Origin of the sequence: Coprococcus sp. OM04-5BH, assembly GCF_003482105.1 — a bacterium.
In the GTDB taxonomy this organism is placed as follows: Bacteria; Bacillota; Clostridia; order Lachnospirales; family Lachnospiraceae; genus Coprococcus.
The window spans coordinates 57,672-173,014 of record NZ_QULM01000001.1 but is presented as its reverse complement, the minus strand read 5'-3'; the positions used below and the strand labels follow the sequence as shown (position 1 = coordinate 173,014).

The 115,343-nt window shown below is 42.7% G+C and carries 104 protein-coding genes and 2 other annotated features (2 of these 106 cut by a window edge); of the genes, 94 read left to right on the top strand and 10 right to left on the bottom strand.

Annotated elements, in window-relative coordinates:
• The 4 genes in view from DXB54_RS00760 to DXB54_RS00745 are tightly spaced (at most 24 nt apart) and all read left to right on the top strand, a layout consistent with a single transcriptional unit that may run on beyond the window.
• Positions 1 to 2,595: the 3' portion of an ATP-binding cassette domain-containing protein gene (locus DXB54_RS00760; protein WP_021938429.1), read on the top strand. 441 nt of this gene lie to the left of the window's left edge; 2,595 of the gene's 3,036 nt are visible here — the last part of the coding sequence; its start codon lies beyond the left edge, outside the window; it ends in the stop codon at positions 2,593 to 2,595.
• A gap of 19 nt (positions 2,596 to 2,614) precedes the next feature.
• Positions 2,615 to 3,358, top strand: a complete 744-nt coding sequence (locus tag DXB54_RS00755) for a YkgJ family cysteine cluster protein (RefSeq protein WP_021938428.1) — start codon at positions 2,615 to 2,617, stop codon at positions 3,356 to 3,358.
• A gap of 24 nt (positions 3,359 to 3,382) precedes the next feature.
• Positions 3,383 to 4,969 carry an ABC transporter permease subunit gene (locus tag DXB54_RS00750; RefSeq protein ID WP_021938427.1) on the top strand — a complete coding sequence of 529 codons (1,587 nt, stop codon included), beginning with the start codon at positions 3,383 to 3,385 and terminating at the stop codon, positions 4,967 to 4,969.
• Positions 4,959 to 5,702, top strand: coding sequence for an amino acid ABC transporter ATP-binding protein (locus DXB54_RS00745; RefSeq protein ID WP_021938426.1), 744 nt, complete (start codon positions 4,959 to 4,961; stop codon positions 5,700 to 5,702). The genes DXB54_RS00750 and DXB54_RS00745 overlap by 11 nt, the downstream gene beginning before the upstream one ends.
• 227 nt (positions 5,703 to 5,929) lie before the next feature.
• On the opposite strand, the gene DXB54_RS00740 is transcribed toward DXB54_RS00745, so the two are convergent.
• Complete coding sequence (locus DXB54_RS00740) at positions 5,930 to 6,820, bottom strand: AraC family transcriptional regulator (RefSeq protein WP_021938425.1); 891 nt, start codon at positions 6,818 to 6,820, stop codon at positions 5,930 to 5,932.
• A 532-nt stretch (positions 6,821 to 7,352) separates the two neighbouring features.
• Here DXB54_RS00740 and DXB54_RS00735 point away from each other — a divergent pair.
• The 33 genes from DXB54_RS00735 to DXB54_RS00570 all read left to right on the top strand — a co-directional run bounded on the left by DXB54_RS00735 (position 7,353) and on the right by DXB54_RS00570 (position 46,126).
• Positions 7,353 to 8,633 carry a galactokinase gene (locus DXB54_RS00735; protein ID WP_118693967.1) on the top strand — a complete coding sequence of 427 codons (1,281 nt, stop codon included), beginning with the start codon at positions 7,353 to 7,355 and terminating at the stop codon, positions 8,631 to 8,633.
• Positions 8,634 to 8,704: 71 nt separating this feature from the next.
• On the top strand, positions 8,705 to 10,216 hold the full coding sequence (gene galT / locus DXB54_RS00730; protein ID WP_118693966.1) for a UDP-glucose--hexose-1-phosphate uridylyltransferase: 1,512 nt from the start codon (positions 8,705 to 8,707) through the stop codon (positions 10,214 to 10,216).
• A 70-nt stretch (positions 10,217 to 10,286) separates the two neighbouring features.
• Entirely contained in the window at positions 10,287 to 11,303 is a 1,017-nt protein-coding gene (gene galE / locus DXB54_RS00725) for a UDP-glucose 4-epimerase GalE (RefSeq protein ID WP_021938422.1), read from the top strand.
• Positions 11,304 to 11,459: 156 nt separating this feature from the next.
• Positions 11,460 to 15,260 carry an EAL domain-containing protein gene (locus DXB54_RS00720; protein ID WP_118693965.1) on the top strand — a complete coding sequence of 1,267 codons (3,801 nt, stop codon included), beginning with the start codon at positions 11,460 to 11,462 and terminating at the stop codon, positions 15,258 to 15,260.
• A 260-nt stretch (positions 15,261 to 15,520) separates the two neighbouring features.
• Positions 15,521 to 16,954: an MBOAT family O-acyltransferase gene (locus DXB54_RS00715; RefSeq protein WP_021938420.1), complete on the top strand. Its 1,434-nt coding sequence runs from the start codon at positions 15,521 to 15,523 to the stop codon at positions 16,952 to 16,954.
• 230 nt (positions 16,955 to 17,184) lie between these two features.
• Positions 17,185 to 18,585 carry a DHHW family protein gene (locus DXB54_RS00710; RefSeq protein ID WP_118693964.1) on the top strand — a complete coding sequence of 467 codons (1,401 nt, stop codon included), beginning with the start codon at positions 17,185 to 17,187 and terminating at the stop codon, positions 18,583 to 18,585.
• Between the two features lie 38 nt (positions 18,586 to 18,623).
• Positions 18,624 to 19,664 carry a lysylphosphatidylglycerol synthase transmembrane domain-containing protein gene (locus DXB54_RS00705; protein ID WP_021938418.1) on the top strand — a complete coding sequence of 347 codons (1,041 nt, stop codon included), beginning with the start codon at positions 18,624 to 18,626 and terminating at the stop codon, positions 19,662 to 19,664.
• The gene (locus DXB54_RS00700; protein ID WP_118693963.1) at positions 19,661 to 20,365 is read left to right on the top strand and encodes a CDP-alcohol phosphatidyltransferase family protein; all 705 of its coding nucleotides are present in this window, start codon (positions 19,661 to 19,663) and stop codon (positions 20,363 to 20,365) included. Before DXB54_RS00705 ends, DXB54_RS00700 begins: the two co-directional genes overlap by 4 nt.
• A 114-nt stretch (positions 20,366 to 20,479) precedes the next feature.
• Positions 20,480 to 21,340 carry a phosphatidylserine decarboxylase gene (locus DXB54_RS00695; protein WP_330426324.1) on the top strand — a complete coding sequence of 287 codons (861 nt, stop codon included), beginning with the start codon at positions 20,480 to 20,482 and terminating at the stop codon, positions 21,338 to 21,340.
• Positions 21,341 to 21,373: 33 nt separating this feature from the next.
• Complete coding sequence (locus tag DXB54_RS00690; RefSeq protein ID WP_021938415.1) at positions 21,374 to 22,765, top strand: alanine/glycine:cation symporter family protein; 1,392 nt, start codon at positions 21,374 to 21,376, stop codon at positions 22,763 to 22,765.
• Between the two features lie 269 nt (positions 22,766 to 23,034).
• Positions 23,035 to 23,661, top strand: coding sequence for a TetR/AcrR family transcriptional regulator (locus DXB54_RS12130; protein ID WP_118693961.1), 627 nt, complete (start codon positions 23,035 to 23,037; stop codon positions 23,659 to 23,661).
• Between the two features lie 257 nt (positions 23,662 to 23,918).
• The gene (locus DXB54_RS00680) at positions 23,919 to 24,620 is read left to right on the top strand and encodes an ABC transporter ATP-binding protein (RefSeq protein WP_118693960.1); all 702 of its coding nucleotides are present in this window, start codon (positions 23,919 to 23,921) and stop codon (positions 24,618 to 24,620) included.
• A gap of 1 nt (position 24,621) precedes the next feature.
• Positions 24,622 to 27,351: an ABC transporter permease gene (locus DXB54_RS00675; RefSeq protein ID WP_118693959.1), complete on the top strand. Its 2,730-nt coding sequence runs from the start codon at positions 24,622 to 24,624 to the stop codon at positions 27,349 to 27,351.
• A 154-nt stretch (positions 27,352 to 27,505) separates the two neighbouring features.
• Positions 27,506 to 27,997 (top strand): hypothetical protein, encoded by a 492-nt coding sequence (locus DXB54_RS00670; RefSeq protein WP_118693958.1) that lies wholly within the window; start codon positions 27,506 to 27,508, stop codon positions 27,995 to 27,997.
• Positions 27,998 to 28,162: 165 nt separating this feature from the next.
• Positions 28,163 to 28,915 carry an alpha/beta fold hydrolase gene (locus DXB54_RS00665; RefSeq protein ID WP_021938410.1) on the top strand — a complete coding sequence of 251 codons (753 nt, stop codon included), beginning with the start codon at positions 28,163 to 28,165 and terminating at the stop codon, positions 28,913 to 28,915.
• A gap of 82 nt (positions 28,916 to 28,997) precedes the next feature.
• The gene (locus tag DXB54_RS00660) at positions 28,998 to 29,711 is read left to right on the top strand and encodes a DUF6198 family protein (protein WP_118693957.1); all 714 of its coding nucleotides are present in this window, start codon (positions 28,998 to 29,000) and stop codon (positions 29,709 to 29,711) included.
• Between the two features lie 188 nt (positions 29,712 to 29,899).
• Positions 29,900 to 30,598, top strand: a complete 699-nt coding sequence (locus DXB54_RS00655; protein ID WP_118693956.1) for an ABC transporter ATP-binding protein — start codon at positions 29,900 to 29,902, stop codon at positions 30,596 to 30,598.
• 1 nt (position 30,599) lies between these two features.
• Positions 30,600 to 32,837, top strand: a complete 2,238-nt coding sequence (locus DXB54_RS00650; RefSeq protein WP_118693955.1) for an ABC transporter permease — start codon at positions 30,600 to 30,602, stop codon at positions 32,835 to 32,837.
• 35 nt (positions 32,838 to 32,872) lie between these two features.
• Positions 32,873 to 33,466 (top strand): TetR/AcrR family transcriptional regulator, encoded by a 594-nt coding sequence (locus DXB54_RS00645; protein ID WP_021938406.1) that lies wholly within the window; start codon positions 32,873 to 32,875, stop codon positions 33,464 to 33,466.
• Between the two features lie 67 nt (positions 33,467 to 33,533).
• Positions 33,534 to 33,986, top strand: coding sequence for a GNAT family N-acetyltransferase (locus DXB54_RS00640; RefSeq protein WP_021938405.1), 453 nt, complete (start codon positions 33,534 to 33,536; stop codon positions 33,984 to 33,986).
• 792 nt (positions 33,987 to 34,778) lie between these two features.
• Positions 34,779 to 35,031: a binding site (T-box leader), on the top strand.
• Between the two features lie 134 nt (positions 35,032 to 35,165).
• Entirely contained in the window at positions 35,166 to 36,182 is a 1,017-nt protein-coding gene (gene trpD, locus DXB54_RS00630; protein ID WP_118693953.1) for an anthranilate phosphoribosyltransferase, read from the top strand.
• 38 nt (positions 36,183 to 36,220) lie between these two features.
• Positions 36,221 to 36,997 (top strand): indole-3-glycerol phosphate synthase TrpC, encoded by a 777-nt coding sequence (gene trpC / locus DXB54_RS00625; RefSeq protein ID WP_021938402.1) that lies wholly within the window; start codon positions 36,221 to 36,223, stop codon positions 36,995 to 36,997.
• A gap of 82 nt (positions 36,998 to 37,079) precedes the next feature.
• Positions 37,080 to 37,772: a phosphoribosylanthranilate isomerase gene (locus DXB54_RS00620; protein WP_118693952.1), complete on the top strand. Its 693-nt coding sequence runs from the start codon at positions 37,080 to 37,082 to the stop codon at positions 37,770 to 37,772.
• Between the two features lie 232 nt (positions 37,773 to 38,004).
• A complete protein-coding gene (gene trpB, locus DXB54_RS00615) occupies positions 38,005 to 39,195 on the top strand; it encodes a tryptophan synthase subunit beta (RefSeq protein ID WP_118693951.1) in 1,191 nt (396 codons plus the stop codon).
• On the top strand, positions 39,188 to 39,964 hold the full coding sequence (trpA, locus tag DXB54_RS00610; RefSeq protein ID WP_118693950.1) for a tryptophan synthase subunit alpha: 777 nt from the start codon (positions 39,188 to 39,190) through the stop codon (positions 39,962 to 39,964). The genes trpB and trpA overlap by 8 nt, the downstream gene beginning before the upstream one ends.
• A complete protein-coding gene (gene trpE / locus DXB54_RS00605; protein ID WP_118693949.1) occupies positions 39,954 to 41,441 on the top strand; it encodes an anthranilate synthase component I in 1,488 nt (495 codons plus the stop codon). The genes trpA and trpE overlap by 11 nt, the downstream gene beginning before the upstream one ends.
• Positions 41,441 to 42,013 (top strand): anthranilate synthase component II, encoded by a 573-nt coding sequence (locus DXB54_RS00600; RefSeq protein ID WP_021938397.1) that lies wholly within the window; start codon positions 41,441 to 41,443, stop codon positions 42,011 to 42,013. The genes trpE and DXB54_RS00600 overlap by 1 nt, the downstream gene beginning before the upstream one ends.
• Positions 42,014 to 42,101: 88 nt before the next feature.
• Positions 42,102 to 42,197, top strand: coding sequence for an AraC family transcriptional regulator (locus tag DXB54_RS12370; RefSeq protein ID WP_243104746.1), 96 nt, complete (start codon positions 42,102 to 42,104; stop codon positions 42,195 to 42,197).
• 119 nt (positions 42,198 to 42,316) lie between these two features.
• A complete protein-coding gene (locus DXB54_RS00590) occupies positions 42,317 to 42,763 on the top strand; it encodes a hypothetical protein (protein WP_118693948.1) in 447 nt (148 codons plus the stop codon).
• Between the two features lie 14 nt (positions 42,764 to 42,777).
• Positions 42,778 to 43,737 (top strand): ketopantoate reductase family protein, encoded by a 960-nt coding sequence (locus tag DXB54_RS00585; RefSeq protein ID WP_118693947.1) that lies wholly within the window; start codon positions 42,778 to 42,780, stop codon positions 43,735 to 43,737.
• Between the two features lie 36 nt (positions 43,738 to 43,773).
• On the top strand, positions 43,774 to 44,652 hold the full coding sequence (locus DXB54_RS00580) for a LysR family transcriptional regulator (RefSeq protein ID WP_118693946.1): 879 nt from the start codon (positions 43,774 to 43,776) through the stop codon (positions 44,650 to 44,652).
• A gap of 153 nt (positions 44,653 to 44,805) precedes the next feature.
• Positions 44,806 to 45,276: a flavodoxin gene (locus DXB54_RS00575; RefSeq protein WP_118693945.1), complete on the top strand. Its 471-nt coding sequence runs from the start codon at positions 44,806 to 44,808 to the stop codon at positions 45,274 to 45,276.
• A gap of 82 nt (positions 45,277 to 45,358) precedes the next feature.
• Entirely contained in the window at positions 45,359 to 46,126 is a 768-nt protein-coding gene (locus tag DXB54_RS00570; protein WP_021938148.1) for a carboxymuconolactone decarboxylase family protein, read from the top strand.
• A gap of 137 nt (positions 46,127 to 46,263) precedes the next feature.
• On the opposite strand, the gene DXB54_RS00565 is transcribed toward DXB54_RS00570, so the two are convergent.
• A complete protein-coding gene (locus tag DXB54_RS00565; RefSeq protein ID WP_118693944.1) occupies positions 46,264 to 47,952 on the bottom strand; it encodes a carbon starvation CstA family protein in 1,689 nt (562 codons plus the stop codon).
• A 96-nt stretch (positions 47,953 to 48,048) separates the two neighbouring features.
• Positions 48,049 to 48,333: a binding site (T-box leader), on the bottom strand.
• A gap of 307 nt (positions 48,334 to 48,640) precedes the next feature.
• On the opposite strand from DXB54_RS00565, the gene DXB54_RS00560 reads away from it, so the two are divergent.
• The 12 genes from DXB54_RS00560 (at position 48,641) to DXB54_RS00505 (ending at position 60,568) form a co-directional block, all read left to right on the top strand.
• Positions 48,641 to 49,186 (top strand): stage V sporulation T C-terminal domain-containing protein, encoded by a 546-nt coding sequence (locus DXB54_RS00560; protein ID WP_021938146.1) that lies wholly within the window; start codon positions 48,641 to 48,643, stop codon positions 49,184 to 49,186.
• A 172-nt stretch (positions 49,187 to 49,358) separates the two neighbouring features.
• On the top strand, positions 49,359 to 49,631 hold the full coding sequence (locus tag DXB54_RS00555; protein ID WP_021938145.1) for an HU family DNA-binding protein: 273 nt from the start codon (positions 49,359 to 49,361) through the stop codon (positions 49,629 to 49,631).
• 126 nt (positions 49,632 to 49,757) lie between these two features.
• A complete protein-coding gene (locus DXB54_RS00550; protein WP_021938144.1) occupies positions 49,758 to 49,997 on the top strand; it encodes an RNA-binding S4 domain-containing protein in 240 nt (79 codons plus the stop codon).
• Between the two features lie 95 nt (positions 49,998 to 50,092).
• A complete protein-coding gene (locus tag DXB54_RS00545) occupies positions 50,093 to 50,362 on the top strand; it encodes a YabP/YqfC family sporulation protein (RefSeq protein ID WP_021938143.1) in 270 nt (89 codons plus the stop codon).
• The gene (gene yabQ, locus DXB54_RS12365) at positions 50,362 to 50,742 is read left to right on the top strand and encodes a spore cortex biosynthesis protein YabQ (protein WP_021938142.1); all 381 of its coding nucleotides are present in this window, start codon (positions 50,362 to 50,364) and stop codon (positions 50,740 to 50,742) included. Before DXB54_RS00545 ends, yabQ begins: the two co-directional genes overlap by 1 nt.
• A 38-nt stretch (positions 50,743 to 50,780) precedes the next feature.
• A complete protein-coding gene (locus DXB54_RS00535; RefSeq protein ID WP_021938141.1) occupies positions 50,781 to 51,083 on the top strand; it encodes an FtsB family cell division protein in 303 nt (100 codons plus the stop codon).
• A gap of 146 nt (positions 51,084 to 51,229) precedes the next feature.
• Positions 51,230 to 53,272, top strand: a complete 2,043-nt coding sequence (locus DXB54_RS00530; RefSeq protein ID WP_118693942.1) for a SpoIIE family protein phosphatase — start codon at positions 51,230 to 51,232, stop codon at positions 53,270 to 53,272.
• Positions 53,273 to 53,528: 256 nt separating this feature from the next.
• Entirely contained in the window at positions 53,529 to 55,037 is a 1,509-nt protein-coding gene (gene tilS, locus DXB54_RS00525; RefSeq protein ID WP_118693941.1) for a tRNA lysidine(34) synthetase TilS, read from the top strand.
• Complete coding sequence (gene hpt / locus DXB54_RS00520) at positions 55,034 to 55,555, top strand: hypoxanthine phosphoribosyltransferase (RefSeq protein WP_021938138.1); 522 nt, start codon at positions 55,034 to 55,036, stop codon at positions 55,553 to 55,555. The genes tilS and hpt overlap by 4 nt, the downstream gene beginning before the upstream one ends.
• A 45-nt stretch (positions 55,556 to 55,600) precedes the next feature.
• The gene (gene ftsH, locus DXB54_RS00515) at positions 55,601 to 57,628 is read left to right on the top strand and encodes an ATP-dependent zinc metalloprotease FtsH (RefSeq protein ID WP_118693940.1); all 2,028 of its coding nucleotides are present in this window, start codon (positions 55,601 to 55,603) and stop codon (positions 57,626 to 57,628) included.
• Between the two features lie 626 nt (positions 57,629 to 58,254).
• Positions 58,255 to 60,348, top strand: coding sequence for a glycoside hydrolase family 13 protein (locus DXB54_RS00510; protein WP_118694474.1), 2,094 nt, complete (start codon positions 58,255 to 58,257; stop codon positions 60,346 to 60,348).
• Positions 60,349 to 60,358: 10 nt separating this feature from the next.
• Positions 60,359 to 60,568: a hypothetical protein gene (locus DXB54_RS00505; protein ID WP_021938135.1), complete on the top strand. Its 210-nt coding sequence runs from the start codon at positions 60,359 to 60,361 to the stop codon at positions 60,566 to 60,568.
• 1 nt (position 60,569) lies between these two features.
• Here the strand turns inward: DXB54_RS00505 and DXB54_RS00500 are convergent, their stop codons facing one another.
• Positions 60,570 to 61,163 (bottom strand): TetR/AcrR family transcriptional regulator, encoded by a 594-nt coding sequence (locus DXB54_RS00500; RefSeq protein ID WP_118693939.1) that lies wholly within the window; start codon positions 61,161 to 61,163, stop codon positions 60,570 to 60,572.
• Between the two features lie 291 nt (positions 61,164 to 61,454).
• Between DXB54_RS00500 and DXB54_RS00495 the strand changes: the two genes are divergently transcribed.
• The 9 genes from DXB54_RS00495 to DXB54_RS00455 all read left to right on the top strand — a co-directional run bounded on the left by DXB54_RS00495 (position 61,455) and on the right by DXB54_RS00455 (position 73,183).
• Positions 61,455 to 63,527, top strand: a complete 2,073-nt coding sequence (locus DXB54_RS00495; RefSeq protein WP_118693938.1) for an efflux RND transporter permease subunit — start codon at positions 61,455 to 61,457, stop codon at positions 63,525 to 63,527.
• 85 nt (positions 63,528 to 63,612) lie between these two features.
• Positions 63,613 to 66,039, top strand: coding sequence for a hypothetical protein (locus DXB54_RS00490; RefSeq protein ID WP_118693937.1), 2,427 nt, complete (start codon positions 63,613 to 63,615; stop codon positions 66,037 to 66,039).
• A 200-nt stretch (positions 66,040 to 66,239) separates the two neighbouring features.
• Complete coding sequence (gene acpP, locus DXB54_RS00485; RefSeq protein ID WP_021938131.1) at positions 66,240 to 66,473, top strand: acyl carrier protein; 234 nt, start codon at positions 66,240 to 66,242, stop codon at positions 66,471 to 66,473.
• Positions 66,474 to 66,712: 239 nt separating this feature from the next.
• Positions 66,713 to 67,639: an ACP S-malonyltransferase gene (fabD, locus tag DXB54_RS00480; RefSeq protein WP_118694473.1), complete on the top strand. Its 927-nt coding sequence runs from the start codon at positions 66,713 to 66,715 to the stop codon at positions 67,637 to 67,639.
• 63 nt (positions 67,640 to 67,702) lie between these two features.
• Positions 67,703 to 68,443, top strand: coding sequence for a 3-oxoacyl-[acyl-carrier-protein] reductase (gene fabG, locus DXB54_RS00475; protein WP_021938129.1), 741 nt, complete (start codon positions 67,703 to 67,705; stop codon positions 68,441 to 68,443).
• Positions 68,444 to 68,965: 522 nt separating this feature from the next.
• Positions 68,966 to 69,982, top strand: coding sequence for a MotA/TolQ/ExbB proton channel family protein (locus DXB54_RS00470; RefSeq protein ID WP_021938128.1), 1,017 nt, complete (start codon positions 68,966 to 68,968; stop codon positions 69,980 to 69,982).
• A gap of 47 nt (positions 69,983 to 70,029) precedes the next feature.
• Positions 70,030 to 70,785 (top strand): OmpA family protein, encoded by a 756-nt coding sequence (locus DXB54_RS00465; RefSeq protein WP_021938127.1) that lies wholly within the window; start codon positions 70,030 to 70,032, stop codon positions 70,783 to 70,785.
• A 137-nt stretch (positions 70,786 to 70,922) separates the two neighbouring features.
• On the top strand, positions 70,923 to 72,155 hold the full coding sequence (gene fabF / locus DXB54_RS00460) for a beta-ketoacyl-ACP synthase II (RefSeq protein WP_118693936.1): 1,233 nt from the start codon (positions 70,923 to 70,925) through the stop codon (positions 72,153 to 72,155).
• A gap of 134 nt (positions 72,156 to 72,289) precedes the next feature.
• A complete protein-coding gene (locus tag DXB54_RS00455; protein WP_021938125.1) occupies positions 72,290 to 73,183 on the top strand; it encodes a precorrin-6B methylase 2 in 894 nt (297 codons plus the stop codon).
• Between the two features lie 148 nt (positions 73,184 to 73,331).
• Here DXB54_RS00455 and DXB54_RS00450 read toward each other — a convergent pair whose 3' ends face one another.
• Positions 73,332 to 74,114, bottom strand: coding sequence for a helix-turn-helix domain-containing protein (locus tag DXB54_RS00450; protein WP_118693935.1), 783 nt, complete (start codon positions 74,112 to 74,114; stop codon positions 73,332 to 73,334).
• A gap of 632 nt (positions 74,115 to 74,746) precedes the next feature.
• Here DXB54_RS00450 and DXB54_RS00445 point away from each other — a divergent pair.
• From DXB54_RS00445 to DXB54_RS00360, 18 genes are all read left to right on the top strand, one after another.
• A complete protein-coding gene (locus DXB54_RS00445; protein ID WP_021938123.1) occupies positions 74,747 to 75,220 on the top strand; it encodes an HAD domain-containing protein in 474 nt (157 codons plus the stop codon).
• 50 nt (positions 75,221 to 75,270) lie between these two features.
• On the top strand, positions 75,271 to 75,939 hold the full coding sequence (locus tag DXB54_RS00440; protein ID WP_118693934.1) for a F0F1 ATP synthase subunit A: 669 nt from the start codon (positions 75,271 to 75,273) through the stop codon (positions 75,937 to 75,939).
• 69 nt (positions 75,940 to 76,008) lie between these two features.
• Positions 76,009 to 76,233, top strand: a complete 225-nt coding sequence (gene atpE, locus DXB54_RS00435; protein WP_021938121.1) for an ATP synthase F0 subunit C — start codon at positions 76,009 to 76,011, stop codon at positions 76,231 to 76,233.
• A gap of 72 nt (positions 76,234 to 76,305) precedes the next feature.
• On the top strand, positions 76,306 to 76,827 hold the full coding sequence (atpF, locus tag DXB54_RS00430; protein WP_021938120.1) for a F0F1 ATP synthase subunit B: 522 nt from the start codon (positions 76,306 to 76,308) through the stop codon (positions 76,825 to 76,827).
• A complete protein-coding gene (gene atpH, locus DXB54_RS00425) occupies positions 76,808 to 77,311 on the top strand; it encodes an ATP synthase F1 subunit delta (RefSeq protein WP_021938119.1) in 504 nt (167 codons plus the stop codon). Before atpF ends, atpH begins: the two co-directional genes overlap by 20 nt.
• Before the next feature lie 6 nt (positions 77,312 to 77,317).
• Complete coding sequence (gene atpA, locus DXB54_RS00420) at positions 77,318 to 78,826, top strand: F0F1 ATP synthase subunit alpha (RefSeq protein ID WP_021938118.1); 1,509 nt, start codon at positions 77,318 to 77,320, stop codon at positions 78,824 to 78,826.
• The gene (gene atpG / locus DXB54_RS00415; protein WP_021938117.1) at positions 78,827 to 79,711 is read left to right on the top strand and encodes an ATP synthase F1 subunit gamma; all 885 of its coding nucleotides are present in this window, start codon (positions 78,827 to 78,829) and stop codon (positions 79,709 to 79,711) included.
• Positions 79,712 to 79,728: 17 nt separating this feature from the next.
• Complete coding sequence (atpD, locus tag DXB54_RS00410) at positions 79,729 to 81,120, top strand: F0F1 ATP synthase subunit beta (RefSeq protein ID WP_021938116.1); 1,392 nt, start codon at positions 79,729 to 79,731, stop codon at positions 81,118 to 81,120.
• Between the two features lie 64 nt (positions 81,121 to 81,184).
• Entirely contained in the window at positions 81,185 to 81,589 is a 405-nt protein-coding gene (gene atpC, locus DXB54_RS00405; protein WP_118693932.1) for an ATP synthase F1 subunit epsilon, read from the top strand.
• Positions 81,590 to 81,637: 48 nt separating this feature from the next.
• Entirely contained in the window at positions 81,638 to 82,363 is a 726-nt protein-coding gene (locus tag DXB54_RS00400) for a lysophospholipid acyltransferase family protein (protein ID WP_021938115.1), read from the top strand.
• A 20-nt stretch (positions 82,364 to 82,383) separates the two neighbouring features.
• On the top strand, positions 82,384 to 83,028 hold the full coding sequence (locus DXB54_RS00395) for a hypothetical protein (protein ID WP_118693931.1): 645 nt from the start codon (positions 82,384 to 82,386) through the stop codon (positions 83,026 to 83,028).
• 30 nt (positions 83,029 to 83,058) lie between these two features.
• The gene (locus DXB54_RS00390; RefSeq protein WP_118693930.1) at positions 83,059 to 83,613 is read left to right on the top strand and encodes a hypothetical protein; all 555 of its coding nucleotides are present in this window, start codon (positions 83,059 to 83,061) and stop codon (positions 83,611 to 83,613) included.
• Positions 83,614 to 83,642: 29 nt separating this feature from the next.
• The gene (locus DXB54_RS00385; protein WP_118693929.1) at positions 83,643 to 84,737 is read left to right on the top strand and encodes a hypothetical protein; all 1,095 of its coding nucleotides are present in this window, start codon (positions 83,643 to 83,645) and stop codon (positions 84,735 to 84,737) included.
• 160 nt (positions 84,738 to 84,897) lie between these two features.
• Positions 84,898 to 85,548 (top strand): 3'-5' exonuclease, encoded by a 651-nt coding sequence (locus DXB54_RS00380; protein ID WP_021938110.1) that lies wholly within the window; start codon positions 84,898 to 84,900, stop codon positions 85,546 to 85,548.
• 28 nt (positions 85,549 to 85,576) lie between these two features.
• Complete coding sequence (locus DXB54_RS00375) at positions 85,577 to 86,812, top strand: AI-2E family transporter (RefSeq protein ID WP_118693928.1); 1,236 nt, start codon at positions 85,577 to 85,579, stop codon at positions 86,810 to 86,812.
• Positions 86,813 to 86,925: 113 nt separating this feature from the next.
• Positions 86,926 to 88,233: an ATP-binding protein gene (locus tag DXB54_RS00370; RefSeq protein WP_021938108.1), complete on the top strand. Its 1,308-nt coding sequence runs from the start codon at positions 86,926 to 86,928 to the stop codon at positions 88,231 to 88,233.
• 156 nt (positions 88,234 to 88,389) lie between these two features.
• A complete protein-coding gene (locus DXB54_RS00365) occupies positions 88,390 to 89,364 on the top strand; it encodes an AIR synthase related protein (protein WP_118693927.1) in 975 nt (324 codons plus the stop codon).
• Between the two features lie 152 nt (positions 89,365 to 89,516).
• Positions 89,517 to 90,008: a tRNA (cytidine(34)-2'-O)-methyltransferase gene (locus DXB54_RS00360; protein WP_021938105.1), complete on the top strand. Its 492-nt coding sequence runs from the start codon at positions 89,517 to 89,519 to the stop codon at positions 90,006 to 90,008.
• A gap of 14 nt (positions 90,009 to 90,022) precedes the next feature.
• Here DXB54_RS00360 and DXB54_RS00355 read toward each other — a convergent pair whose 3' ends face one another.
• The 3 genes from DXB54_RS00355 to DXB54_RS00345 form a co-directional block, all read right to left on the bottom strand.
• Positions 90,023 to 91,546 carry a HAMP domain-containing sensor histidine kinase gene (locus DXB54_RS00355; protein WP_118693926.1) on the bottom strand — a complete coding sequence of 508 codons (1,524 nt, stop codon included), beginning with the start codon at positions 91,544 to 91,546 and terminating at the stop codon, positions 90,023 to 90,025.
• A 26-nt stretch (positions 91,547 to 91,572) separates the two neighbouring features.
• Positions 91,573 to 92,289 carry a response regulator transcription factor gene (locus DXB54_RS00350; RefSeq protein ID WP_118693925.1) on the bottom strand — a complete coding sequence of 239 codons (717 nt, stop codon included), beginning with the start codon at positions 92,287 to 92,289 and terminating at the stop codon, positions 91,573 to 91,575.
• A 62-nt stretch (positions 92,290 to 92,351) separates the two neighbouring features.
• Positions 92,352 to 94,748, bottom strand: a complete 2,397-nt coding sequence (locus DXB54_RS00345) for an endonuclease MutS2 (protein ID WP_118693924.1) — start codon at positions 94,746 to 94,748, stop codon at positions 92,352 to 92,354.
• Between the two features lie 215 nt (positions 94,749 to 94,963).
• Here DXB54_RS00345 and DXB54_RS00340 point away from each other — a divergent pair, with 215 nt between their 5' ends.
• The 17 genes from DXB54_RS00340 (at position 94,964) to DXB54_RS00255 (ending at position 111,642) form a co-directional block, all read left to right on the top strand.
• Positions 94,964 to 95,902 carry a 3'-5' exoribonuclease YhaM family protein gene (locus DXB54_RS00340; RefSeq protein ID WP_118693923.1) on the top strand — a complete coding sequence of 313 codons (939 nt, stop codon included), beginning with the start codon at positions 94,964 to 94,966 and terminating at the stop codon, positions 95,900 to 95,902.
• Positions 95,903 to 95,919: 17 nt separating this feature from the next.
• Entirely contained in the window at positions 95,920 to 97,341 is a 1,422-nt protein-coding gene (gene rlmD / locus DXB54_RS00335; protein ID WP_118694472.1) for a 23S rRNA (uracil(1939)-C(5))-methyltransferase RlmD, read from the top strand.
• A gap of 216 nt (positions 97,342 to 97,557) precedes the next feature.
• Positions 97,558 to 98,628 (top strand): acyltransferase, encoded by a 1,071-nt coding sequence (locus DXB54_RS00330; RefSeq protein ID WP_118693922.1) that lies wholly within the window; start codon positions 97,558 to 97,560, stop codon positions 98,626 to 98,628.
• 510 nt (positions 98,629 to 99,138) lie between these two features.
• The gene (locus DXB54_RS00320) at positions 99,139 to 100,479 is read left to right on the top strand and encodes a TrkH family potassium uptake protein (RefSeq protein ID WP_118693920.1); all 1,341 of its coding nucleotides are present in this window, start codon (positions 99,139 to 99,141) and stop codon (positions 100,477 to 100,479) included.
• A 13-nt stretch (positions 100,480 to 100,492) separates the two neighbouring features.
• Positions 100,493 to 101,140, top strand: coding sequence for a potassium channel family protein (locus DXB54_RS00315; protein ID WP_021938097.1), 648 nt, complete (start codon positions 100,493 to 100,495; stop codon positions 101,138 to 101,140).
• Positions 101,141 to 101,161: 21 nt separating this feature from the next.
• A complete protein-coding gene (locus DXB54_RS00310) occupies positions 101,162 to 101,647 on the top strand; it encodes a LysR family transcriptional regulator (RefSeq protein ID WP_118693919.1) in 486 nt (161 codons plus the stop codon).
• A gap of 147 nt (positions 101,648 to 101,794) precedes the next feature.
• Positions 101,795 to 104,494, top strand: coding sequence for a sensor histidine kinase (locus tag DXB54_RS00305; protein ID WP_118693918.1), 2,700 nt, complete (start codon positions 101,795 to 101,797; stop codon positions 104,492 to 104,494).
• Positions 104,487 to 105,188, top strand: a complete 702-nt coding sequence (locus tag DXB54_RS00300) for a response regulator (protein WP_118693917.1) — start codon at positions 104,487 to 104,489, stop codon at positions 105,186 to 105,188. Before DXB54_RS00305 ends, DXB54_RS00300 begins: the two co-directional genes overlap by 8 nt.
• A complete protein-coding gene (locus tag DXB54_RS00295) occupies positions 105,185 to 105,439 on the top strand; it encodes a hypothetical protein (RefSeq protein WP_021938093.1) in 255 nt (84 codons plus the stop codon). Before DXB54_RS00300 ends, DXB54_RS00295 begins: the two co-directional genes overlap by 4 nt.
• Positions 105,440 to 105,654: 215 nt before the next feature.
• Positions 105,655 to 105,954, top strand: a complete 300-nt coding sequence (locus tag DXB54_RS00290) for a type II toxin-antitoxin system RelB/DinJ family antitoxin (RefSeq protein WP_199708715.1) — start codon at positions 105,655 to 105,657, stop codon at positions 105,952 to 105,954.
• Between the two features lie 3 nt (positions 105,955 to 105,957).
• The gene (locus DXB54_RS00285; RefSeq protein ID WP_118693916.1) at positions 105,958 to 106,296 is read left to right on the top strand and encodes a type II toxin-antitoxin system RelE/ParE family toxin; all 339 of its coding nucleotides are present in this window, start codon (positions 105,958 to 105,960) and stop codon (positions 106,294 to 106,296) included.
• A 332-nt stretch (positions 106,297 to 106,628) separates the two neighbouring features.
• The gene (locus DXB54_RS00280) at positions 106,629 to 106,916 is read left to right on the top strand and encodes a hypothetical protein (protein ID WP_021938092.1); all 288 of its coding nucleotides are present in this window, start codon (positions 106,629 to 106,631) and stop codon (positions 106,914 to 106,916) included.
• Positions 106,917 to 107,198: 282 nt separating this feature from the next.
• The gene (locus DXB54_RS00275; RefSeq protein WP_118693915.1) at positions 107,199 to 108,251 is read left to right on the top strand and encodes a methionine ABC transporter ATP-binding protein; all 1,053 of its coding nucleotides are present in this window, start codon (positions 107,199 to 107,201) and stop codon (positions 108,249 to 108,251) included.
• A complete protein-coding gene (locus tag DXB54_RS00270) occupies positions 108,241 to 108,900 on the top strand; it encodes a methionine ABC transporter permease (RefSeq protein WP_021938090.1) in 660 nt (219 codons plus the stop codon). The genes DXB54_RS00275 and DXB54_RS00270 overlap by 11 nt, the downstream gene beginning before the upstream one ends.
• 138 nt (positions 108,901 to 109,038) lie before the next feature.
• Positions 109,039 to 109,887: a MetQ/NlpA family ABC transporter substrate-binding protein gene (locus tag DXB54_RS00265; RefSeq protein ID WP_021938089.1), complete on the top strand. Its 849-nt coding sequence runs from the start codon at positions 109,039 to 109,041 to the stop codon at positions 109,885 to 109,887.
• A 156-nt stretch (positions 109,888 to 110,043) separates the two neighbouring features.
• Positions 110,044 to 110,637: a TetR/AcrR family transcriptional regulator gene (locus DXB54_RS00260; protein ID WP_021938088.1), complete on the top strand. Its 594-nt coding sequence runs from the start codon at positions 110,044 to 110,046 to the stop codon at positions 110,635 to 110,637.
• A 204-nt stretch (positions 110,638 to 110,841) separates the two neighbouring features.
• Positions 110,842 to 111,642 carry a class I SAM-dependent methyltransferase gene (locus tag DXB54_RS00255; RefSeq protein WP_330426322.1) on the top strand — a complete coding sequence of 267 codons (801 nt, stop codon included), beginning with the start codon at positions 110,842 to 110,844 and terminating at the stop codon, positions 111,640 to 111,642.
• A gap of 53 nt (positions 111,643 to 111,695) precedes the next feature.
• Here DXB54_RS00255 and DXB54_RS00250 read toward each other — a convergent pair whose 3' ends face one another.
• The 3 genes from DXB54_RS00250 to DXB54_RS00240 form a co-directional block, all read right to left on the bottom strand.
• Positions 111,696 to 112,394, bottom strand: a complete 699-nt coding sequence (locus tag DXB54_RS00250; protein ID WP_243104716.1) for a YoaK family protein — start codon at positions 112,392 to 112,394, stop codon at positions 111,696 to 111,698.
• A gap of 76 nt (positions 112,395 to 112,470) precedes the next feature.
• The gene (locus tag DXB54_RS00245; protein WP_118693913.1) at positions 112,471 to 113,814 is read right to left on the bottom strand and encodes a threonine/serine ThrE exporter family protein; all 1,344 of its coding nucleotides are present in this window, start codon (positions 113,812 to 113,814) and stop codon (positions 112,471 to 112,473) included.
• 19 nt (positions 113,815 to 113,833) lie between these two features.
• Positions 113,834 to 114,631 (bottom strand): DUF4866 domain-containing protein, encoded by a 798-nt coding sequence (locus DXB54_RS00240; protein ID WP_118693912.1) that lies wholly within the window; start codon positions 114,629 to 114,631, stop codon positions 113,834 to 113,836.
• Positions 114,632 to 114,776: 145 nt separating this feature from the next.
• Between DXB54_RS00240 and DXB54_RS00235 the strand changes: the two genes are divergently transcribed.
• Positions 114,777 to 115,343 carry the 5' portion of a LysR family transcriptional regulator gene (locus tag DXB54_RS00235; protein ID WP_118693911.1) on the top strand. It continues 333 nt past the right edge of the window, so the window shows 567 of its 900 coding nt (coding positions 1–567); its start codon is at positions 114,777 to 114,779; its stop codon lies off the right edge, out of view.

Below are 115,343 nucleotides of genomic sequence, written 5' to 3'. Positions count from 1 at the left end.
CGGGAGCTGTCCGGAGGTCAGAAGCAGATGGTTAATCTGGCATCAGTTATGGCAATGAATCCTAAGCTCCTTATTCTTGATGAGCCTACAAGCCAGCTTGACCCAATAGCTGCGGAGGAATTTGTAGCCTGCCTTACCCGTATCAACAGAGAGCTTGGCACCACAATAATCATGACAGAACACAGGCTGGAGGAGGTGCTTCCGGTGTGTACAAAGGTTATGGCTATGGAGGACGGACAGGTTACTGCTTTCGGCCCTTTAAGGGAGTGTATGGCGGAGCTGTGCACCGACGGACGCTATATGGGTTTCATGACCGCCGCCACCAGGGTGTATGCGGGTGTTTCTAAGGATAAGAAGAAATATCATGCAGATATGACTCATAATGAAGATGAAATTCATGCAAATGAAAGTGTGGCAGTGGATAATATATATTCTTTGCCGGTTTCTGTGGGGGAAGGCAGAAGTTATCTGGCAGAGCTGTTGAAAAACGCTACATTGACCGGGGGAAGTTCCCATGAGAGTGAACTATGTGATAAGACCATTGAAGAAGAAAAAACATTTATAAATATTGATAAAAATAAAATGACTGTCGATGAAAAGATAGTTTCGGATAAACATGTTTCGACTGGCAATGATATCCTCGTTTGCAAGAGCCTCTGCTATGCCTACGACAAGGCAGGGGATGACATAGTGAACAAGCTTACCCTTTCGGTTCGTGAGGGGGAGATATTATCCATAAGTGGAGGAAATGGCAGTGGTAAGACCACATTTCTTAAGCTTATAGCAGGCATAATGGAGCCTGACAACGGAAGGATCAGAGTGGCTGCCGGAAGAAGAACTGCATTGCTTCCACAGAATCCTACAGACCTGTTTACCAGAAATACAGTGAGGGATGAGCTGGTCTGCACTCAGGACAGCGTGGAAAATGAGATTTCATATGAAGCAGTGGCTGATGTGGTGAGAACATGTATGATGGAAGATCTGCTCCTTCGACATCCCTATGATCTGTCAGGTGGTGAACAGCAGAGGCTGGCACTGGCGAAGCTTATGCTCATTGATCCGGATATCTTCCTGCTGGATGAACCAACCAAGGGAATAGACCCGGAGTTCAAGCTGGAATACGGAGATATTCTTAAGCAGCTTAAAACCAGAGGCAAGACCATTATAATAGTAAGCCACGACATAGAGTGGGAGGCAAGTATCTCGGACAGATGTGCCCTCATGTTTGATGGCAGCATAGCAGCCATAGAACCTGTGAAAGACTTCTTCTCAGGAAATCATTTCTACACCACGGCAGCCGCAAGGATCGCAGGGGGAATGATAGAAAATGCGATAACTGTTGAGGATATATTCAAGGCTCTTGGATGTGAGCCGGATATTTACGAGGAAAAACACAAAAATAGCAGAAATTTCAAAGGTGGTCAAAAAAAAGATGGTAAATCCTATGATGGCGGTGATATAACAAGAACTGATGAAGGCATAAAAGTAAATAAGATTTCCCAATTAGATGATACTGTCAAAATTGATAATGACATTAAACTTCATGATGCAGCCCAGTCCGGTGAAGAAGATAAAGCCCTTGAAAGTCTGAAAAAACTGCTGGAGAAGAAACACAAAAGCCGTGAGAAGATCAGCCCCATAAGGCTTACCTGTATTATCCTGCTTACTATGTTGTGTGGCGTATGCTTTTATTTTACGATGAAGCAGGAGGGGCTTAATTACCTTATAGATAATATGAGGGTGACGGCGGAGGGCATCAGATATGCCATAATGTACGGCATATTTATCCTGGCAGTTATACTGCTGCTGATATGTCTGGCACCGATATCCTCAAGAAAGAATGAGGATATTGAGCTTACGTCAGCAAGAAACCATAATAAAGCCTGTGCACTGGCAGCATTTGTAGTTATCTGCATACTTATTCCCATCACTATATGGGTGGGCATAACAAAGTTAAATGACAGAAAGTATTATTTCATATCCATGCTGATACTCCTTGAGGCAATAATCCCGTTTTTCTTTCTGTATGAGAAAAGGAAACCGAAAGCAAGGGAACTGGTGACCGTAGCAACAATGTGTGCTCTGGCGGTGGCGGGCAGGGCGGCATTCTTCATGCTGCCAAACTTCAACGCAGCAACAGCAATGGTCATTATAAGCGGCGTGGCATTTGGTGCGGAGACAGGATTTATAGTTGGGGCTGTCACCATGCTTACCTCCAACTTCATATTCGGGCAGGGCCCATGGACACCCTGGCAGATGTTCGCCATGGGGGTACTTGGATATCTGGCAGGTGTTATCTACAGAAGGAGAGCTGTGCGGGAAAAAATATTTTCTAAACTTTCCTTATGTATTTTTGGCGGGATATCGTGTATAGTAGTCTATGGTGGTATCATGAATCCGGCATCTGTGCTGATGTATTACAGCGATGTCAGCCTGCATATGATTGCGGCGGCCTATATAACCGGTTTCCCATTTGACGTGGTTCATGGTACGGGAACGGTATTATTCCTTTGGTTTGCTGCAAGACCATTCCTGGAGAAGCTTGACAGGATAAGGACAAAATATGGAATATTAAATGTGTCCCACACAAATTAACAGCAAATGAGGTAAGAAATTGCTTAGAAATGTAGATTTATCGGAAATTTCTGATGGACGATTGTATGAATTAAATGATATGGTAAAGGCAGAGTGTAACGACTGCAAGGGCTGCAGTAAATGCTGCCGGGGAATGGGAGACACCATAAAGCTTGATCCCTATGACATAAAGAGACTTACAGAAGCCACAGGCAAAAGCTTCGAGCAGCTCCTGGCAAATGAGGTTGAGCTGAATGTTGTTGATGGAATGATACTTCCAAATATCAAAATGGTGGACGGCCATTGTCCATTTTTAAATGATGAAGGAAGGTGCGGTATCCATGGCAGCAGACCGGGATTCTGCCGTTTATTCCCGCTGGGAAGATACTACGAAGAGGATGGAGGTTTCAGATATTTCCTCCAGGTACACGAGTGCGACAGAGCAGGTCATGCAAAGGTCAAGGTCAATAAATGGATCGACACTCCGGAGCCTGCCAGATATGACAGATATGTCGTAGACTGGCACAAATTCCAGAAGGACATTCAGATAAAGGTTATCGGTGCACTGTTTGGAACAGACCATCTTGATGACCAAAGCACTTCCGGTGCTGCGGCAACTGCCGGTATGTCAGAAGAAGATATAGCCATTGCGGAAGAAACCGCCAGAAATATCAGTATGTTGGTTCTTAACACCCTGTACATAACAAGATACGAAGAAAGCAAAGACTTCTACCAGCAATTCTATGGCCGCCTCGCCAGAATACGGGATATGCTGGGCGTCTAAAAAATAAAGAAAAGGAGAAAACGAATGAGAGGGAAGAAAAAATTTATCCCATCACTGTCATCCATGGCAAATCACAGAAAAAGATACCTGTTTTTCACACTGGTACTCATATTCTCAATGGCCTTTGGAACAATGATGGTGTCATGGGCAAAGGAAGATGAGGATAACTCAGACTCAGGAAAACAAAATGTGGCAGAGATCTATAGCGTAGATGATCTGCCGGGACATAAGATAGGTGTCCAGCTTGGAACTACAGGTGACACTTATGCGTCAGATTATGAAGGCGACGATGCAGGAACCGAGATAATCAGATATAACAAGGGTGCTGACGCAGTTCAGGCACTTAAGCAGAACAAAATCGACTGCGTGCTCATTGATGAACAGCCGGCAAAAGCATTCGTGGCAAAGAACCCTGAACTGTATATTCTGGATGAAGAGTTCACCATAGAAGATTACGCCATCTGTGTGCAGAAGGGCAACACAGAGCTTCTTAACCAGATAAATGACAGCATTGAAGCATTACAGCAGGATGGAACCATAGACCAGGTTATAAATCACTATATAAACGGAACCGGAGATACATATAAGTCCCCGGATGACATTAACTATACAGGTAAGATAACCATGGTTACAAATGCCGGTTTCCCACCATATGAGTACTATGAAAACGGTGTCCCTACAGGTATCGACATAGACATTGCCACAGCTATAGCAGACAGAATGGGACTTGAGCTTGAGGTCCTTGACGTAGAGTTCGACTCGGTTATCGTGTCCGTTCAGACAGGTAAGGCAGACTTCGGTATGGCAGGTATGACAGTAACCGAGGAAAGAAAGAAGAATATTGATTTTACAGAATCATATACCACCTCAAAGCAGGTTATCATTGTTAATTCCGGTAATGACGCTCAGGGAAATACCCTTATGAGCAGGATCAAGCAGTCGTTTGTAGAGGACGGAAGATGGAAATACATTCCACAGGGTCTTTTAAATACACTGATAATCACAATATTTGCAGGTATCATAGGCATCGTGCTTGGCTTCCTTATTGCCATGACTCGTGTGGCATATGACAGAAGCGATGAGCGTTCGCCATTACTTAAGGTGGTAAATGCTATAATCAAGCTTTATATTACCATATTCAGAGGAACACCTATGATGGTTCAGCTCCTCATCACATACTATGTAATATTTGCCAGTGTAAATATCAAGCCGGTCATAGTTGCGGTTATTGCATTTGGATTGAATTCAGGTGCATATGTTGCCGAGGCCATCAGAGCCGGTATGATGTCAATCCCGATAGGACAGTTTGAGGCAGGACGAAGCCTTGGATTCACCTACGGACAGACAATGAAATATATAATAATGGGACAGGCTATCAAAAATGCCCTTCCTGCAATGTGTAACGAGTTCATAGCACTTCTTAAGGAAAGCTCCATCGTAGGTTACATCGGACTGGTGGATCTTACAAAGGCAGGCGATATCATAAGAAGTACTACATGGGAGGCTATGGTTCCGCTTGTGTCAATAGCTCTCATTTACCTTATTATAGTAACAATCCTTACCTATCTTGTAGGACGTCTTGAAAGGAGGCTGAAGAGAGGTGCAAAATAATGGTGAAGTTTTAATAGAGATAAAAAATCTTAAGAAATCCTATGGTGACCATGTTGTCCTTGACGGAATTAACACAACTATTAAAAAGGGTGAGGTTATCGCCATTGTAGGACCGTCAGGATGTGGAAAATCAACCTTCCTCCGCTCTCTGAACAAGCTTGAGAGACCTGAGGCAGGCGAGATTGTATTTGAGGGTACAGATATCCTTGATAAGAAGACAAATGTAAATAAAGTCAGACAGAAGATCGGTATGGTATTCCAGCAGTTCAACCTGTTCCCTAACAAGACGGTGCTCCAGAATATTATGCTGGCACCTATGAAGCTTAAGGGTGTAAGTGCCGAGGACAGCAAGAACAGAGCAATGGAGCTTCTTAAGAGAGTCGGACTTCTTGAAAAGGCAGAGGCATATCCGGACAGCCTTTCAGGTGGACAGAAGCAGCGTATCGCCATAGCAAGAACTATGGCAATGAACCCGGATGTTATACTTTTTGATGAACCTACGTCAGCTCTGGATCCGGAGATGGTTGGAGAAGTTCTTGAGATAATGAGGGAACTGGCAAGAGACGGAATGACCATGATAGTTGTAACTCACGAGATGGGATTTGCAAGGGATGTTGCCAGCAGAGTAATCTTCATAGATCAGGGAAATATCCGTGAAGACAGTGCTCCGGAGGAGTTCTTCGAAAATCCTAAGAACGAGAGACTTAAAGAGTTCCTTTCAAAGGTAAGGTAAAATTAAAACAGAAGTCATAATAAAACTAAAACAAACTATCAGGCTTAAAAATGACATAGTAGTAAACTTCGGTACAAAACTGATAAAATCTGTACACGAGGTCTGATAGATGGATTAACGTAAAAATATAAAAGCCCCTTGCGGAGATCGGAGGTGCTCATTATGAGCACGCCCGGTGAGCTGCAAGGGGCTTTATCGCTGTTATCATTATTATTGCTGCTACTATCTTATAACTCATCATCGGGAAGTATATATTCCGGCGGGGTATCCTTCATTGCCTGTTGGCTTGAAAGGGTACGCTTACGCTTGCTTTCCCTGTAGGTTTTTGGGGACATGCCGGTTTCCTTCCTGAATATCTTGTGGAAAGCCTCTGCAGACTGATAGCCGCAGGACAGGGCAATACTTTCAACGGAAAAATCCGTAATGGTCAGCAGATGTTCAGCCTTGGTTATCCTGAAATTCTGAATGTAGCTTATAGGGCTCATTCCTGTGTACTGCTTAAACAGGTCGGAAAAATAACTTCGGTTGATTCCTACATAGTCCGATATTTCCTCTACCTTAAGGGGCATGCTGTAGTGGTTTTGTATGTATGAGATAGCGTGGTTCACATACATATTTCCAGATGGCGGCTCGATCTTGTCCTTCTGGGCTGTTGCCAGGGTGGACAGGAACAGATACAGCATTGCCATAAGCCTGTAGCTGTCTCCTTTATCTGATGTATTATGATTTAACATGTCAAATACATATTTCTTCAGACGCTCTCCCTCGTTACAGGTAAATATCGGTTCGTCCGAGGATAACCCGATATCGTGGAGTATCTTCCCGGCTTTTCTTCCGGAGAAGCCTACCCACACATAAGACCAGGGCTTGTCCTTATCCGATATATATGTGGCAGGAATATCAGGCTCAATAAGGAACCCTTGCCCCTTCTTAAGATGAAAATTAAGGTTATTGGTGTAGAAATCACCTTCCCCATCCACGACAAAATGTACCAGATAGAAGGACTTCACAGAAGGCCCCGCCTTGTGTAACGGCTCCGTCACCGAATGACCGAACACATTCAGATACAGATCCGTGCTGCTCTCCGTAGGAAACTCCATAACAATTTTCTTCTCCATAGGCACCTCCCGATATTTTAAAAGTAGTTGGCTTTAAACACAGACCACAGACATAATCTGTGGAAAATTTATCTTTTTTATTTAGAAGTTGTTCATTGGATACACATATAATATAAAAGTCCGAGCCATAGTGAAGTTTTTCGTTATGAGGTTTGACCTTGCTACCGGCACAAAGCCCATGTTTGAGTCGGAGACATAATCAATAAAATAATAATATTACATATCACTCCGACGAGTTTGGGCGGCTGCCGGTTAATAAGCTGGTCGAACCGAATAGGAAAACGAACAAGGCCGGCGTTATATTATATGTGTATCCTTATCAACATCTTTATATATAACATCACTGACAAATCTAACAAATGGACATACATATACTACGACATATCATTTCAATAATCAATATTATAGTGTAAAATATCTTATATATTACAGGGAATGCAAACTGCGCAACGATAGAAAGGCGCAAATGCAGGCAACAAAAAAAGGACATTGAAGCAACCGGGAAATAAAATAACAGACAGGAGAAGGTTTTATGAAAAGTATTGAAGAATTAAAGAAAGAATTTGCAGAGGGTTTACATGACCAGAGACTTAAAGAAATCTACGTGGATGAGAAAAGAGTACCGTACAACAGAGAGAGATACATCAAGGCATTAGACAGATTTAAAGAATTGTACGGAGATAAGCCGGTAGTCATATTCAGTGCACCGGGAAGAAGCGAGGTGTGCGGAAACCATACAGACCACCAGAACGGTCAGGTGCTTGCCACATCAATAAACCTTGATGCCATCGCGGTAGTATCACCTGAAACAGATAATACCATCAGACTTGTATCAGACAATATGCCGGAAGAAGTGATCGACGTAACAGATATCGACAAGAAGCCTGAAGAAGAAGGAACAACAACAGCTCTTATCAAGGGTGTGGCTGCGGGAATTAAGAGAGACGGCCATGAGATAGGCGGATTTACAGCATTTATCACAAGCGACGTACTGATGGGAGCAGGAATGTCGTCATCAGCAGCCTTTGAAAGCCTTATAGGAACAATCCTTTCAGGTCTCTATAACGACATGAAGGTTTCGTCAGTAGACATTGCCAAGATCGGACAGTATGCGGAGAATTACTACTTCGGCAAGCCATGTGGACTTATGGATCAGATGGCTTGTGCAGTAGGCGGACTTATATACATCAATTTCTATGAAAAGGAAAATCCTGTTATCAGGCAGGTGCCATGTGACTTCGAGGCACACCAGTACAGCTTATGTATCGTAGATACAAAGGGTAGCCATGCAGACCTTACAGACGATTATGCTGCAATTCCGGTTGAGATGAAACAGGTTGCAGAGTACTTCGGCAAGGAGCTTTTAAGCAGAGTTACCCCGGAAGAGTTTATTGCAGCAGTGCCTGCCTTAAGAGAGAAGTTAAGCGACAGGGCAGTATTGAGAGCTCTTCACTACTACACAGAGCAGGCCAGAGTGGCAGAGGGCGTCACAGCTCTTGAAGCAGGCGAATTTGATCATTTCCTTGATGTGATAAAGAGAAGTGGAGACTCATCAAGCAAGCTTCTCCAGAACATCTACAGTACAAAGGATGTCCACACACAGAATGTAACAGTTGCCCTTGGATTTTCAGAGTATTTCCTCGGGGAAAATGGTGTGTGCAGAGTGCACGGCGGTGGATTTGCAGGAACAATACAGGCATTTGTGAAGAACGCAGCCGTTGCAGATTACAAGAGCAGCATTGAGAAGATCTTCGGTGAGGGTAGCTGCCATGTATTAAAGGTAAGACCTTATGGTGGAATAAAGGTAATGTAAAAAGTGTCAAATGACATATGAAAAAGAAAAGCACGCAAGTCGTGCCAAAAATTGATCAGGTGGTGACAGCTATGATAGATAAGAATATAAAGCAGCTTGTGGAGTATGGTATTGCCCATGAGCTTATTACAGAATACGACAGGATATATGTGACAAACAGGATACTTGAGATATTAAAGAAGGACGACTACACAGAGCCCGGAGAGGTAGAAAAGATAGAGACTCCCGAGGAGCTTGAGGAAGTCCTTAAGGGAATACTTGATTACGCAGTGGAGAAGGGGCTTATTGAGGAGGACTCAGTAGTCTTAAGGGATTTGTTTGACACTAAGGTAATGAGCACAATGGTTCCTATGCCGGGAGATGTTGTGAAGAAATTCCGTGAGAAGTACGCAGTATCACCAAAGGAAGCTACAGACTTCTACTACGCTTTCAGCAGGGCAACAGATTATATAAGAACCTACAGGGTGAAGAAGGATATCAAGTGGGTCAAGAACACTGAGTACGGTGACATTGATATAACCATCAACCTTTCAAAGCCTGAGAAGGATCCTAAGATGATCGCTCTTGCCAAGACTATGGGAGGCTCATCATATCCTAAGTGCCAGCTCTGTATAGAGAACGAGGGCTATGCCGGAAGGATAAATCATCCTGCAAGACAAAACCACAGGATAATCCCTATAGAGATAAACGGAAATAAGTGGGGCTTCCAGTATTCACCATATGTATATTACAATGAGCACTGTATTGTGTTTAATGGCGAACATGTACCTATGAAGATAGAGAGGGCAACCTTTGAGAAGCTGTTCTCATTTGTAAGCCAGTTCCCGCACTACTTCCTGGGATCAAACGCTGATCTGCCTATAGTGGGCGGCTCAATCCTTTCCCATGACCACTTCCAGGGCGGCAATTATACATTTGCCATGACAAAGGCACCGGTGGAGACTAAGATAAGCTTCAAGGGTTACGAGGATGTGGAAGCAGGAATAGTAAAATGGCCTATGTCAGTAATAAGACTTGACGGCACAGACAAGAATAGGATCATTGATCTGTCAGACAAGATACTCAAGGCGTGGAGAGGCTACACCGACGAGGCAGCATACATATATGCCGAGACAGATGGTGAGCCACACAACACCATCACACCTATTGCAAGAATGAGAGACGGCAGATATGAGATGGATCTGGTCCTTAGAAATAACATCACAACACCGGAACACCCAATGGGACTCTACCATCCATGGGAGCAGTACCACAACATCAAGAAAGAAAATATCGGACTTATCGAGGTAATGGGGCTGGCAGTGCTTCCTGCAAGACTTAAGGGCGAGATGGCAGAGCTGGCGGACGCTCTGGTTTCCGGCAAGGATATCTCTGCAAATGAGAATATAGCAAAGCACAAGGAATGGGTAGATACATTCAAGGACAGATATGATAGAATAGATGAGACAAATGTACACCAGATCTTAAGAGATGAGATCGGAGATGTATTTGCAAAGATACTTGAGTGTGCAGGTGTATATAAGAGAGACGAAGCCGGCAAGGCAGCGTTCTTAAGATTTGTGGAATATGTAAATGAAAGGTAATGCCTGGATTTATATGTTATAAAGATTGTATTAAGTTTTATATGAAAGCCTAAAAAGGAGGATAAATATCATGAAGATTTTAGTTACAGGTGGTGCGGGTTATATCGGTAGTCATACATGCGTTGAGCTTTTAAATGCAGGCTATGATGTAGTAGTTGTTGATAACCTTTATAATGCCAGTGCAAAGGCTCTGGACAGAGTAAGAGAGATCACAGGAAAGGATCTTACATTCTACGAGGCAGACGTTCTTGATGCTCCAAAGATGGACGAGATATTCAAGAAGGAGCAGGTTGATTGCGTTATACATTTCGCAGGTCTTAAGGCTGTAGGTGAGTCGGTAGTTAAGCCGCTTGAGTACTACAAAAACAACATTAACGGTACTTTGGTACTGTGTGAGGCAATGAGAAAGAACGGATGTAAGAATATCATCTTTTCATCATCGGCTACAGTATACGGAAATCCGGCATTTATCCCGATCACAGAGGAGTGTCCAAAGGGAACACCTACAAATCCATACGGCTGGACAAAGTGGATGATTGAACAGATCCTTACAGACCTTCACACAGCAGATCCTGAGTGGAATGTAATTCTTCTCCGTTACTTCAATCCTATCGGAGCACATAAGAGCGGACTTATGGGTGAGGATCCAAAGGGTATCCCTAACAACCTTCTTCCATATGTGGCTCAGGTTGCCATCGGCAAGCTTAAGTGTCTTGGTGTATTCGGCGATGACTACGATACACCGGACGGAACAGGTGTAAGAGACTACATTCATGTTGTGGATCTGGCAGCAGGACATGTTAAGGCTATTAACAAGATCAAAGAAAATCCGGGTGTTAAGATCTACAATCTTGGTACAGGAAAGGGTTACAGCGTTCTCGATGTTGTCAAGGCATTCAGCAAGGCATGTGGACATGATGTACCATACGAGATCAAGCCAAGACGTGCCGGCGATATATCAACATGCTATTCAGACGCTTCTCTTGCAAAGAAGGAGCTTGGCTGGGAGGCCAAATACGATATAGACGAGATGTGTGAGGATTCATGGAGATGGCAGACAATGAATCCTAACGGATACGAAGACTAAATTGCCTAAAATATACACAAAGCAATATATGAAATATAACTAAATAGTTCCCCGAACAGGTCCTGTGGTCAAATAATTGGTGGCAGGACCTGTTTTTTATGGTAGAATACATACGGGATATATCGCGATGATCAAGACCAGGGGGGACAGGGCTAGATGAAAAGAAAAAAAATCGCATTACTTCTCGCTCAGGCAGACGAGAATACGCAGAGAAGATATACAGAAGGATTTTTGAGAGAAGCATTTGCAAGAAATTATGATGTGTGCATATTCTCCATGTTCCTTAAGTATCAGGAATCCACCATGAGAGAAGTGGGGGAGTCTAATATATATAACCTTATACAGTACGACAGGTTTGACGCAGTTGTAGTCATGAAGGATACCATACAGACACCGGGAGTGGCTGAATGTATAGAAGAACACATTAAAGAAAGCTTTAAGGGTCCTGTTGTTGTCATAGATGCTGAAAGCAAATATTTCAGAAGCATAATGATGGATCACTACACACCTATATACAGAATGGTAGAACACCTTATTAAAGAACATGGGTACAAAGATATTGCATTTCTGAATGGCAGAAAAAATCATATTCATTCAAGACAGAGACTGGCAGGCTATGTGGACAGTATGACAGATCATGGGCTTACAGTTGACGAAAACAGAATATATGACGGAACCTACTGGTATAACAGCGGTGATGATATGGTGCATGAGCTGTTAAAGAACAGAGAAAATCTTCCTGATGCCATAGTCTGTGCAAATGACTGCATGGCTATAGGTATTGCTTCACTTCTGTCTGCAAATGGTATAAGGATACCTGAAGATATTGCTGTAGTAGGCTATGATTCTACGGAGGATGGAAGAAAGAGTCCGGTTCCATTGACATCTGCGGTTATACCGGCTTACGAGTGCGGAGAATATACGGCGGAACTGATTGATGCCATAATAAATGGTGATCCGGAGCCTGAATTTCATGTCTGCGCCAAGCCATTTATAAGCAGGAGCTGTGGCTGTGAGATCAACCGGGACTTTATGGTAGATGTGAGGAGAAAGGCGTGGGATACGGATATATCGTCAGCAGGTGTTAACTCATGCTTTAATCACATGACTGAAGAGCTTATCAGCCGGGATGATTACAGAGATTTTTTTAATGTGATCTTTCAGTATGTATATCAGATAAGAGATTTCGACAGCTTTAGTATGTGTCTTAACAGTTATTGGACAGATTTTGAGACCGTAACCGGGGACAAGGCCCTCAGATACGGATATACCAAATACATGAACAGAATAATAAAGTGTGGTGCCGACAGGTTTGTCGGAAACAGCATCTCTTTTGACGAGAAGTTCGGTACTGCCAGTATGATACCTGAGCTTGACAAGGAGAGGGATAAGCCGGCAGCATTCATATTTACCCCATTATATTTTAATGACAGAACCTTTGGATATTCTGTCATAAGCTATGGCAATAAAGCAAGGGTATATGGAAGTTCCTACAGGGTGTGGATGAAGAATGTCATGATGTGCATGGAAGCATTCTACAGACAGGCGAGTTATATACAGAGGCTTGGCAGATATGAGGCAGAGCAGATAAGAGATGCTCTTACAGGTCTCTATAACTACAGAGGCTTCCTTAATCAGGGAGTCCATGTGGTCAAGAGGGCTGTATATGAGAGAAAAAGCATTGCCATAACAGCCGTGGATATAAGCGGACTTAAGAAGGTTAATGCCATATATGGCAGAAAAGAAGGCGACGAGGCCATAGTTACGGTGTCCAGGGTCATAAATGATGCCGTAGGTGCAAGAGCCTTGTGTACAAGAATGTGTAATGATGAGTTCCTGGTATGTTCAGCCATAGACAGCGACAAGGAATACGATCACAATATAGAAAAATCCATAAGCAAGGGAATGGATTTCTTAAACAAGCATAGCGGTAAGGATTATGAGCTTTCGGTATTCATGTACACCAAAACAGCCATGGTGACTGAGAAGGCGGGCTTTGACCACCTTGTAAATGATACTGTAAATGAGAAGAACAACCAGAAACAGAAGCTGGCTGACAGACTTAAGGCAGAGGCGGGACTTACAGATGAGGCTATAAGGAATGACAGGCTTGTGGCAGAGATCCTTGACAATAACAATATGGCATATAGGTTTCAGCCTATTGTTTCTGCAGAAACAGGGGATATATATGCTTACGAAGCCCTTATGTATGTTAAGGGCGAGGTAAAGCTTCCGCCACTTGCCATTCTTGAGAGTGCAGACAGACTGGGAAGGCTTTATGATGTTGAGCGGCTTACTTTCTTTAATATTCTTGATTATCTTGATGAGAATCTTGAACAGTTCGGCGATGCCAAGATATTTGTCAACAGTATATCAGGCTGCCAGCTGGAGGGTGAAGACAGAGAGAAACTCGAACAGAGACTTTCGAAGTATGAAGGAAGAATAGTTGTGGAGCTTACTGAGGAGACAGAGATAAATGACGCAGAGCTTGACAGCCTCAAGGAACGCTACAAGAGAATGAACATTGATACAGCCATAGATGATTATGGCGCGGGATATTCAAATATAAACAATCTGCTACGTTATATGCCTAAATATGTGAAGATAGACCGAATGCTTATGGCAGATATACAGGATGAGCTTCAGAAGCGTCATTTTGTTAAGGATATAATAGAATTTGCCCATGATAATGACATACTTGCCCTGGCAGAGGGCGTTGAAACTGTAGATGAGCTTAAGGAAGTTATACATCTGGGAGCAGATCTGATCCAGGGGTACTATACGTGTAAGCCGTCAGCTACCATAGTAAAAGCTATAGACAGCAGGATAACAAAGGAAATAATCCAGTTTGGGCAGGGAACTATCGGTAAGTTTAAGAAGAAGATATATGATGTCTCCGACGAAAATGTATTTTCGCTTATCAAGCTTGCCATAAACAAATACTCCGACATAGTGTGCGGTGGTGCAGACTGTGACAGCAGAAAGATAGAGATACTTGGGTCCTCAGGCTTCAAGTCGAATATTGTTGTGAAGCTGAAGGAAGGCTCCTGCCTTACGCTGGTGCTCAACAATGCCAGCCTGGCAGGTGAGAAGGGACAGGCGTGTATTGACATAGGCGAGAACTCCGATGTAAGACTTCTGCTTGTGGGAGACAACGAGCTCCGTTCAGGTGGCATATGTGTTCCTGAATCCTCGAGGCTTACCATAGAGGGAGACGGCAGCTTAAGCATAAACATTGACGCAGGAAAGTACTACGGCATAGGAAACAGTATTGACAAGCACCACGGAGATATAATCTTCAACCAGGACGGAGCCATAAAGTGCTCTGCAAATGGTATGAAGGGCGTATGTATTGGCTCCGGTCTCGGTGGCAACATCAGGATCAACCGGGGAAGCTACGATATAGAAATGAGAGGTCAGGACGGCGTTGCCATAGGAGCCATAGAGGGCGAGTCCGATCTCAGGATAGAGTACTGTGATCTGGATATATTCTTTGGCGTTGCGGGAGGTACAGTAATAGGTTCCATTGCAAATGACGCCCATATCCGTATGGAGAACGACTCCGTAAGGATAGTTACAGGTGGTGTGTCCATGACGGGAATAGGAACGTGTTCAGGCTCCAGAGCATATGTGAGCATGAGAAACATGAGTGCTTCCATAGATATGAGATCCACAGAGGGCTGTGCCATCGGCGGAATGAGAGCCGATACCCAGGTTCTTATAGAGTATGCTTCGGTAACGGTAATGGCCGAGGGCAAGAGCTGCTTCGGTCTTGGAAATGCAATAAAGACTGCGTACATACAGAGCTCCAACTCAGATCTTAAGGTGGATGTGGTAAATAACACCGGCATGGATGTGGGAGCAAGGGAAGAGGATATACATATCCTCAACGGACGTGCGCAATTCATTGTGAATGATACGGAGATCAAGAGGCAGATAAATGCCGCAGAGCTTTGATCGGGATGTGGCAGTGTGTTTTCCAATCTTGCTGTAATCCTGCTCCAGTGTACCTTTAATGAAATATTAAAATTTTATAAATTGCATTAAAATACATGATATGATATAGTGTCGGATGATGATGTAGATAGTTAGAGGGAATGAGACATTCATGTAACGTAGGCACATATTAAATAGTGACGACGAAATGTCACCGAACGAATGTGAATGGACGATAAAAAGAATTACTAAAGAATTACTTAAGAAGAGAGAGTAGATAAATGGTATTTTCAAGTCTGTTATTTGTATTTTTATTTTTAACGGCTAATCTAATAGTTTACTTTAAATGCGGAGAGAAAAATCAGAATAAGGTGATGCTTATATTCTCTCTGGTTTTCTATGCCTGGGGCGGACCGAAGTATCTTGTGCTTCTTGTAGGCGAGACGTTTGTCAGCTGGTTCACAGCCAAGAAGATGGCAGAGGACAGAGAGCAGTACGGAAGTGATGCACCGGTAAAAAAATATCTTGTGATTGAGTGCGTTGTACTTCTTGGACTTCTGTGTATATTCAAGTATCTTGGTTTTATCCTTGGAAATGTACATGCACTTACGGGCTTTCCCAAGTCTGTACCACAGATAGTGCTTCCTATAGGAATATCCTTTTATACATTCCAGCTTATTTCATATGTTGTGGATGTGTACTGGGGGAAGACAAAAGCACAGCCTGTGTTCTGGAAACTTCTTCTTTACTCAAGTCTGTTCCATCAATGTATAGCAGGTCCTATTGTAAGATACCAGACTATAGCTGATGAGATAGATCACAGAAAGATCAAGATGAGCGATGTATATACCGGCGTCCGCATGTTCTCGCTGGGGCTTGCCAAGAAAGCTATCCTTGCAAATTCCTGTGCGGCAGCAGCAGACAGCCTTCTTCCTGCAGGTGTCGAGAATCTTAAAATGCAGGCAACCTGTGGAATGTGGCTTGGAATGATATTTTATATGCTCCAGATATATCTGGATTTCTCAGCATATTCGGATATGGCTATAGGAATGGGAAGGATGATTGGCTTCCATTACGATAAGAACTTCAATTATCCTTACATTGCAGGATCGGTTCAGGACTTCTGGAGAAGATGGCATATATCATTGAGCACCTTTTTCAGAGATTATGTATATATACCTCTGGGAGGAAACAGGGTGAGCACAGGCAAATGGGTAAGGAACATGGCGGTAGTATGGTTCCTCACTGGATTGTGGCACGGAGCAAGCTGGAATTATATATTCTGGGGATTGTGGTATCTGTTCTTCCTGCTACTTGAGAAGTTCGTGATAAAGGATAAAATGCCTAAGGCAGTGGGACATGTATATACACTTATGGTTGTATTGTTCGGATGGGTAATATTCAAATTCGAGAGTCTTAAGGAGCTTGGGGTAGTATTCGGAGGAATGTTCGGAATAGGTGCGAATGGCTTCACCAGCATGAATGTCCATACAGTATTCTTAAAGTACATATTCTTCCTTATATTTGCCATTGTGGCATGTACACCGCTCTACAATAATGTGAGAAAGAAGCTGTTTGATGTAGGAAGAGAAAACGATACAGTGTTTATGGTTGCAAATGTGCTCGATATGATAACACCGGCACTCATGCTGATATTGTCAACACTGGCACTTGTCGGCGCCAGCTACAACCCATTCCTGTATTTCCAGTTTTGAGATTGTGCCCATGCGTTGAAAACGCATATTGAAATGGCACAATCGACTTGCCGCCGAGAGATTGTGTCCATGCGTTGAAAACGCATATTGAAATGACACAATCGACTTGCCGCCGAGTGTAAACGAGGGGGCGTTACCTATAAAACGAGGGGGCGTTACCCGTAATACGGGGGGGGCGTTACCCGTAAAACGAGGGGCGACACCATGTACATAAAAAAGGGATTTAGCGTATGAAGAGAAAATATACCAAAAAACAAAGACAGATAATAAAAAAATATCATAATTTAGGAATAATACTTTTCGCCGGAGTAATGCTCTTGGGAGCATTTTTAGGTCTTCTCTTCTTCGCAAGACCAAAGACCTCGGAGAAGGAGAAGCGTAGTCTTGCCAAGTATCCGTCATTTACCATGAAGACCTTCCTAAACGGAGAGTACTTCTCCGATGTGTCCACATGGTACTCTGACACATACCCGTTCAGGGACGCTCTTGTTTCAGCGGATCAAAAGCTTAAAGGCCTCTATGGAATAGAGAGTAAGACCATGATGGTAGGTGAAGAGAAACAGGCAGATGAGATACCGGATATAAATGATAATACAGAAGCTGTTACCGAGACAACCACAGCAGCCACAACAGAAGCGGCTACCGAGGACACAGAGGCAGGAGCTACAACAGAAGCTACTACAGAAAAGGTAAGAGAAGTCGATCCACCTGACTCAAAGGGTATGGACGAGGAGATACAGAACCAGATCCAGCAGAATCTGTATGTTAAGGGAGATGCAGCCTACAGCGTGTATTATTTTGGAAAGGAAAACTGTACCAACTATGTTGCGGCACTTAACAATGTGGCAGCAGAACTTAAGGGACAGACAACAGTGTATAACATTCTTGTGCCTAACAACTCAGGTGTAATGCTTTCAGAGGATGAGCTTAGCAAGCTTGCAGGCTCCGACCAGGAACAGGCTATAGATTATTACTACAGTATAGAGTCAGACGATGTTAAGACCGTTGACACTATAAAGACCTTAAGAGAGCATAATGACGAGTATCTGTACTTCCGTACAGATCACCACTGGACACAGCTTGCAGCCTACTATGTATATCAGAATTTCTGTAAAGTTAAGGGAATAGAGGCTCATGATCTGTCATATTATGACAAGAAGGAGTTCAAGAACTTCCTTGGAACCTTCTACAGTACTCTTGGCAACAGCAACATGGAGGCAAATCCTGACACTGTTGATGCCTATGTTCCAAAGGGAACCAACGATATGACCTTCTGGGATACGGACGGAAAGGAATGGAACTGGAATGTCATCTATGATGTGGATAGCTGGGCAAGCAGCTCCAAGTACATGACCTTTATCGGTGGTGACAGACCTATGGAGGTAATAGAAAATCCACAGATAAAGGACGGAAGCTCCTGTGTGGTATTAAAGGAATCATACGGTAACTGTTTTGTTCCGTTCCTGGTAGACCACTATCAGACAGTTTATGTCCTTGACTATCGTTATACTACAGTAAATGTCCTTGATTTTGTTAAGGAAAAGCAGGCTGATGATCTTATTATCATAAACAATATAACCATCATCGGCAGTACATCTGTTGTAGACCTTATAAGCGGATTGCTTAAGTAGTTATAGAAAAGTGTCAAAAAAAAGAAATCAGGAAAAATATGAAAAAACATAAAAAGGTGATTTTTGAAACATTGTTTTTCATAGGTATATTCTTACTCACTCTTTACAGTGTGTTCTTCGGCGAGGACCTTGGAGCTATTGCAGATGGTCTGGGGCGTTGCAATAAGGCGTGGCTTTCACCTGCCATACTGTGTGTTGTGATATTTATATGCGGAGAGGCCGTTATCATATGGCATCTCATGAAGACATATGGAATAAAGACACCTATGAAATACTGCATTCTGTTTTCATCGGTTGGATTTTTCTTCAGCTGTGTAACACCGTCAGCCAGTGGCGGACAGCCTATGCAGGTATATTTTATGAAAAGAAAAAATATTCCCATACCGGTGGCATCGGTGGTCCTTATGGTAGTAACCATTGCATATAAGATGGTTCTGGTCATTACCGGTCTGCTGCTGTTGATATTCGGACATGGCTTTATTGTTTCGTACCTTGGTGAAGCCATGTGGATATTCTATCTGGGAATATTCCTTAATGTAGGTTTTATTGTATTGCTGTTGTTTGTAATGTTACATCAGACATTTGCATTAAGACTTACAGTGGGATTTAACAAATTTCTTGAGAAGCTCAGGATAATAAAAAAGAAGCCTGATATGGTCAAGAAAGTAATAAAGTCCATGAGACAGTACAGGGAGTCTGCGGCGTTTATGAAGACCCATCTGGGACTCATGGTAAATGTATTTATAATAACCATAATACAGAGATATGCTATGTTTGCGGTAACGTATTTCGTATATAAAGCCTTTGCGCTTTCAGGCACGCCATGGTACAGGATAATCCTGCTTCAGGCGGTGGTTGCCATATGTGTAGATATGCTTCCTCTTCCGGGAGGAATGGGAATATCAGAGTCACTGTTTAAGATAATGTTTGAAAACATATTTGGAGCGGCACTTTTACTTCCGGGACTTATATTAAGCAGAGGCATAGGATATTACGTTGAACTTATATTCTCAGCATTGCTGACTGTTGTGGCGTTTTTAGTGTTAAAGGATAAATCTGGAGGGGCAGGAATAGAATGATAGGATTTTATAATTATACAGTGATACTTACTTATCTGAGTCTGGCATCATCGGTTATCGGTATGGCATGTGCTATCTGTGGTATGCTTAAGTGGGCAGTGTGTTGTCTGGCAATATCCGGATTGTTCGATGCATTTGACGGCAGGGTAGCAAGAACCAAAAAGGACAGGACAGAGGATGAGAAGAGCTTTGGAATACAGATTGATTCTCTATGTGATATGGTATGCTTCGGTGTATTTCCGGTTATAATATGCTGGAATGCAGGTATGAATACAGCACTGTCATTTGTAATATTATTGTTTTATTGTCTTGCAGGACTTATTAGATTAGCATATTATAATGTTATGGAGATAAATGGCAAGCAGTTCGTGAAGGATGGCAAGAAGTACTACACAGGACTTCCTATAACTTCTGTGGCAGTCGTACTTCCTATAATATTCCTTATATCGCCATTATTTGAAAATTATTTCATTTATGTGATGACTTTCTTCATGTTGCTTATGGGCGTATTGTTTATAAGCAACTTCAAGTTGAAGAAGCCTGATACAAAGCACCTTATGATTCTTATCATAATAGTTGCTGTCATTATAGTTTATCTTCTGTATGAATTTAGCTGGAAGGAATACTTTAACTGGAATATAAAGGATTTCTTCATGCATAAGTTCAGAAATCTTAAGGAGGGAGGCTTCCTGTTTTTCTGACAGGAAAATGACTTCTGATATGGAACGATCTCGGATGAGAGATTGTTGCATTTAGTTGTGGGGACTTTTGTTTCAGAATGTTTGTTTGGCAGAAAAGGAGAATATATGCGTTGTTTGAGAAAATGTAAAGGCAACGTTCCTAAGAAATCCAGCAATAATAAAGTGCTGGATTTTCTTTACAGAACGGAAAGTGGAAGAAAGGTTTTAAAGGTGTTGGTACACCCGGCTGTATCGAATATTGGCAGAGTATTTCTTAATACAAGGCTGTCCTGCGTGTTCATAAATCCATTTATCAGGGCAAATAATATCGACCTGTCGGGCTGCGAGAAGTTCGGCTTTAATTCATATAACGATTTCTTCCACAGAAGATACAGAAAGGGATATCTGGATATCGATATGAACAGGGATGATTTCATCAGCCCTTGTGATGCCAGATTGTCAGTTTATGAGATAGGGGAGGACTCGGTGTTCAACATTAAGAATACGGAGTATGATCTCCATGACCTTCTTAAGGATAAGAAGCTTGCGGAGAGATATAAGGGTGGACATCTGTGGCTGTACAGACTGTGTGTGGACGATTATCACAGGTATATTTACCCGGTAAACGGCATTAAGTCAGGAAATCGCAGGATAAATGGTGTGTATCACACTGTTCAGCCTATTGCAAATGACTACTATCCTATCTATAAGGAGAATACAAGAGAATACTGTCTTATTAAGACAAAGGACGCCGGCACTGTGCTCATGATGGAAGTGGGGGCACTGCTTGTGGGCAGGATTGCAAATGATGAGATCTGTGCTGCCAGAGTGTCAAGAGGCGGAGAGAAGGGTCACTTCGAGTTCGGGGGATCTACAATAATCGTTATGACCCAGAAGGACAAGGTTGTTCCTGACAAGGTATACACCGAAAGTACTGCCTGTGGAATTGAGACAGTGGTGAAGCTTGGACAGAAGGTTGGTGTCATGAAAAACTAATCGATATAAAAATAAGACGGAGAGAAAATCAGCATGTTGGATAAAATAGAAGCAATAAACGGAGTCATTAATAACTTTATCTGGGGAGTGCCTGCCATGATATGTATCGTGGGTGTAGGCTTGTTCTTAAGCTTCAGGACAAAGTTTATTCAGATAAGAAAGTTCCCATATGCCATGAAGGTGACATTTGGACGTATGTTCAAGAAAAGAGAGGCGTCAGATGGTGCCCTCACGCCATTTCAGGCTGTGTGTACGGCACTGGCGGCAACAGTAGGAACCGGAAATGTTGCAGGTGTGGCCGGAGCCATAGCCATTGGAGGACCGGGAGCGGTATTCTGGATGTGGATGTCAGCTCTTCTTGGTATGTGTACCAAGTTCTCCGAGGTTACTCTTGCAGTTCATTTCCGTGAAAAGAACAAGGACGGGGATTATGTGGGCGGTCCTATGTACTACATTAAGAACGGTCTTAAGAAGCACTGGCTCTGGCTGGCATATCTGTTTTCCGCCTTTGGTGTTCTTACAGTATTCGGAACAGGAAATGCCACTCAGGTAAACACAATAACTACAGCCATAGACTCAGCTTTATTTAACTACAATATTATTTCAGAAGACACAGCTCCTACCTTAAACCTTATCATAGGTATAGTACTTGCTGTTCTTATCGGGCTTATCCTTTTAGGAGGTGTCAAGAGAATTGGCCAGGTGGCAGAGAAGCTGGTTCCATTCATGGCTGTGTTCTATATTATTTTGGCAATTGGTGTAGTAGTGATAAATATAAATCATGTACCGGAAGTATTTTCAGACATATTCAAGGGAGCATTTAATCCTGCGTCCGTAACGGGCGGTGTTGTGGGAAGCTTCTTTATGAGTATGAAGAAGGGTGTATCCAGAGGAATATTCTCCAATGAGGCAGGTCTTGGAACAGGATCCATAGCCCATGCTTGTGCGGATACAAGAAAGCCTGTAAAGCAGGGATTCTTCGGAATATTTGAAGTATTTGTGGATACTATTGTTATCTGTACCCTTACAGCTCTTGTAATTCTCTGCAGCGGAGTTCCTGTAGGATACGGACAGGCGGCAGGTGCGGAGCTTACCATCAGCGGATTTACTTCAACCTACGGAGGCTGGGTATCAATATTCACTGCTGTGGCAATGTGTTGTTTCGCATTCTCCACCATCATCGGTTGGGGACTTTACGGTACCCGTTGTATAGAGTTTTTATTTAATTCCCGTGTAAATAAGCCGTTTATGCTGGTGTATTCCCTTGTGGCAATAGTCGGTGCTACATTAAATCTTGACCTCCTGTGGAGCGTTGCGGAGACTTTTAACGGACTTATGATAATCCCGAACCTTATTGCGGTATTCATGCTGTCCGGAGTTGTGGTGAAGATGGTGAAGGAATATTTCGCCGGAAAGGAACAATAGATTTTTTGAAAATATTGTTGACAGCAGGGGTACGCTGATGTAACATAACAGTGTTATGAGGAAGCACCCATGCATCGAAGATACATATTGGAATGGTGCTGACGAAATGCCGCCGAGAGATTGTGCCCATGCGTTGAAAACGCATATTGGAATGGCACAATCGACTTGCCGCCGAGTGTAAGCGAGGGGGCGTTACCATTAGGCGAGGGGGCGATACCCGTAATAGTGGGGCGATACCCGTTAGTAGGGTAAGTTTTAGGAGACAAATCATGAACAATGAACATGAAACCAAGGAGCGTCTGCTTGAATGTGCCAGAGCGGAATTTTTGGAAAAGGGTTATCAGGGGGCTTCCCTGAGAAGTATATGTAAAAAAGCAGGAGTTACTACCGGTGCATTGTATTTTTTCTTCAAAGATAAGGAAGATCTGTTTGATGCTATTGTGGAGCCCACACTTGAAAAGGTGAAGGCCATGTCTATGCAGCACGTAAATCAGGAGCTTATGGCATTGCAAAATGTTCCGGGAGCAGAGGAAGATGACATGCATGACGACAGGAATGCAACGGAGCAGATACTTCATGTTCTGTATAGTGACTATGACATATGTCAGCTTCTGTTGACCAAGAGTCAGGGATCAAAGTATGAGAATTGCCTTGATACATTTGTAGATATATTCGAGACAGGGCAGAAGGCTCTGGCAGTGGAGCAGGCTAAGCAGCTTGGAGTTCCGGTTCCGGATGATTACACGCTGCACTGGGTCATACATATCCAGCTTGACGCATATGTACATGTCCTGCTACATGAACCAGATGAACAGAAGGCACTCAGCCACATGGATAACGTATTAACTTATCTGTTGTCCGGATGGATGGCACTATTCAGAAAGAAATCCGAGTAAGATGATTTAATTAAAAATGATTTTAATAAAATCAATTTGTATCAAGTTGAACAAAATGCGTCTGAATGAAATTAGTTGCAAGAGCAAAAATGCTAATTAAATAATTTTAAAATAGGCTATGCCTTAAGTTAGGCATAGCTAATATTTAAACATCAACATAACACTGTTATGTTGATTTGCACATAATGATGACAATTTGATGAAAAAGTTTAACAAATAGATCAAATATTAAAATGTCTATGGGAGGAATAAGACACATGTATGTACAGGTATCAGATGTGAAGAAAAGCTATGGAGAAGGCGGAAGCTACATTCAGGTATTGAAGGGCGTGACTGTGGGGATCGAGAAGGGAAGCATGTGTGTAATACAGGGAACCAGTGGTTCCGGTAAGTCCACATTGCTTAACTGTATCGGAGGACTTGATATAGTCGACTCAGGTTCTATCCAGGTGGACGGCAGGGAAATGGTAGGCTTAAAGCCTGATGAGCTGTCGGACTACAGAAGGGATTATCTGGGATTTATCTTCCAGTTCTACAATCTGGTGCCGAACCTTACAGTGAGGGAGAACATACAGGTATGTGAATACCTTACAGACAATCCACTGGATATAGATGAGCTGTTGGATGTTCTTGGACTTGTGGAGCACCAGAACAAATTCCCGTCCCAGTTATCGGGCGGACAGCAGCAGAGATGTGCCATTGCCAGAGCACTTATAAAAAATCCAAAGCTTCTCTTGTGTGACGAGCCTACAGGTGCTCTTGATTCCAAGACCTCAAGAGATATCCTGGTGCTTCTTGAGAAGGTAAATGCCCAGTACGGAACCACAATGGTGATCGTAACTCACAACAATGCCATTAAGGACATGGTTGATCAGGTAATAATCCTTAAGGATGGACTTATCAAGAAGGATTACAAGAACGAGGTTAAGATACCGGCAGCAGAATTGGAGGACTTATAACATGCAGAAGGTTTTGAGAAAAAGGATACTTAGGGATCTTAAGAAAAATGCTCCCAGATATATCGCCATTGGATTTCTTATAGTACTTAGCATGTATCTTGTAGTAAGCATGTTAGGTGCTGCGGAGACAATAATTAGGGGAAGTGAAGCGGCTGACGAAAAGGCATGCGTAGAGGATGGCGAGTTCTCGCTATTTGTCCCTATGAAGAAGAGTGAGTGGAACAGGCTTAAGGATAAGGGGGTTACCCTTGAGAAAATGTTCTATCTTGATTACACAGACAAGGACGAGAAGGTAATACGTTTATTCAAGAACAGGGAAAATATTGACAAGATAACTATAAAAGACGGCAGATTGGCCGAGAATGACACAGAGGCGGTCATAGAGAGAAGGTATGCGGAGGTCAACCATATCAATGTTGGGGATAAGGTGGAGATCGGCGGCAGAGAATTTACCGTATCCGGAATAGGAACGGTTCCTGATTATGACTGTACCTTAAAGGGTATTGGAGACACAGGCTGTGACAGTAAGAACTTTGGGCTTGCATTTGTCACTGAGGATACATATGAGTCAATGAAGGCGGAAGGTAAGAATTCAAAGTCTGAGGAATACTATTATGCGTACATTTTAAATGACAGCATGACAGATGAGGAGCTTAAGGATGAACTTAAGAACCTTGAGTTCTCCGCAGATGATGTGGATGATGAGTTCTTCCGTGACTATTGGGACAGGACCATCGGGGCAAAGGATGATCTTGAAAATGGTATACATGAGCTCCTTGATGGCTCAAAGGAATTAAAGGACGGTCTTAAGGAGCTTACGGACAACAATGCCGGTATGAAGCTTGGTGCCCGGACAGTGCTTGAGTCCTATATCTCCGAGGCAAATGAGAGTCTTTCCTCATACGGTTTTGAAACGCTCACAACAGATAACTTTGAAGATGTCCTTAAGAACCATATAGATAACGAAAGTAACGCAATAATGAAGCTCACACTTCAGAATCTCCTTTCTGATCTCAAGGAGCTTAAAACCTATGCTGATGGTGTGAGGGAATATACCGACGGTGTGAAAACTGCCGAAGAAGGTGCAGGAGAATTATATGATGGTATAGATGAGTTAAAGACAGAGACAGATGACATTATAGATGAGATATTCAATGCTGACGCAGGAAATCTCCTTTCATTTGTCAAGGCGGGAGATAACCCAAGGATACAGGCAGCCTCAGGTGACCAGGAGCTGTACAGAAGTGTAGGTGTTATAGCCGGTTGTATAATCCTTGTGCTTATATCCTATGTGCTGTCAGTATTTGTAGTACATTCAATAGATGAAGAGGGTGCGGTGATCGGTGCACTGTATGCCCTTGGTGTCAGGAAGAAGGATCTGATGAACCATTACATAATGCTTCCTACAGTTGTTGCCACCATATCCGGCATCGTCGGAACCCTGATCGGCTACAGCAGTCTGGGTGTAAGGGTGCAAATGCAGGACTGCTACAGCTATTATTCTCTTCCGGAGCTTGATGTAATGATAATGCCATACCTTATTGTGTACGGAGTTATCGTTCCGCCGGTTATCTGCTATATCGTTACAAGACTTGTCATCAACAAGAGATTGTCAAGACCTGTGCTTACGCTCATAAGGAATGAGCAGAAGGCAGGCAGGAGCAAAAATGTCAAGCTCAAGGACATGAAGTTTATGAAACTGTTCCGTTTAAGACAGATAATAAGAGAGAGCAGAACAGCATTTACAGTAGTATTTGGAATGTTTGTAAGTATGCTTATCGGCATCATGGCAGTTGAGATATATGTGTATTGTGCACATGTCAGAAGCCAGTACCCAGAGGACACCAAGTATGAATACATGTACACTTACAAATATCCTACAGAGAACGTCCCTAAGGGTGGCTATGAGGCGTATGCCAAGACCATGAAGAAGTCCATATATGGCTACAGCTTTGATGTTACTGTAATGGGAATTACCGACGACAACCCATTCTTTGATGTGGATCTTGAGGATACAGCAGAGAGTGTTACCATAAGCTCATCAATATCCTACAAATTCGGCTTGAAGGTGGGAGATGTACTCACACTTAAGGACGAGGAAAATAACAGATTATATGCATTTGAAATAAAGGCCATAACCCAGTATTCTCCAAGCTTCATGGTGTTTATGCCATACGACAGGGCATTGGAGCTTTTTGGTGAGCAGGATGATTTCTACAATGTGGTATTCTCCGATCACGAGCTTGACATAGAGAAGGGAAGACTGTATTCAACTACCACAAAGGCCGATGTGGAGAAGGCGGCAGGTATCTTCTCCGATCAGATGAGAGGGATGATAGTTACTTTAGGCGGAGTGTCTGCGGTTATATTTGCAATAGTGCTCTACCTCATGATGAAGGTAATGATAGACAGATCATCCTTCAGCATAGCACTTATAAAGATATTCGGTTACAGGAACAAGGAGCTTAAGAGGATGTACCTGGACGGCAACTTCTACGTGGTAATGTTAGGTGCGGTAATATCCGTGCCGCTGTCAAAGCTAATAATGGATCTGGCCTATGAGCCGGCATTTACACCTAATGTTGCCTGCGGCGTAGACAAATCCTTCCCTGCATGGTTCTATATTGGAATATTTGCAATAGTTGTTGTGCTGTACTTCATCATAAATCACCTGCTGGTGGGACGTATCAAGAAGATGACACCGGTGGAAGTGCTTAAGAACAGAGAGTAAGGCATTTGCTTTACAGAGAAGACCCTGGTTCGGGAATTGCCCCGGATCAGGGTCTTTTTTTTCTTGTAATCAGGTGACGATATGCTATAATGTATTGGAGTTAGACAAAACTAACCTGAAAACATTTTTAGATAAGAGGGAGGATGAAATTCAAATGGCGGTAACAATAGTTGCGATTTTAATGATCATGTTAGGATATTTCCTTATTTTGTACGGAGTGGTTGCATTTATCCAGGATAAGAGATTTTTCTCCTCGGCACCAAAAGAAAATCTTGAGGCTATCCCAGATAAAAAGCAGAGATTTCCTGGTGCAAGCATAGTCGGTTGGATCATAGAAGTGATCGCACTTGCATTATTTGCAGGGGCAGTGATCCTTGCAGCCTGGGATGGAGTCAAGAATAATTTTGGCTTCGGGCTGTTCTTCGCAAGATTTATAGCAATGCTTTATTGCATGGAAATCTACGATATATGCTTTTTCGACTGGGTTCTTCTGTGCCACTCCAACTTCTTCCCGCACTTCTACCCTGAGCTTAAGGGCGTGGTGGGACCACATATGTTTGGCTACAACAAGAAAACTCATATAATGCATTTCATTATCTACATCCCGATCTGCCTTGTGGTTGCATGGGTATGCACACTGTTTTAAGGATAGCGGAGTATGTAGGTGATTGATCATGTGTGCTGTTGGATTATGCGTGCAGGCATGTTGTTTTGGTCGGCAGATCATATGGAGTGATGCAGTATGTATGCAGGTTGGTCAGTGGATTTGCATAAAAATACATAATTGATATTTGCGGAGGTAAATGTGACAATGAACATCCATGAATTTGGAAAAGAAAATAAAGAGACAATTTTGCTGATACATCCATCAGTTGTGAAGTGGGATTATTTTGAAAATGTAATTCCGCTGCTACAGAAGAAATACCATTTGCTTGTGCCGGCTCTTCCAGGATATGACTTTGAGAATAACAGCGATTTCACCAGCGTGGAGCAGATCGCTTCGGAATTAAATGACTGGCTCAAGGCAGAAGGTTACACCGAATTGTATGCGGTGTATGGCTGCTCAATGGGCGGCTCTATTTCACTTCTGGTGGCATTGGGACAGAAAATTCCAATAAGACATTGCATTATGGATGGCGGAATTACGCCTTATCAGCTGCCATGGATCGTGACACGTTTTATCGCCCTTAAGGATTATCTTATGATGATGATTGGAAGGACAGGCGGAGTGGGACTGCTGGAAAAGGCATTTGCAACTGATGAATACACCAAGGAAGACCTGCAGTATGTGGCGGATGTCTTGAGACATTGTAGCAGCAAGACCTTGTGGCGTACATTTGAGTCGTGCAACAACTATAAAGTTCCTGCAAATATTCCAAAGCTTGACACTGAGCTTCATTACTGGTATTCAGACGGTGAGGAAAAGGAGCGAAAGCAGGATATAGCATATATAAGAAATAAATTCCCTCAGACAAAATTTGAAGTTTTGCCTAAACTGGGACATGCGGGGCTGGTGCTCCTGAGACCGGAATTATTTGTGGAAATGATCGATAAGCTGGGATAGGAAAATCCCGGTCTTGCTATCCCGAAAAAATAGGACTATAATTTCATGCGGTAAAATTCTAAACAAGAAAGAGGAGTAAAGCATGAAAGACAGTAGACTTATACTTAGAGGAGAGGCGGCACTCTTACTTGCGATCATCATAAACAGCATAGGAGTTTTACTTATGCTCCAGTCCGGTTCGGGAATATCTGCAATATCAAGTGTGCCTTATGCATTCAGTGAGGTATTTCCTAAGTTGACCCTTGGGACATGGACATATATCTTCCAGGGGCTTCTTGTGATCACACTTATGGTTCTCAAGAAAAGATTTGTTCCATCATATCTGTTCAGTTTTGTGGCAGGTTTTATGTTTGGCAAATTAATGGACGTAAATGAATTGTGGATAACAAAATTACCAATGTCAATTCCACTCAGAATAACCTATTTCGTAGTGAGCTATGTGGTTCTTTGCTTCGGCATAGCATTGTCAAATAGATGTAAGCTGCCGATAATACCAACAGATCTGTTCCCAAGAGATCTGGCAGAGATCATCAACAAGCCGTATTCAAGAGTGAAGATCACCTTTGATGTGACCTGCCTGCTTGTTACAGCCTGCCTTACATACTTTGCTCTTGGAAAGATACTGGGACTTGGAATAGGTACCATTGTGGCTGCATTTACAATGGGTAAAGGTGTTGCCATTGCAGGAAAGCTCATTGACAAAAAGATGACTTTCGTATCGTTTCTTCACAAAGAGCCGGATAATGAAGACTTAGTAAAGATAAAGTCAGACAAGATCCTTGCGGCAAAAAATTAGTAAATAGAATATATCTTCTAAAAAGCAGTCAGTCTAAGAAATTAGATTGGCTGCTTTGGTTTTTTTGTAAATATGCGAATAAAATATAAAAAATATTCGCAAAAGCACTTGACATATCAGTTAGTTAGAACTAACATATATGCGAATGAAATAAATAAAATATTCGCATATAACAGGGAGGACGCAGAATGTTCATCGAAGGAAAAGGTTTAGTAAAGAAATATGGAAAAGGAGAAGCAACGGTATATGCCTTAGACCATACAGATTTCGGTATGGAGAAGGGAGAGGTTGTTGTAATCCTTGGTCCCAGCGGAAGTGGTAAGAGTACACTCTTAAATATACTTGGCGGTCTTGACAAGCTGACAGAGGGAAGCATGATAGTGGACGGAGTTGATCTTGAGAAAATGTCTGCCAGAGAGCTTGAAGCATACAGAAGAAATAAGCTTGGATTTGTATTCCAGTCATACAATCTTACACCGGATCTTACTGTAAGAGAGAACATTGAAATGACTGCAGAGCTTGTAAATGATCCCCTCAGCGTAGACACACTTATGGAAAGCCTCGGACTTACCAGGTATGAGAAGCATTTCCCTAAAGAACTTTCAGGTGGACAGCAGCAGAGGTGTGCCATTGCCAGAGCCATGGTGAAGAAGCCTGACATACTTCTCTGTGATGAGCTTACGGGTGCATTGGATACCAAGTCATCAAAGGATGTTTTAAAGAGAATCCAGAGCATGAATGATACATACAAAACAACAGTTGTTATCATCACCCATAACCTGAACATTGCCGGTATGGCAGATCGTATCATCAAGATCACAGATGGTAAGGTAGTGTCAAATACAAAGAACACAGACAAGAAAAGAGTAGAGGAGATGGAATTGTAATATGACTATCAACAAGAGAGCAGGACGTAGCGTAAAGAAAAATATATCCTTTTATATTATAAGTATCATCCTCACTGCAATTACATCCATGATTATAGTGGCTGCTGTGTCAACAGGCCGTACCCTTACCAAGGTTGTGAGAGACTTCGTGGATGAATATAAGGCAGAGGACGCAGAATTTGTTACATATAAGCCTCTGACAGACGATGATATAGAGAAACTTGAAAATGAATATGATGTGATCCTTGAGTATAGTGGCTATAAGGATGTGAAAGTAGAAAGCGGAGATCTGGACGGAGCCACCATCAGAGTATTTGCCAAGCCGGAGAAGCTGAACCTGTATGATGTGAGAGACGGTCATGAACCGGGAGCCGGAGAGACACTCCTTACCCAGGACTTCGCAGATACCCACAATATAAAGGTTGGGGATGAGATTTCCCTTGGAGATCATTCCTATAAGGTATCAGCATATACAACAAAGGCTGATTACATTTATATGCTCCAGACATTTACAGGATTTATCGACAATGAGAAATTTGCAGTGATGATTGTAGATCGTCAGGAATATGACAAGATCGACGCTGAGGAGACAGCGTACTATTCCATAAAGTACAACAAGGACAACTCAAAGGAAGTCCGCAAGAGATTAAACAAGGATTACGTGATCGCAAGCTATATGGCAGCCACAACCAACACCAGGATATCAATGCCTGTAAATGAAGGTGACGCCGTTTCAAATATGGCTACCATGTTCGCACCTGTTATGTTCATAATTGTCCTTACACTTATTGTCATGGTGCTTGGAAGAAATATAAAGAGTGAGCAGTATCTTCTTGGAACATTTATCTCACTGGGATTTTCAAGAAAGCAGATTGTAGGTCATTATGTAAGATATGGCCTGATACCGGGCGTCATCGGAAGTGTGATCGGAGTACTGACCTCCATACCGCTTACCGGATTACTATGCACATTCTACATTGAATATGATTTTGAGACACTTATTTACAAACCGACATATAACATTCCTTCTATTATAATCGCCCTGGTGCTTCCTACACTTCTTTACTGTGCAGCTATTGCAATACAGGCGGGAAGACTCCTTAAGAAGGCACCTGTGGATCTCCTGAGAAATACAGGAAAAGAAACAAAGACCATCGGAATAATGAAGGACAGCCATGCAAAGACCCAGATAAAAATGAGAGTGAGAAGCGTCATCGGACATCCGGGAAGAAGCATCGTCACCATTATAGGTGTGGCAATCGCAGCCTTCTGTATAATTGCAGGACTGGTCATGAGCGACAGCATGGATACACTGCTTGATGGCGGACTTAAAAGCTCAATTAAATACGAATATCTGTATAGATTAAACACTCTTTTGCAGGGCACACCGGATGAGGGAGAGGCTCTGTTCCAGAATTATTATGAAGTTGACGGCAGTACAGTGCAGCTTTCTGCACAGGGAATAGTGGACAATTCCAAATATTTCCCGGATAAGACAGATGGCGGAGATAAGCTTGACCTTGATAAATATTACCTTACAAGTGCAGCGGCAGAAACATACGGGGTAGAGGTTGGCGACGAGATGACATTTTTCAACATTGCCGATCTTGAAGAACATAAGGTAAGGATCAGTGGAATTGTAACGGATAATACCCACTGCTACCTGTACACAGGGATGGATAACGCAACAAGGCTTGCAGGGGTAGACAAGGGAACCTACAACTGTATCATAAGCAAGGATAAACTTTCACTTGACAAGGAGCTTGTGGCAAGTGAGACCAAGATGACTGTCACAGCAGAAACAATGGATAATCTCATGGGACCTATGAAAGCCATCATTTTCATAATCGAGATCGTGGGAATAGTACTTGGTGTATTTGTGCTGTACCTTATCATCAACATGATTGTGGCTGAAACCTCAACAAATATCTCGGTTATGAAGGTACTTGGTTTCAGCAAAAAAGAGATCTCCAACAGAGTGCTCAATGTAAATCACATCCTGGTATGTATAGGATATCTGTTGGGAATACCTGCCGCATATTCATTTGTCAAGGTAGGATATTCCGACACAATAGATAATTACGGAATGCTGTTCTCACCTGTTATTACTGCTAAGGCTATAGTGATCAGCTTCCTGCTTACCTGGGTTACATACGAACTGTCACTGTTGCTCCAGAAGAGAAAAATATCAAGGATTGACATGGTGGAGGCTTTGAAGGAAAATAGTAGGAACGAATAGTATTATTTGCAAATACTGTTATTTGGAGGAAGCACATGGCTAAGAGGGTATTTACAGAAGCGGAGAGAGCAGAATATAAGGAAAAAATGCTGGCGGCAGGCTTTGATCTGCTGAAGCAGTATGGAATGACACATATGTCCGTCGCCAAGATCACAGAGGCAGCAGGCATAGGTGTTAGCACCTTCTACAATTTCTTCCCATCAAAAGAGGCTTATGTGTATGAAGTGGTGCAGTACAGGAGGAGCATAATCCCTGAATTGCTGCGGATGGCATTGAACGGGAAGGAAAAGGCTGGACCTGCCGAGACGAGAACCTACCTGAAATTCATGATTGATGACAATTACAGCATATTTCCAAGTCTTTCCCCGGAGGATGAGAAGCGTCTGGTGCAAATGCTTCCGGAGCAGGCGGCACCCAATATGCAGAAAGAACTGCAGATTGCAAATAAATTCATGACCCTTATGGAGGGTGTCCGACCGGACGTAAATATGACCCTTGTGGCAAATCTCATAAAGGTCTATGTGCTTGCTGCGGAGGGAAGAGAGATGCTTCATGAAGCTGTGTATGAGGAAACCATGGAACGGATGAGAGACCTTATATTGTATGAGATATTCGGAAGGACGGAGTAAGAGCCAAGTGCCTGTATTTATGTTATACTGTAAATACGATTTAGGTTTATATAAGGAGACCATATAAATGACCATTGAATATAAAAGACTTACAGAAAAAGAACTTGATACTTTTATTGACATGAGGATAAACCAGCTTAGAGAAGAAGGGGCTAAAGAAGAGATAGATCTGGTCCCTGCATTGAAGGGATACTATACTAGACATATGGCTGATGGAACATTTGTATCCTGGCTTGCTCTTGATGGGGAAGATATTATAGGAACAAGCGGAATGTCATTTGTGGAGAAGCCTCCTTATTTTGGATGTCCAAGTGGAAAGATAGGATTGTTATCCAGTATGTTTACGAATCCAAAATACAGAAGAAAGGGCATTGCGAAGGAACTGCTATCCCGTGTTGTAAATGACGCCAGAGACTATGGATGTGGAACAATACAGATTACAGCGTCCGATATGGGGGTTAAATTGTATATGGATTTTGGATTTGTACATAATGATAACTTCATGCAATATAAACTTTGACGTTCAGGGGCTGATCGTGAAAGAACATGTTACCACAATGATGGAATGTACTTCGGATAATTGTGTGGATGATTATGTTGTAAAAACGGTATCCTTGAAAAAAGGTATCAATAGAATAAAAATTGTGGGATATGAATGTGAAGATATTGCTTTAGAGTTATTGTCACAGGATTTCGAGCGATGAAAATTGAATGCATGTTTGACATAAAGGTTGTTAAATGATACTATAATTTAAAAGAAGGTGCTACCGATAGACGGTTAGCCCTGAAATATTTGATCAAAATGACCGCCTACAGTTTACCAGGACTAGGGCGGTTATTTTTTCGTCTTATCATTGCTCTTAGAACCAACGGTATAACCAAGAGCAAAGCAGGTAATACATAAGCTGATAATGGCTATAAAAAGCTCCGCTGTAAGCATAAGCACGAACCTCCTCATATAGATTTCCTGGAAGGATTTCTATGTAAACACAGGCTATAACTCCTGTGGAGAAGAACTAACCGCCTACCGAATAGGGTAGCACCATATTCATTATATCAAACATATGTTCGGAACACAAGAGGCGTTGTATAAAATGTAAACTTTAAATGGATTAATATTCATGAAAAGCGGTGAAAAATGAAAGTTTTAATGATTAATGGAAGTCCACTGAAATAGACAAATGACGATTGACGGAGGGGTGGAGCATTTGCATTGATCGCATGGTTATTTGTTGAAAATAGTACAATGATAAGGTATTGACATTCACAGTTTATGTTTTATAATGTAACAAAAAAGAAAATTTAATAAAGCTATAAACCGATGAAGGAGAGGAGTACCTCTTTACGATGTCTTCCAGAGAGCTGCGGTGGTGAGATGCAGTAGAATAGTAGGATGGGAATGGACTCCTGAGGGCACAGTCAAATGCATTTGAGCTATGCAGAGTATTCTGTGACGTGTGGCATACGTAAGTTGTCGTGAATATGAAGGTATTCAGCTAAGAGCATGGGTCGTTTCCATGAATTCAGGGTGGCACCGCGGATAATAAAGTATATTCGTCCTTGATAGATATTTAATATCTGTCAGGGACTTTTTTAATGCAAATAATTAAAATAGTCATGAAAACACCTCCTGACAGACAATCAGCTAATACCATATAGAAGTGCAGATGGACAGGTATTCAATGAAAGGAGAAAAACCATGATCAAAGAAGCTATCGTAAAAATTGTAAACAAAGAGGACCTCTCATACCGGGAAGCGTATGAAGTAATGAACGAAATAATGAGTGGTGAGACAACACCAACCCAGAATGCAGCATTCCTTGCAGCACTTTCAACCAAGAGTGCAAAGGCAGAGACAACAGACGAGATCGCAGGCTGTGCGGCAGCCATGAGAGATCACGCCACAAAGGTTGACACAGGAATGGATATATTTGAAATCGTAGGAACAGGCGGAGACAATGCCCAGAGCTTTAACATTTCCACAACAGCAGCTCTTGTTGCAGCAGCCGGCGGAATGAAGGTTGCAAAGCACGGAAACAGAGCAGCTTCATCCCTCTGTGGTACAGCGGATTGTCTTGAAGCACTTGGGGTAAATATAAATCAGGAGCCTGAAAAGTGTGTAGAGCTTCTCAAGGAAGCAGGCATGTGCTTCTTCTTCGCACAGAAATATCACACATCAATGAAGTATGTGGGAGCAATAAGAAAAGAGCTTGGTTTCAGAACAGTATTTAACATCCTTGGACCTCTTACCAATCCGGGAAACCCTAAAATGCAGTTACTTGGCGTATATGACGAGTACCTTGTAGAGCCGTTGGCACAGGTTCTTATAAATCTCGGCGTTGAGCGTGGAATGGTGGTATATGGAATGGACAAGCTGGATGAGATCTCCATGAGTGCACCAACCAAGATCTGCGAGTTCAAGGACGGATGGTTCAAGACATACATCATCAATCCTGAGGACTTTGGATTTGAGAAGTGTACAAAGGACGAGCTTAAGGGTGGCACTCCTGAAGAAAATGCAGAGATCACAAGAAATATCCTTAAGGGTGAGAAGGGTCCAAAGAGAAATGCAGTTCTCATGAATGCCGGAGCAGCCCTCTATATCGGGGGAAAGGCAGACAGCTTCAAGGCAGGTATAGAGCTTGCGGCAGAGATCATCGACTCAGGCAAGGCTACCGAGACCCTTGATAAATTCATCGAAGTAAGCAACAGATAATATTTGCAGATATATAGATTTACGAGAAGGAGATATAAATGTCAATTCTTGCAGAACTGGCAGCATATGCCACATACAGAGTAGAGCAGGCAGAAAAGCAGATAAGTCTTTCTGACATCAAAAAAATGGCAGAGGATATGCCTAAGGGAAAATTTGAATTTGAAAATGCACTTTCCGGAAAGGAGCTTTCGTTCATTTGCGAATGTAAAAAGGCGTCACCTTCAAAGGGGGTCATCGCAGAGGATTTCCCTTATGCAGAGATTGCGGAGGAGTACGAAAAGGCAGGTGCCGACTGCATATCAGTCCTCACGGAGCCTAAGTGGTTCCTTGGAAAGAATGAGTATCTGAAGGAGATCACCGAAAGGGTAAGTATCCCATGTATCAGAAAGGATTTCACAGTAAACGAGTACATGATATATGAGGCGAAGCTTCTTGGTGCCTCGGCGGTGCTGCTAATTTGTTCCATACTTACAGAGGCGCAGATAAAGAAATACATAGGCATATGTGACGGGCTTGGCATAAGTGCCTTGGTGGAGGCTCACGACGAGGCAGAGATCGCCATGGCGGTAAATGCAGGTGCAAGGATCATCGGGGTAAATAACCGTAATCTCAAGGACTTCTCGGTTGACACCGGAAACAGCAGAAGGCTTCGGGCACTGGTGCCGGGGAATGTGATATTTGTGGCAGAGAGCGGAGTGAAGACGGCAGAGGATATAAGAGCGTTGAGAGCCGCCGGGGTAAATGCTGTATTGATAGGTGAAACACTTATGAGAGCTGACGACAAGAAACAAAAGCTTGATGAATTGAAAGTCTGACAGAAAAACATAAAAATTAGAGACATTGCTTCCGGGCATTGACGAGAAAGCCTGGCGCAAAGCTAAAGATACAGGAGGTTTCATGACGAGAATAAAGCTATGTGGCCTGACAAGGATTCAGGATATAGAAATTGCAAATAAACTAAAGCCGGAATACATAGGCTTCATTTTCTGGGACAGAAGCAGCAGGAATGTCAGTGCAATACAGGCAGCAAGGCTAAAGGGAAAACTAGATTCGGAGATAAAGACTGTAGGAGTATTTGTCAATGCTCCGGCTGAACAGGTAATAAGCTATTATAATGTGGGCATCATAGACATAGCACAGCTTCATGGAAATGAAAATGAGGAATATATAAAGAAGCTTCACGATGCAGGGCTCACAGTAATAAAGGCATTTAAGATGAAGAAGACCGGCGAGAACATAAACCTGGCAGGCAATGCGAACATTGAGACGCCTGAAAAGCCTACAGGCAATGCGATCACTGAGACATCTGAAAAATCAACAGATGATGTAATTACAGAAGCAGTAAAAAGCTCTGCAGATTATATAATGTTCGATCCGGGAAAGGGCGAGGGAGCAACCTTTAACTGGCAGCTCATAAAAGGTATTAAGAGAGAATTCTTTCTGGCAGGAGGACTGACTCCGGAGAATATAGAAAAAGCGGTTGAGACAGTTCAGCCATTTGCAGTGGACGTAAGCTCAGGAATCGAAACAGATGGACACAAAGACCCGGATAAGATGTCAGCTTTCGTAAAAAGCACAAGGGCGCTTTAGTGGAAGCTCATATATACATATAAAACAGTCCATGGCGAAATTTTTCGTAATGAGGTTTGACCTTGCTACCGGCACAAAGCCCATGTTTGAAGTCCGTAAGGACGAGTTTGGGCGACTGCCGGTTAATAAGCAGGTCGAACCGAATAGAAAAATAAGCAGGACTGATTATATGTATATATGAGTAATAAAAAAGCAAAAAAAAAATCAATCTCAATAGGAAGGAGACATAAAGATGACAAATACAAAAGGAAGATTTGGTATTCATGGTGGACAGTACATTCCGGAAACACTTATGAATGCAGTTATAGAGCTGGAGGAGGCATATGATCATTACAAAAATGATCCGGAATTTAACAGAGAGCTTACAGAGCTTTTAAATGAATATGCAGGAAGACCTTCAAGATTATATTACGCAGAAAAGATGACAAAGGATCTGGGTGGAGCAAAGGTCTACTTAAAGAGAGAAGACCTGAACCACACGGGAGCCCACAAGATAAATAACGTACTTGGACAGGCACTGCTTGCCAAGAAGATGGGCAAGACAAGGCTTATCGCCGAGACCGGTGCAGGACAGCACGGAGTTGCCACAGCTACAGCAGCCGCCCTTATGGGAATGGAATGTGTAGTATATATGGGCGAAGAGGATACCAAGAGACAGGCACTTAACGTGTACCGTATGAAGCTTCTCGGAGCAGATGTAGTCCCTGTTAAGAGCGGAACCGCAACTCTTAAGGATGCCGTATCAGAGGCAATGAGGGAGTGGACCTCAAGGATCAGTGATACTCACTATTGCCTGGGCTCAGTAATGGGACCACATCCTTTCCCAACCATCGTCCGTGATTTCCAGGCAGTTATCTCAAAGGAGATCAAGGAGCAGATCATGGAGAAGGAGGGAAGACTTCCTGATGCAGTTATCGCATGTGTGGGAGGCGGTTCAAATGCCATTGGTTCTTTCTACAATTTCATTGAGGACGAGGGCGTCAAGCTCATAGGCTGTGAGGCTGCCGGAAGAGGAATAGATACATTTGAAACAGCGGCTACAGTAAATACAGGAAGCCTGGGAATATTCCACGGCATGAAGTCTTACTTCTGTCAGGATAAATACGGGCAGATCGCACCAGTATATTCAATCTCAGCCGGACTTGACTATCCGGGTGTGGGACCGGAGCATGCATACCTTCACGACATAGGCCGTGCAGAATATGTGCCGATCACAGACGACGAGGCAGTTGAGGCATTTGAGTACCTTGCAAAGACTGAGGGAATAATCCCTGCAATAGAGTCTGCCCACGCCGTTGCATACGCCAGAAAGCTGGCACCGACCATGGACAAGGATCAGATAATAGTAGTTACAATATCAGGCAGAGGCGATAAGGATTGTGCAGCTATCGCCAGATACAGAGGAGAGAACATTTATGAGTAAGATAGCAGAAGCATTTAAGAACGGAAAAGCATTTATACCTTTTATTACCTGTGGTGATCCGGATCTTGACACCACCAAGCTTGTTGTAAAGGAGATGGCTGCAAATGGTGCCGACCTTATCGAGCTTGGAATACCATTTTCAGATCCTACGGCAGAAGGCCCTGTTATCCAGGAGGCAAATATCAGAGCGTTGAGTAACGGAGTTACAACCGATGATGTATTTGCAATGGTTAAGGACTTAAGAAAAGAAGTAACCATACCCATGGTATTCATGACCTATGCAAATGTAATATTCTCCTACGGTGCAGAGAAATTCATCTCAATCTGTAAGGAGATCGGCATAGACGGACTTATCCTTCCGGACATCCCTTATGAGGAGAAGGGAGAGTTCCTCGACGTCTGTGAGAAATATGGCGTAGATCTTATCTCAATGGTAGCCCCTACATCAGGAGACAGGATCGCCATGATCGCGGCAGAGGCGAAGGGATTTATCTACATTGTGTCAAGTCTTGGTGTTACAGGTGTGAGAAGTGAGATAAAGACAGATATAAATTCAATTGTTGATATAATCAGGGCAAATACCGACGTGCCATGTGCCATAGGCTTCGGTATCTCAACACCTGAGCAGGCAAAGGTTATGGCAGCAGAGGCAGACGGCGTTATCGTTGGATCAGCCATAGTCAAGCTCCTTGAGAAATACGGCAAGGAAGCATCAAAGTATGTGGGTGAGTATGTGAAGAGTATGAAGGAGGCATGTCATGTATCCTGAACTTAAGACAGTAAAGGAAATTGCAGAAAATGGGGACTACAGAAGAATACCGGTATGTATAGAAATGTTGTCCGACAGATACACTCCCATAGAAGTCACCAGAAGACTCAGGGAGGTAAGCCGCCAGTGCTATCTTCTTGAGAGTGCGGGACAGAGTGAGAACTGGGGACGCTATACATTCCTTGGATATGACCCGATCCTTGAGGTGACCTGCAACAACGGAATCGTAACCGTGAAGGAGACAGTTGACGGAAGCAGCAAGGTCATAAGCAGTGAGAGGACCTCCCATCCGGGAAATGTATTAAGAAAGATAATCGTCGGGCACAAGACAGCGGTGGTTCCGGGAATGCCTACATTTACAGGTGGTCTTGTGGGATATTTCTCATACGATTACATAAAGTACAGCGAGCCGAAGTTAAAGCTTGCCGACCATGGCGAGGGCGACTTTAAGGACATGGATCTTATGCTGTTTAACGACGTCATTGCGTTTGACAATTTTAAACAGAAGATATACCTGATCACAGGGGTGAAGGCAGAGGACATTGACAACTCATATGTGAAGGCAGAGGACAGATTAAAGAGACTTGCGGAGCTTATAAAAAATGGTAAGAAGAAGGAGTTTCAGCCCCTTAAGCTTAAGACGGAGATCAAGCCGCAGTTCTCCAGGGAACAGTATATGGGCATGGTGGAAAAGGCGAAGGACTATATCCATGAGGGAGACATATTCCAGGTGGTACTGTCCAATCCCATGAGAGCCGAGGCTGAGGGTAGTCTGTTCGACACATACAGGGTTTTAAGGACTACAAATCCATCCCCATACATGTTTTATTTCTCCAGTGATGACATTGAGATCGCCGGAGCTTCGCCGGAGACCCTTGCGAAGCTTGACAAGGGCAGCATAAGTACATTTCCGCTGGCGGGAACCAGACCAAGAGGCAAGACCCCTGAGGCTGACATTGCCACAGAAAAGGAGCTTCTTGCAGATGAGAAGGAGCTGGCTGAGCACAACATGCTGGTGGATCTGGGAAGAAATGATATAGGAAAGATAAGCAAGATCGGTTCGGTCCATGTGGAGAAGTATATGGAGATAGAGAGATACTCCCATGTAATGCACATAGGTTCAACAGTTGTGGGGGAGATCCGTGATGATATGGATTGCATTGACGCAGTTGACGCAATACTTCCTGCCGGCACTCTGTCAGGTGCACCTAAGTTCCGTGCCTGCGAGATAATAGAGGAACTTGAGCAGAGCAAGCGAGGCATATACGGTGGAGCCATAGGCTACATTGATTTTGCGGGAAATCTTGACGTGTGTATCGCCATAAGACTTGTATATAAGAAGAACGGCAGTATCTGCATAAGATCCGGAGCAGGTATCGTCAGCGACTCAAATCCTGCAAAGGAAGCTGAGGAATGTGTAAATAAGGCAAGGGCAGTGGTAGACGCTGTGAAGCTTGCGGAGGGAGGACTGGAATAATGATATTACTGATAGATAATTATGACAGCTTCTCATACAATGTGTACCAGCTTGTGGGCAGCGTCAACAGTGATGTGAAGGTCATAAGAAATGATGACTGCACAGTGGAGGAGATCGAGAAAATGGCTCCCGAAGCCATAATCATATCTCCGGGACCGGGAAGACCTGAGGACGCCGGAGTATGTATAGACGTGATAAAGTATTTTGCCGGCAAGGTTCCTATACTTGGAATATGCCTGGGACACCAGGCAATATGCCAGGCTTTTGGCGCTACAGTAACCTATGCTAAGGAGCTTATGCACGGAAAGAGGAAGGAAATGATCAAAACCTGCGAAAGCACTGTATTTGCTGGGTTGCCGGAGCGTTTCTACGCAGCAAGATATCATTCCCTTGCAGTTGACCCTGCGACCCTTCCAAAGGAACTTAAGGTCACAGCTGTAAGCGAAGACGGAGAGGTAATGGCTGTGGAGCACACAGAGTATCCTGTATTCGGACTCCAGTTCCACCCGGAATCCGTAATGACAGATGACGGCAGGATCATGATAGAGAATTTCCTGAAGAGTGTTAAATAATCAACTCGGCATTACACCTGTCCAGCAGGGATCAGGGTGAGGTTATTGAGAGAAAATAAGATTGTCAAAAATAAGATTTAAAATTATAATGTCTGTGGCATTTTCCTCACCCAGCTATTTTACAAAACATTTTCATGAGATAATGGGCTGCACCCCTAAGGAATACCATGGGAGAATAAAGTAGAAAAATTTTTAATGAACTGGTGTAGGGTTTGTTGACTGCAAGAAATATGGTGAGTAAGAATATATAATGTCAGGTATGAAAGGTCATAGAAAATAATTTACAGATTATGGGAGATATAGATGGAAAGAGATGATATTCTTGGGGCACTGATAGGTCTTGTGGGTGCTACAGGTAATTCGGGCAAGACAGCCGACACCGACAGGATCGTCGCAGAGGCAGTGCTTGCTGTTGCAAAATTTGATGATAAAAAAAGTAAGGATGAAATAAATGAAGTGATCAGGAAGATACACGATGAGAAGTATCGTATCTCCCCGGGCTGCTCTTCCTGTTCAGTTCCTTGTGGGAATACCTCAGACCGTGACATGACGGGTTTCTGGGATTGCAGTGATGAGGAAAAAGGCTGGAAGCTTGATATCATAGAAATGCTTGGAAACATTGCAGAAAAATATATTGATGGCAGTATGACTCAGTTGTCAGAGTCATTTTACCGGGGAATATTTTATCTGGGATATGACATGAATGAGGAAATGTATAAGGACGTTAAGGCAGAGCTTTCTGAAGAATAGAAGGAGATAATCAAATGAAGATGAAACATGTAGCGATACTTGGGGCAGGTGCCGTAGGTGCCTATATGATATGGGGACTTTCAGATAAGTCGGGCATAAGTCTTGGAGTTGTTGCAGAGAATGATAGAAATAAGAGACTTAAGGATAAAGGAATTACCATAAATGGCACAGTTTACCATCCTGAGGTGTGGACTCCCAAGGAGGCATACAATGTAGATCTTTTGATCGTATGCCTGAAATATGGTGCCTTGCCTGCAGCAATGGACAGCATAAAGAAAATCGTGGGAAATGACACCACAGTCATGAGTCTCATGAATGGCGTTGACAGTGAGGAAATCATTTCCGCACAGGTTGGAGAGGAACATGTGTTGTACTCCCTTATTAAGGTGGCGTCCCACAGAGAGGACGATAATTTCTGCTTCGATCCGGAGACGACCATAGGAATTATATTTGGAGAGAAAAATGCTCCTTATGACAGTGAGAGAGTTCGTGGGATTGAAGAGTTATTTGCAGATACAGGATTACATTACAACTCATCCGAACACATAATAGAAGAGGTGTGGAGCAAATTCAGGCTAAATGTGTGTAACAACCTTCCCCAGGCAATACTGGGGGCGGGAGTTGGCTGCTACAATGACAGTATACACATGAAGGCCATAAGCGACGGACTTCGGGGCGAGCTTGAAGCAATCGCCAAGGCGAAGGGGATAGACATGACCAAGGCTTCGGGACCATCAGTACACGGGAGTCCTGTTCCGCCGTCTGCAAGATATTCTACCCTGCAGGATATTGACGCCGGACGAAAGACCGAGATAGATATGTTCTCAGGGGCATTAATCCGAATGGGCAGGGAGCTTGGGATACCAACGCCTTACAATGAGTACACCTACCATATGATAAAGGCACTGGAGGAGAAGAACGACGGAAAGTTCGACTACGAAGGAAGAACGGCGGAGAGTACCTGTTCGTTATAACGAAGATGTTGTTGTTCAAATGATAAGGAGAAGCGTATGGAGTTAAGGGTTTTAAGATATTTTCTGACAGTGGCAAGAGAGCAGAGCTTTACTAAGGCTGCGGAACAATTACATATAACACAGCCAACTCTTTCAAGGCAGCTTGCGGCATTGGAGGAAGAGCTTGAAACCACATTGTTCAGGCGTGGCGGACACAACATCACTCTCACAGATGATGGGATTTTGCTCAAGCGTCGGGCACTTGAGATAACCGATCTTGAGGATAAGATATTTGAGGAGTTTAAGGGCGACTGCGAGCTGGTTGATGGAACTGTGACTGTGGGATGTGGGGAATTTGCAGCGGTGGAGACCCTGGCTGAGATATGCAAGGGCTTCAAGGAGAAATATCCAATGGTCCAGATCGTCATACATACTGCCACTGCGGACACGGTTTATGAGATGATAAATAAGGGTGTTGTGGATATCGGGTTGTTCATGGAGCCGGTGGACACGGAGGGCATGGACTATATAAGGTTGTCCGGAAGCGACCACTGGGTTGTGGGCATGAGGCCTGACGATCCCTTAGCTGCAAATGAATACATAACCAAGGCGGACCTTCTTGACAAGCCGGTGATACTTCCGGAGCGGCAGAATGTCCAGAGTGAGATCGCCAACTGGTTCGGCAAGGATTTCAGTAAGTTAAATGTGGCATTTACCAGTAATCTTGGGACAAATGCAGGTGTCATGGCAGCCTACGGTCTCGGCTATCCGGTATCAATAGAAGGTGCAGCCAAATATTGGCGTGATGATGTGTTGGTGCAGAGGAGACTGTATCCGGAGATAACCTCAAATACTGTGATTGCCTGGAGACGCAATATCCCATATTCCCAGGCTGTAAATAAATTCATAAAGGAGATTAATGCCTTTGGGGCATAGAAAACGATAATATATAAGTATTAGACATAATTATATAAGGAATATTAAAATGAACCCATAGAGTGAAAGTTCTCTATGGGTTTATTTTTTAAGACAGCGATGCTGTAGTCATATTTTTAAACAATCTTATATTTTGTACAGGAGGTAGATATTATGAGTAAAAGATTAGTTGCATATTTCAGTGCCAGCGGCGTAACAAAGAGGGCAGCGGAAATGGTTGCAGAGGCAGTAGGTGCAGATTTATATGAGATCACACCTAAGGTTCGTTATACAGACGCCGACCTCAACTGGATGGACAAAAAGTCAAGAAGCAGTGTTGAGATGAGTGACAAGAAGATAAGACCGGAGATCATCACAGGTGACATTGACGTGGCTCCATATGATGAGATCCTTATCGGTTTCCCAATCTGGTGGTATGTGGCACCAACTATAATCAACACTTTCCTTGAGTCATATGACTTCTCAGGAAAGAAGATCGTGCTTTTCGCAACATCAGGCGGAAGCGGATTTGGCAATACAGTTCGTGAGCTTCAGCCATCTGCTCCAAATGCACAGATCGTTGAGGGCAAGCTTCTTAACGGTGCAAATAAGCAGTCAGTAAGCAAGTGGGTTGAAACTCTTTAAGAAGTATGTATTAAAAATTGACGGAAAGGATATATATTGTAAAAAAGATGACGGATCAGTCAATCACAATATATCAGGAAAAATGAAGAAGATAGTACAGACAGCAGGTCGTAACGCACTTTCAGGATTTGCCCCTGAATTTGCACATTATAATGATGACGTATTATTTGGAGAGAACTGGAATAACCAGGACATTGACGTTAAGACAAGAAGCATAATCACAGTAGTTGCACTTATGGCGTCAGGAGTTACAGACTCATCACTTAAATTCCATTTGCAGAATGCAAAGGCACATGGTGTAACTCAGAAGGAGATCGCAGCAGTTATCACTCATGTGGCGTTCTATGCAGGATGGCCTAAGGGCTGGGCAGTATTTAATCTTGCCAAGGAAGTATGGCAGGACGGCGAGGGCGATCTTCCATATGAAGACGAGGCGATGAGAGCACACGCCAAGGAAATGGTATTTCCTATAGGCGAGCCAAATGACGCATTTGCCAAGTATTTCATAGGAAAGAGCTACCTTGCTCCGGTATCAACAAGTCAGGTCGGAATATTCAATGTAACATTTGAGCCGGGCTGCCGTAACAATTGGCATATCCACCACGCAAAGAGTGGCGGCGGACAGATCCTTGTATGTGTTGCAGGACGTGGATATTATCAGGAAGAGGGCAAGGAAGCTATTGAGCTTAAGCCGGGCGACTGCATCAACATCCCTGCGGAAGTAAAGCATTGGCATGGTGCTGCCCCTGACAGTTGGTTCAGCCATCTTGCCGTTGAGGTTCCGGGAGAGGAAGCTTCAAATGAGTGGTGCGAGCCGGTAACTGATGAGGAGTATGGTAAGCTGAAGTAGTTATAAGACAAAACAAGCGGGGCACAGTCCAGGAAATCCTGTCACTGTGCCCCACTTGTAGGAAACAAAATACTAATCTATATATTTATCTTCTTAATTAAAGCACTTATTAAAATTCATATTAAGCCCTAAATACTTTAAGCTTCCTCTTTCTTAGCTGTGAAGAGCTTCTTTAAGCAGCTGAATGCAACAAGTACACCAAGAACCATAAGAAGGATGGCAACTATGAACTGAAGTCCGTCTACAAGAAATGTTGCCTGACCTGCCATTATGTTTCTTACAAGAGCAACAGTCTTCTGGATAAGAGCTGTGAATGTAACAGCTAACATGATGAACATTGGTGCGTAAAGAGTCCAGCCGGTTCTTCCTGTTGTCTTAAGGAATACAGCAAGAGCAATGAGAACCAGAGCTGCAAGGAGCTGGTTTGCTGAACCGAACAAAGGCCATACGTTGTTGTATCCGCCAAGTGTAAGTAAGTAACCGAAGAACAATGTTATAACTGTTGCGAAATACTTATTTGTAAGGATCTTCTGCCATACAGGCATTTTTGAAGTATCAGTTGTGTCTCCATAGAATAATTCCTGGAATGACATACGGCCTATTCTTGCTACTGAGTCAAGGGATGTAAGAGCAAGAGCAGATACACACATTGTCATGAATACAGTTGCAACATGTACAGGAAGTCCGAGCTTCTCAAGGAATCCTGCCACACCTGATGAGAATATTGAAAATGGTGTTCCGTCAGGCTTTGTGCCGTTTACAGCAACAGCACCCACAACAACTAATGCAACAATACCAAGAAGAGACTCAACGATCATGGCACCATAACCAACCATCGGCATATCCTTTTCATTGCTTATGGTCTTTGATGAAGTACCTGATGATACAAGGCTGTGGAAACCTGATACAGCACCACAGGCTATAGTTACAAATAATGTAGGGAAGAGGTAGCTTCCATTTACATTGAAGCCATTGAACGCGTTAAGCTCCATTGAAGGATGAGCTACAAATACACCCACAACGGCACCGATTATCATACCAAGGAGCATGAAGGTTGTCATGTAATCTCTAGGCTGCATAAGAAGCCACATTGGCATTACTGACGCAAGGAACAGGTAAGCCATAACAATGTAGATCCATGCTGTCTTTGAAGCAGTCATTGGAAGAACCATACCAAGGGCAAACATTCCAACAAGAAGAGCTATTGCAACAACTGCACGGACACCCTCATTCATTTTCACATGCTTCTGTATGATACCAAAGACGATCGCTACTACTATGAAGAGCATTGATATTGAGGCGGCGGAAGCATTTGCATTTTTGGTTGCTACTGAAAATGCTTCGGTTCCGGCACCGGTACTCATGAAGGTTCCGGCAACCATATCTGTGAATGCTGCGATAACCAGCAATGTGAAGAGCCAGCAGAATAACATGAACAGCTTCCTGCCGAACCTTCCTATGTACTTCTCAATGATCATACCCATTGACTTTCCTTCGTTCTTAACTGATGCATACAGTGAACCGAAATCCTGTACGGCACCGAAGAACAATCCGCCAACCAGTAACCACAGAAGAACAGGCACCCATCCGAATACCGACGCGAGTATTGGTCCGGTTACAGGACCAGCACCGGCTATGGATGAAAACTGGTGTGAAAATACAGTGAATTTGGACGATGGAACATAATCCTGTCCATCCTCATGTGTGTAAGCAGGAGTCTTGGCCTTTGGATCAAGCCCCCATTTCTTTGCAAGCCATCTTCCATAGAAAAGATAGCCGGCACCTAAAACTACGATTCCGATCAATACTATTACTAATCCATTCATTTCTTTTTCCGTCTACTGACGGCTCCTTTCTTAATAATATATATATGCAAAGAGTAAACAAAAAAGAAATTAAAAAAGGCTCTCGTCTTTACTCAACATAAAGACGAAAGCCTGTAACTTCCGCGATACCACTTTATTTGCCATTTGAAAATAAATGACCTCTCATGCCTCATCTCTGAAACTGTGCCAACACAGCTCTTGAAATAAGTTTCCTTTTAACGGTGGAAGACCGGTGACACCTAGTGTTCATCACTTATCGTGAAGAAATTCAGTGCACTGCTCGCAGAGGATAATCACCATAGACATACACCGTTTCACACCAGCCAACGGCTCTCTGAAGTACTGGATCTCTGGCAACCGTATTCTGTTCTTTGCATTTGCTCTTTGTTCGACAACTAAACTACTCCTATAGATTGAAAATGTCAACACCTTTTTTAAAAAAATTTTATATGATTTTCAAATGGTTGCTAAATAATTGCCGGGTGATTCGCTTTTTTTACATCTCCTTGCTGTAAGTGCATCCACCGCTTCTCAGTTGATCGGGAAAATGGTCAAAAACTGTCATTTCATGACTTAAGCCTGTTGCAGGTGACGGCTTATAAGCATTTGCGTTTGGTGCAAATGAATAAATTCCTTCTGCTTCCACATACTACCATTAAATTATGGAACCGCAGGAGGAATTTTCTATATGAAAGCAACGGGAATAGTCAGACGAATAGATGAACTTGGCAGGATAGTTGTTCCCAAGGAGATAAGAAAAAATCTGAGGATAAGAGAGGGGGACCCGCTGGAGATATATACGGCAGCAGATGGTGAGGTGGTGCTTAAGAAGTTCTCACCAATGCTGGAGCTTAAGGAATTTGCAGGGCAGTATGCAGAGATCATGGCGGCAACCCTCGGCTGCTCCGTGTGTATCACAGACAGGGAGCACATTGTTGCAGTGGCAGGAAAGGGGAAGAAGGAGCTGCAGGGAAGAGCCATCAGCAGAAAACTGTCGGAGCTCATAGACCTCAGGAAGTCTGTGTCCGGAGAGGTTAAGACCGGAAATTGTATAAACATAACCGATGATGATATTTCCTTTGAGGGACAGGTGATCCAGACCATAATATGTCAGGGAGACGCCATCGGGGCTGTGGTGCTGCTTAACAGAGACGCAGGAAAAGCTATCGGAGATACAGAGAAAAAAGCAGTGGATCTTGCTGCCAGATTTTTAGGCAGGCAGATGGAGGGGTGATTCCCGGAAACATTGTAAAAATAAGGCTTTTTGGCTGTTAAAAGGGACATTTTCCTTGACAAATATAGACATATTGGGTATAACTATACATGTTAGTGTGCCCGGGGGCACAGGGAAGATGTCTGGATTAGCTCGGCAGACATTAAAAAGTATGAATGGAGGTATTATTTCAATGAACAAGACTGAATTAGTAGCAGCTATCGCTGAGAAGACAGAATTAACAAAGAAAGACGCTGAGAGCGCATTAAAGGCTTTCACAGATGTAGTAGCAGAGGAATTAAAGAAGGGTGAGAAGATCCAGTTAGTTGGATTCGGTACATTCGAGGTTTCAGAGAGAGCAGCAAGAGAGGGTAGAAATCCTCAGACAGGCGAGACAATGAAGATCGCTGCTTCAAAGGCTCCTAAGTTCAAGGCTGGTAAGGCTTTAAAGGACGCTATCAACTAATTTATCAGATATAGATTGGTTAATGAGAAAGCTGGTTCGTGTACCATAAGGTGCATTGTAGCCGGCTTTTTTTTGCAGATAAGGGGCATGATTAAACAGACGGATCAGCACCGGAAAGGAAATGAAATGAGACTTGACAAATATTTAAAGGTATCAAGACTTATCAAGAGAAGGACCATTGCAAATGAAGCCTGTGACGCAGGCAGGGTTCTGGTAAACGGCAAAGTAGTTAAGGCATCCTATGACGTTAAGGTCGGAGACGTTATAGAGATCGGCTTTGGCAACAAGAACGTCAAAGTAGAGGTGACCATGATCCTTGATACCACCAAAAAGGAAGATGCAAAGGATATGTTCAAGTACGTTTAAGGTATTAAACATAAAAGAAAGAAACCACACATATACTATGTTATATTTGACGTCCCAGGATGTCGCAATACATAGTTCAGGGGTGGTTTTTTTATATGTCTACGGAAACTCAGAACAGCCAGAGTCATAAAGTCATGCTTTCTGACAGGGAGAACGGAGAATTTACAGGTATAGAGAAAGTTATATCAGCAGAGCCGGAGGAGATAATATGTGACACCAGCATGGGGAGGCTGTGTGTAAGAGGCCGGGAGCTGATGGTGAAGAACCTGGACAGTGAGAAATGCAGTATGAGCATAACCGGCGAGATATGCGGACTTAATTACGCTGCAAATACCGCATCAAAGTTTAAGCGGTTGTTTAAATAATGACAGAGCTTATCAGAAGCCAGACAGTAACATTCTTAATTTTTATACTTTTTGGTTCTGCTTCCGGAATTACATTGGATGTCTTAAGGGCATTGCAGAAATGCCTTCATATGTACAACATAATTAACATTCTATTGGATATTGCATATGGATTAGCAATATGTGTGATTACAATAGGACTGATTTATGTATACTCTCAGGGAAATTTGTATTTTTACCATATTTTTGGATTTTTTTTGGGAAATTTGCTCTATTTCACCACAATAAGTTGCACTGCCTCGGCAATTTTCAACTATATATTGTGCCGAATAAGTCAGGATTTGGGAAAAGTGGTCAAAGTGGTAAAAAAGCTTGTTGACATAAATTGTCATAAACTGTAAAATTATGTTAATAAAAATGTACAAAGGGGATTTGATTGATGAGGAGTAGAAATGCCGTATCTCGTAGGTATTCTAAACTCGCAACGCTAGTTATTATTGTGTCCTGCGTTTTATTCGCAGGCATTCTTTATTATAGGTCAACAGCACTTAAGGAACGCAGGACTTATCTTGAGGGCCAGAAGGCTTCCATACAGGCTGATATTGACGAGGCAAAGGATGAATATACTGAACTGGAGAAGAAGGAAGTGTATATGCAGACCAAGAAGTATGTGGAGGAAGTAGCAAGAAATCAGCTTGGACTTGTGTATCCTGACGAGACAGTTATCAGGGCGGGGGATTAGAACATCTTACGGATATCGTTACAGCAAAACAGGAAGAGAAAAGACGAAAACCAATTTCAGTTTTCGTCTTTTTTTGATGTCCTGTCACCATATAATGCTTGTACCATTTAGTGGAAGTCTACAGAAATTGAAGGGAGCATTGTAGGATGGAAGAGAAGGTTAGACGACTATTATTGTATGCGGTAGGTTTTTTTGGAGGGAGAGCTTTTTTTCTGGGTACGAACCCATTTGCAGTTGCCCTTTTGACAGGAGCGTATTACATAAAGCTCAGCACCCCCGGGTATGTACTCAGCATAATGGCGGGAATGGCTTCTCTGTTCTTTGTTCCTGAGGCGGTGGTTACGAACGGACAGTACCTTTTCCTTCCCGATGCCGGAGAGAAGACTGTGTTGTTTATAAGCTATGTTCTCATTATGGCAGGGGTCTCCTGGGTACTGCACTTGAAATCTGCAAATAATCTCATGATACTGTTTATATATTATATAGTAGGAATGGCGTACAACATCTATGCCGGCGGGGACTACAGACAGTGGATCATGCTGCTTTTGTCGGGGATCATTGCCGTGACACTTATACCTGTTGTGAAGATCGGTCTCAATGTCCTGGTAAATGAAAAGGGCAGGGAGGACAACCTTAATGAGCAGATGTTAGCGGTGATGGTAATAATGGCAGTCATGGCATGGGGCATGCCATATACCATAGCAGGACTTATACATATAGGCGAGATATTCGGTATGTACATTGCTCTTTGTACCCTGCAGAAGTATGGGGGAGCCTATGGACTTGGGATAGCATTTGCCATAAGTGCCATCTGGTCAGTCAGGACAGGAGAGACAACCTATATTGCCGCGGTGATAACCATGATAATAATGGCACTTCTCGGCAGAAGTGTTTTTGGCGGCATAAAATACGGCACTGTGGGATTATATGTCCTTGGCGGTATGCTTACAGGCGTCACCTTCTTCGGCTACCTGTTTACATTCTCTGGAATACAGGTGCTTCTGGTGCCTGCGCTGTTATTTGCAGTGACTCCGGCATACTGGATGTGCTATTACGGAGAGAATATCCGGGCTGAGCATGACCGGTGTGCGGCGGTGGAGATAAACAGACTTACTGCCAGAAAGATAGCTGATTTGTCGGGGATATTTAAGAGGATAGAGTATACCCTTGCAGGATGTGGTGGCGACGTGAGCCGTATAGGATTGTCGGAGGTTGGAGAATTGATCGAGAAGTTTTCTGAGGATATTGAAAGACTGGAGCCTGCAAGCAACTCAAGGGAAGAGAAACTTCGTCAGGAGCTGCTTGCCATGAATGTTGTGTTAGAGCAACTTACCATGGCAATGAACGAGGCGGATCACAGCCGTTATTATCTGACCCTTAGAGCACACACCAGAAAGAGGGTCAGAACCAGACAGGTGGCGGCGGTGCTTGAGCATGTAATGGACAGGCGTATACGCCCGGCGGCGGATGCTCCGGAATACATTCCGGTGGACGATCATATGATAGTCTTTGAGGATATCGCCGTATTCCAGTGTGCATTTCAGGTTAGACGGGTTAAGAAGCAGGGCTCCGTGATATCCGGTGACAGCTTCTCCGTCCGGGAAAATGATGACGGTAAGCTGGTTCTTATGCTGGCAGACGGAATGGGCAGTGGGAGTATAGCCGCCTCAGAAAGTGAGATACTTATAAATACCATGGAGGAAATGCTCGATGCAGGCTTCGATCCCCTCTATGCTATTGCCTTTGCTAATAAATGCCTTTCGGAGAAGAACCGGGGAAGTAATTTCACTACATTTGACATGGGCATGATAGATCTCTACAGCGGAGAGCTTAAGATGTACAAGCAGGGAGCTTCTGCCACCTTTGTTGTCAGGGACGGAAGCTGTCACATAGTCCAGGGTACAACTCTTCCTATAGGAGTACTTCCTGAAGTGGAGTGCGACAGCAGCAGTGAGCAGTTGTCTGACGGAGATATTGTGATAATGGCAAGTGACGGCATATTTTCCCATACGGAGGATTATGATGAGAAGGAATTTGCAAGGTTCTTAAGTCACAGAAGCTATAACACCGACAACAGGGAGAGTGCGGTGAAGAAGATCATGGACGATATATCGGGAGAACTGCTTTCGAGAAATCAGGGAGTGTTCTATGACGATGCCACGGTAATGGTGGTGGTTGCCAACTCGTGATATTTGAAAAGGCAATACTATGGTGATGCAAAACAGACCTGCCTGTGTGCTTTTACAATGTCATATATTGATATGTAATACCCCGGGAGTGGAAAATCGTACTTTCCTGTGCTATTATATCTTCTGTAACGTCATATTTATAGAATATTGCAATGATATATTATTTATAAGGTGACATTGATTTAAAGAAATGTAATCCGGAAGAAATAAAATTTGAAAGAAATATAGTTTTACTGTTAATAAGGAATACGTGTTTATGAACCCTGCGGAAGAGAAAGTATTAAATACCATAAAACAATATAATATGTTAAAAAAGGGTGATACCTGTGTTGTGGGTATATCAGGCGGAGCAGATTCCGTGTGCCTCCTTACAATGCTTGCAGGTCTTAAGGATGTGCTTGACCTGAATATGATCTGCGTCCATGTAAATCATATGATAAGAGGGGCTGAAGCGGATTCTGACCAGAGCTTTGTTGAGACATATTGCGGGAAGCTTGGGATACCTCTTAGGGTCTTTAATATTCCTGTGGAGAAGATTGCGGAGGAACAGCACCTTACGGTGGAAGAAGCCGGAAGAATGGAACGCTACAAGGCATTTGCCCGGGTGGGAGATGAGACAGGACAGGACTACCGCATAGCTGTAGCCCATAACTGTAACGATCTCTGTGAGACAGTGCTGCTTAACATGGCAAGGGGAACAGGACTTGCAGGAGTGAGCGGCATACCTGCCGTAAGGGACAGGGTGGTCAGACCCCTTATAGATACCACCAGGCATGAGATAGAGGAATATCTGGCAGAGAAAGGCATTGCCTTTGTGACAGACTCTACGAATCTTGAAACCATATATGCCAGAAACAAGATCAGGCACAAGGTGCTTCCGGAGCTCGAAGAGGTGAATGCCAGAGCCATGGAACACATAGTGAAGCTTGCGGATATGGCAGGAATGTACACAGATTTCGTAAAGGGCTATGTGGATGATCTTATCACTGCAAATGTAGTAGGAGATCCTACAGAAAACCGGTATTTCATAAGCCTTGAAGACCTTAAAGCCCAGAAGGAGCTGATACAGACCCTTGTAATAAGGGAGCTTATCGGAAGGGTGTGCGGTGGACTTAAGGATATAGGCAATAATCATGTAAAAGAGGTTATGAAGCTCTACAGCGCAGATAGTGGGGCAGCCATCTCACTGCCAAAGGGCTGTAAGGCATATGTGAGCTACGGAAAGCTTATATTTAAGGGAGAAGAAAAAGCGGAGGTCAGAAATAAAGACAGCCGGAACATAAAAAAGGAAAATCACAGGGGCATTAGCAAGGAGGATTACCTGAATGTCACTGAGGGTGGAAGTTTTACTTGTGGGATTTCCCGGGTAGATATAAGCAATCCCGGCGAATATTTTTCCCCGGATGGGAATTTTTCCGTGAAAGTGAGCATAATAAATGTAAAAAATCCCGAAGTTAATATAGATTTAACAAAAAAAGAGTATATTAAGTTTTTGGATTATGATAGAATACAGGATAGTTTAATCTTGCGGACCCCGGAGCCCGGAGACCGCATGGTAATAAGATCAGACGGAGCAGTAAAGAAGCTTAACAGGATCCTATCAGACCGTAAGATAGAGAGAACCGAGAGAAACAAAGTTCCGGTCATAGCCTGCGGCCCAGAGATCGTATGGGCAGTCGGTATAAGAATCGGAGAGAATTACAAGGTTACAGATAACACATCACGGATTATCTGTCTTGAGTACAAGGAGGAAAAGAACAGATGAAGGAGCAGATCAGCGTATTGATAAGCAAGGACGAGGTAGAGGAAAGAATAGCCCAGATGGCTGAAGAGATAGATAAGGCTTACGCAGGTAAGACAGTACATCTTGTGGGTATCCTTAAGGGAAGCGTATTCTTTCTTTGCGAGCTCGCCAAAAGAATCACAATACCTGTAACAATGGATTTCATGTCAGTGAGCAGCTATGGTGATAAGACGGTTTCATCAGGCGTTGTCAAGCTGTCCAAGGATCTGGATGAGAATATAGAAGGAAGAGATGTTATCATTGTTGAGGATATCCTCGATTCAGGAAGAACACTTTCATATCTTGTTGAAGCTCTTTCGGCAAGAAAGCCAGAAAGTCTTAAGATAATAACATTGCTTGACAAGCCTGAGAGGAGAGTTATCCCTGTAGATCTTTACATGACAGGTTTTCAGGTCCCTGACAGATTTGTAGTGGGATATGGTCTTGACTGTGCACAGAAGTACAGAAACCTTCCGTATATAGGTGTGATAGAGGGTTAAAATCCAATATTATAAACAAAAATACTGAGAAATAAGGAGCAGCAAATGGATAAAAGACGTGCAAGAAATTTTGCGGTCATCTACGCAATTATATTTATTGTGGGTGTATTGCTCATATACAGATGGATGCAGGATGGCAGCAATCTTACAACCAGCTATAGCTACGTTGATCTTCAGACAGATCTGAGTGAGAACAACGTAATGTCGCTGGATATTTATCAGAACAGTGAGATACCTACAGGTTCCGTAAGTGTTGTGTTCAAGAACGGAACAGGGGTTGAATTTTATGTGGCAGATGTGAATAAGGTCATAGATATCTATAATGACTATGTAACAGCCACAGACTCGGCAAATAAAACAGCCTCAGAGGATGAGAAGGTTGCCATTGCCAAGTACAACCTTCATGATGTTGAAAGACAGAGTATGATAGGTACCTGGCTGCCATACCTGATTGTAATGGTGATCGTCATTATCATAATGACAATGCTTGTAAGCAGGGTACAGGGAGCCGGTTCGGGCGGACAGATGATGAACTTCGGTAAGAGCCGCGCAAGAAAAGATGAGAATACAGGCAAGAACAGGGTGACCTTCAAGGATGTTGCAGGTCTTGACGAGGAGAAGGAGGATCTTGAGGAGATAGTTGAGTTCCTTAAAAACCCGGGTAAATTCATCAAGGTAGGTGCAAGAATTCCTAAAGGAGTACTTCTTGAGGGTCCTCCGGGAACAGGTAAGACTCTTATGGCGAAAGCCGTTGCCGGTGAAGCAGGAGTTCCGTTCTTCAGTATTTCAGGTTCGGATTTCGTTGAGATGTTCGTGGGTGTAGGTGCTTCGCGAGTAAGAGACCTTTTTGAGGATGCCAAGAAGAACGCCCCTTGTATAGTTTTCATTGATGAGATTGATGCTGTTGCAAGACAGAGAGGTACAGGTCTCGGTGGCGGACACGATGAGAGAGAGCAGACTCTTAACCAGCTCCTTGTGGAGATGGATGGTTTCGGTGTGAATGAAGGAATAATAGTCCTTGCCGCAACTAACCGTGTAGATATACTTGATAATGCTATCCTTCGTCCGGGACGTTTCGACAGAAAGATACCTGTCAACAGACCTGATGTAAAGGGAAGAGAAGAGATACTTAAGGTCCACACAAGAAACAAGCCGCTGGCTGAGGATGTGGATCTTCATGAGATAGCAAGAACCACCGCAGGATTTGCAGGGGCAGATCTTGAGAATCTTATGAACGAAGCAGCCATCAGTGCAGCTAAGTCAGATAGAGCTTTCATAGTAAAGGAAGATGTTGATAAGTCATTCATTAAGGTAGGAATAGGTGGCGAGAAGAAGAGCCGTCTTGTTCCGGAAAGTGAAAGAAGGATCACGGCATACCACGAGTCAGGACATGCAATACTGTTCCACCTGCTTCCACATGTGGGACCTGTATATACAGTTTCCATCATACCTACAGGTACAGGTGCAGGCGGATACACAATGCCGCTTCCTGAGAATGACAATGTATTCATGACAAAGGGTAAGATGATTGATGATATTAAAGTAAGTCTCGGAGGACGTATTGCAGAGGAGCTTATCCTTGACGATATCACCACAGGTGCTTCCCAGGATATCAAGCAGGCAAGCCAGTATGCCAGAGCAATGGTGATGAAGTATGGTATGTCAGACAAGCTTGGTCTTATCAACTATGAGACCCAGGATAGCGAGGAAGTGTTCCTTGGAAGAGATCTTGGTCATGCCAAGTCTTACAGTGAGAAGACAGCAGGTGTGATAGATAAGGAAGTTAAGCGTATTGTTGATGAGTGCTACGAGGAAGCAAGGGCCATGATCATGGCACATATGGATGTGCTCCATAAGTGTGCAGAGCTTCTTCTTGAGAAGGAAAGAATAAACAGGGCTGAGTTCGAGGCATTGTTTGATGAAGAAGCCGGCAGCGATACGAATGATGACCAGAATAAGTCTGATATCGTATACGGCAACGTGTCACAGGCAGATGAAAATGAAGGAGAAGCTATGGCTGAGGCGGAAGCAACAGATCCATCGGAGATCAATCCTGATGACCTTCCACTGTAGTATGGATATTTTTTACTAAATGGATATATCAAAATATAAAAAATAAACAAAAAAGGCTTTTCGGAGCCTTTTTTGTATTTTACTGTTAGTTATTTTACACAAAAGAATTGTGAAAAAAAATAAATGTTTGGGCACACTTTTTAACGCTCTTGATTATAATAATACTTGTAACCCCCCCAATACTTTATATAGTTTTTTGGCTACACCCCATAACCAAAATACCTTCTCCAAAAGGAATCGGCAGAACGACGGCTGATTCCTTTTTTATTTCTTGTAACGATGTCCTTGACATCGTTACGTTGCAGCAACCCTTGCCGTAGGCAATTTCAGATGGTTGCTGCTCTATTTCTTGTAACGATGTCCTTGACATCGTTACGTTGCAGCAACCCTTGCCGTAGGCAATTTCAGATGGTTGCTGCTCTATTTCTTGTAACGATGTCTTCGACATCGATACGTTGCAGCAACCCTTGCCGTAGGCAATTTTATATGGTTGCTGCTCTATTTCTTGTAACGATGTCCTTGGCATCGATACGTTGTTATTACTTTTTTGTGTTGTTTATTCATCAGAAAAGTATTAAAATGGATTGTATATGAGCTATAAAAGCATGAGGAGAGGAATGTGGAAGATGTCGTATAGTAAAACAGCAGCAGAAAGATTATTTTCTTATGTGACGGGGACGAAGCCGGTGCTCAATGTGGGTGGATTGTTCTCTGACGGAACAGAATACTATGTAAGCCCTCAGACACCCAAGGCGGGAGAACAGGTGAAGATAAGATTTCGAGCTTCAGCAGATAATGTTGACCGGGTGTACCTTGTGTGCAACGGTGAGAAGATACCTATGGACGTTGAAGACGGAAACAAGCTTTTCGACTTCTATGCTGCTACCATCACTGCCGGAGAGAACATGATAAATTATTATTTTGAGATCCACTCAGGCAGAGTCACCTGCTTCTATAACAAGTATGGTGTGGAAAAGGAAAATAACAACGACTTTAACTTTGAGATATATCCGGGCTTCTCAGTGCCTAAGTGGGCAGAGGGAGCCGTGTTCTACCAGATATTCGTAGACAGGTTCTGTAACGGAGATCCGGACAATGATGTACTTGATAATGAATATTTCTATATCAATTCGGGAACAAAACAAGTAAAGGACTGGTTCAAATACCCTGAGAATATGGATGTAGGCTGTTTCTACGGCGGAGACCTCCAGGGAGTAATGAACAAACTGGATTATCTTCAGGACCTGGGCATAGACGTAATCTATCTTAACCCGGTATTTGTATCACCATCTAATCATAAGTATGATATACAGGATTATGATTATATAGATCCACATTTCGGTAAGATCGTCGTTGATGAGGGAAGCGTGCTTCCTGACGGATGTCGAGAGAACAAGCAATCTGCAAGATATATAAACAGAGTGACAAATAAAGCTAACCTTGAGGCGTCAAATCAATTCTTCATAGAGCTTGTGGAGGAAATCCATAAGAGAGGAATGAAGGTTATTCTCGATGGAGTATTTAACCATTGCGGTTCCTTCAATAAATGGCTGGATAGGGAGCGTATATACGAGGGAGAAGAGGGCTACGAAAATGGTGCGTATATCTCAGCAGACAGCCCATATCGTTCGTTCTTCAAATTCCATAATGAATATGAGTGGCCTTATAACGGAAGCTACGACGGATGGTGGGGACATGATACCCTGCCGAAGCTCAATTATGAGGAGTCAGATAAGCTTACAGAATATATAATGAACATTGCGAAGAAGTGGGTATCCCCTCCATATAATGTGGACGGCTGGAGACTCGACGTGGCAGCAGATCTGGGACATTCCGCAGAGTATAACCACAGATTCTGGAGGGAGTTCAGGAAGGCTGTAAAAGAGGCAAATCCTGAGGCTATTATCCTGGCAGAGCATTACGGTGATCCTAAGCAGTGGCTCCGAGGTGACCAGTGGGATACGGTAATGAACTATGACGCATTCATGGAGCCTATAACCTGGTTTTTGTGCGGTGTAGAGAAGCACAGTGACGAGTTCCGTGGAGATCTATTAGGTAATCCTGATGCCTTTATCGGTGCCATGAACTATCATATGTCAAGATTTCAGAGACCATCCCTGGGAGTTGCCATGAATGAACTTTCAAACCATGATCATTCAAGATTCCTTACCAGAACCAACAGAAAGGTAGGAAGAACACATACCCTTGGCCCTGACGCAGCAAATTATGATATAGATAAGGGCATATTCAGACAGGCAGTAGTATTCCAGATGACGTGGCCGGGAGCACCTACAGTGTATTACGGAGATGAGGCAGGCTTATGTGGCTGGACTGATCCTGATAACAGAAGAACCTATCCGTGGGGCAGAGAAGATGTGGATCTCATACGCTTCCACAAGGATATGATAAAGATACATAAGACCTATGAAGCACTGATGAAGGGCTCGGTACTGTTTCTTCACGGAGCACATAAGATAATATGTTATGGAAGATTTACAGATAATAAGCAGGTTATCGTCATACTTAATACCAACTATGAAGATGTGGATCTGAGGCTTCACGTAAGAAGAGTGGGAGTATTCAATCATTCCATAATGACAAGAGTAATGCTGACAAATGAGCAGGGCTACACCCTTGAGACCGTTGACTACATGGTGGAGCATAACCTTCTTACCATTAAGGCTCCGAAGATGTCCGCCATGGTGCTTGTAAGAAAGTAGAGTATAGATAATGTTAAAGAATATTTTAGTGTTGGCGGGTTTCGTATTCGCCGTAGCAGGGATAACCTTCTGGATATCCTTTAAGAAGCTGGTGAAACGTCACGGAGACAAAACTCTGGCAGACATACGACCTGAGCTTATGAAAAAATTCAAGTGCGCCATGATATGTCTTGTGGCAGCCCTTGTACTGTTTATAATCGGATACGTTATGGGCAGATAAGTCATACTTTTGGAAATTCATCAGTGGTTTCCTTGGACAGGAAATCAAATATGGAATGTGTAACTATATAGTAGTATGCATTTACACACTGGTCTATGGTAGCATTTGCCGGACTTGCAAGGAAGTTCTTGATGGAGATGGTAAGTCCCATGGCATAGTATCTGCATATGCTTGATGGAGTGATCAGAGGATTATCCGGCAGGCTGTGGGAGTCGAAGGCGTTCACATATACATCAAAAAGGGCACTTAGCTGGTCCATGACTATGGTCTGGAAGTTGTTCTGACCCTCGGTGTCAAAGAGCTTACGATACATGCTGCGCTCATTTGCAACATGGGTAAATAAAAGCTTGATGGCCTCGATTACCATTCCGTGGGACAGCAGTACCTTTAATTCCTTGGTTATATCATTGTAAAACATGTAATCCACAAGTTCATATTTATCTCTGAAATAAGAGTAGAACACAGGTCGGAGTATTCCGGCCTTTTCTGATATAAGGGTGACGGTTATCTTTTCAAAAGGATATTCCGTCATTAATTCTTTAAAGCTTTCTATAAGTATAAGATCGAGATTTTCTCTTTTTTCTTCTCTCTTCATAAAAATTCCCTCCGACAAACAATACCTTCGTCAGCACCGTTTTAATATGCATCTGCGATGCATGGGTGCTTCCTCTTATTTAGCTATGTGTTTCTTAATAAACTACTATCTATATATAAACATTCAGCATTACAATTATTTAAAAATGTAATTTATAAAATACATATTAACATGAATGTAATCACTTTTCAACATTAATAAAAAAATGTATAGAGATAAAATAGACACCGTGTAGTATAATCCATAACTGAAATAGAAATGGAGTATATATTTTAAAAGGAGATGAACAAAATGCTTAAGTTTGGTGAAGTGATTTCTAAGCACAAAACGCTTATACTGATCATTGCGGTAATCCTGCTTATTCCTAGTGCGTATGGTTATATCAAGACCAGAGTAAACTACGACATTCTCTCATATCTTCCTAAAGATATTGAAACAATGGAAGGCCAGGATATCTTAGTTGATGAATTCGGAACGGGCGCATTTTCAATGTTTGTTGTTGAAGGAATGCCTGATAAGGATGTGGCAGCACTTAAAGAGAAGATCGAAGCTGTTGACCATGTGGAGAAGGTTATCTGGTATGACAGTATCGCCGATCTGTCAGTACCTAAGGAGATACTTCCCGAGAAGTTATACAATGCATTCAACAATGACGACAAGGATGCCACTATGATGGCTATCATATTCGACCAGACCACATCGGCAGACTCAACAATGGATGCCATTAACGAAATAAGAAGTATATGTAATAAACAGTGCTTCTTAAGTGGTATGTCAGCAATAGTTACAGATACAAAGGCACTTTCAGAAAAAGAGACTCCTATATATGTATGTATAGCAGTAATCCTTTCCTGTATAGTTCTTGGACTTACAATGGATTCCTTCATGGTTCCGGTATTCTTCCTGTTAAGTATAGGAATGGCTATCGTGTATAACCTGGGAAGCAATATTTTCTTAGGAGAGATATCCTACATAACAAAGGCGCTGTCAGCGGTTCTGCAGCTTGGCGTTACCATGGACTACTCAATATTCCTGTGGCACAGCTACAAGGATAAACAGAATACCTATTCAGATAATAACGAGGCAATGAGTCATGCCATAGCAGAGACCATAAGCTCAGTTGTGGGAAGCTCAATAACAACTGTTGCCGGTTTCGTGGCACTTTGCTTCATGAGCTTTAAGTTAGGTCTTGACCTTGGTATCGTAATGGCAAAGGGTGTTGTATTCGGTGTTATTGCCTGTGTAACAATACTTCCTGCCATGATACTTGTATTCGACAAGGCATTAAAGAAGACAACCCACAAGGTTCTCCTTCCTAAGTTTAATGGACTGGGAGCTTTCGTGGCAAAGCATTACTGGGTATTCATAATACTCTTTGTAATAATACTTGTCCCTGCAATATACGGATACAATCACACAAAGGTTTATTACAATCTTGATTCATCACTTCCGGATACCCTTGATTCAGTCAAGGCCAATAATGTTCTTCAGGAAGATTTTGAAATGAACTCAACCCACATGCTTCTTATAAGTAATGACATGGAGGATAAGGATGTAAGACTTATGCTTCAGGATATAGAGAAGGTAGATGGTGTAAAGTGGTGCCTGGGTATTGATTCGGTACTGGGAGCAGGAATACCTGCAAAGTTCATTCCTGATTCACTGGTAAGCTCATTAAAGAGCGATGACTGGCAGCTTGTACTGGTAGGCTCAGAGTACAAGGTTGCTACAGATGAGGTAAATAACCAGTGTACAGAGATCAAGAACATACTTAACAAATACGATACAGACAACATGCTGGTTGGTGAAGCCCCATGTACAAAGGATCTTATAGAGATAACAGATAAGGACTTCGCAAGAGTAAGCTCAGTTTCAATCGGTGCAATATTTATCATTATATTATGTGTATTTGGTTCAATCTCCCTGCCGGTTGTACTGGTTGCAGTAATCGAGTTCGCTATCTTCATCAACATGGGTATCCCATGTTACACAGGAACGGAGCTTCCTTTCATAGCCTCCATCGTAATAGGTACTATCCAGCTTGGTGCAACAGTTGACTATGCGATCCTTATGACAAATAAATATAAGCGTGGACGTCTCGCAGGACTTACAAAGTTCGAGGCTGTTTCAGAGGCCTGTCAGGGTTCGGCACAGTCTATCATAGTAAGTGCGTTGAGCTTCTTCGCAGCTACATTCGGTGTAGGTATGTATTCAGATATAGATATGATAAGTTCCCTCTGCGTACTCATGTCAAGAGGTGCACTTATAAGTATGTGTGCAGTTATATTTGTTCTGCCGGCAATGTTCATGCTGTTTGACAAGATCTTAATGTTCAAGCACAGAAAAGAACTGGCAAATTATTGATAAATATTTAGAAACAGTTGACGAAGCTTTATTAAAAGACAGATGACACAGAAGTTGTATAAAGTGTAGAAAGGATGTAATCGATATGGTTAAGTGGAAAAAGTATTTATGTATTATGATGTCTGCTGCAATGATGACAACAATGGCTGCAGGATGTGGAGATAAGAAGGACAGTACAACAGAAGCAAGTACAGAATCCAAGGTAAGTGTAGAGGAAAACACAGAAAATGCTGCAGCACTTCAGGAAGAGATAGAGAAGCAGGTGGCAGAAGGTGACAACTCAGACGCCGATAAGGAAGAGACAGTATATGTAATGGCAGACGCCGAAGGAAATGTAGATAACGTAGTCGTAAGCAACTGGCTCAAGAACAATGAAGGAACAGCAACTATCAACGATAAGACAAATCTTACCGATATCCAGAACGTAAAGACAAATGACACCTACGTTGAAAATGAAGACGGAACCATCACCTGGCAGGCAAACGGCAAGGACGTTTACTATCAGGGAACTTCAAATGATAAGCTTCCTGTTGATGTAAAGGTAAGCTACAAGCTTGACGGCAAGGATATCTCACCGGCAGAGTTAGCAGGTAAGAGCGGTAAGGTAACCATCAGATTTGACTATACAAACAACACAAAGAAGGCTATGGATGTAAACGGAACTTCCAAGGAAGTAGTAACACCATTCGTAATGCTTTCAGGTGCTATTCTTGACGCCGACAAGTTCTCAAATGTACAGGTTGAGAACGGTAAAGTTATCTCAGAGGGATCAAGAAATATTGTTGTAGGATATGCAGTCCCTGGACTTAAGGATTGCCTTGACTCAGGAATTGACGATACAAAGATTAAGGATGTATTGGATGATATCGACGTCCCTGAGTATGTAGAGATAACAGCAGATGTTACAGAGTTCGAGCTTGACATGACAATGACAGTTGCAGCATCGGATGTACTTTCAGAGGCAGTAAATCTTGACTCAGACAGCATTGACCTTTCAGATGTCACAGACAAGATAGATACACTTACATCATCAGCAGATCAGCTTACAGACGGAACAGGCGATCTCCTTGACGGACTCCAGACACTTAAGGAAGGAACATACTCATTAAGAGATGGTGCCAAGTCAGTTAAGGATGGTACATCTTCCCTTAAGACATATACATCACAGCTTGCAAATGGTACATCACAGATGTCAGCAGGCATCACACAGCTTACAGACGCCATCGGTCAGGTACAGAGTGGTGCAGGTGCATTAAATGATGGTGCAGCAACACTGGCAAGCGGAGCTAAGGATCTTAATGCCGGAGTTGATAAGTTATACGATGGCGAGGGTATTTTAAAGGCAGGTGTATCACAGCTTGTAGCAGGCTATGAAGGCAAGGACGGAGCCCTTGCAGGAACAGATGCCCTTACAGCCGGTGCATCACAGCTCATAACAGGTGAGAATAGCTTAAAGACAGGTCTTAATACAGTAATCTCTGGCTTCGAAGATGCTAACAAAGGAGCTATAGCAGGTTCAAAGAAGGTTGCAGCCGGAGCAGAATCACTTAAGGCGGGAATTAATGAACTCTTAGGTTCAGTAACCGGACTTTCAGGTAAGCTCAGAACCAAGGCAGCAGGAATATATGGTCAGGCAGGTGCGTCCAGTGCAGCTGAAGTTCAGGCTATGATGTCAAGCCTTGAGGCAGATGGAGTTATAGATGCAGACGAGCTTGGCACATACAAAGCACTGAGCAATGCTTACTACAGTGGCACAGCCCTTGAGTCAGCAGCCAGTGAGATCGATAACGAGTTGGCCGGAGCTGCAGAGGATGTTGAGGCCCTTAAGAAGGGAGCAGATGATCTTGCAACTGGAGCAAATAATCTGACTGCCGGTCTTACAAAGTTAGACGATGGAGTTAAGCAGGCATCAGATGGTGTTGATGCACTTGTATCAGGAACTACAACTCTTAAGAATGGAACTACAAGCCTTAAGAACGGTCTGGTACAGCTTGACAATGGTACTAAGAGCCTTCAGAGTGGTATAGATGATGTAATAACAGGTACTTCAAGCCTTAAGGATGGTGCTTCAAAGGTATCAGCCGGCGCAAGTACACTTTCAAATAAATTAGATGTTCTCTACAGCGGAAGTAATAAGCTTGCAGCAGGCGGTAAGGATCTTCTTACAGCAGCAGGAACACTTAACAGCGGTGCGGCAGCTATCTATAACGGTGTTGTTACTCTTGATAATGGTGTCGGAACACTTTATTCCGGAACAGGCGATCTTACAGATGGTGCTGATCAGGTGGTAGACGGTGCAACTACCTTAAATGAAGGTATGGCTAAGTTCAATGAGGAAGGTATCAAGAAGATCGCTGAGATGTTCAGCGGAGATTACTCAAAGGAGCTTGACTTTATCGAGGCACTCTTTGATCAGGGAACAAGCTACACAAACTACTCAGGAATACTTGATGGAACTTCAGGAAAGGTAAAATTCATCTTTGAGACAGGTGCAGTAGAGATGGATAAGTAAATTTCTCTGCTATAAATACTGGGTAAAGCAATATATAAAAAGATGAAATATATGTTGTTGACTTATGTAATGGTATGAGTTATATTAATTCTCGTGAAGGATATCCATTATAGTAAATTTGGATAGGATATTTAGGCTCATGGGCATGCGACACCCCCAATGAGTAATATACTTACTTTAATTTCAGGAGGAATTTAATTATGTTCGATAAGGTAAAGGCTATTTTCGAAGAGCAGTTAGGAGTATCACAGGATGAGATGAACCTTGATACAAACTTCAAGGATGATTTAGGAGTGGATTCATTAGATTTATATGAGATCGTTATGAAGATGGAAGAGGAATTTGATGTTGAGATTCCTGCAGAAGAGCTTGATAATGTTGCTACATTTGAGGATGTTCTTAACTACTTAAAGAGCAAGGGTGTAGAGGAATAATCATTAGCTTGAGGATATGGTATATATACACAGGTTTGTGTTATTCACATATGGATCATAACCCATGACCGGAGCATATGGCTCCGGTTGTGGTGTCCATATTGACATTATTACGTAACGGTACAAAATATATAAAAGATTGGCAGCAGACGTGGAAGTCATAAGGTGTGCCGCGATGGTGGTGCACAATGTGATGGAGGATGGCTGCTTTTTTTATTTTAAAGGATGGTGTAAGAAAAATGGGTAAGACAGCAGTTATTTTCCCCGGACAGGGAGCTCAGTATGTGGGCATGGCAAAGGATTTTTATGACAGTTTTGAAGACAGTAAGGCGGTATTTGACGAGGCAGCAGGTGTCCTTGATGTGGATCTCTTAAAGCTCTGCTTCGAGGAGAACGACGATATCAATAAGACAGAGTTCACACAGCCTGCCATGGTGGCAGCAGAGGTTGCCATATATGAGCATTTAAAGAATATGGGACTTGAGGCCGATGTATTCGCAGGTCTTTCACTTGGAGAGTATGCAGCACTCTATGCCTGTGGCGCAATGAGACTTACAGACGCTATCAAGACTGTAAGACAGAGAGGTATCCTTATGCAGAATACTGTACCTCTCGGACAGGGGGCAATGGCAGCGGTTATAGCAATGGACGCTGACAAGATAGCACAGATCTGTGAGGAGACACCGGGAAATGTCCAGATTGCAAATTACAACTGCCCGGGACAGATAGTTATCTCAGGTGAGAACGCAGCCATAGACGCAGCAATAGAGGCACTTAAGGAAGCGGGAGCGAAGAGAGTTATCAAGCTTAATGTAAGCGGACCGTTCCATTCAAAAATGCTCGTTCCTGCAGGTGAGGAATTATTCGAGGTCCTTAAGGATGTTGATGTTGCAGACAGTTTCAAGCCATACGCATGTAATGTAGAGGCAAGATACGTAACAGATCCATCAGAGGTTAAGGAATTACTTAAGAAGCAGGTATATTCATCAGTAAGATGGCAGCAGACTATCGAGAACATGATAGCTGACGGCGTTGATACATTTATCGAGGTCGGTCCGGGCAAGACCCTTACAGGTTTCATGAAGAAGATAAACAGAGAGGTTACAAGCTTCAATGTTGCTACAGTGGAGGATCTTCAGAAGGTTGCAGAGATGCTTGGAAGATAATAGTACCTACGAAATGCCGCCTGATGAATATCAGGGGCGAAAAGGATCAAAAGGAGGTAAGGTATGTTAAAGGATAAGGTTGCAGTTGTTACCGGAGCTGCCAGAGGTATAGGCAGAGAGATAGCAAAGACATTCGCAGGATATGGCGCAAAGGTCGTAGTTAATTATAATGGTTCAGAGGAAAGAGCCAACAGCCTGGTTGAGGAGATCAAGGCAGCAGGCGGTGACGCAGTTGCTTTCAAGGCAAATGTATCAGATTTTGCTCAGGCAGAGGCACTTATAAAGTTCGCCACAGAGCAGTACGGAAGAGTTGATATCCTTGTAAATAATGCAGGTATAACAAGAGATAAGCTGGTACTTGGCATGAAGGAAGAGGATTTTGATGATGTTATCAATACAAATCTTAAGGGAACCTTCAACTGCATTAAGCATGTGTACAGAGTGATGATGAAGCAGAAGTATGGCAGGATCATCAATATGTCATCAGTTGTAGGAATTGAGGGAAATGCTGGACAGGTAAACTATGCAGCGTCAAAGGCCGGCGTTGTAGGTCTTACAAAGTCCATAGCCAAGGAGCTTGGAAGCAGAGGAGTAACAGCCAATGCCATCGCTCCTGGATTTATCCAGACAGATATGACAGACGCCCTTTCAGACAAGCAGAAGGAAGCAATGCTTGATCATATTGCAGTTAAGAGACTTGGTGAGGTTTCCGATATTGCAGAAACAGCAGCATTCCTTGCGTCAGATAAGGCAAGCTATATTACAGGCCAGGTCATCAAGGTTGACGGTGGCATGAGCCTGTAAGGGATAAGCAAACTACATAAACGAAAAAAGACGCCCAAACTTAGTGTGTGGATGAGACTGACGAGTATTCACATATAAATATATAGCAAGACACGTTCATTTTTCTATCCGGTTCTACCATTTATTAACCGGCAGTCGCCCAAACTCGCATAAATAAAATAAATTGTATTTATGCTCAAACATGGGCTTGGTGCCGGTAATTAGGTAAAACCGTATAACGAAAAATATCACTACTGTCTTTGCTTATATATTATATGTGAATTTTACTGAGTCTTCATTTTGTACGTATAAGTTTGGGCGTCCTTTTGTGCAATAAGCCTTTGTGCAGAAAATTTTATATGGTGGTCCATAGGAAAAGCGGTGGGGAGGAATTTTCAATAGCCCGATAATTGTGTAATTTGACTAAAAAACATAAAAAATGCAATTTTTGTTGGTAAAAATGACGGATGAATGGTATAATTTGAGACAGTGTACCTGCTGTCCGGAAGGAAGCAGGAAATTTTATTCCGGGGAGAAAGAGCGATGAACAAAAACAACAGACTAAAGACCGTCAGACCGCAGAATGAGAGGGCTGCAAGGGCTTTCAGAAAGAAGCAGAACATGAAGGTGGAGCTTAACAAGAAGTGGCTGCCGGTGGTTTATGTAGTGATGCTTGGCATCTGCATAATATTAAACGTGACAAATGACAGTATTGACCCTGCAAATGTACTTATCAGCGTGTGCATGTTTGGTATAGTGGGAGCTATATTTGTATATGCATATAAGCATCTTAAGCACATAGATCAGATGGGGGAGGATTTCAGGATAGCCATAAGCTACATAAAGGGCGATTATGCCAAGGAGAAGAAGCTCTTATGGGACATGTACAGAACTGAGAGCAGATATGGGATATTCAACGAGGAGCACCTGAGAAATTCCTACGTTGATTACGTTGAGGAAATGAAGAGACTGGAGCAGGATGATGAAGAAAAATACGCCTGTGACATTGAGGATTTCATAAACTATCAGCTTATTGATGACGCTGTGGAGAAGGGGCGTTTAAGCCTTGTGCCGGGAGCCATGACAGGTCTTGGTATCCTTGGAACCTTCATAGGTCTGTCCATCGGACTTCAGGCATTTAACACAGGCTCGGCAGAGGAGATCACCAACAGCATCGGACCGCTGATGGATGGCATCAAGGTTGCTTTTCATACATCCATCTACGGTATGATATTCTCCCTTACATTCAACCTGATATTTAAGACAGTTCTTGAACAGGCATATCACAAGCTGGATGAATTTGTAGATGAATTCAAGCGTTATGTCCGTCCTGACGCCACTTACGACAACGGCAATCTGGCACTGGACATCCAGAAGAAACAGCTTGAGGCAGTGCTGGCATCCCAGAAAGCCATAGAAGAGAAGCTTCTGCCATATCTTAAGGCAATGGGTGAGAACATTGAGGACATAAGGCTGCTTACCAGGGAACAGAATGATATATTCAATGGAAGGATAAACAGACCGAGGGCTATATCACAGTCGGGTAAGTCCGGACAGTAGGAACTTTCATTGATAAAACGCCGGGAAATGGCGGAACGGAGAAGATTATGAGTAAGAAAAAGAGAAGACCGGAAGGGGAGGAGACCAGCTACTGGTTATCCTACTCAGATATGATGGCTGCCCTGCTGCTTATATTTATCCTGATAATATCATTCACACTCATGCAGTCAAAGAGCCAGTATGAAAGTAAGCAGGAAGAGCTTGAACAGCAGAAACAGATAATAAAAGAACAGGAACAACTGTTAAATGAACAGCAGAAGGAGCTGGACAGGATAGCAGGAATAAGAAGTGATCTGGTTGAAGCCCTGAGAGATGAGTTCTCAGACAGCAACCTGAACATTAAGATAGACGAGAAGACCGGAGCTATAACCTTTGACGCCAGCGTACTTTTTGATGTTGATGAGAGCGATCTCAAGACAGAGGGCAAGGACTTTATAAAGGAATTTCTTCCAAGGTACTGCAGCGTCCTGTTAAGCGACGATTACAGAGAATATGTTTCAGAGATCATCATAGAGGGACATACTGATACAGACGGTTCATACCTGTATAACCTTGAGCTTTCCCAGCAGAGAGCGTTTTCCGTTGCCCGGTACTGTCTCACAGAGAGCAACGGTATCATCAGCCAGAGTGAGGTTGAAATGCTCCGAAGTGTCCTCACTGCAAATGGTAAATCCTACAGCAATCCTATCTACAAGGAGGACGGAACTGTAGATCTTGACGCATCGAGACGTGTTGAGATACTCTTCAGACTACAGGATGAGGAAATGATCGACGAAATGATGGATATACTTAAGGACAAGTAATTTAAACTCGGCGATTCCTGCACCCGGCACATAGTAATGAAAACTATTTATTCTTGTTATATATATTACATTGTGGTAGAATTTATTCATCCGGGGGTCGCAGAGGACCTCTACAAATAAATGATACGAGGTACAAAATGAGAAGAGTAGTAGTAACAGGAATGGGAGCAGTAACTCCAATAGGAAACAGCGTAGAAGAATTCTGGGAGAATATAAAGAAGAATACAGTCGGAATAGGTGAGATAACACAGTTTGACGTAAGCGGGTTCAAGTGCAGAATGGGGGCGGAGGTCAAGAACTTCGATCCGGGCAGATACATGGATCCAAAGGCGGCAAGAAGAATGGAGCCTTTCTGTCAGTATGCGGTTGCGGCAACAGGGGAAGCTATTAAGGACGCAGGTATTGATCTTGAGAAGGAAGATCTTACAAGATTTGGAACCTGTATAGGAAACGGCCTTGGTGGAGTGCAGCCTATCGAGAGAGAACACAAGAAGATCCTTGAGGGGAGAACAAAGGTAAGTGTTATGATGGTTCCTACCATGATATCAAACATGGCTGCAGGCAATGTGGCTATAGCTTACGGACTTAAGGGAAAATGTACAGATGTAGTTACAGCTTGTGCCACAGGAACCAATTCCATCGGTGAGGCATACAGATATATTCAGTACGGCGAAGCAGACGTTATGGCAGCCGGAGGAGCAGAGTCACCTATATGTGCTACAAATGTAGCAGGCTTCACATCAATGACAGCATTGTCAAGTGCAACTGATCCTGCAAGGGCTTCAATACCATTTGACAAGGACAGATGTGGATTTGTTATCGGTGAAGGTGCCGGAGTTGTCATCCTTGAGTCCCTTGAACATGCAGAGGCTCGTGGAGCTAAGATTCTTGCTGAGATAGTTGGCTATGGTTCAACCTGTGACGCATTCCACATCACATCCCCTGCAGAGGATGGAGAGGGAGCAGCAAGAGCCATGACCCTTGCCATAAATGAAGCGGGAATTACACCGGCAGACGTTGATTACATTAATGCCCATGGAACAAGCACCCATCACAATGATCTTTATGAAACAAGAGCCATAAAGAAAGCATTTGGAGATGAGGCTTACAATGTTAATATAAACTCCACCAAGTCAATGATCGGACATTTATTCGGCGCGGCAGGTGCTGTTGAGTTTATTACCTGTGTCAAGTCAATAGAAGATTCATACATCCACCCAACAGTAGGTCTCAGGGAGACAGAGGGTGAAATAGACCTTAACTACACAATGGGCGAGGGCGTACATAAGGGTGTGAACTATGCACTGAGCAATTCACTTGGATTTGGAGGACACAACGCAAGTATTCTTGTGAAGAAATTCAGCAGATAGATTACATACGGATTATAAGACTAAAATAAAATGTTATTATAAATTAATAAGATGGAGATGTATCTGCCTGAACAATTTGTGAGAAAAAGGTCTTAAATGTTATAAATGAAATAAAAGGATTGGAGGAGTAAGGTATGTATAATAATAAAAATATGCTTGACTGGCTTGGCTATTTCGCGGACAGAATGTGCGTAAGCCCTGAGAAGATCAAGCTTCTTAATATCTGCAATAAGGATAAGAATGTTGTGCCAACTATTGATACACATAAGAGAGTTCTTATATTTACTGATGACAGTCATGAGGATCTGTTCTATGAGCTTTGGGAGAAGGGCTTCGGTGATTACGAAATGTGGTATGCCGAGGGCTGTGCACCGGGCGGCGAGGTTAAGCATGTGCAGATAAAGCAGGTTCTTAATCAGAAGATAAAAGCATCGACAGTTGTCTATATTGAGAATGAGAAGACAAGGGAGTCCGTAAGATACGGAATGAAGAATGACATGTTCTCGTCGGGAAGTGTAAGATATGTTGGAAATGAAATAAGAGCAGTCATAATGAGTATGCTGGGAGTTGACACCCATGACAAGATCCTTGCCCTTATGGCAGAGAGTATTGTTATTGAGGCGGCTATCACAGCCAGTGAAGGAACAATAATCGCAGTTGAGCCGGATGCAGGATCAAGAAGATCCATGGAAGAGAACGTAGATAAATTCGGTGTCCACAATGTAAAGATAATCCCTGACATGACAGAGGAGTCTTTAAGCAAGGTTCCTGTTCCAAGACTTGCATTTATAGTTGCGAATCACTACCTTGAGTCGGATATGGAGAGACTGTTGAAGCTCAATCCTTCAATGCAGTTTGTAATATACACCCTTGATCTCAGTATCCTTGCGAATTGCAAGCTGATATTCGACAAGCTTGGAATTAAGAATTTTGAAGCTACACAGATCACAGTGTCAAAGACAAATAAGGAACATATCTTCGTGACCCAGCCGTCTCCATGGCTCATAACAGGCTCAAGAGAGGATTGATTGAAGGGCTGTTAAAGCAGATTAGAAGATAGACAAGCAAAATGGCAAAGTGCAGAACCGGTGACCGATAAATAGCTGCCGGTCGAAGAAAACTGGAATACATAAGAAAAAAGAGTATATATAAGAAAGCAACGGCGTGAGTGATCCGTCAGGATAAGCCTTCAGTATGGGCGGTGTCTGATATGGATTTATGCGCCGTTATTTCTTTATAACGGATTATGCCGAGAATAGTGCCGATGCATATTATGTCGTCACTCAACCTGGTGGAGAGGTGATGACCGTTTATTGAGGTGAGATAGCCTGTGCTGTTGCTTTCCTCATAGCGCCTGATCAACTGGGTACCGCTTTTGTCAACGAACATGGCAACATTTCCAATGGAGGGAAAGCCTGTTTCGATGGCAAGGATATCACCGGGACCGTATATAGGGTGAAGCTTTCTGGTACATATACGGACTGCGAAGTCTGCGGTGGGATAATAATCCCAGGGTATTTCTATAACATCGGTGTTATGCATGGAGAAGTCCACATCTGAGCCGGATATCTGAATAGGAGAGACCACAGGGATATACCTCTTTGATGAATGCTCATCTGCAGGCTGCTGTATAAGCTCTGATTGGATGATAGTCTGGATATACCGTTTTCCGTGAGGGTAAAGACGGTTGTAGCCCTTTAACAGTTCCGCTTCATCATCAGATATGCTGGGATTTCCCAGAAACTCGTCAATGCTGCAGCCCAAAGCATTACAGATATTTAATATTGTATATATGCCGGGGTTCTGGGTCTTGCCGCTTCTGATGGATTTAATGGTGTCCTCTGATATGGAGGTAGCATCAGACAACATAGATATGGTGTATTTCTTAGCTGCCATTATGTTTTTAAGGCATTCACCTATATTACGTTCGTTGATCTCATTCATTTGCATGTATTCCATAAAATATCTCCTGTTAAAATACCATCTGTAAAAAGTGCATAATATTATTCTAATACAAAAATTCGGTTAAGTCCATACGAAAAGTGTAGCATAGTACACTTTTTTTGACTCAAAAAAAATCGAAAGTGTAGTCTGGTCACTTAAAAAGTCAGAAACAGGTGCTATAATAAATATAACATCTGTTTAAGAAAACAAGGGGGTTTTCAGAAAATCTCATATTGGGGATGAGATTATTCGGCAGAGGGAATCAGGACCATCGTTTATGATGGTCCTTTTCGCTGTTTTATGAGCATTTAAAAGCCACGGCAAGGGCGGTATTCTTGACTTTTTTTGCAAATTTTCAAAGATATGACATGCCATATTAGGCATTTTTTTATGAAACCTTATTCTTGATATTCTATATGGAAGATATTTTGCACAATTCAAGGGCAGATCTGTGAGAATTTCTGAACATTCTTTATTATTGAAAAGAAATCAAGGTATGATATAATAAAGACTGATATCCGGGTGACAGACGGAAAAATAGTGCATTTTAAAGGAAATGATGGATGCTTTTTCATCGTAATCATGAGAGTGAGTTGACTCTAACATGGTAATGCACTACATACGTTGAGAGAGGAAGAGGAAAAATAATGAAGGCAATATTTTTTGATATTGATGGTGTGCTTAACTCAAACAAGTTCCTTTGTAACAGTAAGGGGGCAAGCATCAATCCACAGAATGTTGAAAACCTCAAGGCTATTGTCAAGGCTACAGATGCGAAGCTTATACTGACCAGTGACAATAGGGCAGCAGCGGTTAAGGAACCGGTGACAGATCCTGAGGTTAAGGAAATGCTTGATAAGTTTGAAGCAGCCGGAATATCCCTGTACGGTGTGATACCTGCAGATACAGACATTGCGGGTAAGTACGAGGATTATGGCAAGAATTACGGTATCCGTGAGTACATCAATATCGAAGGTATTGACAACTTTGTAATACTTGACGATATGGACATGGGCTGGGACAGGATAGGTCTTGAGAATTACTGGATAAATACAGAAAATTCAGTTAAGGGACTGTCAGAGGATGATGTGAAGCGGGCCATAGAAATATTGGGCAGGTAAAGAGATACACGGAAAGGATGTGATGACGTACGGGTGATCTTGCAGAAGAACTGGGAGAAGCACTCAACTGTAACACAATATTTTCAATTCACATTGGCGGTCTTACCATAGACATCACGGAATCTATAGTAGTGACCTGGATCGTAATGGCGATACTGGTTCTGTTGTCGGTGATATTTGTAAGAAACTTAAGGGTTGAGAACCCCGGAAAGGTGCAGCTTGCACTGGAGACTATAATAACCACCTTCAACAAATTATTCGGCGATGTACTGGGCGAGAAGGGAAAGGACTATATACCTTATCTTATAACCGTTATACTTTATATAGGCTTATCTAATATTATGGGTATATTTGGTGTAAAACCGCCTACAAAGGATCTGAACGTAACAGCAACTCTGGCAATCATGAGTATTGTGTTGGTACAGATATCAGCTATTCGTGCAAAGGGTACTAAGGGATGGGCCAAGAGCTTCGCTGAGCCTGTTGCCATAGTGGCGCCGCTTAATGTTATGGAGCTGGCCATCAAGCCGTTGTCATTGTGTATGCGACTTTTTGGTAATGTTCTTGGAGCCTTTGTCGTTATGAAGCTTATAGAGGTAGTTGTACCTGCTGTGGTACCGATCCCTCTGAGCCTGTATTTTGATTTCTTTGACGGATTTTTGCAGGCATTTGTGTTTACATTCCTTACTGCACTTTATATGCAGGAGGCCATTGAGTAAATTTTATGAAAAAATGTTTAGAATCAGCCCTACAGTGTAGGGGAATACATTAAAAAGGAGAAAATAATCATGAGTTCATTAATTGCAATCGGAGCAGCTATAGCAGTATTAACAGGTATCGGAGCAGGTATCGGTATCGGACTTGCAACATCAAAGGCAGTAGAGTCAGTAGCAAGACAGCCTGAGGCAGACGGCAAGATAACAAAGCTTCTTATCATCGGTTGTGCTCTTGCGGAGGCAACAGCCATCTACGGTTTCGTTATCGGTCTTCTTATTATCGTTTTACTTAAGTAATATAACCCTGAGAGAAGGAGGACCTGAAACACAGGTCATACATTAAATTAAGAAAGGCAGGAGAAAGATTAAATGGTATTGGAAAGTACATTAATAAATATACAATTATCATCTATAATCTTTACAATCCTTAATCTGATCATTTTATTTCTTCTGCTGAAGAAGTTTTTGATTGGCCCTATAAACAAGGTTATAGCGGAGCGTGAGAAAATGATAAGCTCAACCATAGCCGGTGCCAATCAGACAAAATCTGATGCAGAAAAGCTTAAAGCCCAGTATGAGGCGTCCCTGGCAAAAACCCAGGCTGAATGCGAGACCATGCGTGAAAATTCCCGTAAGGAAGCCCAGCGTGAGTACACCAAGGTTGTTGATCTTGCAAATGAGAAGGCAACCAAGATGATAAAGGACGCAGAGAATACCATTTCCCTTGAGCAGGAAAAGGCATTGAGCAATATGGAGTCACAGATAGCAGGACTTGCTATGGATGCAGCAGCTAAGATTCTCAGTGACAATACAGATGATAGTAGAAATAAATCATTATATGATGAGTTTTTAGAAAAAGCAGGTGATGCCCATGACTCAGAAAACCATTAATTTTGCCAGAGTTCTGCTGGAGCTTGGAATGGACGGCAGTAAGCTGCAGGAGGTAAGACAGATATTTGCAGATAATCCGTTGCTGGTTGACGCACTTATATGTCCTGTAGTGTCCAAGAAGGAGAAGCTTCAGGTGGTGGACAGGCTGTTTGAAGGAGAGATAAAGAATTTTCTCAAGGTATTATGTGAAAATGATGGTATAGATGAGCTGTTTGAAATACTGGACTGCTATGAGAAGATGAAGCTTGAGGCAGATAATGTTCTGTGTGCAACACTTGTATATGTAACGCCGCCGGATGCAGAACAGAAGAAAAAGATAGAAGATTTTCTATGTAAAAAGTATAACAGAACTTCGGTCAGACTTGATATGGTGAAGGATGAAAGTCTCCTTGGAGGCTTCGTCATAAAGACTATGGATAGGGAGTACGATTGGAGTCTGGCAGGCAGACACAGAATGATGACACAGAAATTAGTGATGAGGTGATAAGATTTGAGTTCAATTAGTTCAGGAGAAATAATTTCAATTCTGAAGAGCGAAATAGAGAACTATGACTTTGACGCCAGAGACAAAGAGGTCGGTACAGTTATCTGGGTAGGTGATGGTATCGTTACAATATATGGTATAGACAATGCCATGTACGGTGAGATAGTAGTATTTGAAAATGGCGTAAAGGGTATGGTTCAGGATATCCGAAAGACAGAGATCGGGTGTATCCTGTTCGGAAGAGAGACAGGTATAAAAGAGGGAACTAAGGTTACCAGAACCGGTAAGAGAGCCGGAATACCTGTAGGTGACAAGTATCTGGGCAGGATTGTTGATGCTCTCGGAGCACCAATAGACGGAAAAGGCAAGATCGAGACAACTGATTACAGACCTATAGAGCAGGAGGCTCCGGGCATCATAGACCGTAAGTCTGTAAGTGAGCCTATGGAGACAGGTATACTGTCAATAGACTCCATGTTCCCTATAGGAAGAGGCCAGAGAGAGCTTATTATCGGTGACAGACAGACCGGTAAGACATCCATAGCAACAGATACTATCATCAACCAGAAGGGTAAGGATGTTATCTGCGTATATGTTGCCATCGGACAGAAGGCTTCAACAGTAGCCAAGATCGTATCCATATTAGAGAAGAATGATGCCATGGATTACACTATAATTGTTGCTTCAACAGCCAGTGATCCGGCACCACTTCAGTACATAGCACCATATTCGGGAACATCTATTGCAGAGCATTTCATGCACAGCGGCAAGGATGTACTTATAGTATATGATGATCTTTCAAAGCACGCAGTAGCGTACAGAACACTGTCACTGTTACTGGGACGTTCACCTGGACGTGAGGCATATCCCGGAGATGTATTCTATCTCCATTCAAGACTGCTTGAGCGTTCCAGCAGATTAAGTGATGAACTGGGAGGCGGTTCAATAACAGCCCTTCCTATCATAGAGACCCAGGCAGGAGATGTATCGGCATACATTCCTACGAATGTAATCTCCATCACCGACGGACAGATATTCCTTGAGAGTGATCTGTTCTTCTCGGGTATGAGACCGGCGGTAAATGTAGGTCTTTCAGTATCACGAGTTGGTGGCGCTGCCCAGACAAAGGCAATGAAGAAGGCAGCAGGAAGTGTCCGTATCGATCTGGCACAGTTCAGGGAGATGGAAGTATTTACCCAGTTCTCATCAGACCTTGATGAGGGCACAAAGGAGCAGCTTGCTTATGGTAAGGGACTTATGGAGCTTCTTAAGCAGCCGTTATGCAATCCTCTTACAATGGCAGAGGAGGTCATCACCCTTGTGGCAGCCACAGGAAAGCTCTTCATACCGGTTCCTGTAGAGAAGGTTAAGCAGACACAGCTTGATATGCTTGAGTACTTCAAGAACGCCAAACCGGAGCTTATAAGAGAGCTTGAAGAGACAAAGAACTTAAGTGATGAGCTTAAGGAGAAGATACTTGAAGCAGCGAAAGAGTTTATGAAGAGGGTGGTTTAATTGGCAAATACCAAAGAGATCCAGAACAGAATAAAGAGCATTAAGGATACCATGAAGATAACCAATGCCATGTACATGATTTCCTCTTCCAAATTAAAAAAAGCCAAGATGGATCTTGAGAATACAGAACCATATTTCTATACTCTTCAGGTTGCGCTTGCAAGAGTACTGAGACATCTGCCTGACATACAGCACCTCTATTTCGACAGCAGGAGCGAGATTCCTGAAAATGAAAAGAGACGTGGCTACATAGTAATAACAGCGGATAAGGGTATGGCAGGTGCATACAATCATAATGTTATCAAGATTGCAGAGGAAGAACTGGCGAAGCATGACCATACCAGACTTTATGTGGTAGGTCAGGTAGGAAGACATTATTTCGCAAGGAAAAATGTACACATTGACAAGCATTTTCAATATACAGCACAAAATCCTAGTATGCACAGAGCCAGGGTAATTGCAGACACCATGCTTGAGGCATATGAGAACGGTAAGCTGGATGAGGTATACATTATATACACTAAGATGGTGAACAGCGTAACTGCAGAAACAGACATGATACAGTTACTTCCGTTTAAGAGAGAAGATTTCTCCTTCTCTACAGGCGGTGTATATAATGAAGATATAAAGATGGAGCCTTCACCGGAGGTGGTACTTGACCGTATAGTACCTAACTATATAACAGGATTTATATACGGCGCACTGGTCGAATCCTTCTGTAGCGAGCAGAACTCCAGAATGATGGCCATGGATACAGCCACCAACAGTGCCAAGGAAATGCTTCAGGATTTGAATATTAAATACAACAGAGCCAGACAGGCAGCCATAACCCAGGAGATAACCGAGGTTGTAGGCGGTGCCAGAGCTCAGCAGAACAGAAAGTAGGAAGGAGGTCTTGAGTCTTGAATAATGGTAAGATAGTTCAGGTAATGGGACCTGTAGTTGACGTAGAGTTTCCGGATAATGACCTGCCTGCTATTAAGGACGCCTTACAGGTAGATAATCACGGAAAAAAAGCAATAATGGAAGTTGCACAGCACATAGGAAACAATACAGTCAGATGTATCATGCTGGCAGCCAGCGAGGGCTTAAGCAGAGATATGGAGGTTGTTGCCACAGGTGCGGGAATAAAGGTTCCTGTAGGTAAGAACACATTGGGACGTTTGTTTAATGTGCTTGGAGATACTATTGATGATGGCAAGGAGATCCCGGAGAGTGAGGAACACTGGGTCATCCATAGAGAGCCACCTACATTTGAAGATCAGAGTCCTGTTATAGAGATACTTGAGACAGGAATTAAGGTTATCGACCTCTTAGCACCATATTCAAAGGGTGGTAAGATCGGTCTGTTCGGAGGTGCCGGTGTAGGTAAGACTGTGCTTATCCAGGAGCTTATCCAGAATATAGCCACAGCACACGGCGGTTACTCAATATTTACAGGTGTTGGAGAACGTTCAAGAGAGGGTAACGATCTGTGGACCGAGATGAAAGCATCAGGTGTTATAGAGAAGACAGCCCTTGTGTTCGGACAGATGAACGAACCGCCTGGAGCAAGAATGAGAGTTGCAGAGACAGGTCTTACAATGGCAGAATATTTCAGAGATGTGGAGCACCAGGATGTACTTCTCTTCATTGACAATATCTTCCGTTTTGTACAGGCAGGTTCAGAGGTTTCATCACTTCTGGGACGTATGCCTTCTGCAGTTGGTTACCAGCCTACCCTTGCAAATGAAATGGGTGAGCTTCAGGAGAGAATCGCTTCAACAAAACAGGGATCAGTTACATCAGTACAGGCAGTATATGTGCCTGCCGATGACCTTACAGATCCTGCGCCGGCAACAACATTTGCACATCTGGACGCAACAACGGTTCTTTCAAGAAAGATCGTAGAACAGGGTATATATCCTGCTGTAGATCCATTGGAGTCTAACTCAAGAATACTTGAGGCAGACATAGTAGGCGAGGAACACTACAATATAGCAAGAAGAGTCCAGGAGATCCTTCAGAAGTACAAGGAATTACAGGATATCATTGCAATCCTTGGTATGGAGGAGCTTTCAGAGGCAGATAAGCTTACAGTTACAAGAGCCAGGAAAGTACAGAGATTCTTGTCACAGCCATTCCATGTGGCTGAGAACTTCACAGGCGTTCCAGGCAAATATGTAAGACTTAAGGATACAATAGCAGGCTTTAAGGCTATCGTTGACGGTGACATGGACGAATATCCGGAATGGGCATTCTTCAATGTTGGAACCATCGATGATGTTATAGAAAAGGCAAAGAAGGGACAATAAAACACAAAAACAGTGTTGAAAACCTTGATTAAGTTTAGTAAGATTGTTTAAGAAGGGAGTACAGATGAACACATTCTATTTAAGAGTAGTATCAAGTGATAAGGTGTTTTTTGAAGATAAGGTAACACGTTTTGTACTGCCCCTTGAAGATGGAGAGATGGGCATTCTGGCGCACCATGAGAATATGGTTATTGCCACCAGCATAGGTGAGATAAGGATCACCACAGCAGATGGCAGGACAGTTACAGGTGTAGTTGGTGAAGGATTTACCCAGATTGTCAACAACAGAGTAGTTATGATCGTCGATTCTGCCGAAAAGCCGGAGGATATAGACAGAGTCCGTGCAAAACAGGCAAAGGAGAGGGCAGAAGAGCGTCTGAGACAAAAGGAGAGTCTTAAGGAATACAAGCAGACAGAGGCCAGCCTTGCCAGAGCTCTTACAAGACTAAAAGTAACGGAGAAGATATAAAGCGGGAAGGTGTATGCATGTTCCGAATACACACGAGGATGAAGAGAAATGGTTAGATTCATAGTAGTAATAATTTCATGTTTTTTCCTGATATTATACTATGTACCTAAAATGTCATATTACGCAAGGCATCCTGAAGACCATGATGAAGAGAAATGCTATCGACTGGCCAGAAAGGTTGTTCAACGTTTTAAGAAACGGGGGCGTATCAGCACCGTATCAACAGGAACGGAGAATCTGCCCCAGGAGGGTGGATACATAATGTATGCCAACCATCAAGGAAAATATGATGCGTTAGGAATAATAGGAGAGCATCAGAAGCCATGTACATTTGTTATGGACGCAAAGCGGTCAAAGCTGTTCATAGCAGACCAGTTCTGTTCATTACTTCGTGCCAAGAGATTGGAGAAGGGTAATATAAGACAGCAGGTAGAGATAATAAATGAGGTCGCCACCGAAATAGAAGCGGGAAGAAGATATATTCTGTTTCCTGAAGGAGGCTATGACCATAATCATAATACTCTTAATGAGTTTATGCCGGGCAGCTTTAAGATAGCCAAAAAGGCAGGCTGCCCTATCGTGCCTGTTGTACTGTATGATTCTTATAAGCCGTTTGAAGGCAGATCATTGAGGTCTGTGGTTACACAACTGGCATTTCTTGAACCGATACCATATGAGGATTATGAATCATTAAGTACAAGCGAGATAAGGGATATGGTGGTAAATATTATCCAACAAAAAATGAATACAATGAGTGGAATGAATAATTGGTAGCATAGCAAAGGTCGGGGGAAATGCTGGAAAAGAATCAAAAAAAAGAAAATCAGGAATTGGATGATAAAAAAGAAAAAAAGTCCAAGGATATTAAGATAAAAGACACAATAAAAACATCGGAAGCAGCAAAAAAGGATAAAAAGAACAAAAGGGGTAAAGATAAGATCTCCCCGGTGAAGCTTCTTACTATACTAAGCATCCTGTTGGTGTTGGTGGTGATTTTTGTTGTGGGAATGTATTTTTCATATGTAAAAAACAGCAAGGCTATAGCAGATAAGGTGGCAAGTGCTTATACATCAGGGGATGTGCAGGAGTTCCTTGATCTGATACCACCGGGACACAAGGATTATTTCAGAGAAAATTATTCATTTTCAGATCTAGAATCAACATATAAGAATTATCTTGATGAATTTGCACATAAGCTGGAACCAGATGTAGGGAAGATTGACAGTATAGAAGCAGCCTACGGAAGTATCGTCACTATGAGCAACATTGATGATATCAGAAAGGAAATGTCCAAGTACGGCATTGACAATCTGAATACTTACAGAATGATAGAGGCTGAGTGGACAGTCACAGGCGATAAGGGTTCTAAGGTGATACCTGTGGAGATATATGTCATGAAGGTGGATGAACAGTGGTATCTGGATCATCTGGATTACTGATACAAAAATATATAGATTGGAGAATATTATATGGGTGAAACAGAAAAAGAGGGCAGAAAGAAAAAATCCATAATCCCAACGGTGGTAATCCTGGTGGTGCTTGTGGCAGTGATAGCTATAGGCGTGTTTGTATGGTTAAATGTGAAGCATGTAGATGCCAATGCCCAGAAGGTGGCAGACAGGTTTATGACAGCTATCGAGGATAAGGATGTCAATGCACTTATAGATGTGTATGACCCTGAGGTTATAAGCTACACAAAGCAGCTTAACGATTACAGTGATGATAACATAAAGGGCTTCTACAAGGAGCTGGTGATAGACACCATCTACAGCAAGTGGAAGTCGGCAGGAAAGATCAAGAGCATTTCACATTCTGTGAGAGGTGTAAGGATGTATGATGATGAGCAGCTTAGAGAGAGCCGGCAGACATTTGAAAAGGAAATGGGATACAGCTTTGATAAATGTGGCGAGGTTCTGATGGATGTAACAGTCACCGGAAGCAAGAAGACATTGAACCAGCAGATGGTTGTGTATATATACAAATATGAAGGCGAGTGGTATTATTACTACTATGAGATACGATAAAATATCATGAGGTATAAAGGAGAGGCAGTATGGACGAGAATAACATGAACAATCTTAACAACGGCGTTGATGAAGAAGATGAGGCTACTACAGTGCTTGTAGCTCCGGGAGTAGGAGCTGCACAGCCGCCTAAGCCGGAAGCAAAGGCAGACGGTAACTGGGGAGCCGCACAGTCTTCACAGAGCAATGGTTATGGCAATAACCAGTTTGGTGGAAATAATCAGTTTGGCGGCCAGCAGGCAAACGGCTACGGACAGAACCAGTTCGGCGGCCAGCAGGTAAACGGCTACGGACAGAACCAGTTCGGTGGAAATAATCAGTTCGGTGGCCAGCAGGCAAACGGCTACGGACAGAACCAGTATGGCGGAAACAATCAGTTCGGTGGCCAGCAGGCAAACGGCTACGGACAGAACCAGTATGGCGGAAACTATCAGTTCGGTGGCCAGCAGGCAAACGGCTACGGACAGAACCAGTTTGGTGGAAATAATCAGTTCGGCGGACAGCAGGCAAATGGCTACGGACAGAACCAGTTTGGTGGAAATAATCAGTTCGGCGGACAGACACCTTCAGATATCAAGCCGGGCAAGAAGATAAGCAAGAAAATGCTTGCAATAATCGGTGGAGCAGCCGCAGTGGTCATCATTGCACTTATATTGATACTTACTCTTGGTGGTTCAGGCGTAAGGAACATGGATGACATTACAGACAAGATGGTGGCAGCTTATGAAGATGATGACTGGGAAGCCGTATATGATCTGTATTATGATAAGTACCTTGACGCTATGAAGGATGAGTTCGATTACACAGAAAAGGAACTTAAGGACGAGTTTAAGGATGCCTTCGAGGATGATATGGACGATCTTAAAGACGATCTTGGAGACATAAAGAAGATCACAGTTACTGATGTTGATAAGGATACTTATTCGAAGTCAGATGTAAAAGATGCGAATGAATCATTCAAGGATGAATGTGATGTGGATCTTAAGATTGATGAGATGGTAGATGTTCGTATAGAAGTAGAAGTTGAGGGTGAAGACGACGACATGGACGACGGCATAATAAAATATACAGCTGTCAAGGTCGGCAGCAGATGGTATATCGTGGATCACGAAAATCTGTATTAATATTTATGATACATAAGTAATAGAACTGTGGAGCTTTTCTCCACAGTTTTTTTTAAAAATTTTATAAAGCTTATTCTGGTTAGTTGTGGACAATTACAGTATACAATGTTATTCTTAAAGTCAAGGATTACAATAGAGTAGTGAGGTCGGGTCACAGGGTATGGAATACGTTTTTATTGATTTTGAGATGAATCAGATAGATAATGCAGCACAGAATGAATTTAAAATCTGCAAAAATGAGATAATAGAGATAGGTGCAGTGAAGCTGGATGATACATATAAGGAAATTAACTATTTTAAAACATATGTAAGACCGGTGGTGTTACCGCTAAATAGCAGGATAGTAAGGCTTACTGGCATTACCACTGAGATGGTTGAGGATGCACCGGATTTTGACAGTGCCATAGACAGCTTTATTGATTGGTGCGGCGATGCAGATGTTATCTATGCATGGAGCGAGAATGACCTGAGACAGTTCAACAAAGAGAGACGTATAAAGAACTATACCCATGACAGAGTAAATGTGATCGTATCAAGATGGAAGGATTTTCAGAAGGAATTTGCCAAGCTGCTTGGAACCAGAAGAAGATTGGCACTTTCTGATGCAGTATTCTACCTTGGTGAGGACTTCCAGGGGAAGGAGCATGACGCTTTGTGGGATGCCAGGAACACTGCTGAGGTATTCGTTTTGTCCAAGGACAAGGAGAAGTTCGAGAAGGTTATGGCACCTATAATGGAGGTGTATAAGCCTAAGCAGACCATGACCTACTCACTTGGAGATATATTCAAGAATATTAATATTGAGGAATAAAATCACATCCACGTTAAAAGGAAATAGTATGGAATTAAACAAAAACAACATAAAAAAGATCATATTTATAGGCTGTTCTATAGTGCTTTTTATATTTGCATTATTTAATTTTAAGATACTGGCGGCGGCATTTGACAAGCTTATTAGTGTTATGCTTCCGTTTATAATAGGTTTTTGTATTGCCTTTGTTGTAAATGTCCCTATGAAGGCAATAGAAAATCTTATTTTCAGAAATAAGGACAGCAGATTTTATAAGCTTAAGAGACCGGTGAGCATGGTCATAGCATTTGCAGTGATAATATTGATTATAGCGTTTGCTGTTACAATGGTTATACCTGATATTGCCAAGACCATAGATTCCATTGGTGAGAAGTTCCCTGCTTTTATAGATAATGCCAAAAAGTGGGTTGACTCACTGACCAGAAAATTCCCGGCAATGGCTGAGAAGCTGGACTTCAAGAGTATTGACTGGAACACTATAATGGGAAGTGCACTGGACTTTGTAAAGAATGGTGGTACACTTCTTATTACCAAGACTGTGGGAATGGCGTCATCAGTTATAGGTGTATTTGTAAATATATTTGTAGGACTGTTCTTTGCGTTTTATGTGCTTGCACAGAAGGAGACTCTGAAGAAGCAGTGTAAGGGACTTGTGTATGTTATCATGAAGGAAAGCCACGCAGACAGGTTCATCAAGGTGTGTGCCATGGCAGACCAGACCTTCAGTAACTTTATCTCAGGTCAGTGCCTTGAGGCATGTATACTGGGGTTGTTGTTTTTTATAGTCATTACAATATTCGGAATACCATATGCCCTGACTATAAGCATAGTTATTGCCATAACAGCTCTTGTGCCTATAGTTGGTGCATTTATAGGCTGTGTGGTGGGCGGATTCCTGGTACTTGTGGATACACCGTCAAAGCTTATATTGTATATAATCCTCTTCATCTGTGTGCAGCAGATAGAGGGCAACTTCATATATCCTCATGTGGTAGGTGGCTCCGTGGGACTTCCCTCCATATGGGTGCTGGTGTCCGTAATGGTAGGCGGAGATCTCTTCGGTATAGTGGGAATGTTGGTATTTGTCCCATTAAGCTCTGTGGTGTATGCTCTTGCCCAGGAATTTGTCATTGTGAGACTTAAGGAAAAGGGGATACCAAGGGCAAAGTATATCGGAAGTTGTGTGGTCCCTGAACGGTTCCGGCGGGGACGAAGTGCAGATAAGAAGAAAAGTGACAAGAATAAAGAGAAATCCGGAAAATAAGGATATACGGATAAAACCGGGTATAAATAAAACATACCGGAGTAAATAACAAAATTGATAATAAGTCATATAAATACCAAATGACAAAATATAAAGAAAAAAGGTGATTTTAAATGTATAAGGACATAGCAAAGCTGGTATTGTACCGGGATCTTGGGGAGGACAGCATACTCCTTAAGTTATCAAAGATCTTTGAGGATTTCGATCATGGCGATTATGCCAAGGAGGAGCTGGTGAGAAGGATCTACGATCAGATCAAGAGACTGCTGGATCTTGCTACAAGCTATGGTTTTGACACCAATCTCTGGCACAATTATCTGGCATTTGTACTTATCACAAATGAAAATTCCTTCAGCATGACCTGTGAGAAGGTAGGCGCAAACGATGGAACAGTAAATACCTTTGCCAAGAGCGACTTCAAGGTGTTCAAGAATTTATTTGATTATGATTTCAGCACAATTGAGAAGGAGCTGGGCATAGATTGTTTCTCGGTAATTACAAATTATAAGGCTATAGGCAAGAAGGAGCAGATGTACAACAAGAATGTCAGCGACAAGGTACAGAAGATCAGCCGTGCCATTGAGGAAGCCGCAGATGAAGATGATATCTTCAACATCGTAACTGAGTTCTACAAGGCATACGGCGTCGGAATGTTCGGTCTTAACAAGGCATTCAGAATTGCAAGGGATGAGAACAACAAGCTTAAGTTCATTCCTATAAACAACACTGAGGATGTAAGGCTTGATGATCTTATAGGCTATGAGATCCAGAAGCAGAAGATAGTTGACAACACAGAGGCATTTGTAGATGGCAAGAAAGCCAACAATGCATTGCTGTTCGGTGACAGTGGTACAGGAAAGTCCACTACCATCAAGGCTATTGTAAATGAGTACTACGACAGAGGCCTTCGAACCATTGAGATATACAAGCACCAGTTTAAGGATCTGTCAGAGGTTATCTCACTGGTGAAGAACAGGAATTACAAGTTCGTTATATATATGGACGACCTTTCATTTGAGGATTTTGAGATCGAGTACAAGTACCTGAAAGCGGTCATCGAGGGCGGTCTTGAGATAAAGCCTGACAACGTACTTATATATGCCACATCAAACAGACGTCATCTCATTAAGGAGAGCTGGAATGACAGAAGTGATGTTGAGAACAGAAACGGTATGCACACCAGCGATACCATTCAGGAGAAGCTGTCACTGGTGAACAGGTTTGGTGTTACAATAAACTACTCAAGACCTTCACAGAAGGAGTATTTCGACATAGTTGTTAAGCTGGCAAGACGTTCAGGTATAGACATGGACGAGAAGGAGCTTACTGCCGAGGCAAATAAATGGGAGCTTTCCCATGGCGGTATATCCGGAAGAACAGCCCAGCAGTTTATATACTATCTGCTTGGAAAGCAGAAGTAAGCAGGATTAGGTTTTATATGGAAGGAGAATGAAAATGATAGATTTAAGTAGTGCAAAGGGAAAGAAGTTTGCGTCAAGAATAATTGTTGGAGTGCTGGTATTTGCAATGGTTATTACCATCGTAGTTACTGCATTCTAATTTAAAGGTGACAGTTGATGGATATGGATAGATTTGGCGAGGTTCAGATAAAGCGTTCCGTAATGAAGAATATAAGGAACACCAGATTCAGCGGTTGCGGGAAAGCCGGGATAGGTAGAAACTATGCCCGGTTTTTTCAGGATAAAAATTCCCTGGTGGTGTCTGAGGCGGCAGGGGTGAATGACGGTATGGGGCTTGTCCGCACGGGCTTCATAAAGGCATACAACAACGTAAGGATAAGCGGTGCTGTTCCAGTGGCGGTAAGTGATACCATCCTCATGCCGGAAAGGGATGAGCAGACCCTTAAGCATATGATAATGGAACTGTCTGACATGGGAGAGGCATACAGTGTCGATGTGATCTCGGGACACACCCAGATCGTAAGTGCCGTGACTGAGCCGGTGATGACATTTACCATGTATGGGATCTTTGATGGTAAGTCTTTTATGGCCTTGAATGGGAAGACAAACAATGGAAATAAGGTTGCTGCCGGTATGGATATTGTCATGTCGGGAAATGCCGGATGTCTTGGCTCCGTGCAGCTTGCCTATGAACATAGAGCCGGATTATATGAAAGATACAGCAGAAGCTACATAGACAATATATTTAAGCTTGAGGATATGTTTGCACTTAAGACAGAACCGGATATCGCATATGAATGTGGTGCGGTATATGGCTATAATGTAGGCTCCGGTGGAGTATACTGTGCTCTGTGGGACATGGCGGACTCCTTAAATATAGGCATAGATATAAGCCACGACCACATACCAATCGTGCAGGAGACCATAGAGGTATGTGAATTTGCAGGGGTAAATCCATATCTGATAGACGGAACCGGTGCCGCGTTATTCATAACAAATAATGGGCAGATACTTTCCGACAGACTGTATGAAGCAGGCTATGAGGCAGCGGTGATCGGAAAGGTGACAGACGGACATGACCGTACCGTATCCCATGACGGAGAGAGACGATTCCTTACTCCGAGAGGTTAAAGAATTTCAATATTATAAATAACGCAGCCTTGAAACAAGGCTGATGTTCGGGATAGTGTCAAATAGCATATGAAAGAGATGTCGCAGACATCATTACAAGAAATAGCACGACATTACTTTGTGAGCCGTGCCAATAAAGAAAGGACGGACATATGATAAACATTGTATTACATGAACCGGAGATTCCCGGAAATACAGGAAATATCGGAAGAACCTGTGTGGCAACAGGAGTGAAGCTCCACTTGATAGAGCCGCTGGGCTTTCAGATAGATGAGAAGCACCTGAAACGTGCCGGAATGGATTATTGGGATAAGCTTGATGTGACAGTTTACGACGACTTCAATGATTTCCTTGCTAAAAATCCAGGTGCCAGGATATATATGGCAACAACAAAATCTAAGCAGAAGTACACGGATGTGAATTATGAAGAGGACTGCTTCATAATGTTCGGCAAGGAAAGTGCCGGGATACCTGAGGAAATATTACTTGATTACAAGGACACAGCAGTAAGAATACCTATGTACCCTGAGATACGTTCCTTAAACCTGTCAAATTCCGTTGCCATTGTCCTGTACGAGGCATTAAGGCAGCATGATTTCAAAGGACTTGAAACACAGGGACAGCTACATAGGTATGAGTGGTAATTTACATTGATTCATTAATTCTGCTTTATCTTAAATTTGCTGTGATTTTCGGAGCTCTGGGTATCCGCAGTGGATGGTTCCTGGTGCTCCTTTTTTATGTGGACAGGCTTTATCGGCACGACCATATCCTTCTGCTTAGGCAATGAGAAGATAAATTCACTTCCTTCCCCCATCTCAGAGGTAAGGGTAATGTGCTCGCCGTGAGCCTTGATGATCTCCTTTGTTATGGCAAGACCGAGACCTGTACCGGTCTTATCCTTGCCACGGCTTGGATCGGTCTTGTAAAATCTGTCGAAGACCTTCTTTAAAGACTCCTTAGGTATTCCCACACCCTCATCCTTTACACTTGTGTATATCTTATCATTTTTCTCCGTGACCTGAACCGTGATGGAACGTCCCTCCGGGGTGAATTTAATGGCATTGTCCACCAGATTGTATATAACCTGCTGGATCTTTGTTCTGTCAGCATACACCATGGTATTGTCTGTAAGGAAGATACTGTGGAGGTATATGCCCTTATCCTGACATCTGCCTTCAAAGGTGTTAATAGTCGGCGTAATTATGCTCTTGATATCAAAGTTCGATTTATCAAGCTGCAGGTCAAATGAATCGAAATTATTAAGCTCAAGGAGTCCCTGAGTCAGCTTGGTAAGTCTCTGGGATTCGTTTAAAACTATGGTGAGATACTTTTCGTGCTTCTCAAGAGGTATAGTGCCGTCAAGCATTGCCTGGATATATCCCTTTATGGAAGTCAGAGGTGATCTGAAATCGTGGGATATATTAGAGATAAATGATTTCCTGTACTCATTTGAACGACTAAGCTCGTCAGCCATTTCCTCCATATATCTTGCTAACTCGCCAAATTCGTTGTTGGTATTGACATTTACGCGGGCATTGAAATTACCGTTTGCATATTGCTTGGAGGTGGCAATGATCTCGTTCATAGGCTTAAGTACACTGTTGCTTATGATCATAAGGGCAACCAATGCCAGGAAAACCAGAACTACAAATGGCATGTAGGATGAGCTTAAGATGTGGCTGCTTATCTCGTCCACATATGAAATAGGGGAGTGGATGATCAGCATTCCCGAATACACATCGTCAATGTACACCGGAACTCCCACTGAAAGTACAGTGGTGTTAAAGCAGCCTGAGAAATCACCATTAAGAGTGAATTTCTGTCTCAGGTATTTGTTGTCCAGATAGCTTGAGATATCCTGGGAGTTCAGCTTACATTCAAGGGGTCCCTGGGTGGTAAGTATGTGGTTATCCTGATCTATATACCAGATTGATGCACCTATGAAGGCTGCGGCATTGTTCAGCTGGCTGTAGAACTGGGTAGAATCTATACTCCCTGTAACATAAGGTGCCACAGAATGCTCTGCCATGAGTGAACACTCATATTCAAGCCTTGTTGAGGTTTCGGTCATTATCTGTCTTTTTGTGGTATTGATGGTGACAAATATCAGTGCGGAGAAGATAAGTAATACCAGGAAAACAAATCCCACAATGATCTTGTCAAATAATGATTTCTTCATTTACATTCATCACCTTGTAATTATAATTATTTAACTTCGAATTTGTATCCGATTCCCCATACGGTGAAGATGGACCAGTTGTATTTGTCTGTGAGCTTCTCGCGGAGACGCTTTATGTGCACGTCAACGGTACGGGTATCGCCTACATATTCATACTGCCATAATTTGTCCAAGATCTGCTCCCTTGTAAATACCTGATTTGGCCTGCTGGCAAGGAAATACAGCAGTTCCAGCTCCTTCGGCGGCATTTCAAGGTTTCTGCCCTCAAAGGTTACCGTGTAGTTTGAAATATTTACAATAAGGTTGTCGTACTCAACATAGGTTCCCACATGGTCGGCTTGAACTTTCTCAGGTTTAGGAGATGTCTCCTCCAGGGTAGAGCAGCGGCGGAGCAGTGCTCCAACCCTTGCCACCAGTTCATTGGAGTCAAATGGCTTCACGATGTAGTCGTCGGCGCCTATCTTAAGCCCCAGCACTTTGTCAAATACCTCACCCTTGGCAGACAGCATGATTATGGGTACATTTGAATTCTTTCTGATCTCGGTGCATATCTGATAACCGTCCATTCCCGGAAGCATTACATCTAAGAGAATGAGGTTCGGTTTAAATTCGTTAAACAGCTTCAGTGCAGTTTCTCCGTCACCTGCAATATCTGTGTCATAGCACTCCTTATTAAGATAGAGGGAGATAAGCTCTGCTATATTTTCATCATCGTCAACGATGAGTATTCGTTTTCTGTCCATACAAGGCCTCCTTTATTAGTTATATCCGGACACTATCTTCATATACAATATGCCGGTGTCTTTTAAAGCTCTACGATGGTAACACCGGCGTCACCCTCGCCAAATTCTCCAAGCCTGAAGGATTTCACATAGGACTGCTTCTTGAGGAAGTCGTGTATACCCTTTCTCAAGGCTCCGGTTCCCTTGCCGTGTACGATCCTTACGCTGTGGAGATGTGCCATCATGGCGTCATCAAGATATTTGTCAACTACAAATGTAGCTTCTGCTACTGTCATTCCCAGAACATTTATCTCCGGTTTAATGTTAAGTGCCCGGTTCATGCCACGTTTATTATTGATGGTTGCCTTGGTTTGCTTAGGTTTTGGTGTATCTAAAATAACCAGATCCGATACCGGAAGGGAAGCGGACAGGATACCGATCTGTACCTTGAGATTCCCCTTGGAGTCTGCCAGTGCAGTGATCTCACCGGTTGTGTCCATGCTTATTACATGAACTGTATCTCCAATCTTAAAATCAGAAGCAATATGATTTGATTTAAGTGATTTTCGCTTCTGGTTAGACATCTGGCTGTACTCGTCCATCTTGGTACGGAGCTTCTGTCTTTCCTTCTCCATGGTGGAGGCGTCGGCCTTAACAGGGTTATTCACCCATTTATTGTACTTCTTGATGGAAGCGTCAGCCATATCCTTGGCCTCTGCAAGGATGTCTGCGGCCTCGGCTCTGGCGGCTGCCAGTATCTCGGATTTCTTCTCGCTTAATTCGGAATCCTTGGCCATGGCACGCTCCGTCAGTTGTCTGGCTTCCTCTTTGAACCGCTCAATCTCCTCTTTATCCTTATCAATCTGTGCCTTGCTTCGCTCAAGGTCAGCAATAAGTGATTCAAAGTCTACTGTGTCGCTGTCGATATTTTCCCTGGCGTTGTTTATTATGTCCTCGGAAATCCCCAGCTTCTTGGCTATGGCAAATGCATTTGATTTGCCCGGAACACCGATCATAAGTCTGTAGGTTGGCATAAGAGTCGCTACGTCAAATTCGCAGCTTGCATTCTCCACACCCGGAGTTGACATGGCAAATGTCTTAAGCTCGCTGTAGTGGGTTGTTGCCATGCAGCGGACACCCATGCTGTTCAGGTGGCTTAATATGGAAATAGCAAGGGCAGCCCCCTCCACCGGATCCGTTCCACCACCCAGCTCATCGAAGAGGCAGAGACAGTGCTCATTTACATGGTTAAGTATATACACGATATTGCTCATGTGGGATGAGAAGGTTGACAGATTTTGTTCAATGCTCTGCTCATCACCAATATCGGCAAATACATCGTCGAACACCGTAAGCCTTGAGCCGTCAAGGGCAGGTATGTGAAGTCCCGACTGCCCCATTAGCTGGAAGAGTCCCAGAGTCTTTAAGGATACGGTCTTACCGCCGGTATTCGGACCGGTTATGATAAGAAGGTTGTAATCCTCTCCAAGCCTGATATCAACCGGCACAACAGTGTGCCTGTCAAGGAGCGGATGGCGTCCCTGCCTGATATCCACGATACCATCGGTGTTGAAGATTGGCTCGGAGCCCTTATAGGATCTGGCGAATTTCGCCCTGGCAAATATAAAATCCAGCTCCGCCAGTGTGTTAAAGTTGTATTTGATATACTCGATATCCCTTGCCGCCATGGCTGAGAGATTTTCAAGTATCTTTTCTATTTCAAGGATCTCCTGATTGTCCAGCTCCTTAAGCTCATTGTTCATGTTCACTATGGCCATTGGTTCAATGAAGACTGTGGAACCACTGGAGGATTGGTCATGTATCATGCCCGGAAACTTGTTCTTGTATTCGTTCTTGACAGGGATACAGTAACGTCCGTTCCTCATGGTGATAAGGTTATCCTGGAACATGGTTTGGTTGTTCTGGTCCGAGATCATCTTGGACAACTGGTTGTGAAGTCTGTCATTTGTAAGCTTCTTGTTACGCCTTATGTTCTTAAGGGTAGTGGAGGCGTCGTCGGCGATTTCATTTTCAGAGACGATACACCTGTGTATCTCACGGCTTATGTGCTCAAGGGGCACCAGCTCTGCGAATCTTGTGTGAAGACAGTCGGCATTGATCTCCTCGGCATTTCCCTGGCTGGTGGATGATGGATCGGAATCGTCATACTGTCTTGCTGCCAATGTGGTGTCAAGGACGCTTGCTATGTCAAGAAGCTCCTTTGAGCTTAAGCCGCCCTTCATCTCAAGACGCATAAGGGACGCTCCGATGTCTTTCAACCCTGCAAATGACAGGTTGCCCTTTTTGTTGAGACGCATGAGGGCGTCCCTGGTTTCCTGCTGAAGTTCCTCTATCATCACAATGTCTTTTCTCGGCTTTATACGCTGGCACTTCCGCTTCGCCATTGGAGAGGCGGCGTATTCCGTCAGCATTTCAACTATTTTATTGTATTCAATGATCCTCAATGTTCTTAAATTCATAATGCTTCTCTGTTCCTTCTACATATATAATTCATAATACTTTTCTGTTTCTTCTACATATATGCATAATCTACTTAATTATAGCTCAATTCTGCAATTAATAAAAGATTATTTTCAGGTTGTAAGATTAAGTTTCAGGTTGTAAGATTAAGTTACTTCGTATAAAATGGAGAAAGAAAATCAATGTCCAATGAACAGACAGGAAAGGCAGTATCATGAGATATATAGAACAGCTTCAGGATGGTGAAAATGTATCAGAGGTGTACCTCTGCAAGAACAAGATAGTAGGAAAGACAAAGAGTGGAAAGTCATATTATTCACTTCTGCTTCAGGATAAAACAGGCAGCATAGACGCCAAGATATGGGAACTGAACAACGGCATAGGACATTTTGACAGCATGAATTATGTGAGAGTGGACGGACAGATCACAACATTTAACAATGCACTTCAGTTAAATGTCAAGAAGATAAGGATTGCTGACGAGGGCGAGTACGTCCAGGATGACTACATGCCATGCACCAAGAAGGATGTTGACGAGATGTTCGCTGATCTTCTTAAGCTGGTGGATTCCCTTGAGCACTCATATTACAAGACTCTTCTTAAGTCCTTCTTTGTGGATGACAAGGAGACCGCGGCGGAGTTTAAGAGACATTCCGCAGCCAAGACAATACATCACGGATATATCGGCGGACTTCTTGAGCACTCACTGGCAGTTGCCAAGATGTGCGATTACTATACTACATATTACAAGAGACTTAACAGAGATCTGCTCATTACCGCAGCACTTCTCCATGACATAGGCAAGATATATGAGCTTTCAGGCTTCCCTGAGAATGACTACACAGACGCAGGACAGCTTCTGGGACATATCGTCATGGGTACAATGATGATAAGAGACAGGATCAAGGATATCCCTGATTTCCCTGCCAAGGCTGCAAATGAGCTGGAGCACTGCATACTTGCCCACCACGGAGAGCTTGAGTATGGCTCACCGAAGAAGCCGGCACTTTTAGAGGCACTGGCATTGTCATTTGCAGATAATACGGACGCCAAGATCCAGACCTTCATGGAAGCCCTTGACGCCAAGGACGAGAGTGGCTGGCTTGGATACAACAAAATGCTTGAGTCCAATATAAGAAGGACTACGAAGTAGGAAGCGGGAATTTGAAGATGAGTTTCAAGAAAGAAAATAAACCGGTAAAAGAAAATGAACTGGTGAAGAACCGGGACTATGAGATCACCATAGAGGATATGGGAAATGATGGTGAAGGTATAGGTCATATCGATGGAATGACAGTATTCGTTAAGGATACTGTCATTGGCGATGTGGCCTTAATTAAAATTATAAAAGTGAAGAAAAGCATAGCCTACGGAAGGCTGGTGAATCTTATCCGCCCATCGGAATTTCGTGTGGAACCCATGTGCCCGAAGGCAAGGAGCTGCGGTGGCTGTGTCATGCAGCATGTTTCCTATGAGAGACAGAAGCAGTACAAATGGGATAAGGTAAGGAATTGTCTTCAGAGGATAGGCGGAGTGGAGGCTCCGGAGACTATTATGGAGCCGGTATATGGCATGGAGGATCCTTATCATTACAGAAACAAGGCCCAGTTTCCTGTGGGCAGAGACAAGGATGGCAAGGTAGTGATCGGATTTTATGCCGGAAGAACCCACCAGATCATTGATACAGATGATTGTGCCATTGGCGTGCCTGTAAATAAGGAGATCATCAGGATTGTACGAGCATTTGCAGAGAAATATAACGTGTCAACCTACGACGAGGTAACAGGCAAGGGGCTTGTGAGACACATCCTTACAAGGATAGGCTTCACCACCGGAGAGATAATGGTGTGCCTTATAATAAATGGAAATAAAAATGACATTCCCCATGTTGATGAGCTGGTAGAGAGACTGGCAGGAATTGAGGGAATGACATCCATATGCATAAATATAAATCGTGAGAAGACCAACCGCATACTGGGGGACAAGTGTGTGACCCTGTGGGGGCAGTCATATATCACAGATTATATAGGAAATGTTAAGTATCATATCTCGCCGTTGTCCTTCTATCAGGTAAATCCTGTCCAGACAAAGGTGCTCTATGACAAGGCTCTTGAATATGCAGACCTGTCCGGAGATGAGATCGTCTGGGACATGTATTGCGGAATCGGCACTATTTCACTGTTCCTGGCACAGAAGGCAAGAAAGGTGTACGGCGTTGAGATAGTACCTCAGGCCATTGAGGACGCCAAGAATAATGCAAAACTGAATGGTTTTGATAATGTGGAATTTTATGTTGGCAAGGCAGAAGAAGTGGTTCCGAAAATGTACAGGCAGGGCGGAGACGCTGCAAAGGCGGATGTGGTAGTTGTGGACCCACCAAGAAAGGGCTGCGATGCTGTATTATTGGACACTTTGGTCGCCATGGCACCAAAGCGGATCGTGTATGTAAGCTGTGACCCTGCCACCCTTGCAAGGGACGTAAAGTACCTGAGAGAAAACGGGTATGATTTGGAAAAAGTGGCGGCAGTCGACCAGTTCTGCCATTCCAGCCATGTGGAGACGGTTATACTGCTGTCAAGAGCGGATAGGTAAAATTGTTACCTGAAAATTACTATTCACAGCCGACTCATCACTCCGCTGATGAGTCGGCAGAGAACATGTATATTAAGTCAAAGTGCGCCCACCTCGCCGAAGGCGACTTTTATGTGGGCGCGCTCGTTACTTTCACGGCTTATAAATATAAGAAATGGCTCAAATGTAAATTAACCGTGAATAGTAACACCTGAAAAGAAATGGAGGAAAGCATTTATGAGTAAATCAGGTTTACGAGTCGAATGGATTGACTTACTTCGAGTGATAGCAATCTTTGCAGTGGTATTGGTTCATGCGACGGAAACTATTTATGGATTTAATGTAGAATTTATGGAAACGATCAGCATGCAATCAAAAGTTTTTGCTATAACTGCTTTGGCTGCAGGACGGCTAGGCGTACCTATTTTTTTGATGATAACGGGGTATTTGTTGCTGGATCGTGAGTATGATCCGGAAAAGATAGTTAGATTTTGGAAAAATAATTGGCTGCGCTTGTTGGTTTGTACCGAGATATGGATTGCGGGATATAATTTATTCTTGAAGTTTTATGCAAAGCAGGAACTTACCGCTATTGGATTTATCCAGGATTTACTTTTTGTTCATAAGGTAAATATGGGGCATGTATGGTACATGCCGATGATATTAGGTTTTTATCTTCTGATACCTTTTGTGGCTAGAGCACTAAAAGGGATTGATTTACAAATGCTACGATTCCCACTCAGCTTTTTCATAGTGTATTCTTTTGGCTACCCATTTGCAGTTTTACTCTACAACGTGTTGACCGGAGGCTCTCCGCTGCAATTACAAATGTCCTTAGGCTTCAGCGGTGGGACATATGGAATATATTTGATTATGGGCTATGTAATCAAAAGAGGTATATTAAAGAATTTCAAATCATTATTTCTGACAATGGTCAGTATTGTATCCTTTTTAGCTATAATTTCTCTTATGTTATATTCCTATCATATGGGATATGCGTATAATGTTTGGTATAATAATCTATTCATATTTATAGCGACGGTAACGATTTTTGAACTGGGTTCGAGAATTCAACATATTTACTTGTATCCCATAGTTAAATGGTTCGCGAAATACTCTTTTGGCGTATATTTTATTCATTATTTGATTAGGTTTTTTCTTATTAGTTATGTTAGAAAATGGGCAGTACTTTTGCCTGTTAAAGTAATGGCAGTTTTTTTTATATCCAACTTTGGTGCATTCGTGATTGCTTATTGGCTTGACAGAATTCCCAAAATCGGGAAATGGATATTATATCTGAAAGAATAGCAAGAAAAAAGTTAATCTGTTTTATGAATATGATTCCTTAGAAAGCAGTGGACTTATTCCCTCATACACAGGGGTATGATTTATTCCCATGTACTCCCGACATCCACGGTATTGTCTCGACACATGTGGAAGTCGTGTGTTGTCTACATCGGGTGAATTCGTAGAAGTCCTTAATTTCCGCGAAGACAATGAGGAGTGTTCCGAAGAAACAACTGGCTGTAAAGCCAGTGTTTATGCGGAATTTGACGAATGTACGCGATCTGAGAATTTCATAGAAATTCTCAGATTTAGGCACTTTGCGAGGTATATGAGTTTCACACCCACAGGCAAACAGGGCAAGAAAAAGCATATTATGAACGGCATCGAAGTGTCAGTAGTATTGCATTTCAGACTTATGCTCATCTTTACACAATCTTAATTTCAAAACAAACTTACTTACGCCCATTTAATACAAATAAAGATAAAATAAAGGAAATATAAAAAAGAAATTAAGATTATGAGGATATAGTTATGCAACAGACAAACAGATCAAGACATCGACATATAACATCATTTCAAGTGATTAGTCTAGGGTTTTTATCCGTGATTCTCTTAGGCAGTCTGCTTTTGATGTTGCCGATTGCTACAAAAAGCGGTCGGTGTACCTCCTTTTTGGATGCTTTGTTTACCGCAACTTCTTCGGTTTGTGTGACGGGACTGGTTGTTAATGATACGGCAACCTACTGGTCTTTATTTGGCCAAGGAGTTATTTTACTGCTGATTCAAATCGGAGGTATGGGAATTATTACGATTGCTATTGCGATTGCTGTTGTTTCCGGACGCAAAATCGGGTTGATGCAGCGAAGTACCATGCAAGAGGCAATTTCGGCTCCAACGGTGGGTGGTATTGTGCGGAGAACGCAATTTATTATTCGGACTACTATTCTTATCGAAATCATTGGTGCGGTTCTTTTAGCCCCTGTTTTTTGCAGAGACTTTGGGTTTTGGAAAGGAATATGGTATTCACTGTTCCATTCTATTTCTGCTTTTTGCAATGCAGGATTTGATCTATTCGGTATAAGAAGCCATTTTTCCTCGTTGACCTCTTATTCTGTACAGCCGATTGTAAATCTTGTAATTATGATGCTGATTATTACAGGAGGTATTGGATTCCTTACCTGGGAGGATATAAAGAATCATAAATGGCATTTTAAAAAATACCGGATGCAAAGCAAGGTGATTTTTATGGTAACGGGAATATTGATATTCTTACCGGCTCTTTATTTTTTCTGTTTTGAGTTTTCAAATTTGCCTCTTACAGAAAGAGTATGGGTTTCTTTGTTTCAATCCGTTACGCCGAGAACAGCAGGATTCAATACGGCAGATTTGACTTTACTCAGTGAAGTTGGGCAAATGCTTATCATTATGCTGATGCTCATCGGTGGCTCGCCTGGTTCCACTGCAGGTGGTATGAAAACGACAACTCTTGCAGTTCTCGTTTCATCGGCATTATCTGTATTTAGAAAAAAGGAGCACACCAATTTTTTCCGCAGACAAATTCCGGATGGCACTATCAGAAATGCAGCTACGATTTTTTTGATGTATATCGTTTTATTCCTTGTCGGAGGAATGGTAATTAGCAGAACAGAAGATATTCCACTTATGACCGCTTTGTTTGAGACGGCGTCGGCAATCGGAACGGTAGGCTTATCGTTGGGAATAACTCCTGACCTGGGGCTTGTTTCCCATATAATCTTGATTTGCCTGATGTTTATGGGCAGAGTGGGAGGATTGACCTTGATTTTTGCTACCATTTCTGAAAAAAAGCCTAACGGTTCAAAATATCCTCAGGAAAAAATTACAGTAGGTTAAGGAGAATAAAAAAATGAAATCAATATTACTTATCGGTCTGGGAAGATTCGGACGGCACATTGCTATAAAATTAGATGAATTGCATCATCAAGTGATGGCGGTAGATAAAGAAGATACTCGAGTTAATGCTGTACTTCCATTTGTAACTAACGCTCAGATTGGGGATGCGACTAATGAGGATTTTTTAAGTTCGCTTGGTGTTGAAAATTTTGATGTTTGTATTGTGGCTATCGGAGATAACTTTCAGAATTCATTGGAAGTAACGTCCCTTTTGAAGGAACTCGGTGCAAGAATGGTGGTGTCTCGTGCCGCTCGTGATGTTCATGCAAAATTTCTTTTACGAAACGGCGCAGATGAAATTGTTTATCCCGAAAGGCAGCTTGCCGATTGGGTTGCGATCCGTTATAGTGCTGATCATATTTTCGATTACATAGAACTAGATGAAGAACATGCAATCTTTGAAATATCTATACCGGAAGAATGGATAGGAAAAACAATCGGTCAGTTGGATATACGAAAAAAATATAACATCAATATTATGGCACTGAAAACAAATGATATTATGAATTTGAAAATAAGTCCCGATACGCAGTTGTTAAAGGACAGTACCATGTTTGTTCTTGGGGAGACGAAACATATTCAAAAATGTTTTCATATTTAATTTTTGAAAGAAGTTGGTGATATGAAAGACTTTGTTTTACTTATAGTGGTATTGGTAGCATTTATTTGTGGTTATTTTCTTATGGAAAAGCTGGATAAATTTCTCAAGGAAAATCAATCCCAAAAACTTATTTCAGATTCTAAGCTCAGGATTGGATTTGAAACACCTGCAATCATAGATTCTATTGCAGATCTATTGGAACAATTTTCAAGCGAATACTCAAACTATGAGCTGAACCTGTTCTACGGTTCTGTAAGTGAAATAATAAATGGGCTGGAAAATAATAAACTTGATTTTGGCTTTATCATAGAAAATTCCAACGATATTTTGAAAGATGAGTGTTGTTCCTTATCCTTTCAAATAAAGCAAAGTGTCATTACTCCAGGCTCTATAGACATTGCGGTACATCCCATCAACACGATTGAGAAACCAGCGAGAGTGATATGGCAAAATGACATTAATTGTATGAAGGGTCTATTTGTCGAAAAATTGCGTGATTTTTCGTAGCGTTTTCTGCTTTCGGCTACACGCCCGAATGGAAAAAAAGAAGAAAAGGTGGTATAATCTTTATGCGATTTTAATGTCAGTGCTAGAATGCTTTTCTGGAATTTACGCATTATTCTATATAATGTTTTTGTACAAGGAGATGACCGTATGAGTGAAAGCAGACACAATCCGGATCAGTTATTAAAGGAAATCCAAGCTGATGAAGAAAAACGTAATAAAGGACATTTGAAAATCTTTTTCGGATATGCAGCTGGTGTGGGTAAAACCTACGCCATGTTAGAAGCAGCTCATATGGAAAAACAGCAGGGAATTGACGTGGTAGTCGGTTATGTAGAACCCCACGCATGTCCCGAAACAGCAGCTCTTTTGAATGGCTTAGAAGTTCTTCCTACAAGAGAAGTTTTTTATAATGGTATGATACTGGACGAATTCGACATTGGCATGGCGTTGAAAAGAAAACCACAGCTTATCCTTGTAGATGAACTTGCGCATACGAATGCCGAAGGATGCCGTCATGCAAAACGTTATCAGGACATTGAGGAACTTTTGAATGCAGGGATTGATGTCTATACGACTGTCAATGTTCAGCATATTGAAAGCCTTTGTGATACAGTTGCATCCATTACGGAAATTGTTGTACGGGAACGCATCCCGGATTCTATTTTTGATAATGCAGATCAGGTTGAATTAATAGATATTGAACCACAGCATTTGATCAACCGTTTGAATACAGGAAATGTATACAGACAGACACAGGAAAAACAGGCAGTAGAAAATTTTTTTACAATAGAAAATTTGACGGCTCTCCGGGAGATTTCACTGCGGCGATGTGCGGACCGGGTGAATATCCTCACAGAAAATACCCGTATAAAAAATCATGGAGATTATCACACAGGCGAACATATTCTTGTATGTCTATCTTCTTCTCCATCCAATGCGAAAATTATCCGTACCGCCGCAAAAATGGCTTCTGCTTTTAAAGGGGAGTTTACGGCTCTATTTGTAGAAACCCCGGATTTTTCGGTGATGAGCGAGGAAAATGTAAAACGCCTGCGTTCAAATATTTGTCTTGCTGAGCAGCTTGGGGCAAAAATAGAAACAGTTTACGGAGAAGATGTTCCGTTTCAGATTGCGGAATTTACTCGTTTGTCCGGTGTGTCAAAGATTGTGATCGGACGTAGTTCTGCTACAAAACGGCATTTGCTCAGCAAACCGACCCTGACAGAAAAATTGATTGATTATGCCCCTAACCTGGATGTGCATATTATTCCGGATGCGGTTTCTAATGCGGCAGTGTATCAGTTAAGAGGGGGCAGGAAAAAGACTCATATCGTATTCTCTGTCACTGATACATTAAAATCTACTGCGATTCTGATTTTATCCAGTTTAGTCGGAATGATTTTCCAGAAATTTGGATTTGACGAAGCAAATATCATTACTGTTTTTGTTTTAGGTGTTCTTGTCACCGCTGTCATCACGAAACATCAGATATACAGCCTAATTTCCTCGATTGTAAGTGTTTTGGTCTTTAGTTTCCTGTTTACGGAACCTCAATTTACCTTGCAGGCGTATGATCAGGGTTATCCTGTTACCTTTATTATCATGTTGTTGGCGGCATTTTTAACCAGTTCTCTTGCTATACGGATTAAAAATCAAGCAAAACAGGCGGCACAATCTGCTTACCGTACCAAAGTGTTATTTGATACAAACCAGCTATTGCAACAGGCAAAAGATAAAAATGAAATTGTATCTGCAACTTCAAATCAGCTCATTAAACTCTTGAGAAGAGATATCGTTTTTTATTTAGCTGATGGAGAAGTGTTGGATACGCCGCATATTTTTTCTGTAACTGAAGAAAATTTGGAATCGTGTATTTCCGAAAATGAAAAGGCCGTTGCCGGCTGGGTATTGAAAAACAATAAACGTGCCGGAGCTACAACAGGAACGCTTTCCAATGCAAAATGCCTGTACCTTGCTGTTCACAGCAGCAGTATGGTATATGGAGTTATTGGAATCGTGATGGGGGAAATACCTCTTGATCCATTTGAAAACAGTATTCTACTATCCATTCTCGGAGAATGTGCCCTGGCTTTGGAAAATGAGAAAAATGCCCGTGAGAAACAGGAGGCGGCCATTCTTGCAAAAAATGAACAGTTGCGAGCGAACCTGCTGCGTGCTATTTCACATGATTTGAGGACACCGCTGACATCCATTTCCGGTAATGCCAGCAATCTTTTGTCCAACGGCGATTACTTTGATAATGATACAAAAAAGCAGCTGTACATGGATATTTATGATGATTCCATGTGGCTGATTAATCTTGTAGAAAACTTGCTGGCTGTAACCCGGATTGAAGAAGGACGGTTGAATCTCCGTATAACGGAAGATTTGATGGATGACGTGATCACAGAAGCGTTACATCATATTAACCGAAAGAGTGAAGAACATCATATTTCCGTTGAAAGCAAAGAAGAATTTCTTCTTGCAAAAATGGATGCAAAGCTTATTGTTCAGGTAATCATCAATATTGTTGATAATGCTATCAAATATACACCTAAAAACTCTCATATTGTTATTCGGACAGAAAAGCGGGGAAAACAAGCAATCGTATCTATATCGGATGACGGAAACGGAATTGCTGACGAAATAAAGCCACGGATATTCGACATGTTCTATAGCGGTGCAAATCAAATTGCAGACAGCCGCCGAAGTTTAGGACTCGGATTATCTTTGTGCAAGTCCATTATTAACGCCCACGGCGGAGAACTTACTGTTTCAGATAATCTGCCGCACGGAACAGTATTTACATTTACATTACCGGCAGGGGAGGTCAAAATATATGAATAAGTCACTAATATTAGTTGTAGAAGATGACACATCTGTCAGAAATTTAATTACAACAACCTTAAAAACGCACGAATACCGATATCTGACGGCACCCGATGGTCAATCGGCAATTTTAGAAACTTCTTCACACAATCCTGACATTGTTTTACTAGATTTAGGACTTCCTGATATAGACGGTGTTGAGATTATTAAAAAAATCCGTACTTGGTCAAATGTGCCAATTATCGTAATCAGTGCTCGCAGTGAAGATACCGATAAAATTGATGCGTTGGATGCTGGCGCAGATGATTATTTAACAAAGCCATTTTCTGTTGAGGAACTGCTTGCCAGACTACGAGTTACGCAAAGAAGGTTATTGATGATGCAAAAAGTATCCCCTGCCGAAGCGGTTGTTTTTGTAAACGGAAAACTTCGTGTAGATTATGCTGCAGGTTGTGCTTATTTGAATGAAGAAGAGTTGCATTTAACACCTATTGAATATAAGTTGCTTTGCCTGTTGACAAGAAATATAGGAAAAGTTCTGACCCATACTTTCCTTACGCAAAGCATTTGGGGAAGTAGTTGGGATAATGATATTGCTTCCCTTCGTGTGTTTATGGTAACACTTCGTAAAAAAATCGAGAAAGAACCAAACTCTCCACAATATATCCAAACACACATTGGCGTGGGGTATCGGATGCTGAAAGTTGATTGAACTTCACAACACCATACTATGTAAAGAACGGTGTTGTGGATATGAAGACAACAACTCTCGTTAAGTACAATGGAACATGGTATTATGTCAAGAATAGTGTGATGGATAAATCCAGAACTCTTTGTAAATACAACAATGTATGGTACTTTGTGAACAATGGCAAGATGGATAGGACATACACCGGCTATGTTAATTACAATGGCTCAAAATACTATGTAGTTAAGGGTGTAATGCAGAAGAAGGTAAAGTAAGACACGACAATAGGGAATTAAGTAAAATAAGGGGAGGGTATGTGATAAAACACATACTCTCCTTTGTTTTAATTTTGGGAAGGTGAAGCTTGACAGTTATCTGATCCTCTTTGTTACTCCTGCTGGGAATACCACAGTCTGCAAAGTATTACATTAGAAAATGTATTGCAAAACGCAACACATAGTGGTACACTATGAGCGAGGAGGTGTATATTATGGCAGCAAAAACAGCAAATGTTACAGCACGTATTCAACCAAATATAAAAGAACAGGCAGAAGCAATTCTGGAAAGGCTTGGCATTCCGGTATCCGTATTTATTGATATGACTTACAGACAGGTTATTATGCGAGACGGAGTTCCGTTCTCGGTGGATATTCCTGATAAACTTACTACAAGAGATACGTTGACCAAGGAAAAATTCAATGCAATAATGCAGGAAGGTCTGACGCAGGCTAAGGAAGAAGATACGGTATCTATTGATGAGGCATTTGCCCAACTGAAAATGGAGATATAATGTATGGGTAATGATGAATACGAAGTAAAAGTGACCAGGCAGGCATTGGAACAAATGCGTTCAATCGTGCATTATATTTCACACGATCTCGTGGCTCCCGGTGCAGCGGATCATTTATTAAGTGATTTGAAAGAAGCTATAATGAAATTGGCTTTTTTACCTAAAAGCCATTCACTTATTGAAGAAGAACCATGGAGAAGTGAAGGTGTTCGGAAGATAATAGTTAAGAATTTTTTTATTTACTATTGGGTAGATGATAAAAATAGTCGGGTTCAGATTATAGCGGTGATTTATAGCAGGAGAGATCAGATAAAACAACTCGCGGAAGTAGATATACAGTAAACATATTTGCACAAATATAGTTAAGGAGACTTCATTCGATGATGGATAAAGTCTCTTTTTTATGGAGATGAGAGTCTTTTGGTGTCAGGTATTAAACGAAAAAAACTGTCAAAAGGTGTACCTTTTGACAGTTCATCAAACACATGCTCATTATATACTAAACAGCACAATAACTCAAGGACACATGTATTAAAAACTTGTGCAAAAGTGCCAATCAATTTCCTCAAAAAACAGGGTGTCAAAATACATTGATTAAGCATCATATTCAGGTATAATTATAGAAGGAAGTGATCGTTCCAAGTATATATTGCAAGATATTCAGGAGGAAGACTATGTGGACAGTGACAAGGATAGATGAGGCAGATTATGGCTGTGAGGAACGTATGCCCGGTGAACCGCTGCTTGTACTGATAACTATCGAATGTGATGATGGCAGAGTGTGCCGCTTTGAGTGTGCAGACAACTGGCTCCTAAAACAGGGAATTGATGTGGGGGACGAGTGGCCTCACGACATAGAAAAGGCGGAGGCTGACAGCGAACATATAGATAAGATGACTGAGTGGATGAACAGATATTATGAGGCTGTTCAGGAAATGGAGGAGATATTTGAGGAGGAGTGACGGCGTGAATGATTGCGTTGAAGTGTGAATATAATAGTAAATTTTAACAGAAAAACAGGCAGGATAATGATAGATTGCCTGTTTTTTTGACGTTATAGGCTCAGTATATAACCTGTTAAAGTTAAAAACTTATTGACGGGTGATATAAAAGTGCTTATAATGCAACAATATGTTAAACATATCAAAATAGTAGGCAATAAAAACGCGAAGAATGTCAGCCATTTGCACCCGGAAAACGGGCGGCATCAATTGGCTGATCTATTATAGAAGAGGTGAGGAAACATGGGAATCATTCAGTTGGAAAATGTTTCAAAAACATTTCAGACAGATGGTGGTGTCATAGAAGCACTTAAGAATGTGACTCTTGACATAGAAGCCGGAGATATATACGGCATTATAGGAATGTCGGGAGCAGGTAAGAGTACACTGGTAAGATGTATCAACCATATTGAAGTTCCGACAGAAGGAAAGGTAATAGTTCAGGATAAGGACTTAAGCAAGCTGACACAGAAGGAGCTTAGAAAGCAGAGAGAGCATATCGGAATGATATTCCAGCATTTCAACCTTCTCATGCAGAAGTCAGTACTTGATAATGTATGCTTTCCGTTATTTATCCAGGGAAAATCAAAATCCGAGGCGAAGAAAAAAGCATATGAGCTTTTAGATATAGTAGGACTTAAGGACAGGGCGAAGGCATATCCATCACAGCTTTCAGGTGGCCAGAAGCAGAGAGTAGCCATAGCAAGGGCACTGGCATCGGATCCACAGATACTGTTATGTGATGAGGCCACAAGTGCACTTGATCCTCAGACCACATCATCGATCCTTGAACTGCTTAAGGATATTAATAATAGGTTTGGAATAACAATAGTGGTGATAACTCATCAGATGGCGGTGGTCCGTGAAATCTGTAACAGAGTTGCCATCATGAAAGACGGACATGTAGTAGAGTCAGGAAATACAATAGATATATTCAATCATCCTAAGTCAGAGGTGGCAAGGGAGCTGTTCAGCAAGGATGACGGTTCTGACTCCCAGGCGCAGCCGGCAGTGGCGGACCGCATACAGAACGGCACAAGAGTCCGTATAGTTTACAGCGAAAATTCAGCATTTGAACCTGTAATTGCCAATATGATACTGACCTTCAGGGAACCGGTAAATATCTTAAAGGCTTCCACCAAGAATGTGGGCGGAGTTGCCAAGGGCGAGATGATACTGGAGTTCTCAAAGGGCTCAGAGCATATAGAGGAAATGAAGGCATACATGAAGGACAAGGGACTTGAGCTTGAAGAAATAAGTGATACAGAAGCGGGAGGTGGTAGTCATGTGGACTGAACAGGTCAGAGAGATGATATTAAACGGAATACTTGAAACCTTATATATGACAGTGGTCTCAACAGTATGCGGATATATATTCGGACTGCCTATGGGTGTACTGCTGTGTGTCAGTGACAAGGATGGACTTAAGCCAAATGCAGTGCTTTACAAGATCCTGGATATAATTGCCAATATCGTGAGAAGTATCCCATTCCTGATCCTGCTTATCCTGCTCATACCATTTACAAGATTTATCCTTGGTAAGAGCTACGGATCAACAGCAACAATAGTTCCGCTTACTGTAGCGGCTATTCCTTTTATAGCAAGAATGGTGGAGTCATCACTTAAGGAGGTTGACAGCGGAGTTATTGAAGCTGCAACAGCCATGGGAGCCGGAAATATGAGGATCATATTCAAGGTGCTTCTTGTTGAAGCAAGAACATCACTGATCACCGGGGCTACTATTGCAATAGGTACGATCCTCGGATACTCAGCTATGGCAGGAGCTGTAGGTGGAGGAGGTCTTGGAGATATCGCCGTCAGATACGGATATTACAGATACCAGACAGACATTATGATAGTTACAGTCATACTTCTGATAGTTATAGTACAGATATTCCAGTCGGTAGGAATGTTGATCGCAAATAAGTTAGACAGAAGAAGATAAGGTGATACAGAATATTTTGATGGATGCCATTCATACAGCGGACATCTGAATATAAAAATTATAAATGACCACAAATAATATCACACACACGGTGGTCATTTAAAAGAAATTTAAGAGGAAGAAAGAGAGGTATTAACAATGAAGAAAACATTAAGAAAGTTATTTGCAGCAGCACTTGTAGGAGCGTTATCAGTGAGCATGCTTGCAGGCTGCGGTTCATCAAATGGTGACAGCAAGAAGGATTCAGCAGAGAACAAGACTATCAAGGTAGCAGCTTCTGCAACACCACACGCAGAAATTCTTGAGTACGCTAAGACCGCTCTCAAGGAGAAGGGATATGATCTTGAGGTTACAATATTTGATGACTATGTAAAGCCAAATGAGGTTGTTGAAAGCGGAGAGTTTGACGCAAACTACTTTCAGCATGAGCCATACCTTAACAGCTTTAATGAGGAAAAGGGAACACACCTTGTGATTGCAGGCAAGATCCATTATGAGCCATTCGGTATATATCCGGGCACAAAGAAGAGCCTTGATGATATAGCAGATGGTGATACGATCGCAGTTCCGAATGATACAACAAACGAGGCAAGAGCACTCCTTCTGTTACAGGACAACGGCATCATTAAGCTTAAGGATGGTGCAGGTATCAACGCTACTGTAAATGATATTGAAGAGAACCCACACAACATAGAGATCGTTGAGCTTGAAGCAGCGCAGGTTGCAAGAGTAGTTGATGAGACATCATTCGTAGTATTAAATGGTAACTACGCATTACAGGCAGGATTCTCAGTAAGCAAGGACGCACTTGCATACGAGACAAGTGATTCTGAGGCAGCAAAGACATATGTAAATGTTATCGCAGTTAAGGAAGGCAATGAGAACAACGAGGCAATAAAGGCTCTTGTAGATGTTCTTAAGTCAGATGACGTGAAGAAGTACATCAACGACACCTATGACGGAGCAGTTCTTCCTTACGAGGAGTAAGACAGAATATACAATCGGAAATGACTGCCAGTGATTTCAGTGATGCGTGTACATTATAGCATAGCAAGGTTAAGAAGATCGCAGAGGAAGTCTGGGGATAAAAGATCATTTGCAGACTTGACAAAAGAGTTAGATTAAACTAACATAACACATGTTATGATAGATGAAGAGAAAAAGACAGTAGAAAAAATAAAGAAAGCCGCTCTGGAAGAGTTTTACGAGAAGGGGTATGGAAAGGCAAGTCTCAGGACCATCTGCAGAAATGCCGGAGTTACCACCGGAGCCCTGTATTTTCATTACGAGAACAAGGAAGCACTTCTAAAGGCAATCCTTGAACCACTGATCGCCCGGTATGAAAGCCTCATGGCGGAGTACATGGGCATGGAGCTTGAAGCTCCTGAGAAGGGAGCCGACATTGATGTGCTTATGATGAGCTTCATCCTGGAACACAGGAAGGAAGCCATAATAATAATGGAAAAGGCACAGGGAAGCTGCTACGAGGGCTGGCACAAAAGGATTGAGGCAATGATGGGGCAGGCAGTGATGACCTTCTACAGAAGCCGGGTGATTGAGGAGCCGGATAAGGAGCTCATCAGGATACTGGCGAGAACAAGACTTGATGGCTGTCTGGAGATCCTGAAAGGAAATTATGACATGGAATATAGTTTGTATCTGACGAAGAAGCTTGGGGTGTATGCCACAGGCGGAACAGAAAAGTTAATAAAAGAGCTTAATGAGTTCCACGGTTAAAAGCTGTGGGACTCTTTTTTTGCAACATAACAAAACATATCAGATGTTATCCTCTGCAGATAAAAAGTTTTTAATATCTGCCAGATAAAGCAGTTATATCTGCATGACAAAGTTTTTTATATTCAGTGGAGGATATACAAAGATATGTGTAGTCGATGTTAGAAAAAATTATAAAATCATAAAGGTAAGAGAGGTTTGATGAAAATGGACAAGAAGACAAAGGCAAGTGTACAGGGAGTTCCGGAGACTATGCTCCAGACATTATATGCAAGGGCAAAGGAGTCACAGAAAAAGGATCATCATATCTATGATGAGAAAGCAGTAGATATAGTGGCAAGCCTTGACTATGATTTTTCCAAGGCAGATACAGACACTGCAATGAGCAACGGAGTTGTTGCAAGGACCATAATCCTTGATAAGCTGGTAGGCGAGTTCTTAAATAAGAACAAGAACGCTATAGTGGTTAATATTGCCTGCGGCCTTGACACCAGATGTTATCGCATGAAGGGAAAATATAGCAGATGGTATAACATAGATCTGCCTGAGACCATGCATGTAAGAGGAATGTTCATGGAGGAAAACGGACCAGTATATCAGATCGCCAAGTCCGCAATGGACAGCTCTTATGTGGAGGATATAGAGTATAATGGTGAGCCTGTGTTAGTTATAATAGAAGGGCTTACAATGTACCTTAACGAGGATGACGTGAAGCAGATGTTTGATATCATACATGAGAATTTCGCTACTGCTCATGTTCTTGTGGAAACCATGTCACCATTCATGGCGAAGCATATCAAGGAGAAATCCATAGAGGGCAGCAGTGCCAAGTTCACCTGGGGGGTAAAAAACGGAAAGGCTCTTCAGGATGTGATCGCAGGCTTTAGAAATATAGAAGATGTGAGCCTTGTTGAGGGCATGAAGGTTATGATACCTATATATAAAATTATTGGAAATATCCCTGCTGTGAAGAATATTTCCAATAAGATATGTGTTATGGACAAATGATAAAATTATATCTGATCAATCTGTGTTACGAGCATTAGTCTCATAAGCAGAGCTTACTGGTCTTTATCCTGTTCTTCTTCCTGTATGAACATCATAAGGAAGCTGACGGACAGGAGGAGGCATGAGATCCATATGGTGTGCATACCCAGAACCGGTATACAGATACTTCCAAATCCTGCACCTAAGGCGAACAGGAGTATTATTCCAAAGTAATGGAATGACTTGTACAGTGTCTGTATGTTGTGGGTCTGGTGGTATGAGCACAGTGCCTCCATGCCGCTTCGGATATTTCCGATACACATGGTACTGGCAAATGCATAATTGTTTACTTTTCTAAAGGACTGAACCTGCATGGCGCATGAAAATGAAACCATGGCGTTAGCGATAAGGTTCAGCTTCTCAGGCATGAAGCCCACAGAGAAGAGCAGGACAATCTCAAGTATAACTACAATCTGTCTCCAGTGAAGCTTGTCAAAGTCCTGTAATTTCTGTCTTATAAATGTGGCAGCAGCAACTCCCAGTGAAAAGAACAGCACAGGGACAAAATAGTGGATAACTTTTCCGAAATCTCCGCTGAACAGATCCTGGCTCATAAGAACGATATTTCCGGTCTGGGCATTTGCGAATACATGCCCTCTCGAAACATATGTATACACATCCTGCAGACCGCCGGATACCGAAAGTATGGCAGCAGTCAGCAGGGATTCTGACATTTGTCTGGTTGGGTGATAATGAAAACGTGAAAAACTCATATTTCCTCCAATAATTAAACATCTTTTGATCTACTGATAGACATTATACACGATTTTTCCCGGGAAGCCAGCCATATCATGTACAATATCTGAAGGTTTTGTCTGTTGCTATCCTTGCAAATATAAGTCCCAGGGGCAATGCAAGTATTATCAGCAGTGCCGACGCAAGCCATGAGGCTGCTGAGGTAAGGTTCATTATTCCAAGATTATAGAAGCCCTTGTACAGGTATAAGCCGGGCACCATTATTACAATGGACGGCACGGTTATGGATATCCTCGGATAACCTGCCACGCCCTTAAGGGTAGAGGCTGATATTCCTGCAACAAATGCACCGATAAATGCGGCGGCAGCCGGTGGCAGGGCAGATATATCAATAAGCTCCAGACGGAGGGTATTGGATACGGCACCAATGATACCTGCGGCTGTTGCAAGCTTTACGGGACTGTTAAACATGATGGAAAATCCGAACACGCCACAGAAGCTTGCCAGTAAACGCAACAGTATCCACTGCCACAGGGCAAGGTCAAGGGGGAGAAAAGGAATAGGCTTTAATCCCAGTAACATGGCAAGTATCCAAGCAGTCATGGTAGCAACGGTAACTATTATAAATGAATAGGCAAGACGCTCTGTTCCCGAACGCATATCCAGCTTGGCAAGGTCAATGCCGCTGGTGATGAAAGGAAATCCAGGGATCACAAACAGCATTGAACAGATGTATCCGGCCTCGTGCTGGAAATTCACCGAGAAGGCCAGCTCCAACAGCTTTAACAGTGCCGTGTATGTAAGGCAGGCAGCTGAAACCGATGCGATTATACAGAGAAACAGTGTAAAATGGTGCTTGGATAATTTGCACCGTATGTAATTACCTATTCCTGCTCCTGCAAATGCACAAAACATCTCCACAATGCCTCCTCCCAAAAGGAAAGTGAATGCACCACACGCCAGGGCGGCGGCAACGGCAAGGGTAACAGGAGTATAAAGTCCGTGTATCTTTTCTATATCATCCAGGGCAGAGTGTATGGCTTCACAGCTCTGGCTGATCTCCTTTGTGGAGAATTTGCCCACAAATTTCTCGAGACGGTTAAGCTGTGAGGTATTTACACCGGTATTGGTAAGGCAAAGGGACTGGCTGAAGCTGTCGTTGCCGTCAAAACAGGTGTAGTTAATGGACATAAGACCGATATCTACAGTACACGTCATACCCATAAGCTCTGACAGGGTATTCATGGAGCTTCGGACTCGCCAGGCTCCTGTACCGCAGGACAACATCATTATGCCAACCCTGCCTACGACAGAGGACTTTGCCGAAAGACTTGCCCGGCTTATAGGGGTGGTGTCGGATCTGTCAGCATATTCATGCCACAGGACATCCATATGATTTTTTTTAATATCCGTTTTATTGTTATTTGCAGCTTTCATATTAAACACCTCAAAGCTATTAAAGATCAAAGCTGTCTGCACCGGCTTTTTTCAGCATATTTTCACGACATGCCAGTACCAGACCGTCGATCACACCGATATGTTCACGCATTTTGGACTCAAACTGGTGTATAGGAAGCAGCACGCCCAATTCATCAAAGGATTTGTCATTGCCTGTTCCAGTTTCCTGTCCGTAGTAGACAATGGCTGAAAATGCTTCCTTCTGTATCTCATGGAAGGTAGACCATATAACATCATATGCCTGAGCCTCCGTAAGATTGAGCTTCTTGGTGTCGGGAAGGGCGTAGAGCACAAGTATACCCCGTTCCCTGTCCTCCTTTTTCTCACAGATGTCCATGCCGGTGGTGTAATAACGCACAAGGGTGTAGCCGTCGGCAAGATAGAGATTTGACCGGGGAACAGATGTATGTGAGTCATATATTTCCCGGAATTTCTTAAATTCATGCTTGGTGGCAAGGCTCTTTTTGTCCTCCAAAAGATTGCCCTCCGGGTCGGTGAGCAGGACCGGATTTATTCCTGATTTGCCATGGAAACGCCTTGGGATAAGGTACGCCTCCTTTAACAGATCAAACATGCTGCGGCCGCATATCTCAAGGAGCAGGGCACTTACATCACCGTTTTTATAGGCATTTAAAATGACCTCAGCGAAATGACGCGGGTCGGGATCGATATATCGTTCATCATCACACAGATGATTATAGAAGGTTTCTACAAGTCGTTCACAGCTTCTGTCAGATGAAAGTATTCTTGAAAATATATTTTCAACCTCTTCTTCTCTTGGTAATACCAAAGACATAAAATCATCTCCTTAAAAATCAGACCATTAAAAGTTACCTTTAAGTTGTATTCTCACAACATAATGATTATAATTTTATATTGAAGATAAGTAAAAGATATCATTGATATGATTATTATAGTTTTTTGATATAACAGAGGATATAATGAACGTCAATTTTGAATACTACAGAATATTTTACTATGTGGCGAGATATGGTAACTTCACCAAGGCAGCCCGTGCCCTTAACAACAGCCAGCCTAATATCACTAGAGCCATAAACTGTCTTGAGCATGAGATCAACTGTACCCTGTTTGTGCGGACAAACCGTGGAGTGTATCTGACTCCTGAGGGTGAGCGTTTGTATGTGAGAGTTTCCGCCGCTGTGAAGCAGTTGCAGCTTGCGGAGGAAGAGCTTTCCGACAGTCTTGGGCTTGAACATGGAAATGTATCCATCGGGGCAAGCGAGACGGCATTGAACATATTCCTTCTTGACAAGCTTAAGAAATTTCATATGGATTATCCTGGAGTAAGGCTTAAGATATCAAGTCATTCAACTCCCGACGCCATCAGATCTGTGAGAAGCGGTGAGGTGGATTTTGCTCTGGCAACGACCCCGGTGAAGCTTGAGGAGCCTTTAAAGGAAGTGCGGCTTAAGCCTTTTAGGGACATACTGGTAGGGGGAAGGACCTTTGACGGACTTGCAAATGGCAGGAAGAGCCTTGAGGATCTG

What these genes read in the sequence shown, in the direction of transcription:
- DXB54_RS00750 (WP_021938427.1), top strand. Translation starts at nt 3,383, where the DNA reads ATGAGAGGGAAGAAAAAATTTATCCCATCACTGTCATCCATGGCAAAT.
- DXB54_RS00740 (WP_021938425.1), bottom strand. Translation starts at nt 6,820, where the DNA reads ATGGAGAAGAAAATTGTTATGGAGTTTCCTACGGAGAGCAGCACGGAT.
- DXB54_RS00735 (WP_118693967.1), top strand. Translation starts at nt 7,353, where the DNA reads ATGAAAAGTATTGAAGAATTAAAGAAAGAATTTGCAGAGGGTTTACAT.
- galT (WP_118693966.1), top strand. Translation starts at nt 8,705, where the DNA reads ATGATAGATAAGAATATAAAGCAGCTTGTGGAGTATGGTATTGCCCAT.
- galE (WP_021938422.1), top strand. Translation starts at nt 10,287, where the DNA reads ATGAAGATTTTAGTTACAGGTGGTGCGGGTTATATCGGTAGTCATACA.
- DXB54_RS00720 (WP_118693965.1), top strand. Translation starts at nt 11,460, where the DNA reads ATGAAAAGAAAAAAAATCGCATTACTTCTCGCTCAGGCAGACGAGAAT.
- DXB54_RS00715 (WP_021938420.1), top strand. Translation starts at nt 15,521, where the DNA reads ATGGTATTTTCAAGTCTGTTATTTGTATTTTTATTTTTAACGGCTAAT.
- DXB54_RS00710 (WP_118693964.1), top strand. Translation starts at nt 17,185, where the DNA reads ATGAAGAGAAAATATACCAAAAAACAAAGACAGATAATAAAAAAATAT.
- DXB54_RS00705 (WP_021938418.1), top strand. Translation starts at nt 18,624, where the DNA reads ATGAAAAAACATAAAAAGGTGATTTTTGAAACATTGTTTTTCATAGGT.
- DXB54_RS00700 (WP_118693963.1), top strand. Translation starts at nt 19,661, where the DNA reads ATGATAGGATTTTATAATTATACAGTGATACTTACTTATCTGAGTCTG.
- DXB54_RS00690 (WP_021938415.1), top strand. Translation starts at nt 21,374, where the DNA reads ATGTTGGATAAAATAGAAGCAATAAACGGAGTCATTAATAACTTTATC.
- DXB54_RS12130 (WP_118693961.1), top strand. Translation starts at nt 23,035, where the DNA reads ATGAACAATGAACATGAAACCAAGGAGCGTCTGCTTGAATGTGCCAGA.
- DXB54_RS00680 (WP_118693960.1), top strand. Translation starts at nt 23,919, where the DNA reads ATGTATGTACAGGTATCAGATGTGAAGAAAAGCTATGGAGAAGGCGGA.
- DXB54_RS00675 (WP_118693959.1), top strand. Translation starts at nt 24,622, where the DNA reads ATGCAGAAGGTTTTGAGAAAAAGGATACTTAGGGATCTTAAGAAAAAT.
- DXB54_RS00670 (WP_118693958.1), top strand. Translation starts at nt 27,506, where the DNA reads ATGGCGGTAACAATAGTTGCGATTTTAATGATCATGTTAGGATATTTC.
- DXB54_RS00665 (WP_021938410.1), top strand. Translation starts at nt 28,163, where the DNA reads ATGAACATCCATGAATTTGGAAAAGAAAATAAAGAGACAATTTTGCTG.
- DXB54_RS00660 (WP_118693957.1), top strand. Translation starts at nt 28,998, where the DNA reads ATGAAAGACAGTAGACTTATACTTAGAGGAGAGGCGGCACTCTTACTT.
- DXB54_RS00655 (WP_118693956.1), top strand. Translation starts at nt 29,900, where the DNA reads ATGTTCATCGAAGGAAAAGGTTTAGTAAAGAAATATGGAAAAGGAGAA.
- DXB54_RS00650 (WP_118693955.1), top strand. Translation starts at nt 30,600, where the DNA reads ATGACTATCAACAAGAGAGCAGGACGTAGCGTAAAGAAAAATATATCC.
- DXB54_RS00645 (WP_021938406.1), top strand. Translation starts at nt 32,873, where the DNA reads ATGGCTAAGAGGGTATTTACAGAAGCGGAGAGAGCAGAATATAAGGAA.
- DXB54_RS00640 (WP_021938405.1), top strand. Translation starts at nt 33,534, where the DNA reads ATGACCATTGAATATAAAAGACTTACAGAAAAAGAACTTGATACTTTT.
- trpD (WP_118693953.1), top strand. Translation starts at nt 35,166, where the DNA reads ATGATCAAAGAAGCTATCGTAAAAATTGTAAACAAAGAGGACCTCTCA.
- trpC (WP_021938402.1), top strand. Translation starts at nt 36,221, where the DNA reads ATGTCAATTCTTGCAGAACTGGCAGCATATGCCACATACAGAGTAGAG.
- DXB54_RS00620 (WP_118693952.1), top strand. Translation starts at nt 37,080, where the DNA reads ATGACGAGAATAAAGCTATGTGGCCTGACAAGGATTCAGGATATAGAA.
- trpB (WP_118693951.1), top strand. Translation starts at nt 38,005, where the DNA reads ATGACAAATACAAAAGGAAGATTTGGTATTCATGGTGGACAGTACATT.
- trpA (WP_118693950.1), top strand. Translation starts at nt 39,188, where the DNA reads ATGAGTAAGATAGCAGAAGCATTTAAGAACGGAAAAGCATTTATACCT.
- trpE (WP_118693949.1), top strand. Translation starts at nt 39,954, where the DNA reads ATGTATCCTGAACTTAAGACAGTAAAGGAAATTGCAGAAAATGGGGAC.
- DXB54_RS00600 (WP_021938397.1), top strand. Translation starts at nt 41,441, where the DNA reads ATGATATTACTGATAGATAATTATGACAGCTTCTCATACAATGTGTAC.
- DXB54_RS12370 (WP_243104746.1), top strand. Translation starts at nt 42,102, where the DNA reads ATGTCTGTGGCATTTTCCTCACCCAGCTATTTTACAAAACATTTTCAT.
- DXB54_RS00590 (WP_118693948.1), top strand. Translation starts at nt 42,317, where the DNA reads ATGGAAAGAGATGATATTCTTGGGGCACTGATAGGTCTTGTGGGTGCT.
- DXB54_RS00585 (WP_118693947.1), top strand. Translation starts at nt 42,778, where the DNA reads ATGAAGATGAAACATGTAGCGATACTTGGGGCAGGTGCCGTAGGTGCC.
- DXB54_RS00580 (WP_118693946.1), top strand. Translation starts at nt 43,774, where the DNA reads ATGGAGTTAAGGGTTTTAAGATATTTTCTGACAGTGGCAAGAGAGCAG.
- DXB54_RS00575 (WP_118693945.1), top strand. Translation starts at nt 44,806, where the DNA reads ATGAGTAAAAGATTAGTTGCATATTTCAGTGCCAGCGGCGTAACAAAG.
- DXB54_RS00570 (WP_021938148.1), top strand. Translation starts at nt 45,359, where the DNA reads ATGAAGAAGATAGTACAGACAGCAGGTCGTAACGCACTTTCAGGATTT.
- DXB54_RS00565 (WP_118693944.1), bottom strand. Translation starts at nt 47,952, where the DNA reads ATGAATGGATTAGTAATAGTATTGATCGGAATCGTAGTTTTAGGTGCC.
- DXB54_RS00560 (WP_021938146.1), top strand. Translation starts at nt 48,641, where the DNA reads ATGAAAGCAACGGGAATAGTCAGACGAATAGATGAACTTGGCAGGATA.
- DXB54_RS00555 (WP_021938145.1), top strand. Translation starts at nt 49,359, where the DNA reads ATGAACAAGACTGAATTAGTAGCAGCTATCGCTGAGAAGACAGAATTA.
- DXB54_RS00550 (WP_021938144.1), top strand. Translation starts at nt 49,758, where the DNA reads ATGAGACTTGACAAATATTTAAAGGTATCAAGACTTATCAAGAGAAGG.
- DXB54_RS00545 (WP_021938143.1), top strand. Translation starts at nt 50,093, where the DNA reads ATGTCTACGGAAACTCAGAACAGCCAGAGTCATAAAGTCATGCTTTCT.
- yabQ (WP_021938142.1), top strand. Translation starts at nt 50,362, where the DNA reads ATGACAGAGCTTATCAGAAGCCAGACAGTAACATTCTTAATTTTTATA.
- DXB54_RS00535 (WP_021938141.1), top strand. Translation starts at nt 50,781, where the DNA reads ATGAGGAGTAGAAATGCCGTATCTCGTAGGTATTCTAAACTCGCAACG.
- DXB54_RS00530 (WP_118693942.1), top strand. Translation starts at nt 51,230, where the DNA reads ATGGAAGAGAAGGTTAGACGACTATTATTGTATGCGGTAGGTTTTTTT.
- tilS (WP_118693941.1), top strand. Translation starts at nt 53,529, where the DNA reads ATGAACCCTGCGGAAGAGAAAGTATTAAATACCATAAAACAATATAAT.
- hpt (WP_021938138.1), top strand. Translation starts at nt 55,034, where the DNA reads ATGAAGGAGCAGATCAGCGTATTGATAAGCAAGGACGAGGTAGAGGAA.
- ftsH (WP_118693940.1), top strand. Translation starts at nt 55,601, where the DNA reads ATGGATAAAAGACGTGCAAGAAATTTTGCGGTCATCTACGCAATTATA.
- DXB54_RS00510 (WP_118694474.1), top strand. Translation starts at nt 58,255, where the DNA reads ATGTCGTATAGTAAAACAGCAGCAGAAAGATTATTTTCTTATGTGACG.
- DXB54_RS00505 (WP_021938135.1), top strand. Translation starts at nt 60,359, where the DNA reads ATGTTAAAGAATATTTTAGTGTTGGCGGGTTTCGTATTCGCCGTAGCA.
- DXB54_RS00500 (WP_118693939.1), bottom strand. Translation starts at nt 61,163, where the DNA reads ATGAAGAGAGAAGAAAAAAGAGAAAATCTCGATCTTATACTTATAGAA.
- DXB54_RS00495 (WP_118693938.1), top strand. Translation starts at nt 61,455, where the DNA reads ATGCTTAAGTTTGGTGAAGTGATTTCTAAGCACAAAACGCTTATACTG.
- DXB54_RS00490 (WP_118693937.1), top strand. Translation starts at nt 63,613, where the DNA reads ATGGTTAAGTGGAAAAAGTATTTATGTATTATGATGTCTGCTGCAATG.
- acpP (WP_021938131.1), top strand. Translation starts at nt 66,240, where the DNA reads ATGTTCGATAAGGTAAAGGCTATTTTCGAAGAGCAGTTAGGAGTATCA.
- fabD (WP_118694473.1), top strand. Translation starts at nt 66,713, where the DNA reads ATGGGTAAGACAGCAGTTATTTTCCCCGGACAGGGAGCTCAGTATGTG.
- fabG (WP_021938129.1), top strand. Translation starts at nt 67,703, where the DNA reads ATGTTAAAGGATAAGGTTGCAGTTGTTACCGGAGCTGCCAGAGGTATA.
- DXB54_RS00470 (WP_021938128.1), top strand. Translation starts at nt 68,966, where the DNA reads ATGAACAAAAACAACAGACTAAAGACCGTCAGACCGCAGAATGAGAGG.
- DXB54_RS00465 (WP_021938127.1), top strand. Translation starts at nt 70,030, where the DNA reads ATGAGTAAGAAAAAGAGAAGACCGGAAGGGGAGGAGACCAGCTACTGG.
- fabF (WP_118693936.1), top strand. Translation starts at nt 70,923, where the DNA reads ATGAGAAGAGTAGTAGTAACAGGAATGGGAGCAGTAACTCCAATAGGA.
- DXB54_RS00455 (WP_021938125.1), top strand. Translation starts at nt 72,290, where the DNA reads ATGTATAATAATAAAAATATGCTTGACTGGCTTGGCTATTTCGCGGAC.
- DXB54_RS00450 (WP_118693935.1), bottom strand. Translation starts at nt 74,114, where the DNA reads ATGGAATACATGCAAATGAATGAGATCAACGAACGTAATATAGGTGAA.
- DXB54_RS00445 (WP_021938123.1), top strand. Translation starts at nt 74,747, where the DNA reads ATGAAGGCAATATTTTTTGATATTGATGGTGTGCTTAACTCAAACAAG.
- atpE (WP_021938121.1), top strand. Translation starts at nt 76,009, where the DNA reads ATGAGTTCATTAATTGCAATCGGAGCAGCTATAGCAGTATTAACAGGT.
- atpF (WP_021938120.1), top strand. Translation starts at nt 76,306, where the DNA reads ATGGTATTGGAAAGTACATTAATAAATATACAATTATCATCTATAATC.
- atpH (WP_021938119.1), top strand. Translation starts at nt 76,808, where the DNA reads ATGACTCAGAAAACCATTAATTTTGCCAGAGTTCTGCTGGAGCTTGGA.
- atpC (WP_118693932.1), top strand. Translation starts at nt 81,185, where the DNA reads ATGAACACATTCTATTTAAGAGTAGTATCAAGTGATAAGGTGTTTTTT.
- DXB54_RS00400 (WP_021938115.1), top strand. Translation starts at nt 81,638, where the DNA reads ATGGTTAGATTCATAGTAGTAATAATTTCATGTTTTTTCCTGATATTA.
- DXB54_RS00395 (WP_118693931.1), top strand. Translation starts at nt 82,384, where the DNA reads ATGCTGGAAAAGAATCAAAAAAAAGAAAATCAGGAATTGGATGATAAA.
- DXB54_RS00390 (WP_118693930.1), top strand. Translation starts at nt 83,059, where the DNA reads ATGGGTGAAACAGAAAAAGAGGGCAGAAAGAAAAAATCCATAATCCCA.
- DXB54_RS00385 (WP_118693929.1), top strand. Translation starts at nt 83,643, where the DNA reads ATGGACGAGAATAACATGAACAATCTTAACAACGGCGTTGATGAAGAA.
- DXB54_RS00380 (WP_021938110.1), top strand. Translation starts at nt 84,898, where the DNA reads ATGGAATACGTTTTTATTGATTTTGAGATGAATCAGATAGATAATGCA.
- DXB54_RS00375 (WP_118693928.1), top strand. Translation starts at nt 85,577, where the DNA reads ATGGAATTAAACAAAAACAACATAAAAAAGATCATATTTATAGGCTGT.
- DXB54_RS00370 (WP_021938108.1), top strand. Translation starts at nt 86,926, where the DNA reads ATGTATAAGGACATAGCAAAGCTGGTATTGTACCGGGATCTTGGGGAG.
- DXB54_RS00365 (WP_118693927.1), top strand. Translation starts at nt 88,390, where the DNA reads ATGGATATGGATAGATTTGGCGAGGTTCAGATAAAGCGTTCCGTAATG.
- DXB54_RS00360 (WP_021938105.1), top strand. Translation starts at nt 89,517, where the DNA reads ATGATAAACATTGTATTACATGAACCGGAGATTCCCGGAAATACAGGA.
- DXB54_RS00355 (WP_118693926.1), bottom strand. Translation starts at nt 91,546, where the DNA reads ATGAAGAAATCATTATTTGACAAGATCATTGTGGGATTTGTTTTCCTG.
- DXB54_RS00350 (WP_118693925.1), bottom strand. Translation starts at nt 92,289, where the DNA reads ATGGACAGAAAACGAATACTCATCGTTGACGATGATGAAAATATAGCA.
- DXB54_RS00345 (WP_118693924.1), bottom strand. Translation starts at nt 94,748, where the DNA reads ATGAATTTAAGAACATTGAGGATCATTGAATACAATAAAATAGTTGAA.
- DXB54_RS00340 (WP_118693923.1), top strand. Translation starts at nt 94,964, where the DNA reads ATGAGATATATAGAACAGCTTCAGGATGGTGAAAATGTATCAGAGGTG.
- rlmD (WP_118694472.1), top strand. Translation starts at nt 95,920, where the DNA reads ATGAGTTTCAAGAAAGAAAATAAACCGGTAAAAGAAAATGAACTGGTG.
- DXB54_RS00330 (WP_118693922.1), top strand. Translation starts at nt 97,558, where the DNA reads ATGAGTAAATCAGGTTTACGAGTCGAATGGATTGACTTACTTCGAGTG.
- DXB54_RS00320 (WP_118693920.1), top strand. Translation starts at nt 99,139, where the DNA reads ATGCAACAGACAAACAGATCAAGACATCGACATATAACATCATTTCAA.
- DXB54_RS00315 (WP_021938097.1), top strand. Translation starts at nt 100,493, where the DNA reads ATGAAATCAATATTACTTATCGGTCTGGGAAGATTCGGACGGCACATT.
- DXB54_RS00310 (WP_118693919.1), top strand. Translation starts at nt 101,162, where the DNA reads ATGAAAGACTTTGTTTTACTTATAGTGGTATTGGTAGCATTTATTTGT.
- DXB54_RS00305 (WP_118693918.1), top strand. Translation starts at nt 101,795, where the DNA reads ATGAGTGAAAGCAGACACAATCCGGATCAGTTATTAAAGGAAATCCAA.
- DXB54_RS00300 (WP_118693917.1), top strand. Translation starts at nt 104,487, where the DNA reads ATGAATAAGTCACTAATATTAGTTGTAGAAGATGACACATCTGTCAGA.
- DXB54_RS00290 (WP_199708715.1), top strand. Translation starts at nt 105,655, where the DNA reads ATGGCAGCAAAAACAGCAAATGTTACAGCACGTATTCAACCAAATATA.
- DXB54_RS00285 (WP_118693916.1), top strand. Translation starts at nt 105,958, where the DNA reads ATGGGTAATGATGAATACGAAGTAAAAGTGACCAGGCAGGCATTGGAA.
- DXB54_RS00280 (WP_021938092.1), top strand. Translation starts at nt 106,629, where the DNA reads ATGTGGACAGTGACAAGGATAGATGAGGCAGATTATGGCTGTGAGGAA.
- DXB54_RS00275 (WP_118693915.1), top strand. Translation starts at nt 107,199, where the DNA reads ATGGGAATCATTCAGTTGGAAAATGTTTCAAAAACATTTCAGACAGAT.
- DXB54_RS00270 (WP_021938090.1), top strand. Translation starts at nt 108,241, where the DNA reads ATGTGGACTGAACAGGTCAGAGAGATGATATTAAACGGAATACTTGAA.
- DXB54_RS00265 (WP_021938089.1), top strand. Translation starts at nt 109,039, where the DNA reads ATGAAGAAAACATTAAGAAAGTTATTTGCAGCAGCACTTGTAGGAGCG.
- DXB54_RS00260 (WP_021938088.1), top strand. Translation starts at nt 110,044, where the DNA reads ATGATAGATGAAGAGAAAAAGACAGTAGAAAAAATAAAGAAAGCCGCT.
- DXB54_RS00255 (WP_330426322.1), top strand. Translation starts at nt 110,842, where the DNA reads ATGGACAAGAAGACAAAGGCAAGTGTACAGGGAGTTCCGGAGACTATG.
- DXB54_RS00250 (WP_243104716.1), bottom strand. Translation starts at nt 112,394, where the DNA reads ATGAGTTTTTCACGTTTTCATTATCACCCAACCAGACAAATGTCAGAA.
- DXB54_RS00245 (WP_118693913.1), bottom strand. Translation starts at nt 113,814, where the DNA reads ATGAAAGCTGCAAATAACAATAAAACGGATATTAAAAAAAATCATATG.
- DXB54_RS00240 (WP_118693912.1), bottom strand. Translation starts at nt 114,631, where the DNA reads ATGTCTTTGGTATTACCAAGAGAAGAAGAGGTTGAAAATATATTTTCA.